The following is a 114,750-nucleotide window of genomic DNA, read 5'->3' as shown; positions in this document are numbered from 1 at the left end:
CGCGTTCGCGCCCGACGTCGTGCAGGTCACGGGGCCGGGCACGATCGGCCGCAAGGCGCTCAAGCACACCCACCGCACCGGCGTGCCCTCCCTGGTCGTGCAGCAGGCCCCGCCGCGCGACCTGACCTGGGAGCGCTGGCGCAGCACGGTCGCCGAGCGCACCGACCACCTCGTCGTCACCGCCCCCTGGCTGGCCGACCGCTTCTCCTCCCTCGGCGTCGCCGCCGGCACGTGGCTGCCGGGGGTCGACGCCCGCGCCTACACCCCGGCCCTGCGCGACCCGTGGCTGCACGACCACTGGGCGCGGGCGCGCTCGGCCCGCGGTCCCCTGGTGGTGGTCGGCTACGTCGGCAGCCTGCACAAGCGCCACGGGGTGCGGCGGCTGGCCGAGCTGGCCGACGTGCCGGGCATCCGCCCCGTCGTCATCGGCACCGGGCCGCAGGAGGACTGGCTGCGCGAGCGACTGCCCGCGGCCAAGGTCACCGGCGCGCTGTCGACCGGCGACCTCACCGTGGCGCTGGCCTCCCTCGACGTCCTGGTGCACCCCGGCGAGGAGGAGACCTGCTGCCACGCGCTGCGCGAGGGCGCCGCGAGCGCGCTGCCCCTGGTGGCGCCGCGCAGCGGGGGCGCCCGCGACCTCGTGCTGCCGCTGGAGACCGGCCTGCTCTACGACCCCGACCGTCCCGGGGCCCTGGCCCGCGCGGTGGCGGCGGTGGCCGCCGACCCGCGGCGCGCCCTGCTCGGTCACCGGGGCCGCGAGCTCGCGCTCGACCGCTCGTGGACCGACGCCGCCGACGAGCTCCTCGGCCACCTGGACCGCCTGGCCCGGGGTCACGCGGGCGCCCGCCCCGCGCACGGGGTCTGAACCGGCCCTGAGCGGCGCCTGAGCCGGTCCTGAGCGGCGGCGAGTCCCGTCGACGGGGGATATGTCACACGCCACGATGGAACTCACCCCCCAGATGGGGGGTAGCGTTTGTGACGTGGCAACCCCGACTCTCGTCAGAGGAGCGCGCGCTTCGCGCTCGACGATCACGCTGAAGATCCTGATGGCCGCCAGCGGGCTGGTGTTCATCGGATTCGTCCTCGCGCACATGTACGGCAACCTCAAGGCCTTCGGTGGCGAGGAGTCGTTCAACGAGTACGCCGAGCACCTGCGCACCATCGGGGAGCCCCTGCTCCCCGAGAGCGGCCTGCTGTGGATCCTGCGTCTCGGCCTCATCGCGGCGCTCGTGGTCCACGTGGCCTCGGCGTTCGCGCTGTGGAAGCGCGCCAGCGACGCCCGGCCGGTGAAGTACCAGGTCGCCAAGCGCCGCAACTCCTCGCTGTCCTCGCGGACCATGCGGTGGGGCGGCCTGACGATCCTGGCGTTCCTCGTGTGGCACCTGCTGAACTTCTCGATCGTCAAGATCAACCCGGCCGGCGGGGAGACCAACAACCCCTACCAGCTGATGGTCGACACCTTCGACCTGTGGTGGATGACGCTCATCTACCTGGTCGCGATGGCCGCGCTGGCGATGCACCTGCACCACGGCACCTTCAGCGCGATGCAGACCCTCGGCTTCACCCAGACCGTCGCCGCCCGCTCCCGGGCACGCCTGGCCGGCTGGGTCGTCGCCGTGGTCGTCGCCGGCGGATTCTCGCTGGTCCCCCTGTTCACCCTCTTCGGCGTCATCGAGTAAAGGGAGCCCCTCCATGGCAACCACCGACACGTACCTCAACCAGCCGTCGCAGCAGCAGTCCGACGACGCCCACGGCTACTACACGCCCGGTGCGCCGCTCGTCGACGAGAAGGCCCCGACCGGCCCCATCGCGATGCGCTGGACCAACCGCAAGTTCTCCAACGCGCTGGTCAACCCCGCGAACCGGCGCAAGCTCAACATCATCATCGTCGGCACCGGGCTCGCCGGCGGCGCGGCCGCGGCCACGCTCGGCGAGGCCGGCTACAACGTGAAGTCCTTCTGCTACCAGGACTCCCCGCGCCGGGCGCACTCCATCGCCGCGCAGGGCGGCATCAACGCCGCGAAGAACTACAAGGAGGACGGCGACTCCGTCCACCGCCTCTTCTACGACACCGTCAAGGGCGGCGACTACCGCTCGCGCGAGTCGAACGTCTACCGCCTGGCCGAGGTCAGCACCAACATCATCGATCAGTGCGTCGCCCAGGGCGTGCCCTTCGCCCGTGAGTACGGCGGCCTGCTCGACAACCGCTCCTTCGGCGGCGTGCAGGTCTCGCGCACCTTCTACGCCCGCGGCCAGACCGGCCAGCAGCTGCTCATCGGCGCCTACCAGGCCCTGGAGCGCCAGGTCGCCGCCGGCACCGTCACCACCTTCACCCGCCACGAGATGCTCGAGCTGGTCATGGTCGACGGCAAGGCCCGCGGCATCATCGCCCGCGACATGGCCACCGGCGAGATCGAGACCCACCTCGCCGACGCGGTCGTGCTCGCCTCCGGCGGCTACGGCAACGTCTTCTTCCTCTCCACCAACGCCATGGGCTGCAACGTCACCGCGACGTGGCGGGCCCACCGCAAGGGCGCCTACATGGCCAACCCCTGCTACACCCAGATCCACCCGACCTGCATCCCGGTCTCGGGCGAGCACCAGTCGAAGCTGACCCTGATGTCGGAGTCGCTGCGTAACGACGGCCGCATCTGGGTGCCCAAGAAGGCCGAGGACTGCGACAAGGACCCCCGCGACATCCCCGAGGAGGACCGCGACTACTACCTCGAGCGGATCTACCCCTCCTTCGGCAACCTCGTGCCCCGCGACATCGCCTCGCGCCAGGCCAAGAACGTCTGCGACGAGGGCCGCGGCGTCGGCCCGATGGTCGGCGACTTCCGCCGCGGCGTCTACCTCGACTTCTCCGACGCCATCGCGCGCCTGGGCAAGGACGGCATCGAGGCCAAGTACGACAACCTCTTCGACATGTACGAGCGGATCACGGGTGAGAACCCCTACGAGGTCCCGATGCGGATCTACCCCGCCGTGCACTACGTCATGGGCGGTCTGTGGGTCGACTACGACCTCCAGTCCAACCTCGAGGGGCTCTTCGTCACCGGCGAGGCCAACTTCTCCGACCACGGCGCCAACCGCCTCGGCGCCTCGGCGCTGATGCAGGGCCTGGCCGACGGCTACTTCGTGCTGCCCAACACCATCCGCGACTACCTCGCCCACGCGCCCTTCGCGCCGATCGACGAGTCGCACCCGGCGGTGGCCGAGGCCAAGAAGTCCGTCGAGGACCGGATCGCGAAGCTGCTCTCCATCCAGGGCACCCGCTCGGCCGACAGCTACCACAAGGAGCTGGGCCACATCATGTGGGAGTACTGCGGCATGGAGCGCTCCGAGCCCGGGCTGCGCAAGGCGATCGACATGATCCGCGAGCTCAAGGCCGACTTCTGGAGCAACCTCAAGGTCCTCGGCACCGCCGACAGCCTCAACCAGAGCCTCGAGAAGGCCGGCCGCGTCGCCGACTTCATCGAGCTCGGCGAGCTCATGTGCATCGACGCCCTCAACCGCCGCGAGTCCTGCGGCGGCCACTTCCGCGCCGAGTCGCAGACCGACGAGGGCGAGGCGCTGCGCCACGACGACGAGTTCGCCTACGTCGCGGCCTGGGAGTTCGGCGGCGACGCCGGCCAGCCGGTGCTGCACAAGGAAGACCTTCTCTACACGGCCATCGAGATGAAGCAGCGGAGCTACAAGTGAACCTGACCCTCAACATCTGGCGGCAGGCCAACCCCACCGCCGCCGGCGCCATGCACCAGTACCACGTGCAGGACATCTCCGAGGACATGAGCTTCCTGGAGATGCTCGACGTGCTCAACGAGCAGCTCAACGAGCAGGGCGAGGACCCGGTCGCCTTCGACCACGACTGCCGTGAGGGCATCTGCGGCTCGTGCGACCTGATGATCGACGGTCAGGCCCACGGCCCCGAGGTCACCACGACCTGCCAGCTGCACATGCGGTCCTTCAAGGACGGCCAGGAGATCACCATCGAGCCCTGGCGTGCCAGCGCCTTCCCGGTGATCAAGGACCTGATCGTCGACCGCTCGGCCTTCGACCGGATCATCCAGGCCGGCGGCTACGTGTCGGTCAACACCGGCGCCGCGCCCGACGCCCACGCCACCCCGGTGCCGCAGGCCGACGCGCTCAAGGCCTTCAACGTCGCCACCTGCATCGGTTGCGGCGCCTGCGTCGCCGCCTGCCCCAACGGGTCGGCCTCGCTCTTCATGGGCGCCAAGATCACCCACCTCGGCCGACTCCCCCAGGGCCAGCCCGAGCGCGACGAGCGCGTGGTCAACATGGTCGCCCAGCACGACCACGAGGGCTTCGGCGGCTGCACCAACATCGGCGAGTGCACCGCGGCGTGCCCCAAGGAGATCCCGCTCGACGTGATCTCCCAGCTCAACCGCGACCTGCGCACGGCGATCCGCAACGGCCACTGAGAGCGTCACCCAGTCCCCCGCACCACCACACGAAGGGCCCCGACCGCGAGCGGTCGGGGCCCTTCGTCGTGGGCGGGTGCCGTCCTGCCGGTCAGTCCTGGGCGCGGGCCCGCAGCGCCTTCAGGCCGAGGCGGCCCAGCACGACGGCGATGACCAGGTTGACCACGATCAGCACGGTGTGGGCCACCCAGTAGCCGGTCGGGCGGTCCTCCCCCGAGGCGTGCGCCGACCACAGGTTGCGGGTGAACATCGCGTAGGTCACGACGTTCCACACCGCCACCCCCAGCAGCAGCCAGGCGTGCTTGCGCTCGAACCTCATCGGTCCTCCCCCTTGGTCGTCCTGAGCACGACGGCGAGCGCCGCCGCGCCGGTGGCGGCCCCGGCCACGAAGGGCCGGACCCGCGAGCCCGCCGCCTCACCGGCGGCGCGGGCGGTGCCGTCGAGCGCTCCCCCGGACGCCAGCGGCGGGCCCTGCACCGGGTCGGCCGGCTCGGCGACCCGGGCGGCGCGCGCGGCGCGCGTGGTGAAGGCGAAGGCCGCGGCGTAGAGCACGAGGCGGGAGAAGTAGTTGATCCACACCAGCAGGATCAGCGCGATCCCGAAGGCCTGGGCCGCCGGCTGCTCGCGCGTGGCGGCGAGCAGCACCCCGGAGAGCTGCTTGAGGGCCTCGAAGACCACGGCGCCGAGCAGCGCCCCCTGCCACAGCGAGCGGGCGGGCACGTGGGGCTCGGCCAGCAGCCGGAACATCGCGTAGAACAGCACCGTGTTGGCGGCCAGGCCGAAGACCACCGTGAGCAGCCGCACCAGCCACGACAGCTCCTCGCCCAGGCCGAGGGCGTCGAGGATGACGGTCGAGAACGCGCTCACCAGGCCGGCCACGGCCACCGAGAGCAGGAGCACCGACCCCAGCACCACCAGGGTCACGAGGTCGCGCAGCTTGCCGACCACGAAGTTGGGCAGCTCGCGGGTGGGGGTCTCGAAGACGACCAGGAGGGCGTCGCGCAGGGCGGAGAGCCACGCGAGGCCCGAGTAGAGGACGCCCGCCAGGCCGATGACGGCGGCCCAGCCGGAGAAGGTGCGGATGTCGGCCAGCGAGACCTGGCCCTCGTCCTGGCCGATCAGCCCGGGCAGCAGCTGGTCGATCGCCTCGCGCAGGTCCTGGTTGGCCCCGGGATAGACCTGGGAGACGTAGCCGACGACGAAGAGGGCCAGGGCCAGGATCGGGAAGACCGAGAGGAACCCGAAGTACGTGACGGCGCCGGCCTGCTGGCCGGCCTTGACCGCGCCGTAGTGCTCCTGCATGAGCAGGACGTGGTCGACGCCCGGGCGCCGCCGGCGCAGCCCTCGCAGGGCGTCCTGGGCCCGCTGCACGACGGAGGCCATCAGCGGGCCTGCGCGCCGGCGCCGAGCACGAACTCGTGGCGCGGGCGCCAGCCGTGGGCCTCGTCGTGGACGTAGAGGTGGAAGTCGGTCACGTCGAAGGTGCACTCGAAGTCGGCGAGCTCGGCGAAGGCGCGGTCGAGCCGCTCGTCGTCGAGGTGGTGGGCGACCGTGACGTGGGGGTGGTAGGGGAAGCTCAGGTCGACGTCGAGCGGCCCCCGGCGCACGGCCTCGGCCAGCTGCTCACACTGCGAGATCCCCTCGGCGAGCATCACGAACACGACCGGCGAGACGGGGCGGAAGGTGCCCGTGCCGCGCAGGTGCACCCGGAAGCCGTCGAGACCGTCGGCCACCGAGCGCAGGTGGTCGGAGACCTGCTCGAGCTCGCCGTCGACGATGTCGGTCGGCGGCACGAGCGTGATGTGGGTCGGAATCATGGCCGCGGTGGCGTCACCGACGGAGGCCCGGTAGTCCTGGAGCTCGCTGGCCCAGGGCTCCGGGATCGCCACCGCCACGCCGATCGTGATCACGGTGCGACCCTAGCGGGACGGGGCGACGAACCCGACCCGCTGGTAGACGTCGCGCAGGGTCGCCTCGGCGACCTCCGCCGCCTGCTGGCGGCCCTGCTCGAGCACGGCGCTGAGGTGGGCCTGGTCGTCGAGCAGCTCCAGGGTGCGCTCGCGGAAGGGCGTCACGAAGTCGACCACCACCTCGGCCAGGTCCTTCTTGAGGTCGCCGTAGCCGCGCCCGGCGTACTGCTCCTCCAGGGCCGAGACCGCCTCGCCGGTGAGGGCGGAGTAGATCGTGAGCAGGTTGCTGACGCCGGCCTTCTCCTCGGGGTCGAAGCGGACCTCGGAGCCGGAGTCGGTCACGGCCGAGCGGATCTTCTTCGCACTCACCCTGGGGTCGTCGAGCATCTCCACGATGCCGGCCGGCGAGGACGCCGACTTCGACATCTTCGCGGTGGGGTCCTGCAGGTCGGCGATCTTGGCCGTGGCCTTGAGGATGTAGGGCTCGGGCAGCCGGAAGGTCTTCTTGTAGCGGTGGTTGAAGCGCTGCGCGAGGTCGCGGGTCAGCTCGAGGTGCTGGCGCTGGTCCTCGCCCACCGGCACGTAGTGGGGGCGGTAGAGCAGGATGTCGGCGGCCTGGAGCACGGGGTAGGTGAACAGGCCGACCGACGCGGCCCCCTCCCCCGCCTTGGCCGACTTGTCCTTGAACTGCGTCATGCGCCGCGCCTCGCCGAAGCCGGTGAGGCACTGCAGCACCCAGCCGAGCTGGGCGTGCTCGGGCACCTGGCTCTGCACGAAGATCGCCGAGCGGGCCGGGTCGACGCCCATCGCCAGCAGCTGGGCCGCGGCGCGCAGGCAGCGCTCGCGCAGCACCTTGGGGTCCTGCTCGACGGTGATCGCGTGCAGGTCGGCGATGAAGAAGAACGGCTGGTGGTCGCGCTGGAGGTCGACCCACTGCCGGGTCGCGCCGAGGTAGTTGCCGAAGTGGAAGGAGTCGGCGGTCGGCTGGATCCCGGAGAGGACCCGGGGGCGCGCGCCCCCGGTGGGGGCGCTGGGGACGGCGACGTCCGGCTCGGTCGTGGCGGGCATGGGCCCATTCTCCCCGACGCCGGCCCGGGTCCTCCCCCGGCCCCACAACCCGGTTGCCCGAGCACCGGCCCGCTTGGCAGGGTGCGCGCCATGACCCCGCCACCATCGCCGAGCGCCGCCCCCGTCCTCACCTCGCACGAGGGCGGCCGGACCGTGGTGCTGCGAGGCCACCGCCCCGAGGACGCCCAGGGCTGCCTCGAGCAGTGCCAGGACCCCCTCACCCAGCGCTGGACCACCGTGCCGGTGCCCTACACCCGCGAGATGGCCGAGGACTTCGTGGGCCGCGTCATGCCCGCCGGCTGGGCCGACGGCAGCGAGTGGGGCTTCGTCGTCGAGGTCGACGGCAGGTACGCCGGCAGCGCGTCGCTGCGCCCGGAGGGCAGCGACCGCGCCGAGATCGCCTACGCCGCCCACCCGTGGGTGCGCGGCACAGGAGCCGTCAAGCAGGCGCTGCGGGTGCTCCTCGACTGGGGCTTCGAGCAGCAGGGCCTGCGCACGGTCGTCTGGTGGGCCGAGCGCGGCAACTGGGCCTCGCGCAAGACCGCGTGGCGCCTGGGCTTCGAGGTCGACGGCTCGCTGCGGGCGTGGCTGCCCCAGCGCGGCGAGCTCCACGACGCCTGGGTCGGCACGCTGCGCAGCACCGACCCGCGCCGGCCGCGCACCCGCTGGCTGGAGGTGCCGACGCTGGAGGCCGACGGGCTGCTGCTGCGGCCGTGGCGCGACACCGACGTCGCGCGGGTCGTCGAGGCGTGCAGCGACCCCGAGAGCCAGCGTTGGCTCGGGCAGCTGCCCGCGCCCTACACCGACCGGGACGCGCGGGCCTGGCTCGAGGACGTCACCGAGCGGCTCGCCACCGGCAGCGCGGTGAACTGGGCCGTGGTCGACCCCGGCGCGCCCGACCGCGCACTGGCCTCGGTCGGGTGGTTCGGGCTCACGCCGTACGTCACCTGCGAGATCGGCTACTGGACCCACCCCGACGCCCGCGGCCAGGGCGTCGCGACCCGGGCGCTGCGCGCCGTGGCGCGTCACGCCTTCGACGACCTGGTGGTGCGCCGGATCAGCTGCGGCGCGGCCGCCGGCAACACCGCCTCGCGGCGGGTGATCGAGCGGGCCGGGTTCACCGCCTACGGCGTCGAGCGGCTCGGCGCCCTCGTGCGCGACGGCCGGGCCGACCTCGTCCTCTACGACCGGCTCGACACCGGGGCGTAGGAGCGCTCCTCGCCGGCACCCACGTCGACGGGGGTGCGGCGCGCGCCGCGCTTGTCGTGCCAGGAGGCGAGCAGCAGGATCGCCACGCCCAGCACCGAGAGCGCCGCACCGACCAGCGCGGGCGCGCGGTAGCCGTAGCCGGCCGCGATGACCACGCCGCCCAGCCAGGCGCCCAGGGCGTTGGCGGCGTTGAGGGCCGCGTGGTTCATCGCCGCGCCCAGGGTGACGGCGTCGCCGGCCACGTCCATGAGCCGCAGCTGGAGGTTGACGACGAGGATCGAGCCGACGGCGGTGATGAGGAAGACCACGGGCAGCAGGAACCACCCGTAGGGGGCCACGGCCCAGAAGGCCAGCATCAGCACGCCCGAGCCGACGCCCGAGACGATCAGCGAGCGGAACACCGACCACGAGGCCAGCTCGCCCGCCACCCAGGTGCCGGCGACCATGCCGAGGCCGAAGGCCAGCAGGAAGACCGGCACGGTGCCCGAGCCGAGCATCGCGACGTCGGTCACGGTGGTGGCGATGTAGGAGTAGACCGCGAACATGCCGCCGAAGCCGATCGCCCCGGCCGCCATGGTCAGCCAGACCTGGCTGGATCCGAAGAACTCGCGCGCCTCCTTGGCGCCGGTGGCCTCCGGGTCGCCCGGGCGGGAGGGCACGAAGGCCAGGACGAGGGCCATGGTGAGGGCGGCGATGACCGCGGTGCCGACGTAGGCCGCGCGCCAGCCGAGGTTCTGCCCCACGAAGGTCGCGGCGGGCACGCCCACCACGTTGGCCACCGAGAGGCCCAGCATCACCGCGGCCACCGCCCGGCCGCGCTTGTCGGGGGCCGCGAGCTCGGCCGCGACCAGCGAGGCGACGCCGAAGTAGGCGCCGTGGGGCAGACCGTCGAGGAAGCGGGCGGCGGTGAGCATGCCGTAGCCGGTCGCGAGGGCGCTGAGCACGTTGAAGAGGGCGTAGGCGCCCATCAGTCCCACCAGCAGGCCGCGCCGGGGCAGCCGCGCGGCGAAGAACGACAGGACCGGCACCCCGGCGACCACGCCCAGGGCGTAGGCGGAGATCACGTGGCCCGCGGTGGGCTCGGAGACGCCGATACCCTCCGCGATCTGGGGCAGCAGGCCCATGGTCACGAACTCGGTCGTGCCGATCGCGAAGCCGCCGAGGGCCAGCGCCAGCACGGCCAGCGCGTAGCGCGGGTGGGCGCCGGTGCGCTCGGGGGCGGGAGCGGGGGTCGTCATGGGGAGAGCCTTCGATCGATCCAAGTCGGGGGTGACTCCATGCTCCAACCCCGGCGGCGCCCGCGGCTATTCCTGGGACGCCGATCGCCGCGGATCGTGAGAGGTCTCACGCCGGGAGGCGTCCGCGGCCTCAGCAGACCTCGCGCAGCCCCTGGACGGCCTCGCTGAGCCGCTCACGCTCGCGCTGCACCGCGGCGCGGTCCACGGGCGTGCCCTCGGCGTGCTGCTCGGCCTCGGCGGCCAGCCCGTCGAGGGCCGCGCGGGCCTCCTCCAGGCGCGCCCTGGTCTCCCCGCCGAGGTTGTCCTCGGCCGCGGCGAGGGTGTCGCGCAGCGCCGTCAGCTCCCGCTCGGCGGCGGCGGGGTCGGCGCCGATCCGGTCGGCCACCGCACCGGCCTGGTCGGCGACCTGCCCCATCGCCTCCCGCGCCACCGAGCAGGCGGCGTCGCCCGCGGCGTCGGAGGCCGCGTCGCGCACCTGCTCCTCGGAGCAGGCGGTCAGCGAGGCCGCGAGCACGCAGCCGGCCAGGAGGGCGGGCAGACGGCTGGGCAGGCGGCTGGGCAGACGGCTGGGCACACGGCTGGGCAGACGGTCGGCTGCGCGGACGGTACGACGCACGGGGGCTCCTCGACGGGCGGGACGGGCGGAGCCACCAGCGTGCCAGACCTGCGGGGACCCAGCCGGCCGCCGCCCGTTCAGCCGGCCAGGTGGGCCCAGCGCGACGACAGCTCGCGCCACGGGCCCACCTCGGCCACCTCCCCGTCGAGCAGCACGACCACGCGGTCGGCCTCGGCCAGGGCGGCCTGCTTGGACGTGGCGCCCAGCACGGTCGTGCCGCGACCGCGCAGGGCGGTCCACAGCTCGATCTCGGTGGCGGCGTCGAGGGCGCTGGAGACGTCGTCGGCCAGCAGCAGCTCGGTGTCGGCGGCCAGCGCCCGGGCCAGGGCCAGGCGCTGGACCTGACCGCCGGAGAGGCGCACCCCGCGGTGGCCGACCACGGCGTGCGGGCCGCCGGCCTCGTCGACGTCGGCCTGCAGCCGCGCGTCGACGACGGCGCGGTCGAGACCGCGGGCGTGGCCCAGCCGCACGTTGTCGTCGAAGGTGCCCGAGAGCACCCGCGGCACCTGGGCGACGTGCGCGACCTGCCCCGGTCGCAGGAACAGCTGCGGGTCGTCGACCTCCACGTCGTTCCACCGGATCGACCCGGTGTGGGAGACGAGCCCGGCCAGCGCGGCGAGCAGGCTGGACTTGCCCGAGCCCACCTGCCCGAGCACCAGCACCAGCTCGCCGGCCTCGACGGTCAGGTCGACCCCCACGACGCCCCGGGTGCCGTCGTCGTGCACGGCGTCGACGCCGCGCAGCTCGAGACGGCGCAGTGGCACGCGGTCGCTGGGGGCGGGCTCGGGAGCGGCACCGGCGACGAGGTCGACGCCGGGGGGCAGGTCCATCAGGTCGACGCCGCCGGCGAGCCGGCTGGTCGCCTGCTGCCAGGCCCGGGTGCCGGGGGCCTCGGTGATGACCGACCCGGCCACCCGGCCGAACCAGTCGAAGCCGTTGACGGCGTTGGCGACCAGCAGTGCGGTGGCGAGGTCCCAGCCACCCGCGACGAGCACGGCCCAGGCGGCCACGACGCCGCACTGCACCATGACCACCGGCACGCCGTCGAGCACGGCCTGCACCCGGTGCTCGCGCACCGCCGCCTCGACGCGTCCGCCGTCGACGTGGCGCAGGTGGGCGTGCACGGCCGGGGTCGCCGCGGCGAGCTTGACCGTGCGGCTCGACTCCAGGGCCGAGACCAGGGAGCGGCCGAAGCGGGCCCGCGCCGCCGAGGACGCGGCCGCCGAGCGCCCGGCGATCGGGCGGCCGACCGAGGAGGCCAGCGCCGAGGCCACCATCACCGCGAGCAGCACCGCGCCCGCCAGCAGGCTGCCGGAGAGCAGGGTGGTGACGACGATGATGATCAGGCCGTTGACGAAGTCGACCCACCGGTCGGCGTAGCGCGCGAAACGGTCGGCGTCCATGGCGCGGGCCACCACCTCCCCGGGCGGGGTGCGGGTGAGGCGCTCCTGGCCGGTCTGCCCGACCAGCACCGCCATGCGCACCCGGAGCATGACCTCGATCCACCAGCGGGGGTAGCGGCGGAAGGCCTCGGCCAGCATGAGCGGCGCGACCATGAGGGCCGCCACGAGCACCACCGTCAGGCCCACGGTCGTGCCCGTCGTCGCGTCGCCCTGCTCGAGGCCCTGGACCAGGCGGCCCCACACGAAGCCGGTGGCCGCACCGTAGGCCCCCGTCAGGGAGGCCAGCAGGAAGAGGGCCGCACCGACCAGGCCCCACGCGGGCCGGATCGCCAGGGCGTGCCTGATGCCGCCGGCCAGGCTGCGCCCGCCCCCGACCTCGGGCAGCGCGGGCGGAGGGCCGCTGCGCCGACGCCCGCCCACCGCGGTCGCGACCGGCGGCACCGCCTCCCCCGACGTGCCCGCCTCTCCCGGCCCACCCGGCTGCTCCGGCTGCTCCGGCTGCCCCGGCTGCCCCGGCTGCCCCGACTGCAGGGCGTCCTCGCCGCCGGCGTCGAGCAGGGTACGGAAGCGACCCGGGCCGGCGGCCAGCACGGCGCGGGGGCCCTGCTCGACCACGCGGCCCGCCTCCAGCACGGCCACGAGGTCGGCGCGGGCGGTGGTGGAGAGACGGTGGGCGACGAGCAGGCCCGTGCGGTCGGCCAGCAGCCGGTCGGCGGCCCGGACGACGAGCGACTCGGTGAGCGGGTCCATGCGGGCGGTGGCCTCGTCGAGCACGACCACGGCCACGTCGCGCACGAGCAGCCGGGCGAAGGCGACCAGCTGCTCCTCCCCCGCCGACAGGGTCGTGCCGCCGGGTCCCAGCGCGGTGTCGAGACCGTCGGGCAGCCCCGCGACCCACGGCTCGAGGCCCAGCTCGGCGATCGCCGCCTCGATGCGCGCGCGGGGCACGTCGGAGAAGAGCGCGACGTTCTGGGCCAGGGTGCCGGCCAGGATCTCGGTGCGCTGGGTGACCACGCCGACCGCGGCGCGCAGCTGCTGGAGGTCGAGGTCGAGCACGTCGACACCCCCGAGCAGGACCGTGCCCGGCTCGGGGTCGACCGCGCGCGAGACGAGCGCCGCCAGCGTCGACTTGCCCGAGCCGGTGCGCCCCACCAGGGCGCACGTGCGGCCCGCCGGCACGCGCAGGTCGACCTCGCGCAGGGCGAAGGAGCCCTCGGCGTAGGAGAAGTGCAGGTCGCGCAGCTCGAGGTCGAGGCGCCCGGTCGGCACCGGGGCGCCGCCGACCGGCTCCGGCTCGGTGTCGAGCAGCTGGCGCAGCCGCATCAGGGCGCCGAGTCCGGCCTGGAGGTCGGGCAGGTGCTGGGCCAGGGTGGCGATCTGACCGGTGAAGCGGGTCGTGACCAGGAAGAGGGTGACGAGGCTGGCGACCGACAGCCCGCCGTCGACCACCAGGGCCACGCCCACCACGCCCGTGGCGGCGAGCAGGGCGTGCAGCAGGACGCCGGCGCGCCGGGCCACGCGGGTCTCCACCTGGAGCACCCGGTCGAGGCGCTCGTGCACCCGTGCCGAGAGCTCGGCGCAGCGGCGCACGACATGGGCCTGGCCCAGGCTGGTGCGCAGGTCGTCGCGCCCGGCGACGCCCTCCTCCATCGCCGCGGCCTGGTCGGTCCACGCGATCTCCTCGACGACCTTGCGCCGCGAGACCTCGGGCAGCAGCGGACGGACCACGAGCACGGCGGCCACCGCGAAGAGCGGGAAGAGCAGCCAGGCGGGCCACCAGGTGAGCCCGGCCACGACCCACAGCGGCACCACGCCGAAGGCGGTCTGCAGCGCGTCCCACACCTGGCGGCGCACGAGGGTGCCGACCTCGTGGGTGTCGTCGTCGACGCGGTCGAGCACCTCGCCGACCGCCTGCTCCGAGAGCAGGGCCAGCGGCTGGTGCAGCGCCGCGTCGAGCAGGTCGGCGCGCAGCGCGCCCTCGGCGCGGTCGACCACCCCGGCCCACAGGGTGCGCCCGACGGCGTCGAGCAGGGCCGCGCCGACCACGCAGAGCGCCAGCGCCCCCACGAGGGCGACGACGGGGTCGGCGGCGAGCCGACCGGCCACCACGGTGCCGAGGGTCTGGCCGAGGGCCGCCAGGACCGAGGCGGTCAGGGCCACGGCGGCGACCGGGCCCCGCAGACGACGCCAGTCGACGCGGCGGGCGGGGTCGGAGGTCGAGGGCCTCGTCGGTGCGGACGGGGTGGCGGTGTCGCGCTCGGCGAGGCTGGTCCTGGTCATCGCCCCGCACGCTACGCGCCGGCACCGACGCCGATCGACCGGTTTTCCCCCCGACGCACGCCCGGGCCGGCCCCGTCGTACGACAGGACCGGCCCGGCCGGTGGAGCGCGGGTGCGGCGGGACGTCAGGCCAGGGTGGCCAGCGCGTCGTTCAGGGTCTGCGACGGGCGCATGACGGCGTCGGCCTTGGCGGCGTCGGGGCGGTAGTAGCCCCCGATGTCGGCCGGGCTGCCCTGCACGGCGTTGAGCTCGCCGACGATGGTGTCCTCGGCGTCGGCCAGCGTGGTGGCCAGCGTGGTGAACCTCGCGGCCAGGTCGGCGTCGTCGGTCTGCGCGGCCAGCTCCTGGGCCCAGTAGAGCGCCAGGTAGAAGTGCGAGCCGCGGTTGTCGATGCCGCCGATGCGGCGGGTGGGCGACTTGTCCTCGTTGAGGAAGGTGCCGGTGGCGCGGTCGAGGGTGTCGGCCAGCACCTGCGCGCGGGCGTTGTCGGCGTAGCCGGCCAGGTGCTCGAAGGAGGCGGCCAGGGCGAAGAACTCCCCGAGGCTGTCCCAGCGCAGGTAGTTCTCCTTGACCAGCTGCTGCACGTGCTTGGGGGCGGAGCCGCCGGCGCCGGTCTCGAAGAGGCCGCCGCCGTTCATCAGGGGCACGACCGAGAGCATCTTGGCCGACGTGCCGAGCTCGAGGATCGGGAAGAGGTCGGTGTTGTAGTCGCGCAGCACGTTGCCGGTCACCGAGATGGTGTCCTCGCCGCGGCGGATGCGCTCCAGGGAGTACGCCGTGGCCTCGGCGGGCGCCATGATCTCGATGGTCAGGCCGTCGGTGTCGTGCTCGGGGAGGTACTCGCGCACCTTGGCGATGAGGTTGGCGTCGTGGGCGCGCTGCTCGTCGAGCCAGAAGATCGCGGTGGCGCCGGTGGCGCGGGCGCGGGTGACGGCGAGCTTGACCCAGTCGCGGATCGGGGCGTCCTTGGTCTGGCAGGCACGCCAGATGTCGCCCGGCTCGACGGTGTGCTCGATGAGGGTCGCGCCCGAGCCGTCGACCACGCGCACGGTGCCGGCGGCCGGCACCTCGAAGGTCTTGTCGTGCGAGCCGTACTCCTCGGCGGCCTTGGCCATCAGGCCGACGTTGGGCACCGAGCCCATGGTCGCCGGGTCGAAGGCGCCGTGGGCGCGGCAGTCGTCGATGACGGTCTGGTAGACGCCGGCGTAGGAGGAGTCGGGGATCACGGCGAGCGTGTCGGCCTCCTCGCCGTCGGGGCCCCACATGTGGCCCGAGGTGCGGATCATGGCCGGCATCGAGGCGTCGATGATCACGTCGGAGGGCACGTGCAGGTTGGTGATGCCCTTGTCGGAGTCGACCATGGCCAGCTTCGGGCCGTCGGCCAGGCCGGCCTCGACCGCGGCCTTGACGGCGTCGCCGTCGGGGAGGTCGGCCACGGCCGACATCAGGGCGCCGAGCCCGTCGTTGGGCGAGATGCCGGCGGCGGCGAGCTGCTCGCCGTACTGCTCGAAGAGCGTGGGGAAGAAGGCCTGCACGACGTGGCCGAAGATGATCGGGTCGGAGACCTTCATCATCGTGGCCTTGAGGTGGGCGGAGAAGAGCACGTCGTCGGCCTTGGCCCGCGCGATCTGCTCGGTGAGGAAGCGCCGCAGGGCCGCGACGTTCATGAACGTGCCGTCGACGACCTCGCCGGCCAGCACGGGCACCGACTCCTTGAGGACCGTCACGGTGCCGTCGGCGGCGACGTGCTCGATGCGCAGGGTGTCGTCGGCCTCGATGACCACCGACTTCTCGTTGGAGAAGAAGTCGTCCTTGCCCATGGTGGCGACGTTGGTGCGCGAGTCCTCGCTCCAGGCGCCCATGCGGTGCGGGTGGGCCTTGGCGTAGCCCTTGACCGAGGCGGGGGCGCGCCGGTCGGAGTTGCCCTCGCGCAGGACGGGGTTGACCGCGGAGCCCTTGGTCTTGTCGTAGCGGGCCCGGATCTCCCTCTCCTCGTCGGTCTGCGGGCTCTCCGGGTAGGCCGGCAGGTCGTAGCCCTGCTCCTGGAGCTCCTTGATGGCCGCCTTGAGCTGCGGCACCGAGGCCGAGACGTTGGGCAGCTTGATGATGTTGGCCTCGGGCTTGGTGGCCAGCTCGCCGAGCTCGGCGAGGTGGTCGGCCACCCGCTGCTCCTCGGTCAGCCGCTCGGGGAACTGCGAGATGATGCGGCCGGCGAGGGAGATGTCACGCGTCTCGACCTCGACGCCCGCCTGAGCGGCGTAGGCCTGGATGATCGGGAGGAAGGAGTACGTCGCGAGCAGCGGCGCCTCGTCCGTGTGCGTGTAGATGATGGTGGCCATGGTGTGCGGCGACTCCTCAGGAGCTGGAAGAATTCTTGATGTCAAGATACCCGACGCGTCGGCGACCACGGGTCGCACCGTCCGGGCCCGCCCAGCCTGTCAGCCGTCGGCTGTCTAGTCACCCCGTCGGGGGTGCGCCGGCGGGTTTGGTCGGGTCGCCGCGGGGGGACGACTCCGGACATGGCCACATCCCCTGATCCCACGTCCTCGGAGGCCGTCACCCCGGCGGCCACCGCACCCTCCGCCCCCGACGGCACCCCTGCGCAGAAGCTGGCCGCCGAGGCGCTCGGCACCGCCGTCCTCGTCCTGGTCGGCTGCGGCTCGCTCGTGCTGGCCTCCAGCAGCAGCGGGTTCGGCGACGCCAACATCCTCTCGGTGGGCCTCTCCTTCGGCCTCGCCGTCACCGTCATGGCCTACGCCGTGGGACGCGTCTCCGGCGGGCACTTCAACCCCGCCGTCTCCGTCGCGGCCGCGGTCAGCGGGCGGATGACGTGGGCCGAGGCCGGCCGCTACGCCGGCGCGCAGGTCGTCGGCGGCATCGTGGGCGCCCTCGTGCTGCTCGTGCTCGCGCTGGGCAACGACCGCTTCGAGGCCTTCGACACCAGCCTGGCCGCCAACAGCTGGGGCGACGACGGCACCGGCTACGCCCTCTGGGCGGCGCTGCTGGTCGAGATCGTGCTCACCGCGCTCTTCGTCTTCGTCATCCTCGCGGTCACCGACCGCCGCAGCAGCGTCAACGCCGCCTTCGCGCCGCTCGTCATCGGCCTGACCCTGGCGGTCATCCACTTCGTGGCCATCCCCCTGACCGGCACGTCGGTCAACCCCGCGCGCTCGATCGGGCCCGCGCTCTTCTCCGGGGTCGACCCGCTGCTGCAGCTGTGGGTCTTCATCGTGGCGCCCCTGCTCGGTGCCGTGGCCGGCGGCCTGGCCTACCCCGCGCTCTTCGGTCGCGACGCCGACCCGGTCGAGGGCTCGGGCCTGAGCTTCTCGCGCCCGGCCAGGGCCCAGCAGCCCGTCGCCCAGCAGGGCGGCCAGCAGGGCTGGTCCCAGGGCGCCCAGCAGGGCGGCTGGGCCCAGGGCGGCCAGCAGGGCCAGCAGGGCTGGGCGCCCGAGCCGGCGCCGATCATCCAGGACGGCTGGCAGTGGGACCCGGTCGCCGGGCAGTGGAAGCCGCTCGAGCAGCCCCAGGCGCCCCAGCAGACCGGCCAGCAGACCGGCCAGCAGGGCTGGGGGCCGACCACCGGGCAGACCGGGCAGACCGGTCAGGCCGGCGGGCAGTGGCCCGACGAGGGCGACGGCCGCACCCAGATCCGTCCCTGACCCACCTGCCGACCCACCCGCTCGACGCTCACCCGACGCCGGTGAGGACGACCTCGTCCTCACCGGCGTCGCTGCGCACCAGCCCCTCTCCCGGGGCGTAGGAGTCGACGCGGGTGCCGCTGCCGCTCTCGACCTGGAGCACCACCACGTCGTCGGAGGAGCCGCCGGGGCGCGCGAGGTCCTGGTCGACCGCGAGCACGGTGACGACCACGGGCGTGCCAGCCGTGCCCCCGACGGCGAGCCACCCGTCGCCGTACCGCGGCTGCGCCGGCATCCACAGCCCGGCGTCCGCGCCGTCGACACCGGCCTCGAAGTCGAGCCCGCCCCCGGCGCTGGCCATCCACCACACGTTGCCGTCGACGTCCTGCGCGAAGAGGTCGACCACGCGGCCGCCGCCCGCGCCCCGGCCCGTCGTCACGGTCGTGAGGGCCGTGGTCGGCACACCGGCGACGTCGGGCCCGGCGCTGACGCTGCGGGTGACCTCGAGCCCGGGGCCCTGCGCGCCGGTCGGCGTCGTCGGCGCGGCCAGGGTCGCGACGGCGCCCGGCTCCAAGGGGAACCACGGGTTGTCGACGCGCCCCACGAAGTCGTCGGGGTCGGGCGTGGGCGTGGGCACCGTCAGCAGGTCGACGCCCGTCGGCGGGCTCAGCGGCGCCGAGGAGGAGCAGCCGCCGAGGACGGCGGCGGCCGCCAGCGTCACCACCGCGGCGCCCGCACCGCGACGGGAGGGGTGGGCGGGGGGACGGCCGCGGCGCAGACGCATGGCGCCCATGCTCCCCCAGGGCGCGAACCCCGCTGCTGCTGGGCCCCGCGCCGCTGCTAGCGTCGGAAGCCAGACCGCCCCAGGACCTCGTCAAGGAGATCTCGTGAGCCCCACCCCGTTGAAGGTCGCCGTCACCGGCGCCGCCGGCCAGATCGGCTACAGCCTGCTCTTCCGCCTCGCCAGCGGTGCGCTGACCGGCGGCCAGCCGATCGAGCTGCGCCTGCTCGAGATCACCCCCGCGCTCAAGGCGCTCGAGGGTGTCGTCATGGAGCTCGACGACTGCGCGTTCCCGGGCCTGGCCGGCGTCGAGATCGGCGACGACGCGGAGACCATCTTCGACGGCGTCAACCTCGCCCTCCTGGTCGGTGCCCGCCCCCGCGGCCCCGGCATGGAGCGCGGCGACCTGCTCTCGGCCAACGGCGCGATCTTCACCGCCCAGGGCAAGGCCCTGAACAAGGTCGCGGCCTCCGACGTGCGCGTCGGCGTCACGGGCAACCCCGCCAACACCAACGCCCTCATCGCGATGACCAACGCCCCCGACATCCCGCAGGAGCGGTTCTCGGCGCTGACCCGCCTCGACCACAACCGCGCGATCTCGCAGCTGGCGGCCAAGACCGGCGCCGCGGTGACCGACATCAGCCACATGACCATCTGGGGCAACCACTCCGCCACCCAGTACCCCGACCTCTTCCACGCCCAGGTCGGCGGACGCAACGCCGCCGAGGTCGTCGGCGACCAGGAGTGGATCGAGAGCACCTTCATCCCCACCGTGGCCAAGCGGGGTGCGGCGATCATCGACGCCCGCGGCTCCTCCTCGGCCGCGTCGGCCGCCTCGGCCACCATCGACGCCGCGCGCGACTGGCTCTACGGCTCCGCCGAGGGCGACTGGGTCTCCATGGCCGTGCGCTCGCAGGGCGAGTACGGCGTGCCGGAGGGCCTCATCTCCTCCTTCCCCGTCACCACGAAGGACGGCGACTGGTCGATCGTCGAGGGTCTGGAGATCGACGACTTCTCCCGCGCCCGCATCGACGCCTCCACCGCGGAGCTCGCCGACGAGCGCGCCGCGGTCACCGAGCTCGGACTCATCTGAGCCGCTGACGCGCGAGCATCCCGCGCACACCCACGAGGGCCCGCCCGGAGCGATCCGGGCGGGCCCTCGTGCGCTAGGTGCCCGGCTGGTTCGGGATGGTCTGGGCCAGGAAGAGCAGCACCGCGCCGACGCCGCCGAGCAGGAGGCAGTCGAGCAGCCGGTGGCGCACGGCGAGCATGCCGGCGTCGCGTCGCGGCAGCACCAGCCGGAAGGCGGCCGCACCGACCAGCGCCCCGCCGATCCAGCGCACGCCGAGGCGCCAGTCGCCGGACCAGGCGATGAAGACGCCGGTGGCGCCGGCAGCGAGGACGAAGAGGTAGAGCAGGCCGCCGACGGTGGAGGGATGACGTCGGTCCTCGGGCTCCTCGCCGACGGGGTCAGCGGGGTGAGCGGGGTCAGCGGGGTCAGCGGGGTCAGCGGGCTCGGCGGGATCCGCCACGGCCTCGAGCTCGGCCGCGACCTCCTCGGCCGACGGCACCGGCGGCACGTCGTCGAGGTGGGCGGGGGGCTCCTCCCCCGCGGGCTGTGGCCGGCTCATCAGGGTCACCTCAGACCGTGGCCTTCTCGGCCATCGTGACCAGGTTCGACAGGAGCATCGCCCGCGTCATCGGGCCGACGCCGCCGGGGTTGGGCGAGACCCAGCCTGCGACCTCCCAGACCTCGTCGGCGACGTCGCCCGCGATCTTGCCGTCGACGCGCGAGACCCCGACGTCGAGCACCGCGGCGCCGGGCTTGACCATGTCGGCGGTGATGATGCCGGGCACCCCGGCGGCCGCCACCACCACGTCGGCCCCGCGCACGTGGGCGGCCAGGTCGCGGGTGCCGGTGTGGCACAGCGTCACGGTGGCGTTCTCGCTGCGCCGGGTCAGCAGCAGGCCCAGCGGGCGACCGACGGTGACCCCGCGTCCGACGACCACGACGTGGGCCCCGGCGATCTCGACGCCGTGGCGGCGCAGCAGCTCGACGATGCCGTACGGCGTGCAGGGCAACGGCGCCTCGGTGCCGAGCACCAGCCAGCCCAGGTTGGTCGGGTGGAGGCCGTCGGCGTCCTTGGCGGGGTCGACCAGGCCGAGCACGCGGTTCTCGTCGATGCCCCGCGGCAGGGGCAGCTGCACGATGTAGCCGGTGCACGCGGGGTCGGCGTTGAGGCGGGCGACGTGCTCCTCGATCTCCTCCTGCGTCGCGGTCGCGGGCAGGTCGACGCGGATCGACTCGATGCCGACCTCGGCGCAGTCCTTGTGCTTGCCGCCGACGTACCACCGCGACCCGGGGTCGTCGCCGACCAGCACCGTGCCCAGGCCGGGCACGACGCCCTGCTCGCGCAGGGCCGCCACCCGGGCCTTCAGCTCGTCCTTGATCGCCGCCGCCGTGGCGCTGCCGTCCAGCCTCTGTGCCGTCACGACCGCCAGTCTAGGGACGCGGACGCCTCAGCGCCCGACCGGTGCGCCGACGCGCTCGAGGTGGCGCTGCGCGGCGCCGGCGGCGGGGTGGGAGACGACGGCGGCCGTCACCGCGATGCCCGCGATGAGCGCCCACCCCGGCGTGCCGACCTCGAGGGCGAGGAAGGTGTAGAGCGCCGGGAAGGCGATCGCCTCGACCTGCATGCCCATGCCCCACACGCCCTGGTATTCGCCGAGACGGCGGTGGTCGGAGAGCTCGGCCGCGAAGCCCCACGACGCGGCCGACTGCCACAGCTCGGCGCCGGTGATCGTGACGTGGCCGACCCACAGCAGCGCGATCGAGACCCAGCCCGCGGTCTCGTGGGTGACGCTGAGCACCAGGCAGGAGGCCACGAAGGCCCACCCCGACCACCGCACGGCCCGCAGCGCGCCCGCGACGGTGTCGGAGCCCCGTGAGGCGCGCACCTGCAGCAGCACCGCCAGCACCGTGTTGGTGCCGAAGAGCCACGCCAGCAGCGTCTGCGGGGCGTCGGTGCGCTCCACCAGCCACAGCGGCACGACCACGTTGAGCAGCACCTGGTTGGACCCCAGGACGCCGTTGCACAACGCGAGCACCACGAAGCCGGGGTTGCGGTAGGCGGCGGGGCCGGCCTGCTCGAGCGGGCCCCGCACCACCACGGGCCGGGCGACGGACGGCAGCCGCGAGACCATCGCGGCGTTGAGCAGCAGCAGCGCGCCGGTGAGCAGCGGGACGGCGACGATGGCCTCGCGCGTGCCGATGCCCAGCGCGACGCCACCGGCTCCGGCCCCGAGGGTGTAGCCGACGTTGCGGGCCGCGCGCATGTAGGCCATGGCCCGCACGCGGGTCTCCCGGGGGAAGACGCTGATCCGGTAGACCTCGCGTGCGGAGCGCGCCGCGGTCTCGACGGCGGCGAGGGTGGCGAGCACGGCCACGAAGAGCGCGAAGCCACCGACCGCCGGCCACGAGAAGTAGAGCAGGGCCTCCAGCACCGAGGCGAGCACCCACAGCCGCTTCGCGCCGACCCGGTCGCTGACCCGGCCCAGGGGCACCGAGAGCGCCAGCGCGACCCCCGCCGAGACCGACAGCCCCAGGCCCACCTGGGCCCCCGAGAGGCCCACGACCTGGGTGAAGAACACCGCGGTGCCGGTGAGGAAGGAGCCGGTGGCGAAGGCCGACAGGACGCACTGCAGCGCGAGGTCGCGCTCGAGACGGGTGGGCGGGAGCAGGCCCGGGGGGAGGCGCACGGAGGCTGCGGTCAGTGGAAGAAGTGCCGCGTGCCGGTGAGGTACATCGTCACGCCCGCGGCCTTGCAGGCCTCGACCGTGAGCTCGTCGCGCACCGAGCCGCCCGGCTGCACGATGGCCGTGACGCCGGCGTCGATGAGCACCTGGGGGCCGTCCTCGAAGGGGAAGAAGGCGTCGGAGGCGGCCACGGCGCCGCGGGCGCGGTCCTCGCCCTCGCCCAGGGTGTTGGCGCGCTCGACGGCCAGCCGGCAGGAGTCGACGCGGTTCACCTGACCCATGCCGATGCCCACCGAGGCGCCCTGGCGGGCCAGCAGGACGGCGTTGGACTTCGCCGAGCGGCACGCCCGCCAGGCGAAGGCCAGGTCGGCGAGGACCTCCTCGGAGGCCGCCTCGCCGGTCGCCAGGGTCCAGCCCGACGGGTCGTCGCCCTCAGCCTGGAAGGAGTCGCGCTCCTGCACCAGCAGGCCGCCGCTGACGGGCCGGGTCTCCACCCCGCCGCGCTCCAGCGGCTCGCACACCAGGATCCGGATGTTCTTCTTGCCCTGGAGCACCTCGACGGCGCCGTCCTCGTAGCCCGGCGCGACGATCACCTCGGTGAACACCTCGGCGACCTGCTCGGCCATGGCCACGGTCACCGGGCGGTTGGCGGCGATCACGCCGCCGAAGGCCGAGACCGGGTCGCAGGCGTGGGCACGGCGGTGGGCCTCGGCGACGTCGGCCCCGACCGCCACTCCGCACGGGTTGGCGTGCTTGATGATCGCCACCGCGGGCTCGGCGAAGTCGTAGGCCGCGCGGCGGGCGGCGTCGGTGTCGACGTAGTTGTTGTAGGACATCTCCTTGCCGTGCAGCTGCTCGGCCGAGGCCAGTCCGGCCGCACCGTGGCCGCTGCGGTAGAGCGCGGCCGGCTGGTGCGGGTTCTCCCCGTAGCGCAGGACCGAGGCCTGCTCCCAGGTCGCGCCGATCCAGGCCGGGAAGCCGGTGCCGCGGGAGGAGTCGGTGAGCACGCTGCCCATCCACGAGGCCACGGCCACGTCGTAGGACGCGGTGTGCACGAAGGCCTCGGCGGCCAGCGCCTTGCGCTCCTCCAGGGTGAAGCCGCCCGCGGCGACGGCGGCGAGCACGTCGGCGTAGCGCTGCGGCGAGGTGACGATCGCGACCGAGGGGTGGTTCTTGGCCGCGGCGCGCACCATCGAGGGCCCGCCGATGTCGATCTGCTCCACGCACTCGTCGGACGAGGCGCCGGACGCGACGGTCCGGGTGAAGGGGTAGAGGTTGGAGACGACCAGGTCGAAGGGCTCCACGCCGAGGTCGGCCAGCTGCGCCACGTGGGTCTCGAGACGGCGGTCGGCCAGGATGCCCGCGTGCACCCTGGGGTGCAGCGTCTTGACCCGGCCGTCGAGGCACTCGGGGAAGCCGGTGAGGTCCTCGACCTTGGTGACCGGCAGGCCCAGCCCCTCGATCAGGGCCGCCGAGCCACCGGTGGAGACCAGGGCGACCCCGGCCTCGGCGAGGCCGCGGGCGAGCTCCTCGAGCCCGGACTTGTCGTAGACGGAGACCAGGGCCCGCTGGATCGGGACGCGCATGTCGCTCATGGAGGGGTTGCTCCTCATCGGTTCGTCGGTCGAGTCGATGAGGGCACCCAGGCGGTCGATGCACTCGCCCCCGCGTGGATCGAGCGGGGCACTCCCCGGTGGTGGTCCCACCTGCGCCAGTCGTGTGCGCCCATCATAGGAGGACTCAGCCGCCGAAGCGCACCCGGCGACCCTCGAGCACCAGGCCCTCGCGGGCGATGCGGCCCACCGCGTCGACGAGCATCGCGCGCTCGGCGGTCTTGATCCGCTCGTGGAGGCTCGCGACGTCGTCGTCGTCCTCGACCGGCACGACGCTCTGCGCGACGATCTGCCCGGTGTCGACGCCGGCGTCGACGACGAAGAGCGTCGCACCGGTGACCTTCACGCCGTACTCCAGCGCGTCACGCGGACCGTGCATGCCCGGGAACGACGGCGACAGCGCCGGGTGGGTGTTGACCACGCGCCCGCCGAAGCGGCCCAGGAAGCTCGCGCCGACCAGCTTCATGAAGCCGGCCAGCACGACCAGGTCGGGCTCGTGGGCGGCGACGGCGTCGGTGAGGGCGGCGTCCCAGTCCTCGCGCGAGGCGTGCTCGCCCACGCGGCGCACGAAGGTCGGCACCCCCGCTCGCCGGGCACGGGCCAGCCCCTCGATGCCGTCGCGGTCGGCGCCGACGGCGACCACCTCGGCGCCGTACGCCGGGTCGGCGCACGCGTCGAGGAGGGCCTGGAGGTTGGTGCCGGAGCCCGACACGAGGACGACGAGACGGGAGGCCACGGCCGGACTCTAGCCCGCGCTCAGCGGCGCGGGCGCGAGGAGCGGCGCAGCCGCGACGCCCAGGGGCGGCCGACGACGGGCGCCGGCGCCTCGCCGTCGAGGTCGCGGGACCGGTGGCGCTGCCAGGCGGTGACGAGCAGCCCGCCGACCAGGCCGCCGAGGCCGAAGGCGGTGACGGCGTGGACGGTCAGCTCGTGGGCCAGCGGGCCCACGTCGCGCATGCGGCCCGGGCCGACGGCGCCGCCCGCGAGGGAGGCGAGGAGGCCGAGCACGAGACCGGCCACCACTCCCCCGGCGCAGCCGCGCAGCGCGCCCTCGTCCCAGCGCAGGGTCGGTGCCCGGCGCTGGGCCTGCACGGCGACGACCGCGGCCACGAGGGCGGGCAGCGCGACGAGGGCGACCGTCCAGGCGGGGGTCGGTCCGGTGTCGGGCAGGGCGGCCAGCAGCGGGAACATCGGCAGCGGGCCGAGCACGACGGCGGAGGGCGAGACCAGGGTCCCGACGCCGACGGTGAAGCCCGGACCCACGAGGTAGGAGGCGGCGAAGAGCACCGCGTTGGGCACCACGGCGAGGCTGGCCACCGAGAAGGCGGTGGCGTCGCCGGCGTCGGTGTGCAGCTGGGAGAGCACGTTGGCGGCGGTGTCGAGGTCGACCAGGAGGGCCAGGAGGAAGGCCGCCGCGGAGAGGGCCAGCCAGGTCACCAGCAGCCGGCGCGCCACCCGGGCCGCGTGGCGCAGCACCGGGGGCACCGCCGGGGCCCAGATGGCGGCGCGGCCCGAGGCGACCGCGATGGCCGGGGTCGCCACCAGCAGGCCCAGGCCGAGGACCCAGCCGAGCACCGGGGTGGTCGCGGGCGCCGTGGTCGCCGTGGCGGCGAGGGTCACGACCCCCACCGCGACCACGGCGTAGGCGACGGTGAAGAGCAGCGCGGCCACCGGCACGGTCCAGTCGCGCTCCCCGTCGCTGATCGCGTCGGCGTCGGGGCCGTGCCCCGACACCGCGTCGCCGACACGCAGGCCCACCCGCCAGCACGACCAGGCGCACAGGGCCGTGAGGCCGAGAGGGACGGCGGTGAGCGCGACCCCGCCGACCACCACGCCCGAGCCGTGGGCCGTCAGCCACGCCAGCGCGCCGACGCGCAGGGCGTCGTGCGGCTCGCCGTGGGCGCCGGCGTCGGTGAGGAACCACCCGATCACCGCCACCGCGAGGCACACCAGCAGGGTCGCACCGGCTGCCGCGACGCCGCCGAGGGTGGCGGTGAGCACGAGCGGTCGGCGGTGGGCACCGCCGGGCGCCGGGCGCCGGCCGGTGGCGCCGGGGGTGCGGCGCGCGGTCGAGGAGTCGGGCAGCAGCGAGGTCATGGCCCGTCCATCCTGACCCCGCCCCCCGGCGTCGCGTCGGTCCCACGCCGAGCGGCGCGGGCCCTCGGCGCGGGTGGCGAGCGCCACGCCGGTGACGCGCCGCTCGGGTTGGCGGGCCTCACCGCGGATCGCTTACGTTGGACGACGCCATGGCGGACCCCACCGACTTCGACGCGTTCTACAAGGACGCACGCGCGCGACTGCTGCTGCAGACCTATGCGCTCACCGGGGACCTGGCCGCCGCGCGCAGCGCGGTGCGCGACGCCTTCGTCGCCGCCTGGCACCACTGGCGCAAGGTCTCGCGCAGCGCCGACCCCGAGGCCTGGGTGCGCCCCGTCGCCTGGTCGCACGCGCTGCGACGCCACACCACGCGGCCCTTCCACAAGGAGAAGGGCCTCGACCCCGGGGCCGCCGCCACCCTGGAGGCGCTGGCCGGCCTCCCGCTGCTGCAGCGCCGGGTGCTGCTGCTGGCCCACCTGGCGTCGCTGTCGATGACCGACCTGGCCCGCGAGGTCGGGATCCCCCCGGCCGACGCCGAGCGGGAGCTGCAGAGCGCGACCGCGCGCTTCGGACTGCTGCGCGACCTGCCCACGCCGTTGGTGCGCACCGCGCTCGAGCCGCTGGCCGAGGTCGTCGCCGAGGCCCGCTGGCCCCGCCCGACCATCGTGCGGCGCACCGGGGCCGCGCGGCGGCGTACGCACACCGGCGTGGGCGCGGCGCTGGTCGTGGGCGCGCTGCTGGTGACGGGCACGCTGGTCACCGACACGGCCGGGGTGAGGCCCACGCTGCAGCGCGACGCCGTGGCCGCGCCCGGCGACTCCGTCGCCCCCGGCGCGGAGAACCCCACCGACGACGCGCCGACCGGCTCCCCCACGCCCGAGCCCGAGCCGCTCGAGGCCGCCGCGCTCCTCGGCGCCGAGGACGTGGCCGCGCGGCTGCCGGGCGGCGGCTGGCGCGAGGGCGCGACCACCGACGGCACCGAGGGCGACGGCCTGGTGCTGCCCTGCCAGGGGGCGCGGTACGCCGACCCCGAGGGCACGGTCGCCCTGGTGCGCGCCTTCCGGGACCGCCCGCGCGGGCAGGAGGCCCCCCGCTCGGCCTGGCAGCTCGCCGAGTCCTCCCGCACCGACCGGGCCGCCCGGGCCGCCTACGACGGCGCCGCCGGCTGGTTCGCCGGCTGCGACGAGCCCCGGGCCCAGCTGATCTCGACCCAGCGCGTCGACGGGGTCGGCGACGAGGCGGTGCTGCTGGTGCTGCGCGACTGGGCCGCGCCGGCCCGCACGGTGGTCGCCGGCGTGGCCCGCACCGGTCGCATCGTCACGGTGACCGCCTCCCAGCGCCGCGGCACCTCCGCCGACGACCTGCTCGACCAGGCGCGGCTGCTCGGGGGCGCCGTCGACGGTCTCTGCGACCTCACCGACGGCGGGGCCTGCACCACCCGGGCGCGGCTCAGCCCCGCCGACGCCCTGCCCGTCGGCGAGGTGCCCTCGCTGCTCTCGGCCGTCGACCTGCCCCCGGTCGGCTCGGTCACCCGCCCCTGGGTCGGCACCGAGCCCGAGCGCGCCCGCGACAACGACGCGGCGACGCGCTGCGACCAGACCAGCTTCGTCGGCGACTTCCGCGGCGCGCGCTTCAGCGACAGCCGCACCCGCACGTTCCTCGTGCCGGGTGGACGGCTGCCCACGTCGTTCGGGCTGACGCAGACCGTCGGGTCCCTGCCGGTGCCGCAGGCGCGGGCCCTCGTCGAGCAGGTGCGCTCGAGGATGGCCAGCTGCGCCGACCGCGACCTGGGCACCGACGTGGTCACCGTGACCTCCCAGACCGGTCCCGAGCGCTCCCTCGACGTCTGGGACGTCACCGTCGACGTCTCCGACGACACCTCCGTGCGCTTCGTCGTCGCCCTGCTGCGGCGCGGCACGGCGGTCAGCCAGATCGGCTTCGTGCCCGGCCCCGACGCCACCATGGCGGGCGGCGCTTTCCTCGCGCTGGCCGAGCGCGCCGCCGAGCGGCTGGCCGAGCAGCCGGCCCCCCGACGCGCCGGCTGAGAGCCGCTCCGCACGGGTGCGGCGTGTCGTGCAACCGCACGGCCCCGCCGCGCGTACCACTCCCGGAACAGCAGCGACACGGGAGCACGCGACGAGCGCGGGCACGGGACGGAGACGCCATGGACGAACGCGAGTTCGACGACTTCTACGCCGCGTCCTACGCCCGGCTGGTCGGCCAGGTCCACGCCATGATCGGCAGCCGCGACGAGGCCGAGGAGTGCGTGCAGGAGGCCTTCGTGCGGGCCTGGGCTCACCGGCGCAGGCTCGACCGGGCCGACCACCCCGAGGCCTGGGTGCGCACCACCGCCCACCGGCTGGCGGTGAGCCGCTGGCGCCGCACCGTGCTGGGTCGCCGCCCCGCCGACCGCGCCGTCTCCGCGCCGGTCGCCGCCCCGCCACCGAGCGAGGCCCACGTCGCGCTGGTCGCGGCGCTGGGACGCCTGCCCGAGGCGCAGCGCCAGGCGCTGGTGCTGCACCACATCGCCGACCTGCCGGTGCGGGCGGTGGCCCGCGAGGTCGGGGTGCCCGAGGGCACGGTGAAGGCGCGGCTCAGCCGGGGCCGCACCGCTCTCGCCGCCCTGCTCGCCGACGACGACGGCCTCCAGGAGGGAGCCCACCATGCCTGAGCCCACCGATCCCGCCGACCTCTTCACCCGCTTCCTGGCCGAGGAGGCCCCCGTGCACCCCCTGCCCGCGTCCGAGGTACGCCGCCGCGGCGACCGGTTGCGCCGCCGCCACCGCGCCCTCACCGCCGTCGCCGGCGCCGCTGCGGCCCTCCTCGTCGCCACACCGCTCGCGCTGGCCACCCGGGGCGCCGAGACCGCTGGCCCCGACCCGGCGGCACCGAGCCCGACCGCCACCCCGGCGCCGGGCGACGTCGACTGGGTGACCCGCGTGCCCGCCGACTTCCCGCTCGGCGCGGGTCTGCGGGGCCTGGGCGAGCAGCCCGAGGTCGTGCCCGGCTTCGCCCCCGACCCGCCGGTGCGGGGCTGCCAGGTCGGGGCCTACACCGCCGAGGCCCCCGTGCGGGCCCTCGACGCCGTGCAGCTCGACGCGCCCAACGCGCCGGGCTCCGAGGGCGGCGTGCAGCGCGGCCTGCTGCTCTACGCCGACGACGAGGCCGCCCGGGAGGTGCTCGCGGCGCGGGAGGCGGCGCTCGCGGACGGCTGCGGCTCGGCCGACCCGCTCGTCTCCGACCTCGGCGAGGGCTCGGTGGTCTGGGTCCAGCGCTCCGGCGGCGCCGGGGAGGGTGAGCTCGTGCAGCTCGTCACGGTCGGCAACGCCGTGCTCGCGACGTCGACCTCGTTCGGCGGCGCCGGCGACGCGCAGGTCGTCGAGCAGACCCGGGAGCTGGCGCAGAGCACCTCGGCCCTCGTGGTCTCCTCGCTGTGCGTCTTCGCCGCCGACCCCTGCTCGCAGCCGCCCGGCGCGCCCGACGCCGCGGCGACGACGGCCGGCGACCGTGTGCCCGACGGCTTCCCGCTCACCGCGGGCTACCCCGACGACGCCGCCGCCGGGAGCGGTCAGCCGGGTCTCCAGGAGCTCTCCCGGGCGGTCAGTCCGCTGACCCTCACCGCGTGCGGGCGCGAGGTGGCGCTGCCCCCCGGTCGTACCGACCTCGTCCGGGCCGGGTGGAGCGACCGCGACGACCTCCGGCTGCGCAACCTGGCCGTCTTCGCCCGCGCCGAGGACGCCCGCGCCTACGCCGACGACGTGCTCGCGCTCTACCGCGACTGCCCCGTCGACACCGGCGCCACCGGCACCGCCGTCGAGACCGCGGTCGTCGCCAGCGACCTGGGCGAGCAGGCCGGCGTGGTCGTCCGGAGCACCACGGGCGCCGACGCCGCCCCACCGCAGGTCCTGCACGTGGTCAGGGTGGGACGGGCGGTGCTGGTCTCGCTGGTGACCGGCCCCTCCGTGCCCGCCGGCTCCAGCCCGGCGGAGGCCGCCGCGCAGAGCGACACCGCCGTGCGCGAGGTCGCGGCCGCGATGGAGGTCTTCGCCGGCTGACGGGCTACGCCCGCACGCACGAGCGGCCCGCCCCCCGCAGGGGACGGGCCGCTCGTGGCGTACGCGGGGTGGGTCCGGGGTCAGAGACCCTGGAGGATCTCCCGCATCAGCTGGGCGGTCTCCGACGGCGTCTTGCCGACCTTGACACCCACGGCCTCGAGGGCCTCCTTCTTGGCCTGCGCCGTGCCCGAGGAGCCCGAGACGATGGCGCCGGCGTGGCCCATCGTCTTGCCCTCGGGAGCGGTGAAGCCCGCGACGTAGCCGACGACCGGCTTGGTCACGTGGTCCTTGATGTAGGCCGCCGCGCGCTCCTCGGCGTCGCCGCCGATCTCGCCGATCATGACGATCGCACGGGTGTCGGGGTCGGCCTCGAACGCCGCGAGGGCGTCGATGTGGGTGGTGCCCACGATCGGGTCGCCGCCGATGCCGATGGCGGTCGAGAAGCCGAAGTCACGCAGCTCGAACATCATCTGGTAGGTCAGCGTGCCCGACTTCGAGACCAGGCCGACCGGGCCGGAGCCCGAGATCGTGGCCGGGGTGATGCCGGCCAGGGCCTCGCCCGGGGTGATGATGCCCGGGCAGTTGGGCCCGATCATCCGGGTGCCGCCGTGGTTGCTGGAGCCCTGGAGGTAGGACCACACCTCGGCGGTGTCCTGCACCGGCACGCCCTCGGTGATGACCACGAGCAGGCCGATGCCCGCGTCGATGGCCTCGAGGCAGGCGTCCTTGGTGAACGCCGGCGGCACGAAGGCGACCGACACGTCGGCGCCGGTCTCCTTCATGGCCTCCTCGACGGAGCCGAAGACGGGCAGCTCGACGCTGGAGCCGTCGGCGGCGGTGTGGGTCACGGTGGTGCCGGCCTTGCGGGCGTTGACGCCGCCCACGACGTTGGTGCCGGACTTCAGCATCAGGGCGGTGTGCTTGGTGCCCTCACCGCCCGTGATGCCCTGGACGATGACCTTGCTGTCCTTGTTGAGGTAGATCGACATTTCGCTCTCAGTCCCGTTCTCAGGCGTTCGCCAGCTCGGCGGCCTTGTCGGCCGCGCCGTCCATCGTCTCCACGAGCGTCACCAGCGGGTGGTTCTTCTCCTGGAGGATGCGGCGACCCTCCTCGACGTTGTTGCCGTCGAGGCGGACGACCAGCGGCTTGGTGGCCTCGTCGCCGAGGATGTCGAGGGCGCCCACGATGCCGTTGGCCACGGCGTCGCAGGAGGTGATGCCGCCGAAGACGTTGACGAAGACGCTCTTGACCTGCTCGTCGTTGAGGATCACGTCGAGGCCGTCGGCCATGACCTGCGCCGAGGCGCCGCCGCCGATGTCGAGGAAGTTGGCCGGCTTGACGCCGCCGTGCTTCTCGCCGGCGTAGGCGACCACGTCGAGGGTCGACATGACCAGGCCCGCGCCGTTGCCGATGATGCCCACGGCACCGTCGAGCTTGACGTAGTTGAGGCCCTTCTCCTTGGCCTTGGCCTCGAGCGGGTCGGCCGCGGCCTTGTCCTCGAAGTCGGCGTGCTCGGCGTGGCGGAACTCGGCGTTCTCGTCGAGGGAGACCTTGCCGTCGAGCGCCTCGAGCCGGTCGCCGGCCAGGCGGGCCAGCGGGTTGACCTCGACGAGGGTGGCGTCCTCCTCGACGAACACCTTCCACAGCGCGAGCACGGTCTGCACGGCCTGGTCGGTGAGCGCCTCGGGGAAGGCCGCCTCGGCGACGATCGCGCGGGCCTTGGCCTCGTCGACACCGGTGCCCGGGTCGATGGCGATCTGCTTGACGGCGTCGGGGTTGGTCTTCGCGACCTCCTCGATCTCGACACCGCCCTCGACGCTGGCGATGCAGAGGTACTGACGGTTGGCGCGGTCGAGCAGGAAGGAGAAGTAGTACTCCTCCTCGATGCTGGCCGCGGGGGCGATGAGCACCCGGTTGACCGTCAGGCCCTTGATCTCCATGCCGAGGATGGCCTGGGCGTGCTGCTCGGCCTCGTCGGGGGTCTTCGCCAGCTTGACGCCGCCGGCCTTGCCGCGGCCACCCGCCTTCACCTGCGCCTTGACCACGCAGACGCCGAGCTTCTCGGCGGCCTCGCGGGCCTCGGCGGGGGTGTTGGCGACGATGCCGGGAGTCCCCGGGACGCCGTGCTTGGCGAAGAGCTCCTTCGCCTGGTACTCCATCAGGTCCACTGATCCACCAGTTCTCTAGTGTGCTGCGCTGTGAGGGCGCCTTGGTTGAGTCGTTGGACGAGCCTGGGCGAGCCTGGGCCCGACGACCGTCCGCTCCCGCGTGAGCACGGGCGGAGGCCTCCGGCACCTTAGTCCCGTCGCGGGCCGCGGCACGAGGGCGCGGGGGCGCGACGTGACCGAGGTCATGCGGTGACGGGCCGCCGTCGTCCACATTTGTCACGGCGCCGAGTTCCGCCTGCTGCACCGGGTCCGTTACAGTCTTGGCTCGTTCGCCCCCGACCACCTGAAAGGGTGGGCCGACCGCCAGGTCCGGCGCCCCCCACCACCGTCGATCACGGGAGTCACTGCTTCATGGGTCATCACCGAGTCGCACCCACCGGCACCAGCCGCAGCGATCTCGGGACCCCTGACACCCCGGCTGTCACCCCGGGTGTCACCCCGGCCTACCGCGGCCGTCGCGTGGCGACCGTGCCCGTCGACTCCGCCGCGACGACCGCCGCACCGGCGGCGCCCTACGTCGGCCGCCGCGTGGCCCGACCGGCCCCGGTCGTCACCGTCGAGCCGGTCACCGCGTCCGCCGGGCGCCTCGACACCGGCCCGGGTCTCGACGCCGGCACGGTGGACCGGATCCTCGCCGACCTCGAGCCGGTCGACCACACCACCTCCTTCGCCTCCGACCCGACCGAGCTGCTGCCGCTGACGCCGGCGCGCCCGGGTCTGTCGCACCCCGAGACCGCCGAGCTCCGCACCGCGGGCAGGCGCAAGGCCGTCAAGCACGCCGGCGACCGCGGCGCGCTCCTGCGCCGGATGCCCTCGGTGCCGGTGCTCGTGGGGATCGCGGCGCTCGCGGTCTCCGTGGGCGGCGCGGTCACCGCCACCGACACCGACCTGGCCGCCCAGGAGGCGGCGCCCGTCGGCCCCAGCAGCGCCCTCACCGGCTCCAGCGGCGGTGGCGTCGTGGGCCTCGACCGCGAGGAGCGCATCTCGCGCGACTCCAGCCGCGACGCGCTGGGCGACCTCGCCGACGAGCGGCTCGTCGAGGCCGCCGAGGCCCAGGCCGCGGAGCGCAACACCGAGCTGCGCACCCTCGCCAACGCCGCCGAGGTGCAGTCGAAGAAGATCGAGGCCAACCAGTGGGTCCTGCCGCTCAGCGGCTACCGCCTCACCGCGCGCTACGGCGAGTACGGCCTGTGGGCGACCTATCACACCGGCCTCGACTTCGCCGCCCCCACCGGCACGCCTCTCGTGGCCATCGCCAACGGCACGATCACCTCGACCGGTTACGACGGCGCCTACGGCAACAAGACCGTCCTCACCCTCGAGGACGGCACTGAGCTGTGGTTCTGCCACCAGACCTCGATCGACGTCTCCCCCGGCGAGACCGTCACCGCGGGCCAGCAGATCGGCACCGTCGGCTCGACCGGCAACGTGACCGGCCCCCACCTCCACCTCGAGGTCCGCCCCGGCGGCGGCGACCCGGTCGACCCCTACGAGGCGCTCTCGGTCAACGGCGTCACGCCGTAGCACCGCCAGGGCCGGGCTCCGCCCCGCACCTCACGTGCCCGCCCCAGGACCCGGCCGCCGGCCTCGGCCTCGGCCTCAGAGCTTCTGCACGGGCGCGTAGCGCAGCAGCAGCCGCTTGACGCCCTGCGAGCCGAAGTCGATCGAGGCCACCGACTTGTCGGCCACGCCCTCGACCGCCACCACGGTGCCGAGGCCGAAGGAGTCGTGCTGCACCCGGTCGCCCGGCTCCAGCGACGGCACCTCGCGCGCCGGCCGCGACTTGGCGGCGGCGTCGGCGCGCAGCGCGGCGGAGGAGAAGTTGCGGCGACCGGCCGCGGTCGGCGAGCCCAGGCCGCCGCCGTAGGAGCCGCCCAGGTCGGGTCGCGACCACTGGGTCTGCGCGGCCTCGGTGCGGCGCCAGTCGACGAGGTCGACCGGCATCTCGTCGAGGAAGCGCGACGCCGGGTTGTGCGACGGCGCGCCCCAGGCCGAGCGGACCACGGCGCGGGAGAGGTAGAGGCGCTCGCGGGCGCGGGTGACGCCGACGTAGGCCAGGCGTCGCTCCTCCTCCAGTTCCGGCTGGTCGCCGAGGGCGCGCGAGTGCGGGAAGACGCCGTCCTCGAGCCCGGTGAGGAACACCACCGGGAACTCCAGCCCCTTCGCCGTGTGGAGGGTCATGAGGGTCACGACACCGGTGTCGTCGGGGTCGTCGGGGTCGGTGTCGGGGATCTGGTCGGAGTCGGCCACGAGCGCGACGCGCTCCAGGAAGTCGCGCAGACCGGGCGCGACCTGCCCGGCGTCGACGTCGGCGGGGTCGGCCGAGGGCCCCGCGACGGGGTCGTCGCTGAACTCGCGCGCCACCGCGACGAGCTCGGCGAGGTTCTCCGCGCGCGTGGCGTCCTGCGGGTCGTCGGAGTCCTCCAGGGCGGCGACGTAGCCCGAGCGGGCCAGCACGGTCTCGAGCACGACGTCGGCGCGCTCGCCGCCGTCGACCATCGACTGCAGCTCCTCGATCATGGCCACGAAGCCGCGGATGCTGCCCAGCGAGCGGGTCGCGAGCCCGGGCGCCTCCTCGGCGCGTCGCAGCGCCTCCCAGAAGGTCGTGCGGTCGCGCTCGGCGAGCGCGTTGACGCACGCCACCGCCCGGTCGCCGATGCCGCGCTTGGGGGTGTTGAGGATCCGGCGCAGCGAGACCTGGTCGTCGGGGTTGGCCAGCAGCCGCAGGTAGGCCAGGGCGTCGCGCACCTCGCGGCGCTCGTAGAACCGCACGCCGCCGACCACCTTGTAGGGCTGGCCGGTGCGGATGAACACCTCCTCGAAGACCCGCGACTGGGCGTTGGTGCGGTAGAAGATCGCGACGTCGGAGGCCCGCGCGCCCTGGTCGACGAGGGTGTCGATCTCGGAGGAGACGAAGCGGGCCTCGTCGCGCTCGTCGTCGGCGACGTAGCCCACGATCCGCTCGCCGTCGCCGGCGTCGGACCACAGCCGCTTGGGCTTGCGGCCCTTGTTGTGGCCGATGACGGCGTTGGCGGTGGTGAGGATGGTCTGGGTGGAGCGGTAGTTCTGCTCCAGCAGGATCGAGGTGGCGTCGGGGAAGTCCTCCTCGAAGTCCAGGATGTTGCGGATGTTGGCGCCGCGGAAGGCGTAGATCGACTGGTCGGCGTCGCCGACGACCATCAGCTCGGCCGGCTCGACGCGCTCGGCGGGCTCCACGGTCGAGGTCGGGTCGGCGAGCGAGGCGTCCTCGAGCTGCTCGGCGCACAGCTGGTGGACCAGGGCGTACTGCGCGTGGTTGGTGTCCTGGTACTCGTCGACGAGCACGTGGCGGAAGCGGCGCCGGTAGGTCTCGCGGACCTCCGGGAAGCGCTGGAGGAGGTGCACCGTCGACATAATCAGGTCGTCGAAGTCGAGGGCGTTGGCCTCGCGCAGGCGGCGCTCGTAGAGGGTGTAGGCGGCGGCGTAGGTCTGCTCGAGGTTGTTGGTGGCCAGGGCCGTGGCCGCCTCGGCGTCGCGCAGCTCGTTCTTGTGGTCCGACACCCAGTGCAGCAGGGCGCCGGGCTGGTAGCGCTTGGGGTCGAGGTCGAGGTCGGCGACCACCAACGACATCAGCCGCTTCTGGTCGGCGGCGTCGTAGATCGAGAAGCTCGACTTCAGGCCGAGCTTGTCGACCTCCTTGCGCAGGATGCGCACGCAGGCGGAGTGGAAGGTCGAGACCCACATGATCCGGGCCCGCTTGCCGACCAGCTCCTCGACGCGCTCCTTCATCTCGGCCGCGGCCTTGTTGGTGAAGGTGATGGCCAGGATCGAGCCGGGGTGCGCACCGCGCTCCTGGATCAGCCAGGCGATGCGGCGGGTGAGCACGCGGGTCTTGCCCGACCCGGCGCCGGCGACGACCAGCAACGGCGCGCCCTCGTGCACGACGGCCGCGCGCTGGGGCTCGTTGAGCCCCTCGAGCAGCTCCTCGCGCGTGGGGCCGCGCCGGGTGGTGCGGGGCTCCTCGGGAGCGACGGACTCGAGACCAGGGAGGGGGAACGGGATGCTCATGCTGCCCTCCACCCTACGGCCGCGGTCGGCGTGGTCGGGCAGCGCCGACGCCGCGGTCGGCTCAGTAGGAGCCGTGGGCGGGCGACCAGAAGACCGCGACCGCGATGTTGAGCACCGTGAGCCCCAGCAGCGCCGCCCACAGACCCTGGGCGATGCGCTCCTTGCGCAGGTTGGCCATCACCAGGCCCAGGATGACCAGGCCCACCACCAGCTTGACCCCGATCTTGGCGTGGTCGACGTCGGTGTCGCCGGCCTCGAGCACGCCGACCAGCGCGATCCCGGCCAGGACGGCCGTGCCGGCGCCGTCGCGCATCAGCTCGTTGACCCGCTTGTGCGGCTCGCGGGCCTGCGCGAGCAGGCCGCCGAGGAGGGCCGCGAAACCGAGGATGTGCACGAACAGCAGGACCAGCCGCAGGATCTCCATGCCGCGCAGCCTACGGTCGCGGCGCGCGGGGCCGCGGCACAGGGCGCACGACCAGCACGGGGCAGGGCGCGGAGTGCTGGACCCGCTGGGCGGTGCTGCCGAGCAGCACGGTGCGGCTCAGCCCGCGACCGCCCGCGGCGACGACCACGAGGCCGGCTCCCAGCGCCGAGGCGGCCCGGGTGATCTCGTGGGCCGGCGAGCCGCTGCGGATGCTGGTGCGGACCGTGGGGCCCCAGCCGTCGAGCTCCGCCGCCACGACGCGCACGGCGCTCTCCGCGGCCGCCCGGAACGACGAGGACTCCCCCTCGGCCCGCGTGCGGTCGGCGGGGGTCAGGTCGTCGGCGAAGGCCACCGCGGCGAGCGGACGCACCACCGCCAGCACCGTGACGTCGGTGATCCTGGCCGGGTCGGCGAAGGAGCGCAGGTGGCGCGCGGCGTCGAGCGACTGCTGCGAGCCGTCGGTGGCGACGATGACGTGCACGGGGGCCTCCTCGGGCGTCCGGTGGTGCTGGGTGCTGGGTGCTGGTGGGAGCGGGCCTCAGGTGCGGGGCTCGACGGTGGACTCGCCCCGGGCGCGGCCGTGCGGCCGGTCGCGGCGACCGACCAGGCGCTCCACGACGTAGAGCACCAGGCCGACGGCCAGCAGCCCGCCGCACCACAGCAGCGACGTGGGGTCGTCCCACACGACGTAGGCCAGCAGGACCAGGTTGCCGACGATCCCGACGGCGAGCAGCGCGGTGGGGGCGGTGTAGGTGTCGTCGGCCTCGTCGTGGCCGCGCAGCCTGAGCGCGGAGAGGATGACCAGGCCGTAGATGAAGAGGGTGAAGACCACCGTGACGGTGGCCAGCCGCGCCACCACGTCGACGCCGACGCCGGCGCGGTTGAGCAGGGCGCCGACGACCAGCAGGGAGCAGACCACGACGGCCGCGAAGCTCAGCGCGACCCAGGGGCTGCGGCGGCTGGAGTGGATGCGGGCGAAGACGCCCGGCACGACGTCCTCGCGCGCCATGCCGTAGAGGATGCGCGACTGCGTGACCACCGAGACCAGGGTGGTGTTGGTGATCGCGACCATGGCGATCACGGCGAAGACCACGCTGAGCAGCCCCACGGGCAGGGGCAGCACGCCGGCCTCGACCACCTCCAGCAGGGCGGCGTCGGAGGAGGCCAGGTCGGCCACCGGCACGACCAGGGCCGCGGTCACGGCGACCAGCACGTAGATCACGCCGGCGACGACCATGCCGCCGACGAGGGCCCGCGGGAAGGTGCGGGCCGGGTCGATGGTCTCCTCGGCGACGTTGGCGGCGTTCTCGAAGCCCGTCATCGCGAAGAAGGCGAGCGCGACGCCGGCCACGATCGCCAGCACGGGGTCGCCGTCGGCCCGGAACTCGGTGAGCGTGCCGAAGTCGGCGTCGCCCTGCGCGACGTAGACGACCCCGATGACCACGACGATGACCAGACCGGCGATCTCGACGACGGTCATCACCATGTTGGCCACGACCGACTCGGTGATGCCGATGTAGTTGACGACCGCCAGCAGGAGGATGAAGACCAGCGCCACCAGCAGGCCCGGGGGCAGCTCCCACACCTCGGCGAAGTAGGCGGAGAAGCCGGTGGCCAGCGACCCGGCCGCGGCGAAGGTGGCCGAGAGCATCGAGATCGTGACGAGGAAGGTCAGCGCGGGGCTGCGGAAGGCCTTGTTGACGTAGAGCGCGGCGCCGGCGGCCTGGGGGTACTTCGTCACCAGCTCGGCGTAGGCCAGCCCGGTGATCGTCGCGACCGACACCCCGACGGCGAAGGCGATCCAGAAGGCGCCCCCGACCGCACCCGCGACGGCGCCGATGAGCACGTAGATGCCGGAGCCGAGCACGTCGCCGAGGACGTAGAAGAACAGCAGCCTCCCGGTGATCGACCGGGTGAGGTCCCCGTCGTCGGGGAGCGCGGTCGTGGTGGCTGCGGAGGAGTCGGCCATCGGCCCACCGAAGCCGCCCCCGGAGCCCGGGGTCAAGCCCGCGGCGGCGCTCTCACCCCGCCGGGTGACCCGGGCCCCCGCCCCGGCGGAGCGGCGGCCTCAGGCCGGCACGCGCACGCCGACCGGCGCCAGCCAGGCCTCGCGGGCCGCCACCGCCGCGTCGGGCTGGTCGGTGATCAGCCCGTCGACGCCGAGCTCGAGCAGCAGCTCCACGAAGCCGCCGAGGTCGCCGTGCGCTGCGGGGCGCTCCCCGGCCTCCTCGCCTCGGCGGAAGGGGGCCGGCAGGAAGTGGTTCTCGGCCCGCAGCGTCCACACGTGGACGGTCAGCCACTCGCGGTGGGCGTCGGCCACCAGGGTGGAGGGGCGCATCCCGCGACCACCGGGCGCCTCGTCGGCCACCAGCGAGTGGTGGGCGCCGACGCCGTCGGCGTAGCGCTCCACCAGGGCCAGGCCCGCAGGGCTGGCCAGGTCGCCGAAGGTGCGCGGGTCGCCGGCCGCGGCGAGGTCGGCGGGGCGTCGGTCGCGCCGGTCGAGCAGCTGCACCAGGGGCACCCGCACCTGGCCGGCCAGCTGCTGGAGGATCGTGGGCTCGAAGGACATCACCGTCACCCGCGAGCGCGGCGTGTCGACGCCGTGGCGCCGCAGCGTGGCGACCAGCGCGGTGTCGAGCGGCAGCCCGCGCGAGGCGGACCAGGCGGCGTCCTTGAGCTCGATCATGACCCCGATCGAGCGGCCCCGGGCGGACGACTCCGCGGCCACCATCTCCAGCACGTCGTCGAGCGTCGCCACCGGGAGCCGGCCGTCGTGGGCGGCGCTGGCCGGGCGCAGCCCGGGCATCCGCTCGACCACCCGCAGCGTGCGCAGCTCCGAGAGCGGGAGGTCCTCGGCGAACCAGCCCGTCACCTCCTCGCCGTCGACCACCCGCGTGCTGCGGCGGTGGGCCAGCCCGGGGCGCGCGGCGATGTCGGTGGTGCGGGCCAGGTCGCTCTCGTGGCGCACCACGAGCACGCCGTCGGCGCTCACGACCAGGTCGAGCTCGATGTCGTCGGCGCCCATCGCGATCGCGGCGCGGTAGGCCTCGAGCGTGTGCTCGGGCCAGGTGCCGCTGGCGCCGCGGTGGCCCACGACGGCGGGGGTCACGGCCAGGGTGCGGGGACGACGGACGGGCAGGGACACGGTGGTCACGACCTCGACGGTGCGTGGCACCTCCGTCCGCGCGGTGACCCCGAGGTGAACGACGCGTGAGGGGCGGTGGGCAGGATGGGGCCGTGGACCTCTCCCCCGTCGGCACCCTGTCGCCCTCGCCCGCCCTCGACCACCCCGACCTGCTCGCCGCGCCGGTGGCCCGCGCCCTGGCCTCGCTGCCGGGCGCGGAGCGTGTCGGCGTGGTCGCCATCGACCCCGACCTGGCCGACACCGCGGCCCTGAGCGAGGCCCACCAGGTGCCGCTGGAGGCCAGCGCCAACTGCGTCCTGGTGGCCGGGCGCCGCGACGGGGAGGAGCGGGTCGCCGCCTGCGTGGTGCGCGCCGACACCCGCGCCGACGTCAACGGCCTGGTCAAGCGCACCCTCGACGTGCGCAAGGCGTCGTTCCTGCCCATGGAGCGCGCGGTGGCCGAGTCGGGCATGGAGCACGGCGGGATCACGCCGATCGGCCTGCCGGCCGGCTGGCGGCTGCTGGTCGACGCGCGGGTGCTGGACGTCGAGGTGGCCGTCGTCGGCTCCGGCGTACGCCGCTCCAAGGTGCTGCTGCCGGGTCGCCTGCTGGCCGACCTGCCCGGGGCCGAGGTGGTGGAGGGCCTGGCCGGCTGACGGGCTAGAAGCCGGTGACCTTGATGCTGGAGTGGATCTTGTAGCGCCGGTTGATCGAGATCAGCACGGCGGTGAGCGGCTCGACCTGGCGGGCCAGGCGCAGCTTGCCGGCGTCGATGCCGGGCCGCCCGGTGACGCTGGCGCAGAGCGCCATGACGGTCTCCTTGGCCTCCTTGACGTCGCCGACCACCAGGACGTCCTCGTGGGCCAGCACGTCGTCGTCGCCCCACAGCGAGACCGCCGAGACGTTGTGGAAGGCGCCCACCACGGTGGCCGAGTCCCCCACGATGCGCTGGGCCGACTCCGCGGCCGACCCCTCGCCGCCGTCGATGACCAGGCCGTGCGCGCCGCGCTTGTCGAAGGCCAGCGGGTTCACGCAGGAGATCACCGTCGTGCCGGCCAGCGGGAGGGTGGCGACCAGCTCGTCGTGGCCGTCCCACGGCACGGCGAGCAGCACGAGGTCGGCGCCCGCGCAGGCGTCGGCGTTGGTGGCGCCCGTGACCGTCCCGGCGCCCTCCACGCCGACGAGCCGGTCGGCCACCTCGGCGGCGACCGCCTCGGCCTTGTCGGCGGCGCGCGAGCCCAGCACGACGTCGTGGCCGCCGCGCGCGAAGCGGTAGCCGAGCCCCTTGCCCTGCGGCCCCGTGCCGCCGACCACGGCGATGCGGTGGCGGACCGTACCGGCGCCCGGGTCGGCGTCGTGGTCGGTGGCGGTCTCGGACGTGGCGGCGGGCTGGCTGGTCACGCGAGCGAGTGTGCCAGTGGCAGCGAGGACGCCGTACTCGTCATCAGGTTTTGGTACCGTCGGCCCCTCAACCGCGCAGGAGCTCAGGGGTGGCGAGTCGATACCGCAGCGATGTCCAGGGCCTGCGCGCCGTCGCCGTGCTCGTCGTCATCGCTGCGCACGCCGGTGTCCCCTTCCTGCCCGGCGGCTTCGTCGGGGTCGACGTCTTCTTCGTCGTCTCCGGCTTCCTGATCTCGGGGCTGCTCTTCCGCGAGATGCGCCGGGGCGAGAAGGTCTCGCTGACCGCCTTCTGGTCGCGCCGGGCCCGGCGGATCCTGCCCGCCGCCACGCTGGTCACGGCGCTCACCGTGCTGGCCTCGGTGGCGTGGATGAGTCTCATCGACGCGCGCGAGGTCGTGGTCGACGCCGTCTGGGCCACCCTCTTCGCCGCCAACGTCCGCTTCGCCGACCAGGGTGACTACTTCTTCGCCCAGGACGGTCCCCCGTCGCCGATGCAGCACTACTGGTCCCTGGCGGTCGAGGAGCAGTTCTACGTCGTCTGGCCGGTGCTGCTCGTGGTCTGCGCCCTCGCGGTGCGCCTGGTCACCCGCTCCGACGAACGCCGGCTGCCCGAGCGCACCCTGGCCGTCGTGCTGGTCGCGCTGACCGCGGCCAGCTTCGCCTGGTCGGTGGCGGGCACGGCCGGTGACTCCGGCAGCGCCTACTACTCCACCCTCGGGCGGGCCTGGGAGCTCGGCGCCGGCGCGCTGGCCGCGCTCGCCGCGCCGCGCCTGCGCAAGCGGATGCCGGCCCTGGCGGTGCCGCTGCTCGGTGCCGGCGGCCTGCTCGCGGTGGGGCTGGCCTGCGTCCTCTACTCCTCGGCCACGGCCTTCCCGGGGTGGGCCGCGCTCCTGCCGGTGCTCGGCACGGTGGCGTTGCTGCTCGCCGGCATCCGGCCCGGCCCCCGCCACGACCCGGTCCGGGCCCTGCTGACCTGGCGCCCGGTGCGGGTCCTGGGCGACTGGTCCTACTCCCTCTACCTGTGGCACTGGCCCGCGCTGATCCTCGCCGAGGAGTGGGCGCTGCGCCCCCTGACCGGCGCGGAGCGCGCGCTGGTGCTGCTGGTGGTGCTGAGCCTGGCCGCGCTGACCTTCCGCTTCGTCGAGACGCCCTTCCGGCAGGGACTGCCCCCGCGGCTGCTCGTGGCCCCCCGTCCGCTGCTGCTCTACCCGCTGAGCCTGGCCGTGGTCGCCGCGTCCTGCGTCGGCGGGTGGCAGTGGATCGAGGCCCGCACGGGCCAGGGCGACGTGCCCGCGATCGCGGTGGCCGACCCCGCGGGCGCCGACAGCACCGTCGCCCTCGTGCGGGCCTCGGTCAACGCCGCGCGCGACCGGATGGCGGTGCCCAGCGAGCTCGACCCCAACCTGCTGACCCTGCGTGACAGCGTGGCCGACGTCGGCGCGTGCGACTACGAGGAGGACGTACAGGAGCTCTGCCTGCGCGGCGACCCCGACGGGGAGCGCACCGTGGTGGTCACCGGCGACTCCCACGCCCGTGCCTGGATCCCGGCCGTGGAGCGGATCGCGGTGGAGAACGGCTGGAGGGCCTACTACCTGGTCAAGCCGCAGTGCCCGGCCGCCCACGTGCCGGTGGCGCCGCTCAACGAGCGCCGGGTCTTCACCGAGTGCACCGGCTTCCAGGACTGGGTGGTCGACCAGGTCGAGGCCCTGCAGCCCGACCTCACGATCGTCTCCTCCTCGCCCCCGGTCAACGGGGTGTGGATCGACGGCGAGCTCGCGGCCACGATCGAGCGGGTCGCCCCGGTGCTGGAGGAGGGCTACGACGAGCTCTTCGACGAGCTGCACGCCGCCTCCGAGCGGGTGTTGCTCATCAAGGACGTGCCCAAGTCGGGCATCGACCCCGGCGAGTGCCTCACCACCGGCACCCCCAGCCTCGGCGACTGCATGTTCCAGCCCGTCGAGCGCGCCGAGATCCTCGGCGACGTCGCGGTGAAGTCGGCGCTGCTGGCCGACGCCGAGGTCGTCGACCCGACCCCGTGGCTGTGCTACCAGGGCGAGTGCCCGGTGGTCATCGGCGGCACGCTGTCCTACCGCGACACCGACCACCTGACCACGGAGTATTCCGAGCTGCTGGCCGGCTCCCTGGGCCGCGCCACCGGCATGACCGACTGAGCACCGCCGCACCGATGGTGACAGCACCGCTGTCACGGTAGGGTCGCGAGCGTCGCCGCCGGGACCGGCCCGGCCCCAGGCCCAGGAGACCCATGAAGCTGTCGATGCCCCTCGTCTACTCCGGCAACCCGCGCGAGGCCGCCGACCAGGTCGTCGCGCTCGAGAAGGCCGGTCTCGACATGGTCTGGGTCGCGGAGCCCTACGGCTTCGACGCCCCCACGCTCATGGGCTACCTCGCCGCCAAGACCGAGACCATCGAGATCGGCGCCGGCATCCTCAACGTCTACTCCCGCACCCCGGGGGCGATGCTGCAGACCGCGGCGGGCCTCGACAACGTCTCCGGCGGCCGCGCGGTCATCGGCCTGGGCGCCTCGGGACCCCAGGTCATCGAGGGCTTCCACGGCCTGCCCTACGACAAGCCGCTCGGCCGCACCCGCGAGATGGTCGAGATCCTGCGCCTGGGGCTGCGCCGCGAGCCCCTCGTGCACGAGGGCAAGGTCTTCACGCTGCCGCTGCCCGCCGACCAGGGCCTCGGGCTCGGCAAGCCGCTCAAGCTCCTGACCCGCCCCGAGCGCCCGGTCGTGCCGCTGTGGGTGGCCGCCCTCGGCCACGCCAACGTGCGGATGACCGCCGAGATCGCCGACGGCTGGCTCCCCTTCCTCTTCCACCCCGAGAAGGCCCAGGAGGTCTGGGGCGAGCCGCTGGCGCAGGGGCGCGCCAAGCGCTCCGCCGACCTCGCGCCGCTCGAGGTCAGCGCCGGCGGCCTGGTGGCGATCGGCGAGGACGTCGAGGGGATGCTCGACCTCATGCGCCCCACCTACGCGCTCTACGTCGGCGGCATGGGAGCCAAGGGCAAGAACTTCTACAACGAGCTGGCGCGCCAGTACGGCTACGAGCAGGAGGCCGAGCAGATCCAGGAGCTCTACCTCCAGGGCAAGAAGAAGGAGGCCGAGGCGCTGGTGCCGCTGGAGTGGCTGCGCGCGGGCAACCTGGTCGGTCCCGAGTCCTACGTCAAGGAGCGCATCGCCGCCTTCCGCGAGGCCGGCGTCACCAACCTCTCGGTCACCCCCGCCTCCGCCGACCCGGCCGCCACGATCGCCCAGGTCAAGGAGTGGGTGTCCTGAGCGGGTGTCCTGAGCGCCGGGCCCGCAGGGGGCGCGGGATAGCCTCTCGGTGATGGCTGAGCGCACCGCCCCGAGACCCGACTCCGACCCGACCCCCCAGCAGGTACGCCGCGCCCTCGCGCGCGCCGAGCGGGGGGCGGCGCTCGACGTCGAGGAGGCGTCGGTGCTGCTGGCCGCCACCGGCGCCGACCTCGACCGGCTCTGCGCGGCCGCCGCCACCGTGCGCGACGCGGGGCTGCTCGCCGCGGGGCGCCCGGGCGTGGTCACCTACTCGCCCAAGGTCTTCATCCCGGTCACCACGATGTGCCGCGACCGGTGCCACTACTGCACCTTCGTGGAGAGCCCGGGCCACCTCCAGCGCGAGGGCCGACCGCTCTACCTCTCCCCCGACGAGATCCTCGACCTGGCCCGCCGCGGGGCCGAGCTGGGCTGCCTCGAGGCGCTCTTCACCCTCGGCGACCGCCCCGAGGAGCGCTGGCCCGAGGCTCGGCAGTGGCTCGACGAGCAGGGCTACGACTCGACCCTGGCCTACGTGCGCGCGATGGCCGTGCGGGTGCTGGAGGAGACCGGGCTGCTGCCCCACCTCAACCCCGGGGTGATGAGCTGGGAGGAGATGAACCGGCTCAAGCCGGTCAGCCCCTCGATGGGCATGATGCTCGAGACCACCTCGCGACGGCTCTTCGAGACCCGCGGACTGGCCCACTTCGGCTCCCCCGACAAGGACCCCGCCGTGCGGATGCGGGTGCTCGAGGACGCCGGTCGTCTCTCCATCCCCTTCACCACCGGGCTGCTCGTCGGCATCGGCGAGACCCTGCGCGAGCGCGCCGAGACGGTCTTCGCCCTGCGCGGGGTGGCCAAGGCCTACGGCCACGTGCAGGAGGTGATCGTGCAGAACTTCCGCGCCAAGCCCGACACCGCCATGCGCCACCGCGACGACCTGGGCCTGGAGGAGTACCGCGCCGCGATCGCGGTCACCCGCCTGGTGATGGGCCCGCGCATGCGCGTGCAGGCCCCGCCCAACCTGGTCGACGCCTCCGCGGGCTCCGCGGAGTGCCGCGCCCTGCTCGACGCCGGCATCGACGACTGGGGCGGGGTCAGCCCGCTCACCCCCGACCACGTCAACCCCGAGCGGCCGTGGCCGACCCTCGAGCGGCTGAGGGCCCACACCGCGGCGGCCGGCCTCGAGCTGGCGCCCCGGCTCACCGTGCACCCCGAGCACGTCCGGGCCGGTCTCGGCGGCGGCAGCCCGTGGCTCGACCCGCGGGTCAGCGCCCACGTCGCCGCGCTCGCGGTGCCCGACGGGCCCGCGGCCGGTCTGGCGCGGGTCGGCGTACGACCGGAGGGGCGGGTGTGGCAGGAGCCCGACGGCGGGGCCGCCTCGCTCACCACCAGCACCGGGCGCACCGACCTGCACGCCAGCATCGACACCGAGGGCCGCAGCGAGGACCGCCGCTCCGACTTCGCCGGGGTCTACGGCGACTGGGACTCGGTGCGCGACGCGGCCGGGTCGACGTCGCTGATCGACGGCGCTCCCGCGGTGCTCCACGCCGAGGGGGCCGCCGCGCTGCGGGCCGCGGAGGCCGACCCCGGCGGGCTCTCCGACGAGCACGCGCTCACCCTCATGACCGCCGAGGGCCCGCTGCTGGAGCAGGTGTGCCGCCTGGCCGACGACCTGCGCCGCGAGGTCGTGGGCGACACCGTCACCTACGTCGTCAACCGCAACATCAACTTCACCAACGTCTGCTACGTCGGCTGCCGCTTCTGCGCCTTCGCCCAGCGGCGCACCGACGCCGACGCCTACTCGCTGTCCCTCGACGAGGTCGCCGACCGGGCCGCGGAGGCCTGGGACCTCGGCGCGACCGAGGTCTGCATGCAGGGCGGCATCGACCCCGAGCTGCCCGCCTCGGCCTACGTCGAGCTGGTGGGGGCCGTGCGGCGTCGCGTGCCGCAGATGCACGTGCACGCCTTCTCCCCGATGGAGGTGCTCAACGGCACCGCCCGCACGGGCCTGTCGACCGAGGACTTCCTCATCAAGGCGCGCGAGGCCGGCCTGGGGTCGCTGCCGGGCACGGCCGCGGAGATCCTCGACGACGACGTGCGCTGGGTGCTCACCAAGGGCAAGCTGCCCACCTCCACCTGGATCGACATCGTCTCCACCGCCCACCGCGTGGGCGTGCCGACGACCTCGACGATGATGTACGGCCACGTCGACAACCCGCGGCACTGGGTCAACCACCTGCGCGTGCTGAGCCGGGTGCAGGACACCGCGCGCGAGCACGGCGCCGCGGAGTTCACCGAGTTCGTGCCGCTGCCCTTCGTGCACACCTCGGCCCCCATCTACCTCGCCGGCGTCGCCCGCCCCGGACCCACGCTGCGCGACAACCTCGCCGTGCACGCGATGGCGCGGATCCTGCTGCACGGGCGCATCGACAACATCCAGACCTCCTGGGTCAAGCTCGGCGTCGAGGGCACCCGCGCGATGCTGCGCGCGGGCGCCAACGACCTCGGCGGGACCCTGATGGAGGAGACGATCTCGCGCATGGCCGGCTCCGAGCACGGCTCGGCCAAGACGGTCGCCGAGCTCGTGGAGATCGGCGCGGGCATCGACCGGCCCGTGACCGAGCGCACGACCCTGTACGCCGCCCGCTGACCCCGCCCGCGGGGTCGGCCGCGGACCGGGCACGATGACCCATGCGCGTTTCGTGGACCAACGCCCTCATCGCCGGCGGGTCGGCCCTGCTCGGGGCCCTCGCCCTCATCGTGCTGACCCACGTGGTGGCCCGCCTGGTGCAGCGACGCTGGCCGCCCGGGGAGCGACTCTTCCGTCAGGCCCGGGTCCCCTACCGGGTGCTCGTGCTGGTCATCGCGCTCAACGGCTGGGTGGCCGGCGTGCGGCGTCGCGGCGACGACGAGGTGTGGTGGCACGCCGCGGTCCTGGCGGGGCGGACCCTGTGGATCATCGCCGCCGCCTGGCTGGTCACCGTGGTGCTGCTCTTCCTCCAGGACCTCGGCCTGGGCCGCGCCCGCACCGACGTGCGCGACAACCGGGCCGCGCGCCGCGTCCGCACGCAGGTGCTCATCCTGCGCCGTCTCACCGTGGCCCTCATGGTGGTGGTCGCCCTCGGCGCGATCCTGCTCAGCTTCCCGGGGGTCCGCACCATCGGCGCGAGCGTCCTGGCCTCGGCCGGCCTCATCTCGGTGGTCGCCGCGCTGGCCGCGCAGTCCACGCTGGCCAACGTCTTCGCCGGCATCCAGCTGGCCTTCAGCGACGCGATCCGCATCGACGACGTCGTGATCGTCGAGGAGGAGTGGGGCTGGATCGAGGAGATCACCCTCAGCTACGTCGTCGTCCGGCTCTGGGACGACCGCCGCATGGTGCTGCCCTCGACGTACTTCACCACCACCCCCTTCCAGAACTGGACGCGCCGCAACTCCGAGCTGCTGGGCGCCGTGGAGCTCGACCTCGACTGGCGCGTCGACACCGCCCGGATGCGCGAGGCCCTGCCGGGGGTCATGGCCTCGGCCGGCGAGCTGTGGGACGGGCGCGTCTCGCTGCTGCAGGTCACCGACGCCGTCGCCGGCTTCGTGCGGGTGCGGGTGCTGGTCACCGCCGTCGACGCCGGCACGCTCTTCGACCTGCGCTGCCACGTGCGCGAGCAGCTGGTGGCCTGGCTGCGCGACCACGACCCGGCCGGCCTGCCGCGCACGCGCCTCGAGGTCGAGCGGGACTGACCCGGCGCGGGCGCCCGGGTGCGGACGCGCCGACGGGCGGGACCCCGGGAGGGTCCCGCCCGTCGGCGGTGGTGCGGGTGGGGCGGGGCCGCTACCCGCGTCCGCTGGAGGAACGCACCCGGCGCGAGACCGAGTCGATCGCGACCGCCAGCAGCAGGACCGCACCGGTGACCATGAAGCGCACCGAGGAGTCGACGTTCATCAGGTTAAGGCCGCTCTGGATGGCCTGGAGCACGATGATGCCGAGCAGCGCGGAGTACGCCGACCCGCGGCCGCCGAAGAGGCTGGTGCCGCCGATCACCGCGGCCGCGATCGCGGTCAGGTTGGTGTCGGTGGTGCCGCTGCTCTGCGAGACCGAGGTGAGCTGACCGGCAAGCAGGATGCCGCCCAGGGCTGCGAAGGTCGAGGTCGCTGCGAAGACCGAGAAGTAGATCCGGCCCACCTTGATGCCGGCGCGACGGGCCGCCTCCTCGTTGCCGCCCACGGCGTAGACGTGGCGACCCCACGTGGTCTTGCGCAGCATGAGGTCCATGACGACCACCAGAGCCACGAAGAGCACGAACAGGTAGCCCCAGCCGCGGTCGATGCCGAGGTAGTAGGTCAGGAAGCCCAGGCCGCCCGCGAGGAGCACCGCCTTGATGCCGACCATGGTGAGGTTGGGCGGGGTCAGCCCGGCCGCCTTGCGCCGGCGCACCATCAGCAGCTGCGAGCCGACGTAGGCCAGCACGACCACCGCGAGCAGCACGTAGGCCGCACCGTCGCTGAGGAAGCGCTCGCGGGCGAACTGCCGCAGGCCCGAGTCGGTGGGCAGCACGATGGTGCCCTGGTCGCCCAGCACGTAGAGCAGCGCTCCCTGGAAGCCGAGGAGGCCGGCGAGGGAGAACACGAAGCTGGGCACGCCGAGCCGGGTGTAGAGCAGCGCGTAGACCGAGCCGATCAGGGTGCCGATCAGGATGCCTGCGATCATGCCGACGACCAGCGACTGGCTCTTGTTGGCCACCAGCACCGCCATGGAGGCGGCCGCGAAGCCCGAGACCGAGCCCACCGAGAGGTCGATCTCCCCCAGCAGCAGCACCAGCACGATGCCCAGCGCGATGACGCCGACCGGTGCGGCGAAGAGCGTGATGTTGACCAGGCTCTTCGACGACAGGAACGTCGGCTCCTGGGAGTAGAAGACCAGCGAGATGACGATGAGCCCGATGACCACGGGCAGCATGCCGAGCTCACCGCCCTTGAGCCGGTTCCAGACCGCGCGGGCCTGGCCGCCGAGACCCTGGCTCTGGATGAGCCGCTCGTCGGCGATGTCGGCGGCGACGGCCGACTGCGTCTCGTCGGTCGTGGCGCTCACTGGCCCGCTCCCTCGGTGGTGTCGGTGGTGCCGGCACGCCGGCTGGCGCGCGCGGCGACCACGTTGTCGGAGGCGCCGGTGATGGCCGCGACCAGCTGCTCGGTCGTGGTCTCCTCGGTGCGGAACTCCGCGGCGTTGCGGCCCAGGCGCATGACCACGATGCGGTCGGCCACGGCCTGGACGTCGGCCATGTTGTGGCTGATGAGGATGACCCCGAGCCCGGTCTCGCGCAGCCGCTCGACGAGGTTCAGGACCTCCGCGGTCTGCGCGACACCGAGGGCCGCGGTGGGCTCGTCGAGCATGACGAGCTTGGGGTTGCCCACGAGGCTGCGGGCGATCGCCACCGTCTGGCGCTGACCGCCCGACAGCCCCGCGATGGGGATGCGGACCGAGGGGATCTTGGCGGAGAGGGTGCGCAGCAGGCGCCACGCCTCCTTCTCCATCGTGACCTCGTCGAGCACCGGCCCGAGCAGGCGCTCCTGGCCCAGGAACAGGTTGGCGACGACGTCGAGGTTGTCGCACAGGGCCAGGTCCTGGAAGACCGTCGCGATGCCCAGCGCCTGGGCGTCGGACGGGCCACCGACCGAGATCTTGCGGCCCGCGAAGGTGATGTCACCCTCGTCGGGCTGGTAGACCCCCGAGATGACCTTGACCAGGGTCGACTTGCCCGCACCGTTGTCGCCCACGAGGGCGACGACCTCGCCGGCCGCCACCTCGAGGTGCACGTCGGTGAGGGCCTGCACGGCCCCGAACCTCTTGTTGATGCCGGTCAGGGACAGGACGGTCTGTCCCGTGACCGGCTTCTCCGTCGTCGTGGCGCTCATCAGGAGATGCCAGCCTCCGAGCACGCAGCGGCGTAGTCGCCGGTGCAGATGTCGGCGGCGGAGTAGAAGCCGTCGGCGATGACGGTGTCGGCGACGTTGTCGGCCGTCACGACGATCGGGTCGAAGATGTAGGACGTGACGCCCTCGTAGTCGCTCTGCTCGATGCCGGTCTCGCTGGTCGACGCGGGCTCCTCGCCCTGGGCCAGGGCCACGGCCACCTCGGCGGCCGTCTCGGCCTCGATCGGGATGGGCTTGTAGATCGTCATCTCCTGCTCACCGGCGAGGATGCGCTGGATCGCGGCGACCTCGGCGTCCTGACCCGTGATCGGGGGCAGCTCGTCGGAGGAGACGCCGGCGCCGGTCAGGGCCGCGACGACGCCGCCGGCCTGGCCGTCGTTGGCGGCGTAGACGCCCTGGATGTCGCTGGGGTCGTACTTGCTCAGCTGGTCGGTCGTCCACTGCTGGGCGTTCTCGGGGCTCCAGTCGGGGTTGTCGTACTCCTCGGCGATGGTGACGCCGCTGGAGTCGAGCACGCTGTGGGCGCCGGCCTTGAACTGCGCGGCGTTGGGGTCGCTGGGCGCACCGTTGAGCATGAGGATGTTGCCGGTGTCGCCGACGGCCTCGACGAGGGCCTCGGCCTGCATCTGGCCGACGGTCTCGTTGTCGAAGGACATGTAGTAGTCGGCGCCGTCGATGAAGCGGTCGTAGGCGATGACCGGCACGTCCTGGCCCTGGGCCTCCTGGACCATGCCGGTGGCGCCGGCGCCGTTGACCGGGTCGAGCACGACGACGGACGCGCCGGCGGTCAGCGCGCTGGTGAGCTGCTGGGCCTGCTTGGCCTCGTCCTGGTCGGCGTTGTAGTAGTCGACCTCGCAGTCCGAGCACAGCTCGGCGACGGCGGCCTCGAAGAGCGGCTTGTCGAAGGCCTCGTAGCGGGTGGTCTTGGACTCCGGGAGGAGCAGGGCGATGGTGCCGCCGGAGGCGCTGTCGCCGCCGCCGTCGGAGCCGCTCTCGGCGTCGTTGGCGCCGCAGGCGGTGAGGCCGGCGGTGCCGATGGCGAGCACAGCACCGAAGGCTGCGAGGCGGTGCAGGGGTGTGGACATGGTTCTCCCTCGACTGGGGCGGGCACGCCGCCGGGTTGACTGGGTCGAGTGTCAGCCGTCACAGACTTGTCGTCAAGTAGTGAACGCAAAGATGGTCATAACTCGTTACTCGCGCTTTGATCATTCACGTCTTGACCACAACCTGTGACCCGAGGCACAGTTCCGCCCATGACCAGACAGCGCCTCGACGCCGCCCCCGGGTCGACGTCGACGCTGCGCACCGCCAACCAGCACCGCGTGCTCGACGTCCTGCGGGGGCTCGGCGTCGTCGACCCCGCGGTGGCCGGCGAGGACGTCGACGCCCTGCCCGCGGAGTACACGCAGGCCGAGCTCGCCCGCACCACCGGGCTGGCCCCGGCCACGGTGTCCAACATCCTGCGCGACCTGTCCTCGGCCGGGCTCGTCGCCATCGCGCCCGGCAGCGGCCGGCGCGGGTCCTCGGTGAGGCTCGCCGAGACCGCCGGCGTCGTCGCCGGCGTCGACTTCGGCCACAGCCACGTCGCCGTCGCCGTCGGGGACCTCGCCGGCCGGCTCCTCCACGAGGAGCGCCGCCCCCTCCACTCCGGGCTCGACCACCGCGCCGCCCTCACCTGCGCCCACGACATGCTCCGCGGCATGCTCCCGGCCGGGCCGACCCTGCGCACCGTCGGGCTGGGCCTGCCGGCCCCCGTCACCGCCGACGTCGTGCAGTCCTCCGCGATCCTGCCGTCATGGGTCGGGGTCAACGCCCGCACCGCCGCCGAGCAGGTCTTCGGCGCCACCGCCCTGGTCGAGAACGACGCCAACCTGGGTGCGCTCGCCGAGCACCGCCGCGGCGTGGGCCGCGGTCACCGCAGCTCGGTCTTCGTGAAGATCTCCTCCGGCGTGGGCGCCGGCGTGGTCATCCGCAACGAGCTCTTCCGCGGGGCCCACGGCAGCGCCGGCGAGATCGGCCACCTCACCCTCGACGAGCAGGGCCCGCTGTGCCGCTGCGGCAGCCGCGGGTGCCTGGAGGCCTACACCTCCATCGGCACGGTGCAGTCGATGATGGGCGGCCAGCTGCCCGGCGCGGTCATCGAGGAGATCGTCGACGCCGCCCTCGCCGGCAACGTCGCCGCCCAGCGCGCCTTCGAGGACGTCGGGCTCCACCTGGGCTGGGGGCTGGCCAGCATCGTCAACCTGCTCGACCCCGACATCGTGGTCGTCGGCGGCGACATGGCCCGCGCCGGCGAGCTCGTGCTCGAGCCCGCGCGGGTCGGCCTGCGCCGCCACGCCCTCGACGCGGCCGCCCTGACGCCCGTGCTGGCCAGCGAGCTCGGCAACCGCGCCAGCCTCGTGGGTGCGGTCATCGTGGCCGCCGAGCGCACCGAGCTGATCGCGCCCGCCTGAGCCCCCCCGCGTCGGGCCCGGGGTCCCTTCGGGTGACCTGATGACGCCGTGGGGCGGCCTACGGTGGGGCCATGACCGAGAGCACTCCTGACCCGACGACCGACGCCGAGACCTACGGCGACTACTCCGTCGACGACGAGGACCAGCCCACCAACATGGACGACCTCGGCGACCCCGACGTCGCCGACGAGCTCGACCGCGGCTACTCCCCGCCGGAGAAGTACTCGGCCGCCCAGGGCTTCGGCAACACCCCCTACGAGGAGGCCACCGGCGAGACCCTCGACCAGCGCGTGGCCCAGGAGGTGCCGGAGGCCGACCCCTACGAGCAGGCCGAGAAGGCCGACGCCGATCCCGACGTGCGCCTCGACCAGCTCGACGACGGCGAGGTCGGCGACGAGCGCGCGGGCCGCCTGGTCGACCCCGACCAGGGCCTCGGCGAGGACGTCGACCAGGAGCTCGTGGGCGACGACGTCGGCATCGACGGCGCCGCGGCCTCGGCCGAGGAGGCCGCCGTGCACGTCGTGCCCGACGACTCCGACCCCGACACCTTCAACGCCTGACCGACGGGCGCAGGACGCAGAAGAGGCCCCCGGCTGCTGCCGGGGGCCTCATCGCACGTAGTGAACCGCTGGCGTCTCGGGTCACCAGCGGCTCGAGAAGAACGTTAGGCGCTCGCGGGGGCGCTGTCAGCCGCTGCGGGGCGAAATGGCCCGGTCGGGCCATGCGCCATGGCCCGGGGAGCGGCGTACACCTGGCACGTGCGGGTCAGGCGGGGGTCGCTCCCGCGCCGCCGTCTGCTCCCGACACCTCCCTCACCCACCGTCGCCACTCCCCCTGCGGCGCGTAGCCGAGCGCCGACCACAGCCCGCGCGCCGGGTCGTTGTCGTCGAGCACCATCGCGCAGAGCCGTTCGGCCCCCAGCGCGGTGAGCCGGCGTTCGGCCGCCGCCACGAGCAGGCGGGCCACGCCGCGGCCGCGCCGGTCGGGCTCGACGGCGAGGCGGTAGAGGTTGGCCCGCCACCCGTCCCAGCCCGCGACGACGCTGCCGACGAGCCGGCCGCCCGCCACGGCGACGAGGACGGCTCCGGGGTCGTGCTCGAGCAGCCGCTGGACGAGGTCGGGCCGGTCCGGTGGTCGCGAGGCGTTCTCGCCGGCCCGGGCCCACAGGTCCAGGAGCTCGTCGACCTCCTCCGTCCGCGCTGCCCTGACCCTGATCTCCTCGACGCCCACCTGGCCAGCCTTCCAGCAACCGTCCACAGCGCGCCGCTCACCATCGACACGAGACGCACCTCGGCGTAGAATCGAACACATGTTCGCATCGCCGGTGGTCGAGGTCGCGGGCCTGGTGGCAGCCCTGGCCACCGTGGCCCCGCTCGATCTTGCGGGTGACGACGGGCGGTCGCGCCGTGCCGATCTCACCGACGCCGAGCTGGTCGACCTGATCCGGGCCCTGGAGGAGACCAAGGCTGCGGCGGCCGCAGCACAGGCCCGGGCCACCGCGCGACTGGCCGCGTCGCAGCGGGCCGCCCAGCGCGCCGCGGGCGTCTGCCGCGACCGCATCGGCGCCGGCATCGCCGCGCAGGTCGCCCTGGCGCGCCGCACCAGCCACCACCGCGGCACCCGTGACCTCGGCCTCGCGGAGGTCCTCGTCCACGAGATGCCCCACACCCTGCGGGCGCTGGGCGCTGGCGTCCTCACCGAGTGGCGCGCCACCCTGCTGGCCCGCGAGACCGCCTGCCTGAGCCTGGAGGACCGGCAGGTGGTCGACGCCCACATGGCCGGCGACACTGCCACGCTGGAGGCCCTCGGCGACCGTGAGCTCGTGGCCGCAGCGCGGCGGATCGCCTACGAGCTCGACCCGCACTCCGTCGTGGACCGCAACCGCCGCGCCGCCCAGGAGCGCGCCGTCACCCTCCGCCCGGCTCCCGACACCATGGCCTACCTCACCGCCCTGCTGCCCGTCGCCGACGCGGTCGCCGCGTACGCCGCCCTTGGCCGCGCCGCCGACAGCCACCGCGGGTCGACCGCGGCCGGCCGGGCCGAGACCGAGCGGCGCTCGCGCGGGCAGGTCATGGCCGACACCCTCCTCGAGCGCCTCACCGGCCGCAGCCACGCCGAGCCCGTGCCCGTCGAGGTCTGTCTCGTCATGACCGACCGCACCCTGCTCGCTGACGACGACGAGCCCGCCACGCTGCTGGGCTACGGCACCGTGCCGGCCGACTACGCCCGCTACCTCACCGCCGCGGCCGCCGACGCCGACCACGCCTGGTACCGCCGGCTCTACACCGCGCCCACCACCGGCCGGCTCCTCGCCAGCGACTCCCGCGCCACCCACTTCGGCGCCGGCCTGGCCCGCCACCTGCGGGCTCGCGACCACGCCGTCTGCCGCACCCCCTGGTGCGACTCCCCCGTCCGCCACAGCGACCACGTCAGCGCCCTCGTCGACGGCGGACCCACCACCACCGACAACGGTCAGAGCCTGTGCGAGGCGTGCAACTACGCCAAGCAGGCGCTCGACTGGCGCGCCCGCTGCGCCCCGGGCCCACGCCACACCGTCGAGCTCACGACCCCCACCGGCCACACGTACCACTCCACCGCCCCACCCCCACCGGGGGCGGGCAGGCACGCCACCTTCGTCACCTGACGCAGGGGGCTCACTCACACTCTTTTGGGTCACTAGGACTCATTACAGACCGAGAAGAGGACTCATAACGAGTGTCTTTTCAGCATCTGAGGGACCTGCTAGACCGAGGCCCTAGGAGGCTCAGAAATGCCTTGGAAGACCACGCCGAAGGTCAGTGAAGCGCTTGCCAACGACGAGCGCATGAGGTCGGTGACGCATGCCAAGACCACGGTCCAGAACGACCGCTTGTTCCTCAATCACTTCATCCAGGGAGTCGGCGATCGTCAGTGTCACCTGTTCTCCGCAGCGGCGTGCGAGGACTGGTTCGCCGAGGAGCTGAGCGCCAGCTCCCGACCAGCTACAACGAGGTCCGGACCCAGACGCTGGGCTTACTGGAGTTCTGCACCAGGCGCGGCTAGCTCGACCACGATCCGATGATGATGGTCGGCGAGCCCAGGACGCAGGCTCGCCGCCCGCGCCTCCGGCTCACCCAGGCTCAGCTCCGCGACCTGATCGAGCTCACCGCCACCCTCGGGATCGGCCCATGCTCAGCGCCGGGGCTAGCGCCGGGCAGCGCTCCAGTGACCTGGTGGCGCTGCGCGTCGGTGATCTCGACCTGAACCAGGGCTACATCATTCTGGTGATCCAGAAGACCCAGACGGCTGACTCCCTGCCGATCACCGCCGACCTGGACCGCAAGCTTTGACGGTGGCTGTTCTGGTAAAGCAAGCGTCTGGCCAGGACCGGCAAGGCGCTGACTTCCGACGCCTATCTGTTCCCGGCTATCGGGGCATGCAACACCGTCCACGGTGACGACGGACGACCGCTGGTCTACGGAGAGCCCAAGCCCGGCGTGAAGCAGACCAACAGCCACCGGGTCGTCAACCGAGCCCTGGAGCGCGTCGAGATCTTCGAGACCAGGGTCGAGGGCTTCCACACGCTGCGTCGCTCGGTGGCTCACATCGTCTTCGACTAGGCCGCTGCCGAGGGCCACAACGGTTCGCTGTGGATCGCTGCTGCTGTTCTCGGTGAGCGATCACCCGGACCTGGCCTCGGCCCGAGCAGCCCTGGCGATTTCGGGATCTCGTGGCAACGTCATCGCGGGCGAGGGCCTGGCTGCCGGCCCCGCGCTCACTGGTCTGCGCATGGCCTCCATCAGGACCAGGACCACAGCAGCCGTCGGTGACTTCACCAGGCTCCTGACCGAGGACGGGCTACGTCACGACGGTGGCCTGCACCTGAGCGAGCAGATCTTGTCGGTGCGCACTGCTCGAGGACCCGATGGTCGGCGCCTAGTCTCACGGGTCCGCGCTGATGCTCTGGAGGCTGCGACCTGGGCTGCCGGTGCGGCTCGCAAGCCCTCGGCGGGAAAGATGCGCATTCTGTTGCCCAGCGTAGGTAGGTGAGGTCATACGTGCGAAGGCTGACCGGCGCGAGCGACGCCAAGGGCGGTGCCGTGGCCGATCACGCCGATGAGGAGTGACACCTGCGCCATCCCGGCCACGAGAAACCCGAAGGCGACGAGACTGCTATCGCCGCTGGTCTCAGGCGTGCAGTTGATGAGGTCGGAGGTGAAGCAGGCGGGGTTGACCGGCTCGACCGAGGGCCAGAAGGCGGCGATGAAGTAGCCCCCGAACAGCAGCCCAACTATCCCCATGGCCATACACAGGTTGATCCGATCGGCGGCGGCCATCTGCTGATCGGTGACGGCGGCGTTGGGCTTGACGCGGTTACGCATGACGAAGGGACCCTTCGAGGTAAAGAACGGGCGATGGTCAACGTAGTCGGCTTAGCGACCTCCTTCCTTAGAGATGGGACTATTCAATGGATCGGGCCGGTGAGAGGGGCCGACCTTCGCTGTCGATGCCGAGGCGGTCCCGCCCAGCGTGGTCGGCTGACCTCTTACTCCAGCCCCTTCGGTCCCGTTGCCCGCCTCGCCCGCGGGAGGCCACCCAGGTCGCTGCGGTGAAGCGGAGCCCGGGATCTGATTGCCGGATCCCTTGGGGAATCTGCCTCTGGTTGTGCTCAAGCCCGACCAGACCCAGGACCGCGCCACCTGGCTCAACCAGCCCGAGAAGGACGTCCCCCGCTCGGTGACGATGGTGAAGACCATCGAGGACCTTCTCTTCGAGGGCAGGTTGTTGGTCCAGGGCAGCCAGGACGCCTCCACCATCAGCCTGCGCTCTAAGCAGTCCGATGGCACCGAGGACTCGGTCTTTGTGGAGAGCAACGACGTCTACCTGGGTCGCTCTGGCACAGGTACGACGGTGGCTCAGAACAACCTCACCGTCAGCGGGGCGACCAACCTGGTCGGGATCGTGGACGGGTCGAACTTCCGAGCCAACAAGTCCGGTGTCCGCACCGTGACCACCAACTCGACCACCACCAACTACTCGGTCTCGATCAGCTTCGGCTCGACCTACCCCAGCAACTACCCGGTGCCGGTAGTCGCTGCCACGCCCCAGGCCACGGCCGCCAACGCCTACGCGGTCTCGGTCTCTGCGGTGTCTCGCTCGGGATTCACGCTCAACGTCTACCGGTACACCGGCGGCTCGGCCTCGGTCGACGTCCAGTGGATCGCCCTGTCCAACACTTGAGGAGAAGCACGATGACCAATGGACGCCACCGACGCGACGACGATGACTGGCCCGCCGACTACTACTGGATCTGGTTCCTGGCCGTCGTGGTCGTCGGTGTCATCCTCTGGGGCACCTATCCCTGGTGACCCGCCTAGGGTTCGCTCATGCGCATCGCGGAGCTGGTCCTGGACTTCGTCAACGTTCTCGCTTGGCCCATCTTGGTGCTGGTCGTGCTGCTGGTGTTCCGCAGCCAGGTCAGAGCCTTGGCCGCTCGACTGGCGTCCTTCTCCGGCCCAGGTGTATCGGCGACATTCCACGAAGCCAGCAAGGAGGCTGCGGCCCTGGTGAAGGAGAACCCTCCGACCAAGCCCGGCCCTCAACCTTCACGTTCGACCAGACGCTACGAGGTGACTTCGCTCTCGGAGAGCGCTCTGTTCGGCCATGCCTTCCGAAGCGGGCGAGACATCGAGATCGACGTCGCTCAGGCCTCGTTGAGCGAGGGTCTGAAGATCATCAGCTTTGCTTCCGGGCTTGTCTTCGGGGCCAAGGGGTCTCTGGAGCGCGTCAGCGACAAGCGGCTCCTACTCCGACACCTTGGGCCATCGGATGATGAGTCCACAAAGGTCGGCTGAGCCAGCTACTGTTCCTTCAGGAACACAGCAGGTGCTGTTTCCGCAGGTCAACCGGTACTGACTCACTCCCACTCGATGGTGCCCGGGGGCTTGGAGGTGATGTCGACCGTGACCCGGTTGACCTCCTCGACCTCGTTGGTGATGCGGGTGGAGATCCGCTCCATGACCTCGTACGGCAGGCGCGCCCAGTCGGCCGTCATGGCGTCCTCGGAGGTGACCGGCCGCAGGACGACCGGGTGGCCGTAGGTGCGGCCGTCGCCCTGGACGCCGACGGAGCGCACGTCGGCGAGCAGCACGACGGGCATCTGCCAGATGTCGCGGTCGAGGCCGGCGGCGGTCATCTCCTCGCGGGCGATGGCGTCGGCCTGGCGCAGCAGGTCGAGGCGGGCGCGGGTGACCTCGCCGATGATGCGGATGCCCAGGCCGGGCCCGGGGAAGGGCTGGCGCCACACGATCTCGGGGGGCAGGCCGAGCTGCTCGCCGACCAGGCGCACCTCGTCCTTGAACAGCGTGCGGAGCGGCTCGACGAGCTCGAACTCGAGGTCGTCGGGCAGTCCGCCCACGTTGTGGTGGCTCTTGATGTTGGAGGCACCGGCGCCCCCGCCGGACTCCACGACGTCGGGGTAGAGCGTGCCCTGCACGAGGAAGGCGACGGTCTCGCCGGTCTCCTTCACCGCCTCGCCCAGCACCTCGGCCTCGGCGGCCTCGAAGACGCGGATGAACTCGCGGCCGATGACCTTGCGCTTCTCCTCGGGGTCGGTGACGCCGGCGAGGGCGTCGAGGAAGCGCTGCTCGGCGTCGACGACCTTGAGGTCGACGCCGGTGGCGGCGACGAAGTCGCGCTCGACCTGCTCGGTCTCACCTTGGCGCATGAGGCCGTGGTCGACGTAGACGCAGGTCAGCCGGTCGCCGATCGCGCGCTGCACGATCGCGGCGGCCACGGCGGAGTCGACGCCGCCGGAGAGCCCGCAGATCGCGTGGCCGCGCTCGCCGATCTGCGCGCGGATCGACTCGATCTGCTCCTCGACGATGTTGACCATGGTCCAGGTCTGGCGGCAGCCGGCGATGTCGACGAGGAAGTGCTCGAGCACCTGCTGGCCGTGCTCGGTGTGGAGCACCTCCGGGTGCCACTGCACGCCGGCGAAGCCGGCGTCGACGTTCTCGAAGGCGGCCACGGGCGTCGTGGCCGTGGAGGCCAGCACCGAGAAGCCCGCGGGGGCGGCGGTGACGGAGTCGCCGTGCGACATCCACACGGTGTGCTCGGCGGGCACGTCGGCCAGCAGCGTGCCGGGCTCGGCGACCGAGACGGCCGTGCGGCCGTACTCCCGCGCGCCGGTGCGCGCGACCTCGCCGCCCAGGCCGGAGGCCATCAGCTGGAAGCCGTAGCACATCCCGAAGACCGGGACGCCGGCCTCGAACAGCGAGGCGTCGATGCTCGGCGCACCCTCGGCGTAGACCGAGGAGGGACCGCCGGAGAGGATGATCGCCTTCGGCCGGCGCGCGAGCATCTCGGCCACCGGCACGTGGTGCGGCACGATCTCGGAGTAGACCCGCGCCTCGCGGACGCGGCGGGCGATCAGCTGGGCGTACTGCGCGCCGAAGTCGACCACCAGCACGAGGTCGTGGTCGGGCAGCCCGGGCGTCTCGTCACTCATGGACCCAGCCTATCGAGGCCCGGCGCCGTGCCGTCGCGCCGGTCTCGGCCCCGGACGAGCGTGCGCAGGAGGGGGAAATGCACCAGGGCCCGGCCGGGGAGGGAGGGTTGGCCGGGCCCTGATCGTCCACGCCTCTGTGGGACAGCGCCTGGACCACTGACCCGGCCTTGGGAGGGAGCATGACTGCCGGGTCTGCTCACCTCAACGAGCCCCCCGAGGCCGGGTTACGGGGCTGACAGGACTTCCTTCCAGAACCGCGCGCGGTCTAGACAGGCACCCTCAGCTGACCCCCACGATCGGCAGCCGCAGCGCCGCCGGCGCCTGCGGAGGTACGGCGGGCGAGCGCGGCTCGACCGGGGCCACGCGCTCGTAGCCGGCCCCCAGCGGCGGGCGGCGGTCGGCCTCGCCCTTGTTGGGCCACAGCGCCATCGCCCGCTCGGCCTGGGCGGTGATCGTCAGCGACGGGTTGACCCCGAGGTTGGCGCTGATCGCCGACCCGTCGGCGACGTGGAGGCCGGGGTGGCCGTAGACGCGCTGGTAGGGGTCGACGACGCCGGTCTCGCTGCTCTCGCCGATGGCGCAGCCCCCGATGAAGTGGGCGGTGAGCGGCATGTTGAACGGCTCGCCGATGTTGCCGCCGGCGGTGCCGCCGAGCACACCGGCGATGCGGCGCACGGCCTCGTTGGCCACCGGGATCCAGGTCGGGTTGGGCGCACCGTGACCCTGGCGCGAGGTCATCCGCCAGCGCCCGGTGAGCCGGTCGCGCTTGCCGTAGGTGGTGATGGAGTTGTCGAGGCTCTGCATCACCAGCGCGATGACGGTGCGCTCCGACCAGTGGCGCAGGTCGTAGAGCTCGAGGAGCTTGGCCTTCTCGGTCCACATCGCCTTGAGCCAGGTGCGCCAGCGCGGGCCCTCGCCGTCGCCGTCGGTGAGGACGGTCTGCATCATGGCCATGGTGTTGAAGCCCTTGCCGTAGCGGCACGGCTCGATGTGGGTGTGCTCGTCGGGGTGCCAGCTCGAGGTGATGGCGACGCCGTAGGAGTAGTCGGTCGGGTCGGAGGCCGGCGCGATCGCGCCGAGGATCGACTCGGAGTTGGTGCGCGAGAGGTAGCCGAGCCGGTCCGAGAGCCCCGGCAGGTGGCCCTCGTCCTTCATCCGGTGCAGCAGCTTCTGGGTGCCGAGCGAGGCGGCGGCGAAGACGACGTGCTCGGCGGTCAGGGTGCGGGTCGTGCGGGCGGTCGCGCGCCTGGCCTTGGTGTACTTGACCGCGACGTCGTAGCCGCCGCCCTCGCGGGGGCTGACCCGGGTCACCGTGGTCAGCGGCATGACCCGCGCGCCCTTCTTCTCCGCGAGGTAGAGGTAGTTCTTGACCAGGGTGTTCTTGGCGTTGTGGCGGCAGCCCGACATGCACTCGCCGCAGTTGAGGCAGGCGTTGCGGTCGGGGCCCTCGCCCCCGAAGAACGGGTCGGCGACCTTCTCCCCCGGCTCCTGGCCGGGGCCGCCGAAGAAGACCCCCACCGGCGTCGGGTGGAAGGTGTCGGCCACGCCCATGTCGCCGGCGACCTTCTCCATGACCTCGTCGGCCGGGGTGCGCACGGGGTTCTCGACCACGCCGAGCATCCGCTTGGCCTGGTCGTAGTAGGGGGCGAGCTCCTCGCGCCAGTCGGTGATCGAGGCCCACTGCGGGTCGGCGTAGAACTGCTCGAGGGGCTCGTAGAGGGTGTTGGCGTAGACCAGCGAGCCGCCGCCGACCCCCGCGCCGGCCACGATCAGGGTGTCGCGGACGGCGTCGATGCGCTGGATGCCGTACATCCCCAGGGCCGGGGCCCACAGGTAGCGCTTGAGGTCCATGGTGCCCGAGGCGAAGTCGTCGTCCTCGAAGCGCGGCCCGGCCTCGATGACGCCGACCTTGTAGCCCTTCTCGGTCAGTCGCAGCGCGGTGACGGAGCCACCGAAGCCGCTGCCGATCACCAGGACGTCGTAGTCGTGCTCCACGTGCTTGCCCATCAGGCGCGCCCCAGCTTCTTCATCAGGCGGAGGTTGAGGGTCATCACCTTCGCGTAGGTCTCTTCCGACATGCCCAGCACGGGCGAGAACCGCAGCAGCCGCTGGGTGGCGACCGACTGCGACTCGGTGTAGCGGTGGATGCCCTCGCTGCCCTGGCGCCGACCCATGCCCGAGGCGCGCATGCCGCCCATCGGGGAGTCGACGCTGGCGAAGGTCGCGGCGAAGGCCTCGTTGACGTTGACCGTGCCGCAGCGCACCCGACGGGCCAGCTCACGGGCGCGGGCGCCGTCCTGGCTGTAGATCGAGGCGTTGAGGCCGTAGTCGCCGTCGTTGGCCCGGGCCACGGCGTCGGACTCGTCGTGGAAGCGGTAGAGCGAGATCACCGGGCCGAAGGTCTCCTGGCCGAAGCAGGTCATCTCGGGGGTCACGCCCTCGAGGATGGTGGGCTCGAAGACGAAGGGGCCGAGGTCGGGGCGGGCCCGTCCGCCGGTGAGCACGCGGGCGCCCTTGGCCACGGCGTCCTCGACGTGACGGGTGACGGTCTCGAGCTGGTCGGCGGAGATCAGCGAGCCCATGTCGTTCTCCCACGCCAGCGTGGCCCCCAGCGTCATCGCCTGGGTGCGGGCCACGAAGCGTTCCACGAAGCGGTCGTAGACCTGGTCGGCCACGAAGAGCCGCTCCATCGAGACGCAGAGCTGGCCGGCGTTGGAGAAGGCACCGCGCACGGCGCCCTCGGCGGCGCGCTCCACGTCGGCGTCGCGCAGCACCAGCATGGGGTTCTTGCCGCCGAGCTCCAGCGAGCAGCCGATGAGCCGCTCGGCGCAGGCCTGGGCCACGCGGGTGCCGGTGGCCGTCGAGCCGGTGAAGCAGACGTAGTCGGACTTCGCGATGATCGACGTGCCGACCACCGAGCCCGGCCCCGAGACGACCTGCCACAGGTCGCGCGGGAAGCCGGCCTCCTCCAGCAGCTGGGCGCCCAGCAGCGCGGTGAGCATGGTCTGGCTGTCGGGCTTGGCCACGACCGCGTTGCCGGCCATCAGCGCCGGCAGGCCGTCGCACAGCGCCATCGTGAAGGGGTAGTTCCACGGCGAGATGATGCCGACGACCCCCTTGGGGACCCGGTTGACCTCGACCCGCGTCAGCACCGGCACCACGCCGGCCCTGCGCCGGGTGTCGAGGTGGTCGTGGGCCGTGCGGGCGTAGTAGCGCGCCGTCAGCGCGATGTGCAGGGGCTCGTCGAAGGCGTGCTTGCGGGCCTTGCCCGACTCCAGCACGATCAGGTCGAGGATCTCCTCCTGGCGGTCGAGCACGAGGTCGTGCAGCCGCATGAGGATCGCCGAGCGGTGCTCCAGGCTCGTGCGCGACCAGGCGACCTGGGCCCGGCGGGCGCGCACGAACGCCTCGGCCACGTCGGCCTCGCTCGACTGCGGCAGGTGGGCCAGCGGCGCCCCGTCGAGGGGCGAGTGCACCTGCACCGTCTCCCCCGAGGTGGCCAGGACGCGCTGGGTCAGCGAGGCGACGTAGTCGGGCTCGAGGGCGTAGGACGCGGTCGGGTCGTGCTCGGGGTCGTGCGGGCCCTCGACGAGCGGGCCGCCGGCCGGACTGGGGTTCGCGGCGTTCATGTACCGAGAGTATGTGACTGCGGTCTCCGCGACTACCCTTCGGTAGCTCTCGGCCGGGAAAGCCTTCTCACGCCTCAGCCGATGACGACCCCGACCCGCTGGAACTCCTTGACGTCGGTGTAGCCCGTGGTCGCCATCGAGCGCTTGAGGGCGCCGATGAGGTTCATCGTGCCGTCGGCGACCCGCGACGGGCCGAAGAGGATCTCCTCGAGGGTGCCGACGGTCTCGAACTGCACGCGCCGACCGCGCGGCAGCTCGGCGTGGTGGGCCTCGGTGCCCCAGTGGAAGCCGTGGCCCGGCGCGTCGGTGGCGCGGGCGAAGGGAGAGCCGACCATGACCGCGTCGGCCCCGCAGGCGATGGCCTTGGCGACGTCGCCGGACTGGCCGATCGACCCGTCGGCGATGACGTGGACGTAGCGCCCGCCGGACTCGTCGAGGTAGTCGCGGCGCGCCGCGGCCACGTCGGCCACGGCGCTGGCCATGGGCACGGCGATCCCGAGCACGGTGCGGGTGGTGTGGGCGGCCCCGCCCCCGAAGCCGACCAGCACGCCGGCGGCACCGGTGCGCATCAGGTGCAGCGCGGCCTGGTGGGTCGCGCAGCCGCCCACGATCACCGGCACGTCGAGCTCGTAGATGAACTCCTTGAGGTTCAGCGGCTCGGCCTGGCTGGAGACGTGCTCGGCCGAGACCGTCGTGCCCCGGATGACGAACATGTCGACACCCGCGTCGACCACGGCCTTGGCGAACTCCTTGGTGCGCTGCGGCGACAGCGAGCCGGCCACGGTCACCCCGGCCTCGCGCACCTCGCGCAGCCGCTCGGTGATGAGCTCGGGCTTGATCGGCTCCTCGTAGATCTCCTGCATCCGGCGGGTGGCGTCGACGCCCTCCAGCCCCGCGACCTCGGCCAGCAGCGACTCGGGGTCCTCGTAGCGGGTCCAGATGCCCTCGAGGTTGAGGACGCCGAGGCCGCCGAGGCGACCCAGCGCGACGGCGGTCGCCGGCGACATCACCGAGTCCATGGGTGCCGCGAGCACCGGGAGGTCGAAGCGGTAGGCGTCGATCTGCCAGTGGGTGCTGACCTCCTCGGGGTCGCGGGTGCGCCGCGAGGGCACGATCGCGATGTCGTCGAAGGAGTAGGCACGCCGGGCGCGCTTGGCCCGGCCGATCTCGATCTCGGTCACCGGGGAAGGCTACTAGAGGTGCGCCGGGGCCCCGACGTGCAGGAGGCCCGGCGGATCAGCGGCCGGTGTAGTTCGGAGCCTCGACGGTCATCTGGACGTCGTGGGGGTGGCTCTCCTTGAGCGAGGCCGAGGTGATCCGCACGAAGCGGCCCTTGTCCTGCAGCTCGGGGATGGTGCGCGCACCGACGTAGAACATCGACTGGTTGAGCCCGCCGATGAGCTGGTGGGCCACCGCCGAGAGCGGACCGCGGTAGGCCACCTGGCCCTCGATGCCCTCGGGCACGATCTGGTCGTCGCTGGTGACCTCGGCCTGGAAGTAGCGGTCCTTGGAGTAGGACTTCTTGCCGCGGCTCGACATCGCGCCGAGCGAGCCCATGCCGCGGTAGGCCTTGAACTGCTTGCCGTTGACGAAGACCAGGTCGCCGGGCGACTCCTCGCAGCCGGCCAGCAGCGAGCCGACCATGACCGACTCCGCCCCGGCCACGATCGCCTTGGCGATCTCGCCGGAGTGCTTCATGCCGCCGTCGGCGATCACCGGCACGCCGGCGGGGGCGCAGGCCAGCGAGGCCTCGTAGACCGCCGTCACCTGGGGCACGCCGACCCCGGTCACGACGCGGGTGGTGCAGATCGAGCCCGGGCCCACGCCGACCTTGACCGCGTCGGCGCCGGCGTCGACGAAGGCCTGGGCGCCCTCGCGGGTCGCGACGTTGCCGCCGATGACCTGCACGTGGCGGGTCGCGGGGTCGCCCTTGAGGCGCGCGACCATGTCGAGCAGGAGGCGCACGTTGCCGTGGGCGGTGTCGGCGACCAGCACGTCGACCCCGGCCTCGACCAGGGTGGTGGCCCGCTCCCAGGCGTCGCCGAAGTAGCCGATGGCCGCGCCGACCATGAGCCGTCCGGCGCCGTCGTAGGAGGCGTGGGGGAACTGCTCGCCCTTGACGAAGTCCTTCACGGTGATCAGGCCGGCCAGGCGGCCCGCGTCGTCGACCAGCGGGAGCCGCTCGCGCTTGTGCTTGCGCAGCAGCAGCGTGGCGTCGTCGCGCGAGATGCCGACGTGGCCGGTGATGAGCGGCATCGGCGTCATCATCTCGTCGACCTTGGTCGTCGCCCACTCCGCGACCGGGGTGAAGCGCAGGTCGCGGTTGGTGATGATGCCGAGCAGGCGGTTGTCGGTGTCGACCACCGGCAGGCCGGAGACGCGGTACTCCCCGCAGATGCGGTCGAGGTCCTCCAGCGTCGCGTCGGGGCCGATGGTGACGGGGTTGGAGATGATGCCGGTCTGGGTGCGCTTCACGAGGTCGACCTGGTAGGCCTGGTCCTCGATGGAGAGGTTGCGGTGGAGCACGCCGAGGCCGCCCTCGCGGGCCATGGCGATGGCCATGCGCGACTCGGTGACGGTGTCCATGGCCGCGCTCACGAGCGGGACCTTGAGCGAGATCTCGCGGGTCAGCCGCGAGGTCGTGTCGATGTCGGCCGGCGCCAGGTCGGAGTGACCGGGCAGCAGCAGGACGTCGTCGTAGGTCAGCCCGAGGGCGGCGAACTTGTCAGGGAGCTCCACCCCCCAAGCCTAACCGCGGGTCAGCCGGGAAGCGGCTTCAGGTCGCGCACGGGGACCCTGACGCTCAGCACGTCGGCGGCCATCCTGATCCGCCCCCGCATGCCCGCGGCCAGCACCATCGGCAGCACCGCCTGGTTGTCGGAGCGAGTGGTGAGCAGGATCTCGTCGGCGCCGAGCATGTGGGCCAGCCTCGAGGCGTCCACGAGCAGGCGCGTGCCGATGCCGCGGCGCTGGAAGCCGGGGTCGACCCGCAGCGCCACCGGGCGCACCACCGCCCCGTCGTCACCGGGCACCGGGTCGTGGACGGTGGCCAGACCCACCACGACGCCGTCGAGCACGGCCGAGACCGAGGCACCGTCCACGGCGTACTCCGGGGTCGCCCCGCCGCCCAGGCGCCGGCCCGGGCTGGTCGTGCCGATGGCCGCCGACTCGCGGCTGCGCTGGAGCACGTCGCTGACCAGGTCGGCCATGGCCGCGCCGCGGGCGCGCTCGGTCTCGGTGAAGGGCGCCGCCCGGCGCACCTGCACCTGCACGTCGCCCACCGTCAGCTCCAGGGAGTCCTGCGGCGGGCCGTCACCCGGCGCGGGGTCGGACTCGGCGTCGAAGAGGCGGGCGACCACCTCGGGGAAGGAGGTCGGGCGGGCCAGGATCGTGCGCGCCGCCTGGACGTAGCGGGTCGGCTGGTCGGAGAGGGCGGCGGCCGAGCACGGGGTCGCCGACACGTAGGTCCACCCCGACCCCTCGACGAGCAGCGCGAGGTCGTGGACGTCCCAGCCCTCGGGGGTGCGCATCACGAGCTCGTCGGTCACGGCGTCGGCGCCCGGGAAGATCTGCAGACCCAGGATGTTGACCCCCGCCTCGCCGCAGCGCTGGGCCAGGCGGGCGAGCCCGCCGGGACGGTCGGGCATGGTCGTGCGCACTCTCCACAGCATGTCGCCCACGCTCGCCGTCGCGCGTTGCCGGGAGGGATCGGGGATGTTTCGGGCGTGCAACGGCTGCTCGCAGCGTTGCGGTGCGACGTGGGCGGCCCCCGGCCTGAGAGGCTGTCGCCCATGACGACGGCACCTGCGCGCACGCTGGCGCCGTCCGTGGTCCACCGCGTGGTGCACCGCGTCGGCGCGGCCGTCGAGTCACGCTGGACCGTGCCGCTGGCGGCCGTGCTCGTGGTGCTGCTGCGCCTGCCCGGTCTCTCGCGGCCCGTGCGGGCCGACGAGGCCGGCTTCCTGCTGGTCGCCCGCTCCTGGGACCCCTCCCCCGACAGCGTCTACGGACGCTACTTCGTCGACCGGCCCCCGTTGCTCATCGAGGTCTTCCGGCTCTCCGACCTCCTCGGGGGGCCGCTGTTCATCCGGGTGCTGGGCGCGCTGGCCGCCGCCCTGCTGGTCGTGGCCGCGGCCCGCACCGCCCGGCTCGTGGCCGGGGAGCGCGCCGCCGGGTGGGTGGCGGTCGCGGTGGCCGCGATGAGCGCCAACACGCTCATCGACGCCGTCGCGGTCAAGGGCGAGCTCCTCGGCGTGCCCTTCGTGATGGCGGGCTGCTGGCTCTCGCTGCTCGCCCTGCGGCGCGACTCGGCCGCCCTGGCCTTCCTGGCCGGCGTGCTCGCCTGCACCGCGGTCGGCTTCAAGCAGAACCTCGCCGGCGGCCTGGCCTTCGCCGGCGCGCTCCTCCTCGCCTCCCTGCTCACCCGGGCCGTCGCCCCCGGCACCTTCGCCCGCCTCGCGCTCGCCGGGCTGGCGGGCGCCGCCACCCCGGTCGCCGCCACGGTGGCGTGGGCGTGGACGCAGGGCGTGCGCCTCGACGTGCTCTGGTACGCCGTCTACGGCTTCCGCTCCGACGCCGCCGTGGCGCTGGCCGGCGAGGCCACCGGCGAGCCCGCGACGCGGCTGGCCACCCTCGTGCTGAGCGCCGTCGGGGCCGGGATGCTGCTCATCGTCGCCGGCTTCGTGGTGCACGTGCGTGGCGAGTGGGCCGGCGACCCCGCCCTCACCGCCGCGACCGCCACCCTGGTCCTCTTCGACGTCACCGCGCTGGTGCTCGGCGGCAGCTTCTGGCGCGACTACCTGCTGGCCCTGCTCCCGGCCACGGCGCTGTGCGCCGCCCTGCTGGTGCGCCACGGGTCGCGGCGCGGCCTGCGCATGCGGGCGGTGATCCTCGGCGCGGCCGCCTCCACCGTCGTCTGCCTGCTGGGGTGGGTCGTGATCCAGGCCAGCGGGCTGCAGGAGTTCGACGAGGTGCGCACCGGGCAGGCCGTCGGGCGGGCCGCCGCGCCCGGCGACACGATGGTCGTCTTCGGGGGGCGCGCCGACCTCCAGCTGGCGAGCGGCATGGCCTCGCCGTACGAGCACCTGTGGAGCCTGCCGATGCGCACCCTCGACCCCGACCTCGCCGACCTGGGCGCGGTGGTCGCCGGACCGGAGCGTCCGACGTGGATCGTGGAGTGGGTCGACTTCACCACGTGGAGCCCGGCCGGCGGTGCGGCGCTCGCCGACCTCGTCGGGAGCGAGTACGTCGCGCACGGTGCGGGCTGCGGCGACGAGGGCCGCACCGTGTGGCTGCTCCGCGGCGTCGAGCGCCCGGCGGTCGCGCCCGACTGCGGCTGACCTGACCGGCCTGCCGACCGGTCCCGGCACCGACGACGACGGCGCCGGGCCCCGTGAGGGACCCGGCGCCGCCGGTGGATCAGGTGGTGCCTAGCGGCTCAGTGGCCGTGCCCGTGGCCGTGGCCGCCGCCCGCGGGGGCGTCGTCCTCGTCCTCGGGCTTCTCGACGATGAGCGTCTCGGTCGTCAGCAGCATCGCCGCGATCGAGGTGGCGTTGACCAGCGCGGAGCGGGTCACCTTGACCGGGTCGAGCACGCCCTGGGCGACCAGGTCGCCGTAGGTGTCGGTGGCGGCGTTGTAGCCGTTGCCGACGCCCATCTCGCGGACCTTGGTGGTGACGACGTAGCCGTTGACGCCACCGTTCTCCGCGATCCAGCGCAGCGGCTCGTCGGCCGACTTGCGCACGATGCGCACGCCGACGGCCTCGTCGCCGGTGAGGCCGAGGTCGCCCTCGAGCACGGACACCGCGTGGATGAGGGCCGAGCCGCCACCGGCGACGATGCCCTCCTCGATCGCGGCGCGCGTCGCGGAGACGGCGTCCTCGATGCGGTGCTTCTTCTCCTTCAGCTCCACCTCGGTGGCGGCGCCGACCTTGATCACGCAGACACCGCCGGCCAGCTTGGCGAGGCGCTCCTGGAGCTTCTCGCGGTCCCAGTCGGAGTCGGTGTTCTCGATCTCGGCCTTGATCTGGTTCACGCGACCCTCGACGGCGGCGGCGTCGCCGGCGCCGTCGACGATGGTGGTGTTGTCCTTGGTGACCACGATGCGGCGGGCCTGGCCCAGCACCTCGAGGCCGACCTGGTCGAGCTTGAGCCCGACCTCGGGGGCGACGATCTCGCCACCGGTCAGCGTCGCGATGTCCTGCATCATCGCCTTGCGGCGGTCACCGAAGGCGGGGCTCTTCACCGCGACGGCGTTGAAGGTGCCGCGGATCTTGTTCACGACCAGGGTCGAGAGGGCCTCGCCCTCGACGTCCTCGGCGAGGATGAAGAGCGGCTTGCCGGCGGCGATGACCTTCTCCAGCAGCGGCAGGAGCTCGGCGATCGCCGAGATCTTGCCCTGGTGCAGGAGGATGTAGGGGTCGTCGAGGACGGCCTCCATGCGCTCGGGGTCGCTGACGAAGTACTGCGACAGGTAGCCCTTGTCGAACTGCATGCCCTCGGTGAAGTCGAGCTCGGTGCCCATGGAGTTGGACTCCTCGACGGTGATGACACCGTCCTTGCCGACCTTGTCGAAGGCCTGCGAGAGCAGGTCGCCGATGACCTTGTCACGGCTCGAGATCGTGGCCACGGAGGCCATGTCCTCGACCGAGTCGACCTCGCGGGCGGCGTCGCGCAGGGCGTCGCCGACGGCGGCCGCGGCGAGGTCCATGCCCCGCTTGAGGCCCATCGGGTTGGCGCCGGCCGCGACGGCCCGCAGGCCCTCGTGGACCATGGCCTGGGCGAGCACGGTGGCGGTGGTGGTGCCGTCACCGGCGACGTCGTTGGTCTTGGTGGCGACCTCCTTCGTCAGCTGCGCGCCGAGGTTCTCGAAGGGGTCGTCGAGCTCGATCTCACGGGCGACGGTCACGCCGTCGTTGGTGATGGTCGGCGCGCCCCACTTCTTGTCGAGGACGACGTAGCGGCCCTTGGGGCCGAGCGTCACCTTGACGGCGTTGGCGAGGGCGTCGACGCCCCGCTCGAGGGCGCGGCGGGCGCTCTCGTCGAACTCAAGAATCTTGGGCATGCGTTCTCCTTAGAAGCACGAGGCTTTCAAGCACTGGCCCTGACGCGACTGGACCCGGCCGGCAGCAGCGCTGCCGGCCGGGATGCCAGGTGCGTCAGGAGACGACGGCGAGGACGTCGCGGGCGGAAAGGATGAGGTACTCCTCGCCGGCGTACTTGACCTCGGTGCCGCCGTACTTGCTGTAGATGACCTTGTCGCCGACGGCGACGTCGAGCGGGACGCGGTTGCCCTTGTCGTCGATGCGGCCGGGGCCGATCGAGACGACCTCGCCCTCCTGGGGCTTCTCCTTGGCGGTGTCCGGGATGACCAGGCCGGAAGCCGTGGTCTGCTCGGCCTCGAGCGTCTTGACGACGATGCGGTCCTCGAGGGGCTTGATGTTGACCGACACGATGTCGACCTCCACTTTCGTCACTACTTGATGGCGGGTGGTGCACGTCTGGGTCCACCGCTCGCGTGGCACGCCGTCGCGGGGGTCGCGCTGCGCTGCGGGTGGCTGGCACACTCACGGGGAGAGTGCCAACCCAGAAACTAGCACTCGCTCACCCTGAGTGCCAGGGCCGGGGTCCCCCGCGGCTGCGGCGGCACCCGGACGGCCTGACAGGATCGCGGCCATGGACCTCGACGACCTGCGGTGGCTGCTCACCGACGACGGCCAGGCCCTGCTCGCCGAGGCGGTGGCCGTCCTGCGGGCCGGGCCCGCGACGCCGGACCCGCTGCGGGTCTCGGCCTCGCTGCGCCGGCGCCACCCCGGGACCGACCCCGCCCACGTCGCCGCGGCTCTCACCCAGGCCACGCTGCGCCGCCGCGCCGAGGCCAAGCTGGGAGAGGACGCCCGGCTGCTCTACTTCACCCCCGACGGCCTGGAGCAGGCGACCCGTCGCGCCGTCGCCGACCACCGCGCGGCCCGGCTGCGCGCCTTCGAGGCGATCTCGCTGGTCGACCTGGGCTGCGGCATCGGCGGGGACCTGATGGCGGGCGCCCGGGCCGGCATCGTCTGCGCGGGCGTCGACCTCGACCCGGTGCGGGTCGAGGTCGCGCGGGCCAACCTGGCCGCGCTGGGCCTCGACGGCGCGACCGTCGTCGCCGACGCCACCACGGTCGACACCTCCCCCTTCGACGTCGCCTTCGCCGACCCGGCGCGGCGCACCGCACGGGGTCGCACCTTCGACGTCGACGACTGGACGCCGCCCTGGTCGTTCGTCGAGGGCCTGCTGCGCCGCGACGCGTGCGTCAAGGTCGCGCCCGGGATCCCCCACGACCTCGTGCCCGAGGGCGTCGAGGCCGAGTGGGTCAGCGACCACGGGGAGGTCAAGGAGGCCGCCCTGTGGGCGGGCCGGCTGGCCACCACCCGCCGCCGGGCCACCGTCATCGGCGACGGCGGCCTGGCCACGCTCACCGACGAGGACGACCCCGGGGCTCCCGTGCGGTCCCTGGGGGCCTACCTCTACGAGCCCGACGGCGCCGTCGTGCGCGCCGGGCTCGTCACCGCCGTCGCCGCGGCGCACGCCGGTGACGGCGCGGGCCTGCTCGACCCCCACATCGCCTACCTCACCTCCGACTCCGCGACCCGTACGCCGTTCGCGCGCGGCTACGAGGTGCTCGAGGAGCTGCCCTACCGCGAGAAGCAGCTGCGCGCGGCGCTGCGCGAGCGGGGCGTGGGCCGGCTGACCATCAAGAAGCGCGGCGTCGACGTGGTGCCCGAGCAGCTGCGCAAGCGGCTCGCGCTGCAGGGTGACGGCGAGGCCACCCTGGTGATGACCCGCGTGGCCGGCGAGGGCACCGCCCTGCTGGTGCGCCCGCTCTAGCCCGGGGCGTGCCCCGGCGCCGCTCCGGCCAGGTGGACCCGCGCCAGGGGGTGGCCGCGCAGCGGCTCGGCCAGCAGGCCCCACACCTCGGCGACCAGGCCGTCGGGGGCGCGGCGGGCCTCGAGCACGCGCTCGAGCCAGTCGCGCACCTCGATCATGATGGTCTCGTCGCCGACCACGAGGGCGGCGGCGAGGCAGCCGAGGACGTGGTCGACGTAGCCCGGGAAGTCGGTCCACCAGTCGGGGGCGCTGGAGGGCGCCCCGACCGCGACGTCGTGGCGGGCGGCGATCGCGCGCACGACGTAGGGCGCGATCTCGTGGTGGTAGTCGGCGATCCAGGCGGCCTCCACGTCGGCGGGCCCGGCCTCGGCGGGACCCGTCTGCGGCACCCGTGACGGGAGGGCGTCGATGACCCGCGCCGCCTCGCCCGGGGTGGCGGCGTAGGCGGTCGCGCCGAGCGCGAGGGCGCGGGTCTCGTCGCCCCCGAAGGCCTGGCCGCCCACCACCACGGGGATGCCGATGGCCCGGATGGAGCTGAAGAGCGACTTCTGCCCGGCCAGCGAGGAGGTGAGCGAGGCGCTGAAGAGCACCGCCCGGGGCTTGAGGCTGAGGATGTCGTGCAGGAGCCCGGCGGGCTCGGGGTCACCGCCGACGTAGGTGACGCGGTAGCCCGCGAGCAGCAGCGACTCGGCCACGATGAGCGCCGGGAGCGCGTGGCGCTCGTGCTCGAGGCAGGAGACGATGACCAGCGGCGCCAAGGCGTCGGCCTCGGGGGCGAAGGAGCCCAGCCAGTGCACGAGGCCCTCGTTGATCGCCGTGGCCTGGTGCTCCTGGGCCACGCTCCACCCACCGGTCAGCCAGAGGTCGCCGATGCGGGCCTGGGCCGGCACGACGAGCCGCTCGATGACCTCCATGGGGGCGGCCCCGCCCTCGTGGCGCTCACGCACGACGGCCAGGGCGCCGTGGCGGTCGCCCGACTCCAGCGCGGCCCAGTAGGTGCTCCACGCCGACTCCCACTCCGGGTCGTCGACCGGGGCGAGGGCCACCGGGGGGAGGGTCGTCGTCGCGTCCTGGGACGGGGGACCGCTCGCGTCGGTCGCCGGGTCGGGACCGGGGTCGTGCTGCACCTGCTGCTGCACCGTGCACCTCCTGGGGGGACCTCACGACTTTACCCAGGCCGGCCCCGTCGGCCCTCGCCCGAGCGGGCGAGGGCCGCGGGTGGAGCGGGCTCAGCCCGCCAGGCCGGCGCGCTCGGCGCCGATGGTGGTGTCGTCGCCGTGACCGGTGTGGACCACGGTCTCGTCGGGCAGGGCGAGGAGCTTCTCGCGGATCGAGGCCTTGATGACGTCCTCGTCGCTGTAGGAGCGACCGGTGGCCCCCGGACCTCCCTGGAAGAGGGTGTCGCCGGTGAAGACGCACCCCAGCGCCGGGGCGTGGAAGCACACGGCCCCCGGGGCGTGGCCCGGCGTGTGCAGCGCCCGCAGGACCGTGCCCCCGACGAGGATCTCGAAGCCGTCGCCGAGGTCGACGTCCCACAGGTGGCCCTCGCCGTCCTCGGTGAGGTGGGTCAGGTCCCACAGCGGCTTGTCGTCGGGGTGCAGCATGATCGGCGCCACCACCCGCTCGCGCAGGGCCGGCGCCACCCGCGAGTGGTCGTCGTGGGCGTGGGTCAGCAGGATCGCGCGCACGGTGCGCTCGCCCACCAGCGCCAGGATGTCCTCGACCGAGTGGGGGGCGTCGATGACGACGCACTCGGTGTCGTCGCCGACGACCCAGAGGTTGTTGTCGACCTGGTGGGTCTCGCCGTCGAGGCTGAAGGTGCCGCTGGAGACGGCGTGGTCGATGCGCACTCCCCCGGCAGCGCCGCTCACAGGATCACCACCGAGCGCAGCACGCCGCCGTCGTGCATCTTGGCGAAGGCGGCCTCGACGTCGTCGATGCCGATCTCCTCGGTCACGAAGGCGTCGAGGTCGAGACGGCCCTGCTGGTAGAGGTCGACGAGCATCGGGAAGTCGCGGCTGGGCAGGCAGTCGCCGTACCAGCTGGACTTCAGGGCGCCGCCGCGGCCGAAGACGTCGATGAGCGGGATCTCCGGCACGGTCATGTCGGGGGTCGGCACGCCGACCAGGACGACGGTGCCGGCCAGGTCGCGGGCGTAGAACGCCTGCTTCCAGGTCTCCGGGCGGCCCACGGCCTCGATGACGACGTCGGCGCCCTCGGCCCCGGCGTAGGTCTGGGCGCAGATCTCCTTGATGGCCTCCACCGGGTCGGTGGTCGAGGAGTCGACAGTGTGGGTGGCGCCGAGGGCCTTGGCGGTCTCGAGCTTGCCGGCGTCGATGTCGACGGCGATGATCGGGCTCGCGCCGGCCAGCGCGGAGCCCGCGATCGCGGCCACGCCCACGCCCCCGCAGCCGATGACCGCGACCGACCTGCCGCGGCCCACGGCGCCGGTGTTGATCGCCGCGCCGATGCCGGCCATCACGCCGCAGCCCAGCAGGCCGACGGCGGCCGGACGGGCCGACGGGTCGACCTTGGTGCACTGGCCGGCCGCGACCAGGGTCTTCTCGGCGAAGGCGCCGATGCCCAGCGCGGGGCTGAGCTCGGTGCCGGCGTCGTCGCCCTCGGCCAGCGTCATCTTCTGGGTGGCGTTGTGGGTGGCGAAGCAGTACTGCGGCTCGCCGCGCTCGCAGGCGCGGCACTGGCCGCACACCGCGCGCCAGTTGAGCACGACGAAGTCGCCGGGGGCCACCGAGGTGACGTCGTCGCCGACGGCCTCGACGACGCCGGAGGCCTCGTGGCCGAGCAGGAACGGGAAGTCGTCGTTGATGCCGCCCTCGCGGTAGTGCAGGTCGGTGTGGCACACCCCGCACGCCTGGATCTTGACCACGGCCTCGCCCGGCCCGGGGTCGGGCACGTTGATCGTCGTGACCTCGACGGGCTGTCCCTTGGCCCGTGCGACGACGGCCTTCACCTGCTGCATGGTTCTCCTCCGGTCGGGGATGGCGCCGAGCGGCGCCGGTGGCCCCGAGCCTAGGCGGTGCCCCGGACGCTCAGCCGGCGAGGACGTCGGTGACGGGCAGCGAGGAGTCGGCGGGCAGGTCGAGGGAGGAGGGCGTGCGGCCGCGGGCGACCATCTCGGCGCCGAGGGCCGCCACCATCGCGCCGTTGTCGGTGCACAAGCCGGGCCGCGGCACCCGCACCCGGATGCCCAGGGTCTCGGCGCGCGACTCCGCCAGCGCCCGCAGCCGGGAGTTGGCCGCGACCCCGCCGCCGATGAGCAGGTCGTCGATGCCCTCGCTGGCCGCCGCGTCGAGCGCCTTGCGCACCAGCACGTCGCACACCGCCTCCTGGAAGGACGCCGCCACGTCGGCCACCGGCACCGGCTCCCCCGAGCGCTCCCGGGTCTCGACCCACCGCGCCACCGCGGTCTTGAGCCCGGAGAAGGAGAAGTCGAAGCGGTGCCGCTCGAGGTCCTTGCGGGCGGTGAGGCCGCGGGGGAAGTCGATGGCCACGCTGTCTCCCTCGCGGGCGACCCGGTCGACGTGGGGACCCCCGGGGAAGGGCAGGCCCAGCAGCCGGGCGACCTTGTCGAAGGCCTCCCCCGCGGCGTCGTCGATGGTCGAGCCCATCGAGACGATGCCGTCGTCGTGGCCGGTCACGTCGGCCACCCGCAGCAGGCTGGAGTGGCCCCCGCTCACCAGCATCGCCACGCAGGGCTCGGGCAGCGCGCCGTGCTCGAGCTGGTCGACGGCCACGTGGGAGGCCAGGTGGTTGACGCCGTAGAGCGGCTTGCCGAGGCCGAGCGCGAGGGCCTTGGCCGCGGCCACCCCCACCAGGAGGGCACCGGCGAGGCCCGGCCCGTGGGTCACCGAGATCGCGTCGACCTCGTGCAGGGCGACCCCCGCGGTCTCGCAGGCCCGCTCGATGGTCGGGACCATGGCCTCGAGGTGGGCCCGGCTCGCGACCTCGGGCACGACGCCGCCGAAGCGCGCGTGCTCCTCGACGCTGCTGGCCACCGCGTCGGCGAGCAGGGTGCGCCCGCGCACGATGCCGATGCCGGTCTCGTCGCAGGAGGTCTCGATGCCCAGCACCAGGGGTCCGTCGGTGTGCTCCACGCGCCCATTGTGCCCGTCGAGCGCCGGGGGTCGCGTGCCAGCATGGCGGGGTGCGTGACGAGGGTGTCGGGGTCGGGGTCGGGGTGGACGGCGGCGTCGGGGAGGGGCCGACGGGCGAGCCGGCGCGGGAGGTGTCGGTCGAGGAGCTCTACGCCGGGTGCGGCGCGGCGCTGCTGCACCACCAGGTGCCGCGCGCGGGGGTGCGGCGGGCGTGGCTCGCCGGGCCGACCGCGGCCGCGTGGTGGGGGCCGGGCGGTCGACCCGGTGGGCCCGTCGACGTCGTGACCGCGGTGGGCCCGCCGGCGCTGCTCGGCCCCGTGCTGACGCTGGCCGCCGCCACGTCGCCGGTGCCCGGGCGGCTCAGCGTGGAGGCCCGCTCGGCCCACGTCGTGCCGGCGCCGTGGCGCCAGGTCGACCCGTGGACGTGGCACTGGATGCGGGCCCGGCGCGGCGACGTGCCGCTCGCACCGACCCCGGAGGTGGTCGACCTCGGCCTCGCGCACCCCGAGGAGGTCGACGCCGTGCTCGACGCCGCCAACCCCGGGTCCTTCGCCCGCTCCGACACCCCGGGCGTCCTCACCTGGCACGGCGTACGCCGCCCCGGGCCGGGCCGCCCGCTGGTGGCGGTCGGTGCCCTGGCCGCCCAGCCCGACGGCAGCGGGCACCTGCGCGGGGTGGCGGTGCTGCCCGGGGAGCGCGGCCGCGGGCTGGGCCGGGCGGTGTCGACGTCGCTGACCCGCGCGGGCCTCGCCCTGGCCGACGTGGTCACGCTGGGCGTCTACACCGACAACGCCCCGGCGCTGGCCGTCTACGCCTCGCTGGGCTACGAGACCGTCCACACCTTCGTCTCGGGCCCCACGAGCGCACGCTCGAGCACGACCGCGGCGGTGCCGTCGCGGTAGTAGCGCGACCGGCGCGCGATCTCGCCGAAGCCGCGGGCGGCGTAGAGGGCCCGGGCGCCGGCGTTGTCCTCGCGCACCTCGAGCAGGAGCCGCTCGGCGCCGGCCTCGCGGGCCAGCGCCGCCACGGCCTCCAGGAGGGCGCTGGCCAGCCCGCCGCGGCGCCGGTCGGCGGCCACCGCGATCCGCTGGAGCTCGGCGGGATCGGGGTCGGTGTCGGGGTCCGGGTCGAGGCCCGGGTCAGCGGCGGAGGTCGCCGGCAGGGGCAGGCTGACCACGGCGTGGCCCACCACCTCGGAGCCGTCCTGCGTCACGAGGTAGACGACGGTGGGCAGGTCGCCGGCGAGGCCCGCGCCGACCAGCGCCTCGCTCCAGGCGTCGTCGCCGAGCCCCTCGCGCTCGAGGCCGACCACCGCGTCGAGGTCGGCGAGGGACGCGCGGCGCACGAGCGCGCCGCTCACGGGCCCGTCACGGGGCGGCGGCGGCCGGCACCGCGCGCGCCACCGCGTCGGGTCGGCGCAGGTAGAGCGGCTCGGGGTCGAGCAGCTCGACCCGCTCCTCCGCGATGGCGCGGGCCAGCCAGCCCGCGCCGGGGCGCTGCGGCCCTAGCGCGGCGGGGAAGGCCTCGGGGTAGAGCGCGCCGCCCTCCCCCACGACGGGGCGGTCGGTGGCCAGCACGGCCGGCTTGTCGACGACCGGGCCCTCGAGGCGGGCGCCGCCTGCGTCGTAGGAGGCGAGGTAGACCTCCTTGCGCCGGGCGTCGGTGGCCACGACGAAGCCGCCGGCCAGCCGCTCGCCGAGGGTGTCGGCGGCCTCGACGGCCAGCACGTCGAGGGAGCAGGCGGCGTAGACCGGGAGCTCCAGCACGAAGCCGAGCGTGCGCGCGGTGACCAGGCCGACCCGCAGCCCGGTGAAGGGCCCGGGGCCGGCGCCGACCCCGATCGCGGTGAGGTCCTGGCGCACGATGCCGGCCTGGGCCAGGGCCTTCTCGATGAGCGGGGCCAGCTGCTCGCCGTGCTTCATGGTGCGCTCGGAGACCAGGTCGACCACGACGTCGTCGCCGTCGTGGAGGGCCACGCAGACCTGGGGCGAGGAGGTGTCGAAGGTCAGCAGCACGCGCCCGAGGCTAGCCCAGCCCGCGGACCGACCCGGGATCAGCCGAGGGCGCGGAAGGACAGGGCGTGCCAGCGCGGGCCGACCGGCGTGATCTCCACCCGGCGCGGGTCCTCGCTGCCCTCGGGGTCGAGGTCGCGCACGATGTTGATCTCCAGGCGCGACTCGCTGAGGCCCTCGGCCAGCCCCGCGCCCCACTCCACCACCGTCACCGCGTCGGACAGGGAGGTGTCGAGGTCGAGGTCGTCGAGCTCGTCGAGGCCGCCCAGGCGGTAGGCGTCGACGTGCACCAGCTGCGGACCGCCCACCTCCGAGGGGTGCACGCGGGCGATGACGAAGGTCGGCGAGGTCACCCCGCCGCGCACGCCCAGCCCCGCCCCGAGGCCCTGGGTGAAGGTCGTCTTGCCGGCGCCCAGCTCGCCGGTGAGCACGATGAGGTCGCCCCGCGTGAGCTGGCCGGCCAGCGAGCGGCCGATCCCGCGCATGGCCTCCGCGGTCGGCGCGGCCCAGACCGCCGTACGCAGGGGCCGGCGCATCTCGACGTGCGGGGAGCGGCGCAGGATCTCCTTGAAGCCCTGGCGCTCCCAGAAGCGCACGGTGCGGGGCAGCTCCTCGCGCGCGACGACGGTGAGGTCGTCGGTGCCGGTGCCGGAGGCCTCGACCGCCTCGACCGCGGCCTCGATGAGCGCCCCGGCGATGCCGTGGCCCTGGTGGTCGGGGCTGACGGCGAAGCGGCGCAGGTAGGTCGTGCTGCCGACCGGGTCGAGCACGACGGCGCCGACGGCCTCGCCGTCGAGGCAGGCCAGCAGGCCCCCGCCGCCCGCGCCGACGCGGCTGAGCCTCTCGGCGATGGTCTCCACGCTCTCCCCGAGCGCGTCGGCCGGCGGGTCGAGCGGGGGCCGCGCGGAGAACGCGGCCCGCACCACCTCGAGCACGTCGCCGGCGTGCTCCGGGCCGACCTGGCGCACGGTGAGCGTCATCGGCGCGACACCTGCTCGGTCGCGGCGGCCACGAGCTGGTCGATCTCGGCGTTGACGTGGTCGTGGCGCTCCATCATCACCATGTGGCCCGCCCCCTCGCACTCCAGCAGCCGCGAGCCCTCGATGCGCTCGTGCAGCTTGCGGCTGTGGCCGACCGAGGTGAGCTTGTCGGCCGTGCCGCACACGATCGAGACCGGCACCTGCTCGAGCACCTCCACGCTGTCGAACTTGTCGAGACCCCGGAAGCTCGGGAAGAACTCCGCGACCACGGCGAAGGGCGTCGCGCTGAGCATGTCGTCGACGAAGCTGATGTAGGAGGCCGGCACGTCGTCGCCGAAGGCGAAGACGTCGGTGGCCACCGTCGCGAAGCTGCGACCGAGGCGACGCACGAGGTCGACCAGGTGGTGCCCGCGGGCCAGGGTCTTGACCGCCGAGCCGGTCACCCGGCTGCCCAGCGGGGTCGGCACCAGCGGCAGCAGCAGCCGGCTCGGGTCGAGCCCGCCCGCGGTCGTGGCGATGAGGCCCACGCCGACCACCCGGTCGCCGACCAGCTCGGGGAACTGCTCGACCAGCGCCACGATCGACATGCCGCCCATCGAGTGGCCCACGAGCACCACCGGGCCCTCGGGCACGACCTCGTCGAGCACCTGGCGCAGGTCGCGGCCCAGCTGGTCGATGGTGGCGTTGCCGCGCGGGGAGCGTCCGGAGCGGCCGTGGGAGCGCTGGTCGTAGTAGACGCTGCGCACCAGGCCGCGGTACCCCGCGCGCTGGAAGTGCCAGCAGTCGAGGTTGAGCGCGTAGCCGTGGCAGAACACGACGGTCAGCGGCGGCTCGCCCGGCCCGCGGCCGAGCTGGCCGCGCGGCGCGGCGTACTCGTCGACCTCGACGTGCAGCGGCACGCCGTCGTCGGCGACCACCGTGCGCGCCGGGGAGCGCAGCGAGCCGAAGCGCACGGTGTCGCCGGCGCCGTGGCGGGCCATGACCCGGCGGTAGCGGGCGACGCTGACGGCGGCGGTGCCGGCCGCCGCCGCGCCGGCGGCCCCGGCCGCCAGCTGCCAGATGCGGCTGCGGGCGCTCATGCGGTCTCCTGCGGCTCGAGGACGGGTACGACGGTCGGGGCCGGGTCGGCCCCGGGCACGGCCCCGGTGTGGCGCCGGTGCAGCCGCCCGCCGAGGCGGGTGACGATCTCGTAGCTGATCGTGCCGCACGCCTCGGCCCAGTCCTGCGCGCTGGGCGCCGGCGCGGGGCCGATCAGCACGGCCTCGTCGCCGGCCCGGGCACCGGGCGCGCCGAGGTCGACGACCAGCTGGTCCATGCAGACGGTGCCGCGCACGGGCACCCGGTGACCGGCCACGGCGACCTCGGCCCGGTCGGAGGCGTGGCGCGGGACCCCGTCGCCGTAGCCCACCGGCACCAGGCCGAGGGTCGTGGCGGCGGGGGCGACCCAGCGGTGGCCGTAGGAGACCCCGGCACCGGCCGGGACCTGCTTGACCAGGGCGAGCGGGGAGCGCACGGTCATCGCCGGGCGCAGCCCGAGGTCGGGGGTGTGCCCGGGGGCGGGGTCGAGGCCGTAGGCGGCCAGGCCGCAGCGCACGAGGTCGAAGCGGGCCGAGGGCCGCAGCAGGGCGCCGGCGGAGTTGGCCAGGTGCCGCACCTCGGGGCGCAGCCCGGCGGCCTCGGCGAGCACGAGCGCCTCGCGGAAGGCGGCCTCCTGGGCGGCGTTGGCGGGGTGGTCGGGCTCGTCGCTGCACGCGAGGTGCGACCACACGCCGGTGACGCGCCACGACCCGTCGCGCTCGCCGGCCCGGGCCGCGGCGACCAGCGCCGGCCAGGCGGCGGCGGTGGAGCCGCCGCGCGACAGGCCGGTGTCGACCTTGAGCTGGAGCCGCGCCGGACGGCCCGCCCGCGACACCGCGGCCGACACCGCGGCGAGCTGGTCGAGGTCGTAGACGGTGACGTCGACGTCGGCGGCGACGGCGCCCGCGTGGTCGTCGGCGGGCACGGTGAGCCAGGTGAGCAGCCGGCCCCGGTCACCGGCGGCGCGCAGCGCGGCCGCCTCCTCCAGCGTGGCCACGCCGAGCCAGTCGGCGCCGGCCCCACGGGCCGCCCGGGCGACCTCGAGCATGCCGTGGCCGTAGCCGTCGGCCTTGACCACGACCATGAGCGCCGCAGGCGCGACCTGCGCGCGCAGCACGCCCACGTTGTGCCGGACCGCCGCCAGGTCGACGACGATCTCGGGGTGCGGGGGCCCGGGCTCGGGCGCGGCGGAGGGCGACGGGGTCATCGCGGCCATTCTCCCACCACCGCGCGCCGACGCCTCACCCGGCGAGGCACGCGCGCACGACGCCCGGCACCGCCCGGGCGACGTCGAGGGCGACCAGCGGCCCGCCGTCGGCGGCCACGGTGGCGGCGGCGCCGTGCACCCACGACCCGACCGAGGCGGCGTCGAAGGGGTCGAGGCCGGCCGCGAGCAGGGCGCCCACGAGCCCGCCCAGCACGTCGCCGGCGCCCGCCGTGGCCAGCCACGGCGTGCCGGTGGTGGTCGAGCGCACCCGTCCGGCGGGGGTGGCGACGAGCGTGTGGCGGCCCTTGAGCAGCACCACCGCGTCGTACGCCGCCGCCGCGTGGCGGGCGAAGTGCAGCGGGCGGGCCTCGATCGCGGCGCGCTCCTCCCCCAGCATCGCCGCCAGCTCCCCGGCGTGCGGGGTGAGCACCGCCGGCACGCCGAGCGGGCCCTCGACGTGGGCCAGGGCGTCGGCGTCGACGACCACCGGCACGCCGTCGGCGAGCGCCGCGCGCAGCTCCTCGCCGGCGGCCTCCCCGCCCCCGGAGCCGACCACCCACGCCTGCACCCGGCCGGGCCCGACGACCTCGGGGTGGGCCTCGCGCACCCGGTCGGTGACGGCGCTGTCGCCCACGTGGCGCACCATGCCGACCAGGCCGGTGGCCGCGCCCGCGACCGACAGCAGGGCCGCGCCGGGATAGGTCGCCGAGCCGGCCCGCACGCCGACGACGCCGCGGGTGTACTTCTGGGCGTCGGGCGCCGGGCGCGGCAGCAGCGCGGCGACGTCGGCCGGCTGGAGGGCCTCGAGGTCGGCGGGGGGCAGGTCGAGGCCGAGGTCGACCAGGTGCACCGGTCCGCAGGCGGCCGCGGCCGGGTCGACGAGGTGCGCCGCCTTGAGCGTGCCGAAGGTGACGGTGAGGTCGGCGCGCACGTGGGCGCCGTCGAGCTCGCCGGTGTCGACGTCGACGCCCGAGGGCGTGTCGACCGCCACCACGGGCACCCCGCGCACGGCCTCGAGGGCGGCCACCGCCTCGGGGCGCAGGCCGGGTCGACCGCCGATGCCGACCACGCCGTCGAGCACCACGTCGTAGTCCGCACCGGCCAGGGGGGCCACGCCGTCCACCACGCGCCCCCCGGCGGCCCGCAGCGCGGCGAGGCCCTGGGCGTGCACACGCTCGGAGAGCAGCAGCGCGTGGACCCCGCAGCCGCGACGGGCGAGGTGGGCGCCGGCCCACAGGGCGTCGCCGCCGTTGTCGCCCGAGCCCACGAGCAGCAGCACCCGTGCGCCGTACGACGCACCGAGCAGCCTCGCCACCGCGTGGGCCAGGCCGGTCGCCGCCCGCTGCATCAGCGCGCCCTCGGGCAGCCGCGCCACGAGGGCCGCCTCGGCGGCACGGACCTGCTCGACGGTGTGGGCGCTCCTCATGGCCCGACCCTAGCCACGCCGTGCCACGCGGGACGGGAGTCGCGGTCGGGCGTCGCGGTCAGGAGTTGCGGGGGAAGCCCAGGTCGACCCCGCCGTGGCTGGGGTCGAGCCAGCGGCTGGTGACGGTCTTCTCGCGGGTGTAGAAGTCCACGCCGTGGGTGCCGTAGGCCTTGGTGTCGCCGAAGAGCGAGGCCTTCCAGCCGCCGAAGGAGTGGTAGGCCACCGGCACCGGGATCGGCACGTTGACCCCGACCATGCCGACCTCGACCTCGCGCTGGAAGCGACGCGCGGCGCCTCCGTCGTGGGTGAAGATCGCCGTGCCGTTGCCGTAGGGCGAGGCGTTGATGAGCGCGACCCCCTCCTCGTAGCCCTCGACCCGCACCACCGAGAGCACCGGTCCGAAGATCTCGTCGGTGTAGACCGCCGAGGTCGTCGGCACCCGGTCGACCAGGGAGGGGCCGAGCCAGAAGCCGTCGGGCTCGCCGTCGACCTCGACCCCGCGCCCGTCGACGACCACGTCGGCGCCGTCGGCGACGGCCACGTCGAGGTAGCCCGCGACCTTGTCGCGGTGCTCGCGGGTGATGAGCGGACCCATGTCGCAGGCACGACGGCCGTCACCGGTGCGCAGGGTGGCCATCCGCTCGCGCACCTTGGCCACCAGGGCGTCGGCGACGGAGTCGACCGCCACGACGACCGAGACGGCCATGCAGCGCTCCCCGGCGGAGCCGAAGCCGGCGTTGACCGCGGCGTCGGCCACCAGGTCGAGGTCGGCGTCGGGCAGCACCAGCATGTGGTTCTTGGCCCCGCCCAGGGCCTGCACGCGCTTGCCGGCGGCGGTGCCACGCTCGTAGACGTAGCGCGCGATCGGCGTCGACCCGACGAAGGAGACCGCCGCGACGTCGTCGTGGTCGAGCAGCGCGTCGACGGCCTCCTTGTCGCCGTGCACGACGTTGAGCACGCCGTCGGGCAGGCCGGCCTCCTGCATCAGCGCGGCCATCCACACCGCGGGGCTCGGGTCCTTCTCGCTGGGCTTGAGCACCACGGTGTTGCCGGCCGCGATCGCGATCGGGAAGAACCACAGCGGCACCATCGCCGGGAAGTTGAAGGGGCTGACGACGCCCACCACGCCGAGCGGCTGGCGCAGCGAGTAGACGTCGACGCCGGTGGAGACGTTCTCGGAGTAGGCGCCCTTCACCAGCTGCGGCATGCCGCACGCGAACTCCACCACCTCCAGGCCGCGGGCGATCTCGCCCAGGGCGTCGGAGAGCACCTTGCCGTGCTCGCCGGTGAGGATCTCGGCGAGCTCCTCGCGACGGGCCGTGAAGAGCTCGCGGAAGCGGAACATCACCTGCTGGCGCGCCGCCATCGACGCCACCCCCCAGGTCTCGTACGCCGCGCGCGCCACCTCGACCGCGTGGTCGACGTCGGCGGTCGAGCCGAGGCGCACGTGCTTGGTCGCGACGCCGAGGGCCGGGTCGGTGACCGGCTGGGTGCGGGTCGACTCCCCCGCCCAGGCGGCGCCGCCCACCCAGTGGTCGAGCACGGGCAGGTCGGTCGGGTTCCGGGTCACGGTCACTCCTCGTCGAGCAGGGTCAGGACGGCGTCGTAGGCCTCGAGGGCCTCGGCGACCTCGTCGTCGGTGACGACGCAGGGCGGCACGACGTGGATGCGGTTGTCGGCGGTGAGCGGCAGCAGACCACGGGCGAGCAGCTCGGACTTGGCGCGGGCCATGCTCGCCGCGGCCAACGGCTCGCGGGTGGCGCGGTCGGCGACGAGCTCGAGGGCCCAGAAGACGCCGACGCCGCGCACCTCGCCCACCACGCGGTGGCGCTCGGCGAGCGCGGCGAGGCCGGGCCCGAGCACGTCGGTGCCGATGCGGCGGGCGTGGTCGACGATGCCCTCCTCGGCCATGGCGTCGAGCGCGGCGACGATGGACGCCGCGGCCAGCGGGTGGCCGGAGTAGGTCAGCCCGCCCGGGAAGACGCGCTCGTCGAAGGAGGCCGCGATCTCCTCGCCGATCACGACGCCGCCGACCGGCACGTAGCCGGAGTTGACGCCCTTGGCGAAGGTGAGGAGGTCGGGCACGACGTCGTGGGCGTCGAGCGCGAACCACTCGCCCGTGCGCCCGAAGCCGGCCATCACCTCGTCGAGGATCATCACGATCCCGTGGCGGTCGCACAAAGCGCGCACGCCGGCGAGGTAGCCCGGCGGGGGCACCAGCACGCCGGCGGTGCCGGGGACCGTCTCGAGGAGCACCGCCGCGATCCCCGAGGGGCCCTCGCTCTCGACGACGCGACGCAGGTGCTGCAGCGCGCGCTCGCCCTCCTCCTCGGGCGTGGTGGCCCAGAACTCGCTGCGGTAGAGGTAGGGCCCGAAGACGTGCACGTGCCCGCGGGCGAACTCGTTGGGCACCCGCCTCCAGTCGCCGGTCGCGACGACCGCGGCGCCGGTGTTGCCGTGGTAGGAGCGGTAGGTCGAGACGACCTTGTCGCGTCCGGTGTGCAGGCGCGCCATCCGGATCGCGTTCTCGACGGCGTCGGCACCGCCGTTGGTGAAGAAGACCTTGTCGAGCCCTGCGGGCGCCCGCTCGGTGATCCGGCGCGCCGCCTCGCCGCGCACCAGCGCCGCCGTCGAGGGGGCCACCGTCGCGAGGGTCGCGGCCTGCTCCTGGATCGCGGCCACGACCTTGGGGTGCTGGTGGCCGATGTTGACGTTGACCAGCTGGGAGGAGAAGTCGAGCCAGCTGCGGCCCTCGTGGTCCCACACCCGCGACCCCAGCCCGCCGGCCACCACCATCGGCGACAGGGCCCCCTGGGCCGACCAGGAGTGGAAGACGTGGGCGCGGTCGAGCTCGCGCGCCCGGGCGTCGAGCCCGGCGCCCTCGACCGTGGTCGGATCAGTCGTCGGATCAGTCGTCGGATGCGTCGTCATCGGGGTTCATCTCCTACGGATCCGTGCGTCATGGGCGCGCTGACGACGGCAATCGTCGCCACGGGGCGATCAAACCACGAATCACGCCGTCGTGCGACGACGACCCGGCTCAGGACTCCAGCACCACGACGGCGGAGGCGATGCCGGCGTCGTGGGACAGCGAGAGGTGCACGGAGGCGACGCCGAGGTCCCGGGCGCGGGCCAGGACGGAGCCGCGCATCTCCATCAGCGGGCGTCCGGAGGACTCCGAGACCACCTCCGCGTCGTGCCAGGCCAGGCCGACGGGCGCGCCGAGGGCCTTGGCCAGCGCCTCCTTCGCGGCGAAGCGGGCCGCGAGCGAGGCCAGCGGGCGCCCGGCCTCACCGGGGGTGAAGAGCCGCTCGCGCAGCCCCGGGGTGCGGGTGAGCGAGGCCCCGAAGCGCTCGATGTCGCAGACGTCGATGCCGACGCCGATCACCGCCACGTCGTGGCCGTCCCGCTACCCCGCAGCCCGCTCACTCGACGGTGACCGACTTGGCCAGGTTGCGGGGCTGGTCCACGTCGTGGCCCATCGCCGAGGCCAGCTCGCAGGCGAAGAGCTGCAGCGGCACCACGGCCACCAGCGGCTGGAGCAGCACGGGCACGCGCGGCAGCGGGATGAGCACGTCGGCGTAGGGCGTGATGGTCGCGTCGCCCTCCTCGGCCAGGCAGATCGTGACCGCGCCGCGGGCACGCACCTCCTGGATGCCCGAGAGCATCTTCCCGTGCAGCTGGTCGCGCCCGCGCGGGGGCACGACGCACAGCACCGGCAGGCCCTCCTCGACCAGGGCGATGGGGCCGTGCTTCAGCTCGCCGGCGGCGAAGCCCTCGGCGTGGAGGTAGGCCAGCTCCTTGAGCTTGAGCGCGCCCTCGAGGGCCACGGGGTAGCCGGCGTGGCGGCCCAGGAAGAGCACCGAGCGGGTGCCGACGTGGGTGCGGGCCAGCTCGTAGACCTGCTCGCAGCGTCCCAGGACCGCCTCGATCTGGTCGGGCACGGCCTCGAGCTGCTCCATCACCTGGGTGATCTCGTCGCCGTAGCGGGTGCCCTTGACCTGCGCGAGGTAGAGCGCGAGGAGGTAGCAGGCCACCAGCTGGGTCAGGAAGCCCTTGGTCGAGGCGACCCCGATCTCGGGTCCGGCGTGGGTGTAGATGACGGCGTCGGACTCGCGCGGGATCGTCGAGCCGTTGGTGTTGCAGATGGCCAGGACCTTGGAGCGCTGCGAGCGCGCGTGGCGGATCGCCTGGAGGGTGTCGGCGGTCTCCCCGGACTGGCTGATGGCCACCACGAGCGTGGAGTAGTCGAGGATCGGGTCGCGGTAGCGGAACTCCGAGGACAGCTCGACCTCGACCGGGATCCGGCACCAGTGCTCGATGGCGTACTTGGCGACCATGCCGGCGTAGAACGACGTGCCGGCGGCGATGATGATGATCTTGTCGATGTCGCGCAGCTCCTGGTCCGACAGGCGCATCTCGTCGAGCTGGAGCGCGCCGGAGCGGGTGCGACGGCCCAGCAGCGAGTCGGCCACCGCGCGCGGCTGCTCGAAGATCTCCTTGCGCATGAACCAGTCGTGGCCGTCCTTCTCGGCCGCCGAGAGGTCCCAGTCGACGTGGAACTGCGTGGCCTCGGCGGGGCGGCCGTCGAAGCCGGTCACGGCCACGCCGTCGCGGGTCAGGGTGACGACCTGGTCCTGGCCGAGCTCGAGGGCCTCGCGGGTGTGCTCGATGAAGGCGGCCACGTCGGAGCCGAGGAAGTTCTCCCCCTCCCCCAGGCCCACGACGAGCGGGGAGTTGCGCCGCGCCGCGACGACCCGGTCGGGGTCGTGGGCGTCGACCGCGACGAGCGTGAAGGCCCCGTCGAGCATCGCGCAGACGCGCTGCATCGCGGTGGTGAGGTCCTCGCCCGACTCCACCTGCAGCTCCAGCAGGTGGGCCACGGTCTCGGTGTCGGTCTCGGAGACCAGCACGTGGTCGTCGGCCTCGAGGCGGGCGCGCAGGTCGGCGAAGTTCTCGATGATGCCGTTGTGCACCAGGGCCACGCGACGGCTCGCCCCGACGTGGGGGTGGGCGTTGACGTCGTTGGGGGCACCGTGGGTGGCCCACCGGGTGTGCCCGATGCCGAGGCTCGCTGCGGGCAGCGGCTCCTCGGCCACGAGCTTCTCCAGGTTGGCCAGCTTGCCCGCGCGCTTGCGCGTGGCCAGCGCCCCGTCCTCGACCAGCGCGATGCCCGCGGAGTCGTAGCCCCGGTACTCCAGACGACGCAGCCCCTCGACCACCACGTCCTGGGCGGGCCTGCTTCCGATGTATCCCACGATCCCGCACATGGGCCGAGAGTCTATCGAGGGGCGGGCCCTCCATCGTGCAGGGCGCGGCGGCTGCAAGGATGAGGTCCATGCCGAACCAGGGGGCGACCCGGTCGTCCAACGGGCACCACGCCCACAGCGGCCACCACGGTCACGAGGACACCGGGCGGGAGACCTCCCCCTACATCGAGCTCGACCGCTCCGCCTGGGCCGCGCTGGCCCAGGAGACCGAGAGCCCGCTGACCGCCGAGGAGGTGCGGCGCCTGCGCGGCCTGGGCGACAACCTCGACATCGACGAGGTCCGCGACGTCTACCTCCCCCTCTCGCGCCTGCTCAGCCTCTACGTCGGCGCCGCGGGCGACCTGCACCGCGAGCAGGAGGGGTTCCTGCACCGCCGCACCCCGCCGCGCACGCCGTTCGTGATCGGCCTGGCCGGGTCGGTGGCCGTGGGCAAGTCCACGACCGCCCGCGTGCTGCAGCAGATGCTGGCCCACTGGCCCGAGCACCCCCACGTCGCGCTGGTGACCACCGACGGCTTCCTCTACCCCAACGCCGAGCTCGAGCGGCGCGGGCTGCTGCAGCGCAAGGGCTTCCCGGAGTCCTACGACCGCCGCGCCCTGCTGCGCTTCGTGGTCGACATCAAGTCGGGCAAGGAGGAGGTGGAGGCGCCGACGTACTCCCACCTGGTCTACGACGTGGTGCCCGAGGAGCGGGTCGTCGTCAGCCGCCCCGACATCGTCATCATCGAGGGGCTCAACGTGCTGCAGCCCGCCCGCACCCGCGAGGACGGACGCACGGGGCTGACGCTGAGCGACTTCTTCGACTTCAGCGTCTACGTCGACGCCGGCACGACCACGATCCGCGACTGGTACGTCTCGCGCTTCCTGCGGCTGCGCGAGACCGCCTTCCGCGACCCCGGGTCCTACTTCGCCAAGTACGCCGCGCTGACCCACGAGGAGGCCGTCGCGGAGGCCGAGCGCATCTGGGACGCCATCAACGGACCCAACCTGGTGCAGAACGTGCTGCCGACCCGCTCGCGGGCCACGCTCGTGCTGCGCAAGGACAAGGACCACTCGGTGCGCTACGTGCGCCTGCGCAAGCTGTAGCCGCTCAGGCCAGGGCGAGGCGGCGGCGCACCACGTCGGCGAGGCGCTCGGCCACGGCCGAGGCCCGCTCGGGGGTGGGCGCCTCGACCATGACCCGCACCAGCGGCTCGGTGCCGGAGGGGCGCAGCAGCACCCGGCCCTCCTCGCCCAGGTCGGCCGACTCCGCGGCCACGGCCGCGGCCACCTCGGGGTCGGAGTCGCAGCGCGCGCGGTCGACCTCGGGCACGTTGACCAGCACCTGCGGCAGGCGGGTCATCACCGAGGCGAGGTCGCGCAGGCTGCGACCGGTGCTCACCATGCGCTCGCACACGTGCAGCGCGGTCAGCAGGCCGTCGCCGGTGGTGGCGTGGTCGCTCATGATCACGTGGCCCGACTGCTCGCCACCGAGGGAGTAGCCGCCGGCGCGCATGTCCTCGAGCACGTAGCGGTCGCCGACCTTGGTCTGGCGCACGGTGATGCCGGCCGGGCGCAGGGCGCGCACCAGGCCGAGGTTGCTCATCACGGTCGCCACCAGGGTGTCGTCGACCAGGCGGCCGCGCTCCTGCATCGCCAGGGCGAGCACGGCCATGACCTGGTCGCCGTCGACCACGGCGCCGGTGGCGTCGACGGCCAGGCACCGGTCGGCGTCGCCGTCGACGGCGAAGCCGGCGTGGGCGCCCTCGTCCACGACCGCGCGGCGCAGCCGGTCGAGGTGGGTGGAGCCGTAGCCGTCGTTGATGTTGAGCCCGTCGGGCTCCGCACCGATGGTCACGACGTCGGCGCCGGCGTCGGCCAGGGCGCGGGGCCCGACCTCGCTGGCCGCGCCGTGGGCGCAGTCGAGCACGACGCGCAGGCCCGCCAGCGGCGTGTCGAGGGTGCGCACCAGGTGGGCGGAGTACTCCTCCACGGTGGGCGCGTAGGGGCGCACGCGACCGACGTCGGAGCCGGTCGGGCGCTCCCAGGTGCGGCCCAGCTGCGCCTCGATCTCGCGCTCGAGGTCGTCGTCGAGCTTGACCCCGCCGCGGGCGAGGAACTTGATGCCGTTGTCGGGCATCGCGTTGTGCGAGGCGCTGATGACGACGCCGAGGTCGGCGCCGAGGGAGTCGGTGAAGAACGCGACCCCGGGGGTCGGCAGCACGCGCAGGCGCAGCACGTCGACGCCGGCCGAGGCCAGGCCCGCCACGACGGCGTGCTCGAGGAACTGCCCGGAGATGCGGGTGTCACGGCCCACGACGGCGAGCGGCCGCCGCCCGGTGAACTCGCCATGATCGACGAGGACACGGGCGGCGGCCGCTCCGAGGCCCAGGGCCAGCTCGGCGGTGAGCACACCGCCGTTGGCCAGGCCACGGACGCCGTCGGTGCCGAAGAGGGGCCCGGTGGGAGCCACCACGTCGGCGCGGATCAGCGCTTGCTGAACTGGGGCGCCTTGCGCGCCTTCTTCAGACCGGCCTTCTTGCGCTCGATGACACGCGCGTCGCGGGTCAGGAAGCCGGCCTTCTTCAGCGTCGGGCGGTTGGCCTCGACGTCGATGGCGTTGAGGGCGCGGGCCACACCGAGGCGCAGGGCGCCGGCCTGGCCGGTGATGCCGCCGCCGTGGATGCGGGCGATGACGTCGAAGCGACCCTCGAGCTGCAGGGTGGCGAACGGCTCGTTCACGACCTGCTGGTGCAGCTTGTTCGGGAAGTACGAGTCGAGCGTGCGGCCGTTGACGGTCCACACACCGGTGCCGGGCACGAGGCGGACGCGGGCGACGGCCTCCTTGCGACGGCCGGTCGCGTTGGCGGGGGCGATGGTCGCGGGACGCTCGGGGGCGTCGGCCGACGGGGCGCTCTCGGAGCTGTAGGCAACGCCGCGCTCGTCGGTCTCGAAGGTCTCCTCGACCTCGTTGGTGGTCTCAGCCACGGTAATCCTCACTCAGCTTTCTGCATGGACGTTGAAGGAGCCACGGCTCACTGGGAGATCTGGGTGATCTCGAACGGAACGGCCTTCTGGGCCTCGTGCGGGTGGGTCGGGCCGCTGTAGACCTTCAGCTTCTTCAGCATCTGACGGCCGAGCTTGTTCTTGGGGAGCATGCCCCACACGGCGTTCTCGATCGCCTTGCGGGCGTCCTTCTCGAGGAGCTCGCCGATCGGGGTGGCCGAGAGGCCGCCCGGGTAGCCGGAGTGGCGGTAGGCCATCTTGGTGGTCTTCTTGGTGCCCGACAGGGACACCTTCTCCGCGTTGATGACGACGACGAAGTCACCGGTGTCGACGTGCGGGGCGAAGATCGCCTTGTGCTTGCCGCGGAGCAGGTTCGCGGAAGTCACGGCGAGCTTGCCCAGGACGATGTCGGTGGCGTCGATGACGTGCCACTCCCGGGTGATGTCACCGGGCTTGGGGCTGTACGTGCGCACGGCTGATCTACTCTCATTCGTTCGTGGGGACCGCCAGGTGGAGCCTGGCGGGGGGTGGAGCTGCGGCTTCTGACGAACACGGCCCGGCTCGCCGCCGGTCGGGACCGGCTGGTGGCCTCCGGGACTGCACCTCGCCGGCAGCCGGCGACGGCTGTGACGGGGCGCGGCAGGAGTCGCGACCACTCAGGGTAGGCGTGCGCGGGCGACGGGGTCAAAACGCCCCGGGCGGGCACCGCGTGGCGCCCGGCGCTCACCCCCAGGGGTGGCCTCGCGACCCGGGTCGTGGACACCGGGTTCCCCGTGTCGCGAGACGACGGATACGTTAAGACGCGTGACTGATTCTCTGACCGTCCGTGACAACCGCACCGGACAGGAGTACGACGTCCCGATCCTCGACGGCACCATCAAGGCCGCCGACCTCGGGAAGATCAAGACCGCCGAGGACACCCCCGGCCTGGCCGTCTACGACCCGGGCTTCGTCAACACGGCGTCCTGCCGCAGCTCCGTCACCTACATCGACGGCGAGAAGGGCATCCTGGAGTACCGGGGCTACCCCATCGAGCAGCTGGCGGAGAAGTCGTCCTTCCTCGAGGTGGCCTACCTCCTGATCCACGGCGCCCTGCCGACCAAGGCGGAGTACGACGCGTGGGTGCACGAGATCACCTACCACACCTTCGTCCACGAGAACGTGAAGACCTTCATGCAGGGCTTCCGCTACGACGCCCACCCGATGGGCATGCTCATGGCCTCGGTGGGCGCGCTGTCGACCTTCTACCCCGACGCCCGCAACATCAGCGACGCCGACAACCGGCACATGCAGATCGTGCGCATGATCGCGAAGATGCCGACGCTGGGCGCCTGGTCGTTCCGCCACGCGCAGGGCAAGCCCTACGTCTACCCCGACAACGACCTCAGCTACACCGCCAACTTCCTCTCCATGCTCTTCAAGATGAGCGAGTCGAAGTACGAGGCCGACCCGCGCCTGGTCAAGGCCCTCGACGTGCTCTTCATCCTCCACGCCGACCACGAGCAGAACTGCTCGACCAACGCCGTGCGCTCGGTCGGCTCCTCGCAGGTCGACCCCTACTCCGCGGTCGCCGCGGGCGTCGGCGCCCTCTACGGCCCCCTGCACGGCGGCGCCAACGAGGCCGTGCTGCGCATGCTCAAGCGCATCGGGTCGAAGGAGAACATCCCGGCCTTCATCCAGGGCGTCAAGGACGGCAACGAGCGGCTGATGGGCTTCGGCCACCGGGTCTACAAGAACTTCGACCCCCGCGCCACGATCATCAAGAAGGCCTGCGACGACGTCTTCGAGGTCACCGGGGTCAACCCGCTCCTCGAGATCGCCAAGGAGCTGGAGAAGATCGCGCTCGAGGACGAGTACTTCATCAAGCGCAAGCTCTACCCCAACGTCGACTTCTACTCGGGGCTGATCTACGAGGCCTTCCAGTTCCCCCCGGAGATGTTCACCGTGCTCTTCGCGATCGGCCGCACCCCCGGCTGGCTGGCCCAGTGGCTCGAGCTGGTCCAGGACAAGGAGCAGAAGATCGCCCGGCCCAAGCAGATCTACACCGGCGACCGGACCCTCGACTTCGTCCCCGCCTCGGAGCGCTGGGCCTGACCTTGGCCCCCTCCCCCGCACGACCCACGACCCCCGCCGACCCGCCGGCGGGGGTCGTCTGGGACCTGGGCAACGTCATCGTCGACTGGGACGCCTCCGCGGCGATCGCGGCCGGCGTCGGCGCCGAGGAGGCCGCCCGCTTCCTGGCCGCCGACGACTTCGACTTCATGGCGTGGAACCACGGCTGCGACGCCGGCGGGTCCTGGGACGACGCCGAGGCCGCGGTGGCCGCCTCCCACCCGCACTGGGCCGAGCATGCCCGCTCCTACCGACGCCACTTCGCGGCCTCGCTGCGCGGCGAGGTGCCCGGCACCGCCGACCTGCTGCGCGAGCTGCACGCCGCCGAGGTGCCGATGTGGGGGCTGACCAACTGGTCCCACGAGCTCTACCCCCACGCACCGCGCCTCTTCGACGTGCTGGGCCTGCTCGAGGACGTCGTGGTGTCGGGCACCGAGGGCGTGGCCAAGCCCGACCCCCGGGTCTACCGGGTCGTCGAGCAGCGCGCCGGGCTGCCCCTCGAGCGCCTGGTCTTCGTCGACGACCGCGCCGACAACGTCGCGGCCGCGGACGCGCTGGGCATGCACGGGCTGGTCTTCACCGACGCCGACGCCCTGCGCGCCGACCTGCGCGCCCTGGGCCTGCCGCTGCGGCCGTGAGCGCGCCCGCGGTGCTGGTGCGCGTCGACGCCCTGTGGCGCCCCGGCCTCGACCGGGCCGAGCTGCGGGCCGCGGCCGAGGACCTCGCCGGACCGCTCACGCGGCTGTGCCCGCGCTGCGCCGGCACCGACCACGGCCGCCCCCGCACCGCCGGTGGCGCGCTGTCCCTGGCGTACGCCGCGGGCCTCGTGGTGCTGGCCCGCGCGGAGGGCACCGGGCTGCGGCTCGGTGTCGACGTGGAGCCCGACCCCGGTGTCGGCCCGACGCCGGCGGGGCTGGCCGACCGCGCCGCGTGGACGCGCGCCGAGGCGGTGCTCAAGGCCACCGGCGAGGGCCTGCGCCGTGACCCGGCCTCCGTGCGCGCCGACGAGGCCTGGACCACCGCCCTGCCGCTGCCGCCCGGCTGGGCCGGCACCCTCGCGGTGCTGCCCGCGCGGCCGGTCGAGGTCCGGTGGCGCGAGCACCGCTGAGCGCGGCCCGCGAGCCTCAGGCCGGCAGGTCGGGCAGGGCGGTCTCGTGGAGCCAGGGGTGCAGCAGCGCGGCGACGTCGTGGCCGGTGGCGGCGCCGGCGTGGGCCAGGAAGTCGTCGGTGACCACCGAGCCGCCCGCGTGCTCGGCCACCCAGGAGCGCAGCAGGGCGAAGAACGCCTCGTCGCCCACCGTCAGCCGCAGCGCGTGGAGGGTGAGCGCGCCGCGCTTGTAGACCCGGTCGTCGAACATCAGCTCCGGGCCCGGGTCGCTGAGCAGCAGGTCGTGGTCGAGCTCGGCCAGCCGGGCGTGGTGGTGGCGGGCGTGCTCGTCGGCGCTCTCGCCGCCGGACTCCTGCGACCACAGCCACTCGCTGTAGCAGGCGAAGCCCTCGTGCAGCCAGATGTCGCGCCACCGGCGCAGGGTGACGGCGTTGCCGAACCACTGGTGGGCCAGCTCGTGGGCGATGAGGCGGGTGGCGTCCCAGTCGCCGCGCACGAGGTTGCGCCCGAAGGTCGACAGGCTCTGGCTCTCCAGCGGGATCTCGAGGTCGTCGGCGGTGACGACCACGGCGTAGCCGTCGAAGGGGTAGGGCCCGAAGAGGCGCTCGAAGACCTCGACCATCTCGTGCTGGCGGCCGAAGGCGGCGACGTAGTCGTCCTCGTCGAGGTCCTCGGGCGCGACCACCCGCAGCGGGGTGCCCGAGGCCGGGCGCCCCAGGAGCTGCCAGTCGGTGTAGCGCCCGATCTGGGCCGTGGCCAGGTAGGTGGCCATCGGCTCGGACTGCTCGAAGACCCACGTCTCGCTCGACCCGCCCCGGCGGTGCTCGCGCAGCACGCCGTTGGCGACGACGTGGTAGCCCGCGGTGACACGGAAGGTCATCCGGTAGGACGCCTTGTCGTCGGGGCGGTCGTTGCAGGGGAACCAGGTCGGCGACCCGTGCGGCTGGGCCGCCACGATGACGCCGTCGGTCAGCTCCTCCCAGCCGGCGTCGCCGAGGTGGCGCTCGACCACGGGCCGCGGGCTGCCGGAGTAGCGCACGACCACGGTGAGCAGGGTGTCGGGGGCGACCTCGTCGTCGAGGGTCAGCACGACCCGGCCCGAGCGGGCGGAGTGCTTGGCCAGCCGCGCACCGGTGACACGGACCTTGTCGACGCGCAGGTGGGCCAGGTCGAGCACGAGCCGCCGGGTCGCCTCGAGCACCCTCACCGAGAGCGTGGCCTGGCCGGTGAGCCGGTTGCCCTCGACGGCGTAGGTCAGGTCGAGGTCGTAGTGGCGCACGGCGTAGGCGGGGTCGCCGTGGCCGGGCAGGTAGTCGTCGGCGGTCGGCAGGCCCCTCACGAGGAGGCCTCGCCGGCGGCCCACGGGCCGATCGGGTTGCCGATCCAGATCGTCTTGTCGGGCACCGACTCACCCCTCATCACCAAGGACACCGGGCCGACCGTAGCGTGCCGGCCGATGCTGGCCGCGGGCAGGATCACCGAGTTGGGCCCGAGCGTGCCGCCCCGGCGCACCCGCACCCGGTCGGTCGCCAGCAGCCGGTCGTGGAAGAGGTGGGTCTGCACCACGCTGCCCTGGTTGACCGTGGCCCCGTCGCCGAGCTCGACCAGGTCGGCCTCGGGCAGCCAGTAGGTCTCGCACCACACCCCGCGGCCCACGGTGGAGCCCATCGAGCGGAACCACGCGGTGAGCAGGGGCGTGCCCGTGGCCAGCCGGGCGAACCACGGCGCGGCCACCACCTCCACGAAGGTGTCGGCCAGCTCGTTGCGCCACACGAAGGAGCTCCACAGCGGGTGGGTGCCGCTGCGGTGGCGGCCCACCAGCAGCCACTTCGTCGCGGTGGCGAGCGCGGCCGCCACGAGGCCCCCGGCCACCAGCAGCGGCACCAGGGCGAGGACGACCACCACGAGGACCGCCGCTCCCCCGCTCGGGCCCGTGACCGCGTCGGCCGCGGCGAGGGCGAGGAGCCCGACCACCGCGTGGAGCAGCACCGCGCAGGCCAGCGGCACCACGCGCGCCGCCTCCCACAGGGCGCGCGCGACCCGCAGCCGGGTCGGCGGGGCGTAGGTGCGGGCGTCGTCGCCCGCGCCCGTCGTACGCCGCAGGGCCGCGGGCGGGCTGCCCAGCCACGACTCCCCCGCGCGCGCGGTCTTGCGGTTGGGCGCGGCCGAGAGCACCGCGACCAGCGCCCGCTTGGGCACCTTGCGACCCGGGGCGGCCATGCCCGAGTTGCCGACGAAGGCCCGCTTGCCGATCTTGACCCGCTCGACGCGCAGCCAGCCCCCGCCGAGCTCGTAGCCGCCGATGAGGGTGTCGTCGGCGAGGAAGGCCAGGTCGTTGACGGTGGTCAGCGCCGGCACCATCAGCACCGTGGAGGCCTCGACGTCGGCGCCGACGCGGGCGCCGAGCAGGCGCAGCCAGGCCGGGGTGAGCGTCGAGGAGTAGAGCGGGAAGAGCCACGTGCGGGCCTCGTCGAGCACCCGCACCGTGGCCCACACGCCGAGGGCGGGGCGGCTGCGCACGGGGTAGACCCCCGGGCTCAGCCCGAGCGCCGCCAGGCGCACCACGCCCAGCACGAGCGCGGCCAGCACGAGCAGACCCACCAGCGTGCCCGGCACCAGCCAGGGCAGCAGCGCGCCGAGCAGGTCGAGGGGTCCGGTGCCGGTGCCGGTGCCGGGGTCGGCGGACAGGTCGGCGCCCAGCAGCGCCACCAGGGCACCGGCCCCGACGGCCAGCGCCGGGAGCAGGCCGAGCGCGACCGCCACGGCGGCGTAGGCCACGACCCAGGCCGCCGAGCTCGCCGGGCGCTCCGACCAGGGCCCGCGCGCAGCGCCCGAGACCCGGGTGGCCGGGGCCCCGGACCAGAACTCCCCGTCGGGCACGACACCGACGACGGCGGAGCCCGGCGCGACCTCGGCGTCGTCGCCGACGCGGGCGCCGGGGCAGAGCATCGAGCGGGTGCCGACGCGGGCACGCCGGCCCACCCTCACCTCGCCGAGGTGGAGCACGTCGCCGTCGACCCAGTAGCCGGTGAGGTCGACCTCCGGCTCCACCGAGCAGCCGGCGCCCAGGCGCAGGAAGCCGGTGACCGGCGGCACCGAGTGCAGGTCGGCGTGGCGGCCCACGCGGGCGCCGAGCAGCCGGGCGTACCACGTGATGAGCGGGGCGCCGCTGAGCGCGGTGGCCCCGAGCTGGTCGACCATGCGCTCGGCGGCCCAGACCCGCAGGTGCACCTTGCCGCCGCGCGGGTAGTCGCCCGGGGTGATGCCGCGCAGCCAGAGCCGCGCCGCGCCGGCGGCCAGCACCATCCGGCCCGGAGGCGTCAGCACCAGCAGGGCGGCCAGGCCCAGCAGCCACCACGGGGCGGTGGGGAGCCCCCCGACGTCGAGCAGGTCGTGGACCAGGGTGCTGGCGGCGAGCAGCCACACGGCCCACCGCGGCGCGGCCAGCGCCCGCAGCGCCACGACCGCCGCCACCTGCCCGGCCTGGGTCTTGAGCGGGATCGGAGGCACCAGCCGGTCCTGGGCGTTGTCGACGCCGGCGTCCATCGAGTCGACGAAGTCGGCCAGCCCGCCCAGCGTCGGGTGGTCGTAGACGTCGCCGACCGCGACGTCGGGGTGCTCGCGGCGCAGCAGCGTGACGACCTGCGCGGCGGTGAGGCTGCCGCCGCCGACGTCGAAGAAGTCCTCCTCGCGCCGGGTGACCGAGGCGCCGAGCACCTCGTTCCACAGCTCGGCGATCCGCGCGGCGGTGCCGGTGAGCCCCGACTCCTGCGGCGACGCGGCGCTGAGCGGCCACGGCAGGGCGTCGCGGTCGACCTTGCCCGAGGTGCGGGTGGGGATGTCGTCGACGACGGCCAGGCGCGGCACGAGCGCCGCCGGCAGGTCGCGGCGCAGCGCGGCCACCGCCGCGGCCGCGTCGTAGCGCTCGTCGACGGTGACGTAGCCGACCAGCAGCTGGTTGCCCGTGCGGGAGCGGCGTACGGCGGCCGCCGCCCCGACGACCCCGGGCAGGGCGAGCAGCGCCGAGTCGACCTCGCCGAGCTCGATGCGGCGACCGCCGAGCTTGACCTGGTCGTCGGCGCGGCCGCCGAAGAGCAGGCCGGCCGGGTCGTGGACCACGAGGTCGCCCGAGCGGTAGGCCCGCTCCCAGCCCAGCGTCGGCATCGGGGCGTACTTCTCGGCGTCCTTGACCGGGTCGAGGTACCGGGCCAGCCCGACGCCGCCGATGATCAGCTCGCCGGTCTCCCCCACCGGCACCTCGCGGCCCTCGGCGTCGACGACGGCGAGGTCCCAGCCGTCGAGCGGCAGCCCGATCCGCACCGGCCCCTCGGCGCCGACGAGGGCGCCGCAGGCCACCACGGTGGCCTCGGTGGGGCCGTAGGTGTTCCACACCTCCCGGCCCTCGCGGGCCAGCCGGGCGGCCAGTTCCGGCGGCAGCGCCTCGCCGCCGAGGATGACCATGCGCACGCGCTCGAGGGCCTCGTCGGGCCAGAGGCTGACCAGGGTGGGCACGGTGGAGACGAGGGTGATGCGGTTGGCGGCCAGCCACGGCCCGACGTCCATGCCGCTCTTGACCAGCGCACGGGGCGCGGGCACGAGCGTGCCGCCGTAGCGCCAGGCCAGCCACATCTCCTCGCAGCTGGCGTCGAAGGCGACGCTGAGCCCGGCCATCACCCGGTCGTGCGGGCCGATCGGGTCGTCCTGGAGGAACATCCGCGACTCGGCGTCGACGAAGGCCGCCGCGTTGCGGTGGCTCACGGCCACGCCCTTGGGGGTGCCGGTGGACCCGGAGGTGAAGATGACCCAGGCGTCGTCGTCGTGAGCCGGGTCCTCGCGCTCGCGGGGTGCGCCCGCGCGGCGCGCCTCGATCGCCAGGTCGGCGCCCACGACGGCGGCGACGTCGGCCTCGCCGAAGACCAGCCGGGCCCGCTCGTCGGGGTCGTCGGCGTCGACGGGCACGTAGGCCGCGCCCACGAGCAGGGTGGCCATGATCGCGATGTAGAGGTCGGTCGTGCCGCTGGGCAGGCGGACCCCGACCCTGTCGCCGCGGCCCACGCCGAGCGAGGCCAGCTCGTCGGCCACCTCGTCGGCGGCCTCGGCGAACTCGAGGTAGGTCAGCTGCTCCGCGCCGCTGTCGAGGGCCGTGGCGTCCGGGAAGGTCGCCACCGTGGTGCGGAAGACGTCGACCAGGGTCCGGGGGGCGGGCGCCGCCGCGCCGCGGCGCAGCGCGCTCGTCGGGGCGGTGCTCGTCGTGTCGCTCACGGGGCGGAGGGTGTCGCAGCCAGGTGAACGGCCGGTGTCGCGACCGAGGGCTGGGCGCCCGCGGGCCGGCGTGCGCGGGCCGGGCGAGCGCGGGCCGGACCGGTCGGTCAGTTGACCGCCCGGTCGCGACCCTCCCAGTAGGGAGCGCGCAGCGAGCGCTTGAGGATCTTGCCCGTGGGGTTGCGCGGGAGCAGGTCGAGGATGTCCACCGACTTGGGGCACTTGAAGTGCGCGAGGTGCTCGCGGCAGTGGGCGATGAGCTCCTCCGGCGTCGCCGAGGCGCCCTCCCTGAGCGAGACGACGGCCTTGACCGCCTCGCCCCAGGTGTCGTCGGGCACCCCGATGATGGCGACCTCCATCACCGCGGGGTGCTCGGCCAGCACGCGCTCGATCTCGGGGCTGTAGATGTTCTCCCCGCCCGAGATGATCATGTCCTTGAGCCGGTCCTCGACGAAGACGTAGCCACCGTCGTCGACCCGGCCCATGTCGCCGGTGCGGAACCAGCCGTCGGCCGTGACGACCTCGGCGGTGGCCTCGGGCTTGTTCAGGAAGCCCTTCATCAGCTGCGGCGTGCGCAGCCAGATCTCGCCGTGCTCGCCCACCGGGAGGTCCTCCAGCGTGGCCGGGTCGACGATGCGCACCTCGACGTCGGGCACCGGGCGCCCCGCCGAGACCAGCCGCTCCGGGTGCTCGGGGTCGCGGTGGTCCTCGGGCATGAGGTGGGTGGCGACGCCCGCGACCTCGGTGAGGCCGTAGACCTGGATGAAGTCGGTGTCGGGCCAGGCCTGCATCGCCGCGCGCAGCAGCGGGGGCGGCATCGGCGCCGCGCCGTAGGTGTAGGTGCGCAGCGCGCCGAAGAGCTTGACCGCGTCGGGGCCTGCCTGCAGGACCTGGGCGAGCACGGCGGGCACGAGGAAGGTGCGGTTGGCGCCGGCCATGATCGCCCCGGCCAGGGAGGCGCCGTCGGGCTCGCGGGTCATCACGCTGGGGATGCCGTCGTGGATGCCGAAGAGCACGTAGGACGAGCCGCCGACGTGGAAGAGCGGCATGGCCACCATGGACTTGTCACCGGGCTCGAACTCCCAGCCGTCGTGGGCGTTGACGGTGTGGGCGACCATGTTGGCGTGGGTCAGCATGACCCCCTTGGGGCGCCCGGTCGTGCCGGAGGAGTAGAGCACCAGGCAGGTGTCGTCGGGCGTGACGGCCGGGTCGCGGTCGACCGGGGTGGCGGCGGCCAGCATGGCCTCGTAGGCGTCGCCCTCGGCCCCGTCGGTGGTCACCTCGACGACGTGCTCCACGCCGGTCAGCCGCTCGCGCACCCGCTCGAGCATCGGCGCCAGCTCGGAGCCCACCACGACGACCTTGGCCCCCGAGTCGTTGACGGCGTAGTCGACCTCGTCGGGTGCCAGGCGCCAGTTGACGACGGCGTTGGCCGCACCCAGCATCGCGGCGGCGAGGGAGACCTCGACGCAGGCCGGGTGGTTCTTGTCGAGGAAGGCCACGACGTCGCCGCGACCGACCCCGAGCCCGCGCAGCGCCCCCGCGGCGCGGCGCACCCGGTCGTGCCACTGCGCCCACGTCCAGGTGCGGCCGAGGTAGGTCATGCACTCGCCGTCGGGGTCCACCGACGCCCAGTGGGCCAGCCGGTCGTCGACGAAGACGGCCGTGGGGGCGGGGCGGGAGGACGTGGTCTCGGGCGTCGCCGTGGCACTCATGGCCCAGATTGTGACCGAGAGCACAGTCAGCCACAAGGGTCCGTCCCGCACCGGCTTCTTCCCCCGCCAACAGGGCCGTCTCAGCCTGGTCACAGGGTGGCTGAGCACAGTCGTCACCATGAACGACTTCCCTCGCGACGAGCAGCCCGCCGGCCCCACCCGCTCCGACCAGCCGGCCTGGCCCGCCCCGGCCGGCCCGCCGCCGCCCCCGCCGTACGCCGGGTCGACGGCCGTGGCCGAGCGGCCGCGGCGTGGGCGCACCGTGTTCGCGGCGGGCCTGCTCACCGCCGCGCTCGTCGTGGGCGGCGGCGCCGGGGTCGGCGGTGCGGCGGTCTGGTCCTCGCTCAGCGACGACGCCACGGGCGGGTCGGCGTCCGGGGCCTCGACGGCGAGCACCACCTCGCAGGTCGTCGACACCCCCGAGGACCCCGGCGAGCAGGGCACGGTGCAGCAGGTGGCCCAGGAGGTGCTGCCCTCGGTGGTCAAGATCGAGGTGCAGGGTGCCCAGGAGTCCGGCTCCGGCTCCGGCATCGTGCTCTCCTCCGACGGCCAGATCCTCACCAACAACCACGTGGTCGAGGTGGCCGGCGACTCGGGCACCATCCAGGTCGACTTCAACGACGGTTCGACGGCCCTCGCCGAGATCGTCGGCACCGACCCGCTCACCGACACCGCCGTGATCCAGGCCCAGGACGTCAGCGGCCTGACCCCCGCCACCATCGGCTCCTCCGACGACCTCCAGGTCGGACAGGGCGTCGTGGCCATCGGCTCGCCCTACGGCCTCGACGCCACCGTCACCAGCGGCATCGTGAGCGCGCTGGACCGCCCGGTCGACGTCGGCTCCGACAGCGAGGGCAACACCACCGCCTACCCCGCCGTGCAGACCGACGCGGCCATCAACCCCGGCAACAGCGGCGGCCCGCTGGTCGACATGTACGGCCACGTCGTCGGCATCAACTCCTCCATCCGCACCGCCGGCAACGGCTCGACCTCGCCCTTCGGCGAGACCGCCGAGGGCGGCTCGATCGGCCTCGGGTTCGCGATCCCGATCGACGAGGTCATGCCGATCGTGGAGCAGATGGTCGACGGCGAGACGCCCACCCACGCGCGGCTCGGCATCACCGTGAGCGACGTGCGCGCCGAGGGTGGCTCGACCGCGGCCGTCGTCGACGGCGCCCAGGTGCAGGAGATCGGCGACGGCTCGACCGCCGGCGACGCGGGACTGCAGGCCGGCGACGTGATCACCCGCATCGACGACACCGCGATCTCGGGCTCCGACTCGCTCATCGCCACCATCCGCTCCTACCGCCCCGGCGACACCGTCACCGTGACCTACGTGCGCGACGGCGAGGAGCAGACCACCGACCTCGAGCTCGACTCCGACGCCACCACCTCCTGACCCCGGCGCGACCGGAGGACGGTCACCACGGGGTCAGTCGTCACGAGGGAGTCGGCGCTGGAAGGCGCCGGCTCCCTCGGCCGCGTGGAAGCCCAGGGCGTCGTTGACCGCCACCATCGGTGCGTTGACGTCGGCGTTCCAGGTCAGCACGCGGCGCACGGAGGGGTCGGTGGACTGCAGGAGCCGCAGGTTGGCCGTCTTGACCGCCAGCCCGAGCCGGTGGCCCCGGTGCTCCCGCCGCACCAGGGTGCCCCACTGGAAGGCCCGGCCCGGCTCGTGACGGCCGGTGACCAGGTCGGTGTAGGCCACCACCTCGCCGTCGGCGTCGAGCGCGACGGTGCCGATCCTCGTGCGGCCCTGACGGCGCTGCACCTCCTCGGCCTCGCGCACCCCGGCGGGGTCGGCGGTCTCGGGCTCGCGGTCGAGGTCGCCGGTCGGGGCGTCGGACTCCACGCTGGCGCTCGCCTCGGCCCACCCCCGCAGCAGCTCCTGGGGCACGGGACCCACGAAGGAGCGCAGGGCGTAGCCGTCGTGGTGCGAGGCGGCCCGCGCGGCCAGTCCGGCGAGGAGCTCGGGGTCGACGGGCAGCTCGAGCGTGCGCAGCACCTCCACCAGCCCGAGCTCGAAGCCGTGGCGGCGCAGGAACGCCGGCCCCGCTTCGGCGGCCCCGTGGTCCGGCGCCCCCGCGGGCCACCAGGTCCGGGCCTGCACGACGTCGCGCCCTCGCTCGCGCGCGACCCCGAGCAGGTGCTCGAGCACCGCGGAGCCGTGGCCGCGGCGCTGGTGCGCCGGCGCGGTGCCCACCTCGACCTCGGCGGTGTCGCGGTTGTCGCGCAGGCTCGCACCGATCCACCCCGCGGCCACCACCTGGTCGCCCACCACCCCGGCGTAGGCGCTCGCGCGCCGGGTCCGGCTCGCGCCCTCCACCTGACCCTGCAGCTGCAGGCGCAGCTCCTCGCGCCTCCACGGCGTCGCGAGCTCCTCGTGCCCGTGGCGCTGGGCGGCCTCGTAGGTCGCGTGCCACGGGTCGAAGGACCCCGGGTCGAAGGGGTCGACCTCCACCACCGTCAGCGCGCCCGCCGCCGCGCCCTCGCTCACCGGGCGCGCTCCACGCGTCCCTCGTCCCACACCGGCCCGTCGGACTCGTAGACGTCGCCGTCGGCGCCGTAGACCAGGAACCGGTCGAAGCCGCGCGCGAACCAGCGGTCGTGGGTGACGGCCAGCACCGTGCCCTCGAAGGCCTCCAGCCCCTCCTCCAGCGCCTCGGCCGACTGCACGTCGAGGTTGTCGGTGGGCTCGTCGAGCAGCAGCAGCGTGGCGCCGGAGAGCTCGAGCAGCAGGATCTGGAAGCGGGCCTGCTGCCCGCCGGAGAGCGACTCGAAGCGCTGCTCCGCGGCGTGGGCCAGCTCGTAGCGGTCGAGCACCCGGGCGGCCTGCTCGCGCCCCATGCCCGCGCGGCGCTCGTCACCGCGGTGCAGCACCTCCACGAGCGTGCGCCCGACCAGCTCGGGATGGTCGTGGGTCTGCACGAACCAGCCCGGCCGCACGCGCGCACCCAGGCGGGCCAGCCCCCGGTGGCGCACGGGCTCGATGACCACGTCGCCCACCGGGCGGTGCTCGACGTCGGGGTCGGTGCCGCCCGCGGCCAGCAGGCGCAGGAAGTGCGACTTGCCCGAGCCGTTGGAGCCGAGCACGGCCACGCGCTCGCCGTACCAGACCTCCAGGTCGAAGGGGCGCATCAGGCCGGAGAGCTCCAGGCCCTCGCAGACCACGGCCCGCTTGCCGGTGCGACCACCCTTGAGCCGCATGGTGACCTGCTGCTCGCGGGGCTGGTCGGCCGGCGGCCCGGCCTCCTCGAACTTGCGCAGCCGGGTCTGTGCCGCGCGGTACTGCGAGGCCAGGCCGTCGTTGTACTCCGCCTTGATCTTGTAGCGCAGCACGAGCGCCTTGAGCTTGGCGTGCTCCTCGTCCCAGCGGCGGCGCAGCTCCTCGAAGCGCAGGAACCGGTCCTTGCGTGCCTGGTGGTAGGAGGAGAAGCCCCCCGGGTGGGTCCACACCGTGTTGCCGGCGGCGCCCAGCTCGACGGTCACGACGCGGGTGGCGGTGTTGTCGAGCAGCTCGCGGTCGTGGCTGATCATGAGGATCGTCTTGTCGGACTCGCGGATGCGCTGCTCGAGCCAGATCTTGCCCGGCACGTCGAGGTAGTTGTCGGGCTCGTCGAGCAGCAGCACCTGGTCGGGCCCGCGCATTAGCAGCTCGAGCACGAGGCGCTTCTGCTCCCCGCCGGAGAGGGTCGCGAGCTCGCGGTACTTCGCGCGGTCGAAGGGCACGGCCAGCGCCGCGGTGGTGCAGACGTCCCAGGTGACCTCGGCGTCGTAGCCCCCGGCGTCGGCGTACTCCCCCAGCGCCGTGGCGTAGGCCATCTGCGTGGCCTCGTCGTCGCTCTCCATCAGCGCCAGCTCGAGGCGGTCGACCTCGGCGGCGGCCGCGCGCACGCGGGGGCTCGACACGCTGAGCAGCAGGTCGGCCACCGTGGGGGCCTCGCCGAGGTCCTTGCCGACCATCTGGCGCATCACGCCGAGACCGCCGGAGCGGGTCACGACCCCGGCGTGGGGCACCAGGTCGCCGGTGATGAGGCGCAGCAGCGTCGTCTTGCCCGCGCCGTTGGCGCCGACGAGCGCGACCTTGGCCCCCTCGCCCACCCGGAACGACACGTCGTCGAGCAGCACCCGCCCGTCCGGCAGCTCGTAGCGCACCCCGGCGACATCCACGTGACCCACGACGAGCCATTGTCCGGCACACGCGGCCGCGGGGCACCTTCTTTAGCGCCCGGCCTCGTGCCCCCCGGCCTCGCGCCCCCCGGCCTCGTGCCCCCTGACCTCGTGGTGCAGCCGCTCCATCGTCGCGTCGAGGGCGTAGGAGGTCTCGGCGGCCTCGGCGAGACCGTCCAGGAGCTCCCGCGGCACGTCCTGGCGGTACTTGTAGAAGATCTTGTGCTCCAGGCTGGCCCAGAAGTCCATCGCGATGGTGCGGAACTGCACCTCGACGACCACCGGCACCGGGCCCCCGGAGAGGAACACCGGCACCTCGAGCAGCGCGTGCAGCGAGCGGTAGCCGTTGGCCTTGGGCGTGGTGATGTAGTCGCGCACCTCCAGCACGGTCAGGTCGCGGTGCTCGGCCAGCAGGTCGGAGACCCGGCGCACGTCGGAGAGGAAGCTGCAGGTCACGCGGACGCCGGCGACGTCGGTGACCGTGCGCCGGATCGAGTCCAGGGACCCGTCGTCGCACCCCTTGCGGCGCATCTTCTCGGCCAGGCTGGCCGGCGACTTGAGCCGGGAGGAGACGTTCTCGATGGGGTTGTAGTCGTGCAGGTGGGCGAACTCGTCGCGCAGGATCTCGAGCTTGGTGACGATCTCCTCCATGCCGAACTTGTACTCCAGCATGAACCGGCGGAAGTCCTGACCGGGCTCGCCCAGCAGCTCCTCCCACGACTCCGCGACCATGGCGGTCACTCTAGGGCGCCCGCCTGTGACGGCTCTCAGGCTCCGGCCCGGGCTCAGGCCCCGGCGTCCCGGGCGTACGCCGACGCGGCGGCGTGCACGGCGTCGACGTACTCGCGCGAGGGGTTGTAGGTCAGCACCGCCGCCTCCCAGGACCCCAGGGCGGAGAGGTCCTCGCCCGCCGCGCACAGGTAGCGCGCCGCCCCGAGCGTGGCGTCGTCGAGGTCGCGGGGGTCGGCTGCGCCGTCGCCGTCGCCGTCGGCCCCCCACGGCTCCCACGTGGTCGGCAGGAACTGCATCGGCCCCACGGCGTGCTCCCACACGGCGTCGCCGTGCCAGCGCGCCGACCCGCCGGTGGCGCGGATGGCCGCGAACTCGCCCGACCCGTCGAGCGCCGGGCCGAGGATCGTGCTCGAGGAGCGCCCGTCGGCGCCGAGAGTGCGACCGCCGAGCGTGCCGTGCTGCGACTCCACCCAGCCGATGCCGGCCAGGGTGGTCCAGCCGACCCGGCAGCCGGGGTCGGAGAGCTGGGCGTCGGCGTAGGCGCGCAGGGCGGGCACCGGGATGCCGGTGGCCCGCGCCGTGCGGGTCAGCCAGCGCTGCTCGACGAGCTGCCCGGCCGAGCGGGCACGCTCCGGCGGGGTGGGCGCGGCGACGTAGTCGGCGCCCGGCGTCAGGTCGAGCACCCGCTCGGGGGCGTAGAGGCGCGAGGCGGCGAGGGCGAGCAGGCACACGACGGCGAGCAGTCCCGCCAGTCGCACCACCGCCCGGGGCGGGCGGCTCACCCGCGACGGCGGCGCGCGAGGGCGCAGCCGGGCACGGGGAGGTTCACGGGACCATCATGGACCGACTCGGCCCCGACGGCGCTCAGCACCCGCCGGGACGCCGCCGACCGGTCAGGCCGGGCCCGCCTCGTCGTCGAGCTCGGCGAGGCTGCGCAGGAGGCAGAACTCGTTGCCCTCGGGATCGGCCAGCACGACCCACCCGCTGCCCGGGCCGTGGATGCCCCGACGGTCGGCGACGACCGTGGCGCCGTGGGCGAGCAGCGTCCCCAGCTCCGCCTCGCGGGTGGCCGAGCGGGGGCGCAGGTCGAGGTGCAACCGGTTCTTGACCCGGCGGACGTCGGGCACCTCGATGAAGAGCAGCCGGTGCCCGCTGCCGGGGTCGCGGATCATGCACTCCTCGTGGCCGGGCAGGTTGGGGTCGCCCTCGAGGTCGACGTAACCCAGCACGGGCTTCCACCACTCGGAGAGGGCGTACGCGTCGGCGCAGTCGACGCTGGTGTGGGAGACGAAGGCGGTCACCCGCCCAGGATGGCAGCCGCCGTCTCAGTCGGCGAGCGAGATGCCGGCGCCGTGCAGCAGCGAGACGAGTCGCTCGTGGCCCTCGGCGATGGTCCAGTGCACCCCGCGCAGGCCGACCCCGCACGCGGACGCGACGTTGTCGGCGCGGTCGTCGACGAAGACCACGTCGTCGGGGTCGGCACCGATCATCGCGACCGCCCGCTCGAAGTAGGCCGGGTCGGGCTTGGCCACGCCGAGGTCGCAGGAGTAGACGCTGACGTCGAAGCGCTCGTCGTAGCCCAGCACCGTGCGCATGTGGGCGGCACGGTGGGCCTCCTGGTTGGTGCCCAGGTGGACGCCGTGGCCCGCGGCGCGGACCCGCTCCACCACGGCCCACGAGGCGGCGTCGGGCTCGGTGGCCAACCAGATGGCGGCGTGGAGGTCGCGGGCGGGCACGTCGACGCCGTGGCGCTCCAGGACGCCTGCGAGGTCGGCGAGGAAGTCGCTGCGCCCGACCAGCGCCTCGCGCTCCACCGCCACGGCCTCGCGCAGCAGGGCCTCGGAGGCCTCGTCGCGCTCACCCAGCCAGGGCGCGGCGGCGCGCTCCCAGCCGCCCGGCAGCGACTGGAGGACGCCGTCGGCGTCCCACAGGACGTGCTGCGGCCTCACTCGGTGCCGTGGGCGGCGATGAAGGCCAGGATCCGCTCGGACAGCTCGGGGCGGCACACGACGACGTCGGGCAGGTAGACGTCGTCCTGGTTGTAGACCAGCGGGCTGCCGTCGACGCGGGAGGTGAACAGCCCCGCGGCCCGCGCCACGGCGACCGGGGCGGCGGAGTCCCACTCGTACTGCCCGCCGGCGTGGACGTAGGCGTCGGCCACGTCGCGCACGACCGACATCATCTTCACCCCGGCCGAGCCCATCGGCACGAGCTCGGCGCCGATCTCCTCGGCCAGGGCCTGCACGAAGGCCGGCGGGCGGCTGCGCGAGACCGCGATGCGGGGCCGCTCGGAGCTCGAGGCGGGCACGGCGGGGGCCTCGCCGGTGGTGAAGGTCTCCCCCAGCACGGGCTGGGCGACCGCGCCGGCGGTCAGGTCGCCGCCGTCGGCGGAGCGCTCCCACAGGGCCACGTGCACGGCCCAGTCGTCGCGCGGGGGCTCGGAGAACTCGCGGGTGCCGTCGAGCGGGTCGACGATCCAGACCCGGTCGGCCTCGAGGCGGGCCTTGTCGTCCTTGCCCTCCTCGGAGAGCACGGCGTCGCCGGGGCGCAGCTCGGCGAGCAGGCCCATCAGCAGCTCGTGGGCCGCCCGGTCGCCGGCGTCCTTGAGCTCGCGGCCCTCAAGGCCCTCCTGGCGGACCTGGAGGAGGCGGCGTCCCGCCACCTCGGCCAGCCAGGTGGCGAGCACGTGGTCGTCGGTGGCGGAGGCGGCGGGCGGGGTACCGGGGTCGAAGGTCACGGCCGCGACCCTACCGGGGCCCGCCTCAGGAGTTGAACCGCTGCTGGGTGCGCTCGAGGCCCTCGGTGACCAGGCTCTCGACCGCGTCGGCGGCCAGGTCGACGCCGAAGGGCAGGACCTTGCGCTCCGCGGTCGAGTAGTTCGACAGCACGAAGTCGGCGACGTCCTGGCGGCCCGGGGGCCGGCCGATCCCGACCCGCACGCGGTGGAAGTCGCCGGTGCCCAGCGAGGAGCGCATCGACTTCAGGCCGTTGTGGCCGTTGTCGCCACCGCCCAGCTTGACCCGCATCGTGTCGAAGGCGATGTCGAGCTCGTCGTGGACGGCCACGATGCGCGCCGGAGCGACCTTGTAGAAGGACGCGAGCGCCTTGACCGGGCCGCCCACCTCGTTCATGTAGGAGCGCGGCCGGGCGAGCACGACGCGCGGCGCCGGGGTGCCGGGCGCACCGAGTCGTCCCTCGACGACGTCGGCGCGCCCGGTCTTGTGCGCCCGGAAGGACGCACCCATGCGACGGGCCAGCTCGTCGTTGACGAGGTAGCCGATGTTGTGGCGGTGACCGGAGTACGTCGGGCCGGGGTTGCCCAGCCCGACGACCAGCCAGACCTCGGAGGTCTCGCTCACTCCTCGGAGGAGGAGTCCTCGGAGCCCTCGGCGGAGTCGCCCTCGGCGGCCTCGGCCTCGGCCTGCTCCTCGTCGGACTCCTCGCGCTCGATGCCGGCCTCGGCCTCGGCCTCCTCCAGCTCGGCCTCGAGGGCCTCGGCGCTGATCTGCTCGGTGACGTTGACGACCAGCGTCTCGCCGTCGAGGAGCAGGGTCGAGCCCGAGGGGAGGGTGAGCTCGGAGGCGAGGATCTGGGTGCCGGCGGGCAGGCCCTCCACGGAGACCTCGATGGTCTCGGGGATGTTGGTGGCCTCGGCCTCGAGCTCGATCTCGGTGGTGTCGGTGACGACCAGGGTGTCGGGGCCGGCCTCGCCGACGATGGTGACGGGCACCTGCACGGTGACCTTCTCGCCCTTGGTGACGGCGACGAAGTCGATGTGCTCGAGGTGGCGCTTGATCGGGTCGATCTGCACCTCGCGGGTGAGCGCGAGCTGGGTCTTGCCGTCGATCGAGAGCTCGAGCAGCGCGTTGGCGCCGCCGTGCTTGAGCGCCATCATGGTCTCGTGGCCCGGCAGCGTGATGTGCTGGGGGTCCATGCCGTGGCCGTAGACGACGGCGGGGACCTTGTCCTCGCGGCGGATGCGGCGGGCGGCGCCCTTGCCGAACTCGGTGCGGGACTCGGCGGTGATCTTCTCGGCAGACATGCTGCTTCTCCTGTGCGGTCGGCTCGTGCGGTGTGGAGGTGGTGCGTGCGTGTGGTCGCCCGGAGGACGGGACCGAGACGCACAGCACGGCGCGATGAGGCAGCCGACCGCGTCGATCACGGAGGTCTGTCTCCAGACCGTCCCTCGCCGAGGCAACCGCAGCAGTCTAGCCCGGCTCCCGGCCACCCACGAATCGCGCCGCGGCGTCGACGGCGTCGACGAGGTCGTCGAGGTCGGTGCGCACGGGCGTCGCGTCCGTCCGCGGCGGGTCGGGCACGGGCCGGCCCAGCCCCCACCAGTCCAGCGGCTGCACGTGCACCACGGCGGTGACCGCCGCAGCGCCCGGGGGCTGACCGCCCACCCAGGCCAGCTGCACGGCCACCTCGTCGCGGGCCTCCCCGGCGCCCGCGCCGGCGACGAGGGCGCGACCCGGCACCGCGGCCGGGAGGGCCGCGGCCGCGGTCGTGCCGAGCAGGTCGAGGCTGCCCTCCTCGTCGAGGCGCAGCGCGACGCGACGCGTCACCACCGAGCGCACCGCAGCGGGCACCGCGCGGGGTCGACCGGTCGCCGCCAGCAGGTGCAGCCGGGGGTCGCGGCCGGCCAGCCAGGCCAGCGCCTCGGCCGTGCCGGGCGAGGCCGACTCCAGCAGGTCGAGGTCGTCGACCACCACGAGGACCTCCCGGGCGGTGCGCAGGGCGGCCTCCGCGGCGCGCACCGGGCCCTCCCCCGCGGCGACGTCGGCGGGTCGCGCGTGCGGGAGCCCGGCCAGCGCCGCGAGTCCGGCGAGCGGCGCCCGCCCGGGTGCGGCGGCTCCCCCGTCGACGAGCACGACGGCGAGGGCGTCGGGTGAGCGGGAGAGCGTCGCGGCGCCCGCCATCGTCAGCAGCGCCGCGGTGCGCCCCGTGCCGGGGAGCCCGGCCACGACCGTGTGGGCGCCGGGTGCCAGCGGGTCGAGGTCCACCGGGCCGTCGCCGCCGACCCCGACCGGCACCGCGCCGGCGGCGTCGCCCCGGTCGTGCTCGTCCCACGCCCGGGCCAGGGCGGCCTCGCCGAGGGCGTCGGCGGGCAGCAGGTCGCGCAGGCGCACCCGCTCGGGCAGGAGCGGGCCCGTGACCGGGTCGAGCACCGGCGAGAGGCGCCGGGCGGCGCGGTCGACCAGCGCCGGGGCCACGCCCTCCAGGCGCACGCGCGGCAGCCGCTCCTGGCCGCTGCGGGCCAGGGCGGCGTACGACGGCTGGGCCGCGTCGACGAGCAGGGTCGCCGAGCAGCGCTCGGGGAGGTCGGCCTCGCGCTCGTCGACACAGACGGCGTGGACACCGACGGACGGTCCGTCGCGCAGCAGCTCGGTCAGCGCGGCCGACCCGCCCGGGGCGTCGGCGAGGGCGCGGTGGCCGTGGACGACCACGACGTGGGCCGCCCCGCGCTCACCGGCACGGCGCCGGCGCACGGTCGCCAGCAGGTCGCCGAGGCGGGCCTGGTGGCCGCTGGGGTCGCCCCCCACCCGCGCCGCCCCGCTCGCGGGACCGGCGGGCCGCAGGTGCGGCAGCCACCGCAGCCACGACCAGGCCTCGTCGGCGCGGGTGCTCAGCACGGTGAGGCCGAGGTCGCCGGGAGCGTGGGCGGCGCACAGCTGCAGCAGCAGCCAGCGCAGCACGGCGTCGCCGACGGCGCCGGGACCGGCCACCCCGAGCACCGGGGTCCCGCGCAGGGACACCGCCACCGGCACGTCGCGCAGCCAGGGCCGGTCGGCGGGGGTGCCGCCGCGCAGCTCCATGCCGGCCGGTCGCGGGCCGGTGCCCACGCGCAGCACGAGGAAGTCGTCGTCCTCGGGACGCCGCTCCCACAGCCGCCGACCGTGCTGCAGCACCGTGGCCACCGTGCTCGCCGGGTCGGGCAGCAGCCCGCGGGCCTCCTTCTGCTCCTGCAGCACGGCCTCGCGCAGCAGCCGCCGCACGTCGTCGCCGAGGTCGCTGGGCCCGGCGCGCCCTCCCCGCCACCCCCGGCCCCGCGGGGCCGGGGGGAGGTCGATGACGAGCGGGTGGGCGGCGCCCCGCACGCGCGGGGGCCGCTGGAGCCTGAGCCAGCCGGGCGCGGCCGGCTCGGTCAGGGCGGCCGCCGCCGCACCGACGCGCAGCTCGCACAGCGAGTCGCCCACCTCCAGCGACTCGCCCTGGCGCCACGACACGGGCACCTGTGGTGGGCAGGCCCGTCCGTCGATGGCGGTGCCGTTGCTCGAGCCCAGGTCGGTCACGGTGACGGCCACCGAGGTGACCCCCACCCGGCAGTGGCGCCGCGAGAGCGAGTGGTCGGCCCAGGAGAGCGCGCCGCTGCGGCCGATCTCGTGCGTGCCCGCCGGCAGCGGGAGGACCGCGCCGCTGTCGGGCCCGCTCACGACGTGCAGCTGGAGACCGCGGCCCAGCCGGGGAGGCGAGACGTCGGCGCCGAGGAAGCCGATCCGGCTGCCGTCGAGGAGGCCGAGGTCGGCGACGGTGCCGCGTCCGGTGGGGATGCCACCGTCGAGCGTGGTGGGTCCCCCGCGCGGCACGACCATGGGTGCGTCGGGGGCCCCGGCGAGGGCGCGCAGCCGACGCTCGAGCTCGGCGGCGGGGCCGGACTCGTCGCAGTCGACGAGCACGTCGAGGGCCCGCGCGGGGGTCTGCAGCGTGACGGTGACGCGCACGGGGCGGGTCAGCTCCCGCGCGACTCGACGCTGAAGCGGGCCCGGGGGCTCACCCTCAGCTCCCCGACCTGGGCCCGCAGGAAGCACGGCCCGGTGAAGGAGGCCACCACGGTGAGCCCGTCGCCGGAGAAGCGCAGCGCGCTGCAGCCCTCCAGCTCGACGCCGTCGAGGCCGCCGGCCACCGCGGTCAGCACGCCGGTGGCCGAGCCCGTCACGGGGGCGGCCAGGAGCGGCCGGGCCAGGTCGGGCTCGCCTCCCCACAGCGGGTAGAGCGTGTACTGCACCGGCGCGCCGCCGGCGGTGCGCAGGTCGACGCGGGGCGCGACGTCGACCTCGACGCCGCGCAGCCGCTGCACCGGGTAGGCGTCGTCGCTGGTCTGGCGGGCCAGAGCGGTCTCCCCCGCCTCGGCCGCGCCCTCGAGCCAGCCCTGGAGCTCCTCCTCGCTGTCGACGCCCAGCTCCAGCGGCAGTCGCGCGGTCACGGCCACCTCACCGCGCGCGGGCACCTGCCCGACGTCGACGGCCCAGCCGCAGTCGGCCAGCACGCCGGTGTCGGCGACGTTGTTGGCGCGCGCCTGCGCGCCCGACCAGGAGATCGACCCGGGGCACTCGCCGCCGTCGGCGGCCGGCAGCACCTCGAGGAAGGGCCCCGTGAGCGGCGAGCCGCCCGCGGAGTAGGTCACGGTGAGCTCCACGGTGGAGGAGGCCGGGTCGTAGCTGGCCTCGCGGTCGATGCTCAGCCCCGTCGGCAGCGGGTCGCCGTCGAGGGAGGCCTCGGCGGCCACGCCGACGGGCACCTCCGGTGCGTCGCCGCCGCCGTCGTCGGCGCCCGCGGTGACGACGCCCAGGGTCACGGCCGCCGCCGCGGCGAGCGCCACCTGGCCCTGGCCGAGGGGCGCGTGGCGTGCGTGGTCGGAGAAGTTGGCCTCGCC

General features: G+C 74.0%; 96 protein-coding genes and 1 pseudogene (1 of these 97 only partly in view). 30 read left to right on the top strand and 67 right to left on the bottom strand.

Features of this window, described 5'->3' with window-relative positions:
- The 4 genes from LPA27_RS05360 to LPA27_RS05345 form a co-directional block, all read left to right on the top strand.
- On the top strand, positions 1-865 hold the 3' portion of the coding sequence (locus LPA27_RS05360) for a glycosyltransferase (protein ID WP_228941765.1). 209 nt of this gene lie to the left of the window's left edge; the window shows 865 of its 1,074 coding nt (coding positions 210-1,074); the start codon falls outside the window, past its left edge; its stop codon occupies positions 863-865.
- Positions 866-980: 115 nt separating this feature from the next.
- Complete coding sequence (locus LPA27_RS05355; protein WP_056863863.1) at positions 981-1,679, top strand: succinate dehydrogenase cytochrome b subunit; 699 nt, start codon at positions 981-983, stop codon at positions 1,677-1,679.
- Between the two features lie 13 nt (positions 1,680-1,692).
- The gene (locus tag LPA27_RS05350; protein ID WP_056863862.1) at positions 1,693-3,702 is read left to right on the top strand and encodes a fumarate reductase/succinate dehydrogenase flavoprotein subunit; all 2,010 of its coding nucleotides are present in this window, start codon (positions 1,693-1,695) and stop codon (positions 3,700-3,702) included.
- Complete coding sequence (locus LPA27_RS05345) at positions 3,699-4,442, top strand: succinate dehydrogenase/fumarate reductase iron-sulfur subunit (protein WP_056863861.1); 744 nt, start codon at positions 3,699-3,701, stop codon at positions 4,440-4,442. Before LPA27_RS05350 ends, LPA27_RS05345 begins: the two co-directional genes overlap by 4 nt.
- Positions 4,443-4,533: 91 nt before the next feature.
- Here the strand turns inward: LPA27_RS05345 and LPA27_RS05340 are convergent, their stop codons facing one another.
- Genes LPA27_RS05340 through trpS form a run of 4 tightly spaced genes read right to left on the bottom strand, consistent with a single transcriptional unit; the run spans position 4,534 to position 7,420 of the window.
- Positions 4,534-4,761: an SCO4848 family membrane protein gene (locus LPA27_RS05340; protein WP_228941764.1), complete on the bottom strand. Its 228-nt coding sequence runs from the start codon at positions 4,759-4,761 to the stop codon at positions 4,534-4,536.
- Positions 4,758-5,825, bottom strand: a complete 1,068-nt coding sequence (locus tag LPA27_RS05335; protein WP_228941763.1) for a YihY/virulence factor BrkB family protein — start codon at positions 5,823-5,825, stop codon at positions 4,758-4,760. Before LPA27_RS05335 ends, LPA27_RS05340 begins: the two co-directional genes overlap by 4 nt.
- On the bottom strand, positions 5,825-6,352 hold the full coding sequence (locus LPA27_RS05330; protein WP_193661280.1) for a 2'-5' RNA ligase family protein: 528 nt from the start codon (positions 6,350-6,352) through the stop codon (positions 5,825-5,827). The genes LPA27_RS05335 and LPA27_RS05330 overlap by 1 nt, the downstream gene beginning before the upstream one ends.
- Before the next feature lie 9 nt (positions 6,353-6,361).
- A complete protein-coding gene (trpS, locus tag LPA27_RS05325) occupies positions 6,362-7,420 on the bottom strand; it encodes a tryptophan--tRNA ligase (RefSeq protein WP_056863857.1) in 1,059 nt (352 codons plus the stop codon).
- 90 nt (positions 7,421-7,510) lie between these two features.
- On the opposite strand from trpS, the gene LPA27_RS05320 reads away from it, so the two are divergent.
- Positions 7,511-8,629, top strand: a complete 1,119-nt coding sequence (locus LPA27_RS05320) for a GNAT family N-acetyltransferase (RefSeq protein WP_228941762.1) — start codon at positions 7,511-7,513, stop codon at positions 8,627-8,629.
- Here the strand turns inward: LPA27_RS05320 and LPA27_RS05315 are convergent.
- From LPA27_RS05315 to LPA27_RS05300, 4 genes are all read right to left on the bottom strand, one after another.
- Entirely contained in the window at positions 8,602-9,867 is a 1,266-nt protein-coding gene (locus LPA27_RS05315) for an MFS transporter (protein ID WP_056863855.1), read from the bottom strand. The genes LPA27_RS05320 and LPA27_RS05315 overlap by 28 nt on opposite strands.
- A gap of 130 nt (positions 9,868-9,997) precedes the next feature.
- Positions 9,998-10,483 carry a hypothetical protein gene (locus LPA27_RS05310; protein ID WP_228941761.1) on the bottom strand — a complete coding sequence of 162 codons (486 nt, stop codon included), beginning with the start codon at positions 10,481-10,483 and terminating at the stop codon, positions 9,998-10,000.
- Positions 10,484-10,560: 77 nt separating this feature from the next.
- A complete protein-coding gene (locus LPA27_RS05305; RefSeq protein ID WP_228941760.1) occupies positions 10,561-14,166 on the bottom strand; it encodes an ATP-binding cassette domain-containing protein in 3,606 nt (1,201 codons plus the stop codon).
- A 124-nt stretch (positions 14,167-14,290) separates the two neighbouring features.
- Positions 14,291-16,504, bottom strand: a complete 2,214-nt coding sequence (locus tag LPA27_RS05300) for an NADP-dependent isocitrate dehydrogenase (RefSeq protein WP_228941759.1) — start codon at positions 16,502-16,504, stop codon at positions 14,291-14,293.
- A gap of 180 nt (positions 16,505-16,684) precedes the next feature.
- Between LPA27_RS05300 and LPA27_RS05295 the strand changes: the two genes are divergently transcribed.
- Positions 16,685-17,824: an MIP family channel protein gene (locus LPA27_RS05295; RefSeq protein WP_228941758.1), complete on the top strand. Its 1,140-nt coding sequence runs from the start codon at positions 16,685-16,687 to the stop codon at positions 17,822-17,824.
- Positions 17,825-17,852: 28 nt separating this feature from the next.
- Here the strand turns inward: LPA27_RS05295 and LPA27_RS05290 are convergent, their stop codons facing one another.
- Positions 17,853-18,587: a hypothetical protein gene (locus LPA27_RS05290; protein WP_228941757.1), complete on the bottom strand. Its 735-nt coding sequence runs from the start codon at positions 18,585-18,587 to the stop codon at positions 17,853-17,855.
- Positions 18,588-18,690: 103 nt separating this feature from the next.
- On the opposite strand from LPA27_RS05290, the gene LPA27_RS05285 reads away from it, so the two are divergent.
- Positions 18,691-19,677, top strand: a complete 987-nt coding sequence (locus LPA27_RS05285) for a malate dehydrogenase (protein WP_056863850.1) — start codon at positions 18,691-18,693, stop codon at positions 19,675-19,677.
- Between the two features lie 73 nt (positions 19,678-19,750).
- On the opposite strand, the gene LPA27_RS05280 is transcribed toward LPA27_RS05285, so the two are convergent.
- The 6 genes from LPA27_RS05280 to LPA27_RS05255 all read right to left on the bottom strand — a co-directional run bounded on the left by LPA27_RS05280 (position 19,751) and on the right by LPA27_RS05255 (position 26,050).
- A complete protein-coding gene (locus tag LPA27_RS05280) occupies positions 19,751-20,215 on the bottom strand; it encodes a DUF3017 domain-containing protein (protein ID WP_228941756.1) in 465 nt (154 codons plus the stop codon).
- A gap of 10 nt (positions 20,216-20,225) precedes the next feature.
- Entirely contained in the window at positions 20,226-21,077 is an 852-nt protein-coding gene (locus tag LPA27_RS05275; protein ID WP_228941755.1) for a bifunctional methylenetetrahydrofolate dehydrogenase/methenyltetrahydrofolate cyclohydrolase, read from the bottom strand.
- Positions 21,078-21,104: 27 nt separating this feature from the next.
- On the bottom strand, positions 21,105-22,343 hold the full coding sequence (locus tag LPA27_RS05270) for an MFS transporter (RefSeq protein ID WP_228941754.1): 1,239 nt from the start codon (positions 22,341-22,343) through the stop codon (positions 21,105-21,107).
- An 11-nt stretch (positions 22,344-22,354) separates the two neighbouring features.
- On the bottom strand, positions 22,355-23,935 hold the full coding sequence (gene purH, locus LPA27_RS05265; RefSeq protein ID WP_228941753.1) for a bifunctional phosphoribosylaminoimidazolecarboxamide formyltransferase/IMP cyclohydrolase: 1,581 nt from the start codon (positions 23,933-23,935) through the stop codon (positions 22,355-22,357).
- Between the two features lie 145 nt (positions 23,936-24,080).
- On the bottom strand, positions 24,081-24,689 hold the full coding sequence (purN, locus tag LPA27_RS05260; RefSeq protein ID WP_056903677.1) for a phosphoribosylglycinamide formyltransferase: 609 nt from the start codon (positions 24,687-24,689) through the stop codon (positions 24,081-24,083).
- Positions 24,690-24,709: 20 nt separating this feature from the next.
- Positions 24,710-26,050 (bottom strand): DUF6350 family protein, encoded by a 1,341-nt coding sequence (locus tag LPA27_RS05255; protein WP_228941752.1) that lies wholly within the window; start codon positions 26,048-26,050, stop codon positions 24,710-24,712.
- A gap of 149 nt (positions 26,051-26,199) precedes the next feature.
- On the opposite strand from LPA27_RS05255, the gene LPA27_RS05250 reads away from it, so the two are divergent.
- The 3 genes from LPA27_RS05250 (at position 26,200) to LPA27_RS05240 (ending at position 30,105) form a co-directional block, all read left to right on the top strand.
- Positions 26,200-28,095: a hypothetical protein gene (locus tag LPA27_RS05250; RefSeq protein ID WP_228941751.1), complete on the top strand. Its 1,896-nt coding sequence runs from the start codon at positions 26,200-26,202 to the stop codon at positions 28,093-28,095.
- 119 nt (positions 28,096-28,214) lie between these two features.
- A complete protein-coding gene (locus LPA27_RS05245; RefSeq protein ID WP_228941750.1) occupies positions 28,215-28,721 on the top strand; it encodes an RNA polymerase sigma factor in 507 nt (168 codons plus the stop codon).
- Positions 28,714-30,105, top strand: coding sequence for a hypothetical protein (locus LPA27_RS05240; RefSeq protein ID WP_228941749.1), 1,392 nt, complete (start codon positions 28,714-28,716; stop codon positions 30,103-30,105). The genes LPA27_RS05245 and LPA27_RS05240 overlap by 8 nt, the downstream gene beginning before the upstream one ends.
- 80 nt (positions 30,106-30,185) lie before the next feature.
- Here the strand turns inward: LPA27_RS05240 and sucD are convergent, their stop codons facing one another.
- On the bottom strand, positions 30,186-31,094 hold the full coding sequence (gene sucD, locus LPA27_RS05235) for a succinate--CoA ligase subunit alpha (RefSeq protein WP_056863842.1): 909 nt from the start codon (positions 31,092-31,094) through the stop codon (positions 30,186-30,188).
- 19 nt (positions 31,095-31,113) lie between these two features.
- On the bottom strand, positions 31,114-32,274 hold the full coding sequence (gene sucC, locus LPA27_RS05230; RefSeq protein WP_056863841.1) for an ADP-forming succinate--CoA ligase subunit beta: 1,161 nt from the start codon (positions 32,272-32,274) through the stop codon (positions 31,114-31,116).
- Positions 32,275-32,742: 468 nt separating this feature from the next.
- Between sucC and LPA27_RS05225 the strand changes: the two genes are divergently transcribed.
- Entirely contained in the window at positions 32,743-33,798 is a 1,056-nt protein-coding gene (locus tag LPA27_RS05225; protein WP_200920035.1) for a M23 family metallopeptidase, read from the top strand.
- 75 nt (positions 33,799-33,873) lie between these two features.
- Here the strand turns inward: LPA27_RS05225 and pcrA are convergent, their stop codons facing one another.
- From pcrA to LPA27_RS05200, 5 genes are all read right to left on the bottom strand, one after another.
- Entirely contained in the window at positions 33,874-36,321 is a 2,448-nt protein-coding gene (gene pcrA, locus LPA27_RS05220) for a DNA helicase PcrA (RefSeq protein ID WP_228941748.1), read from the bottom strand.
- Between the two features lie 61 nt (positions 36,322-36,382).
- Entirely contained in the window at positions 36,383-36,745 is a 363-nt protein-coding gene (locus LPA27_RS05215; protein ID WP_193661295.1) for a hypothetical protein, read from the bottom strand.
- A 10-nt stretch (positions 36,746-36,755) separates the two neighbouring features.
- Complete coding sequence (locus tag LPA27_RS05210; protein WP_228941747.1) at positions 36,756-37,226, bottom strand: universal stress protein; 471 nt, start codon at positions 37,224-37,226, stop codon at positions 36,756-36,758.
- A 57-nt stretch (positions 37,227-37,283) separates the two neighbouring features.
- A complete protein-coding gene (locus tag LPA27_RS05205) occupies positions 37,284-38,714 on the bottom strand; it encodes an APC family permease (RefSeq protein WP_228941746.1) in 1,431 nt (476 codons plus the stop codon).
- Between the two features lie 99 nt (positions 38,715-38,813).
- Positions 38,814-39,899, bottom strand: a complete 1,086-nt coding sequence (locus LPA27_RS05200; protein ID WP_228941745.1) for a glycerophosphodiester phosphodiesterase family protein — start codon at positions 39,897-39,899, stop codon at positions 38,814-38,816.
- Positions 39,900-39,982: 83 nt separating this feature from the next.
- Here LPA27_RS05200 and LPA27_RS05195 point away from each other — a divergent pair, with 83 nt between their 5' ends.
- Positions 39,983-40,525 carry a YbaK/EbsC family protein gene (locus LPA27_RS05195; RefSeq protein WP_056863834.1) on the top strand — a complete coding sequence of 181 codons (543 nt, stop codon included), beginning with the start codon at positions 39,983-39,985 and terminating at the stop codon, positions 40,523-40,525.
- A gap of 4 nt (positions 40,526-40,529) precedes the next feature.
- Here the strand turns inward: LPA27_RS05195 and npdG are convergent, their stop codons facing one another.
- Positions 40,530-41,270: an NADPH-dependent F420 reductase gene (npdG, locus tag LPA27_RS05190; RefSeq protein WP_082500187.1), complete on the bottom strand. Its 741-nt coding sequence runs from the start codon at positions 41,268-41,270 to the stop codon at positions 40,530-40,532.
- An 89-nt stretch (positions 41,271-41,359) separates the two neighbouring features.
- Here npdG and LPA27_RS05185 point away from each other — a divergent pair, with 89 nt between their 5' ends.
- The 4 genes from LPA27_RS05185 (at position 41,360) to LPA27_RS05170 (ending at position 48,297) form a co-directional block, all read left to right on the top strand.
- The gene (locus LPA27_RS05185; protein WP_056863833.1) at positions 41,360-43,441 is read left to right on the top strand and encodes an acyltransferase family protein; all 2,082 of its coding nucleotides are present in this window, start codon (positions 41,360-41,362) and stop codon (positions 43,439-43,441) included.
- 92 nt (positions 43,442-43,533) lie between these two features.
- Positions 43,534-44,565 (top strand): LLM class F420-dependent oxidoreductase, encoded by a 1,032-nt coding sequence (locus tag LPA27_RS05180; protein ID WP_228941744.1) that lies wholly within the window; start codon positions 43,534-43,536, stop codon positions 44,563-44,565.
- A 52-nt stretch (positions 44,566-44,617) separates the two neighbouring features.
- On the top strand, positions 44,618-47,215 hold the full coding sequence (locus tag LPA27_RS05175) for a bifunctional FO biosynthesis protein CofGH (protein WP_228941743.1): 2,598 nt from the start codon (positions 44,618-44,620) through the stop codon (positions 47,213-47,215).
- A 41-nt stretch (positions 47,216-47,256) separates the two neighbouring features.
- The gene (locus LPA27_RS05170) at positions 47,257-48,297 is read left to right on the top strand and encodes a mechanosensitive ion channel family protein (RefSeq protein WP_056863831.1); all 1,041 of its coding nucleotides are present in this window, start codon (positions 47,257-47,259) and stop codon (positions 48,295-48,297) included.
- A 91-nt stretch (positions 48,298-48,388) separates the two neighbouring features.
- On the opposite strand, the gene LPA27_RS05165 is transcribed toward LPA27_RS05170, so the two are convergent.
- From LPA27_RS05165 to LPA27_RS05155, 3 genes are read right to left on the bottom strand one after another with little or no spacing between them, the layout of a single operon-like run.
- A complete protein-coding gene (locus tag LPA27_RS05165; RefSeq protein ID WP_056863830.1) occupies positions 48,389-49,645 on the bottom strand; it encodes a sugar ABC transporter permease in 1,257 nt (418 codons plus the stop codon).
- Positions 49,642-50,469, bottom strand: a complete 828-nt coding sequence (locus LPA27_RS05160; protein ID WP_056863829.1) for an ATP-binding cassette domain-containing protein — start codon at positions 50,467-50,469, stop codon at positions 49,642-49,644. Before LPA27_RS05160 ends, LPA27_RS05165 begins: the two co-directional genes overlap by 4 nt.
- The gene (locus LPA27_RS05155) at positions 50,469-51,572 is read right to left on the bottom strand and encodes a substrate-binding domain-containing protein (RefSeq protein WP_228941742.1); all 1,104 of its coding nucleotides are present in this window, start codon (positions 51,570-51,572) and stop codon (positions 50,469-50,471) included. Before LPA27_RS05155 ends, LPA27_RS05160 begins: the two co-directional genes overlap by 1 nt.
- Before the next feature lie 168 nt (positions 51,573-51,740).
- Between LPA27_RS05155 and LPA27_RS05150 the strand changes: the two genes are divergently transcribed.
- Both LPA27_RS05150 and LPA27_RS05145 read left to right on the top strand, forming a co-directional pair.
- On the top strand, positions 51,741-52,940 hold the full coding sequence (locus LPA27_RS05150) for an ROK family transcriptional regulator (protein ID WP_056863827.1): 1,200 nt from the start codon (positions 51,741-51,743) through the stop codon (positions 52,938-52,940).
- Between the two features lie 71 nt (positions 52,941-53,011).
- Positions 53,012-53,500 carry a DUF5709 domain-containing protein gene (locus LPA27_RS05145; RefSeq protein ID WP_056863826.1) on the top strand — a complete coding sequence of 163 codons (489 nt, stop codon included), beginning with the start codon at positions 53,012-53,014 and terminating at the stop codon, positions 53,498-53,500.
- Positions 53,501-53,705: 205 nt separating this feature from the next.
- On the opposite strand, the gene LPA27_RS05140 is transcribed toward LPA27_RS05145, so the two are convergent.
- Positions 53,706-54,170: a GNAT family N-acetyltransferase gene (locus LPA27_RS05140; protein WP_228941741.1), complete on the bottom strand. Its 465-nt coding sequence runs from the start codon at positions 54,168-54,170 to the stop codon at positions 53,706-53,708.
- Between the two features lie 79 nt (positions 54,171-54,249).
- Here LPA27_RS05140 and LPA27_RS05135 point away from each other — a divergent pair, with 79 nt between their 5' ends.
- Positions 54,250-55,584, top strand: coding sequence for an HNH endonuclease (locus tag LPA27_RS05135; RefSeq protein WP_228941740.1), 1,335 nt, complete (start codon positions 54,250-54,252; stop codon positions 55,582-55,584).
- 832 nt (positions 55,585-56,416) lie between these two features.
- The gene (locus LPA27_RS19230) at positions 56,417-56,539 is read left to right on the top strand and encodes a hypothetical protein (RefSeq protein ID WP_267477181.1); all 123 of its coding nucleotides are present in this window, start codon (positions 56,417-56,419) and stop codon (positions 56,537-56,539) included.
- 432 nt (positions 56,540-56,971) lie between these two features.
- Here LPA27_RS19230 and LPA27_RS05130 read toward each other — a convergent pair whose 3' ends face one another.
- Positions 56,972-57,301, bottom strand: a complete 330-nt coding sequence (locus LPA27_RS05130; RefSeq protein WP_228941739.1) for a hypothetical protein — start codon at positions 57,299-57,301, stop codon at positions 56,972-56,974.
- 283 nt (positions 57,302-57,584) lie between these two features.
- On the opposite strand from LPA27_RS05130, the gene LPA27_RS05125 reads away from it, so the two are divergent.
- Positions 57,585-58,160: a hypothetical protein gene (locus LPA27_RS05125; protein ID WP_228941738.1), complete on the top strand. Its 576-nt coding sequence runs from the start codon at positions 57,585-57,587 to the stop codon at positions 58,158-58,160.
- Positions 58,161-58,306: 146 nt separating this feature from the next.
- Entirely contained in the window at positions 58,307-58,774 is a 468-nt protein-coding gene (locus LPA27_RS05120) for a cell division protein SepF (protein WP_228941737.1), read from the top strand.
- A 62-nt stretch (positions 58,775-58,836) separates the two neighbouring features.
- Here LPA27_RS05120 and guaA read toward each other — a convergent pair whose 3' ends face one another.
- From guaA to LPA27_RS05090, 6 genes are all read right to left on the bottom strand, one after another.
- A complete protein-coding gene (guaA, locus tag LPA27_RS05115; protein ID WP_056903665.1) occupies positions 58,837-60,429 on the bottom strand; it encodes a glutamine-hydrolyzing GMP synthase in 1,593 nt (530 codons plus the stop codon).
- 279 nt (positions 60,430-60,708) lie between these two features.
- Positions 60,709-62,436, bottom strand: a complete 1,728-nt coding sequence (locus LPA27_RS05110; RefSeq protein WP_324251242.1) for a GMC family oxidoreductase — start codon at positions 62,434-62,436, stop codon at positions 60,709-60,711.
- Entirely contained in the window at positions 62,436-64,058 is a 1,623-nt protein-coding gene (locus LPA27_RS05105) for a succinic semialdehyde dehydrogenase (protein WP_056863823.1), read from the bottom strand. Before LPA27_RS05105 ends, LPA27_RS05110 begins: the two co-directional genes overlap by 1 nt.
- 74 nt (positions 64,059-64,132) lie before the next feature.
- On the bottom strand, positions 64,133-65,239 hold the full coding sequence (locus LPA27_RS05100) for a GuaB3 family IMP dehydrogenase-related protein (protein ID WP_056863822.1): 1,107 nt from the start codon (positions 65,237-65,239) through the stop codon (positions 64,133-64,135).
- Between the two features lie 55 nt (positions 65,240-65,294).
- Entirely contained in the window at positions 65,295-66,797 is a 1,503-nt protein-coding gene (gene guaB, locus LPA27_RS05095) for an IMP dehydrogenase (protein ID WP_056863821.1), read from the bottom strand.
- 20 nt (positions 66,798-66,817) lie between these two features.
- Complete coding sequence (locus LPA27_RS05090) at positions 66,818-67,705, bottom strand: GNAT family N-acetyltransferase (RefSeq protein ID WP_228941736.1); 888 nt, start codon at positions 67,703-67,705, stop codon at positions 66,818-66,820.
- A 144-nt stretch (positions 67,706-67,849) separates the two neighbouring features.
- On the opposite strand from LPA27_RS05090, the gene LPA27_RS05085 reads away from it, so the two are divergent.
- Positions 67,850-69,397, top strand: coding sequence for a hypothetical protein (locus LPA27_RS05085; protein WP_228941735.1), 1,548 nt, complete (start codon positions 67,850-67,852; stop codon positions 69,395-69,397).
- Between the two features lie 98 nt (positions 69,398-69,495).
- Here the strand turns inward: LPA27_RS05085 and groL are convergent, their stop codons facing one another.
- Positions 69,496-71,121 (bottom strand): chaperonin GroEL, encoded by a 1,626-nt coding sequence (gene groL / locus LPA27_RS05080; protein ID WP_056863819.1) that lies wholly within the window; start codon positions 71,119-71,121, stop codon positions 69,496-69,498.
- Positions 71,122-71,215: 94 nt separating this feature from the next.
- The gene (groES, locus tag LPA27_RS05075) at positions 71,216-71,509 is read right to left on the bottom strand and encodes a co-chaperone GroES (protein ID WP_056864570.1); all 294 of its coding nucleotides are present in this window, start codon (positions 71,507-71,509) and stop codon (positions 71,216-71,218) included.
- A 223-nt stretch (positions 71,510-71,732) separates the two neighbouring features.
- On the opposite strand from groES, the gene LPA27_RS19225 reads away from it, so the two are divergent.
- Complete coding sequence (locus LPA27_RS19225; RefSeq protein WP_267477180.1) at positions 71,733-72,926, top strand: THUMP-like domain-containing protein; 1,194 nt, start codon at positions 71,733-71,735, stop codon at positions 72,924-72,926.
- Here LPA27_RS19225 and LPA27_RS05065 read toward each other — a convergent pair.
- The 4 genes from LPA27_RS05065 to tsaD all read right to left on the bottom strand — a co-directional run bounded on the left by LPA27_RS05065 (position 72,923) and on the right by tsaD (position 77,041).
- Positions 72,923-74,065, bottom strand: coding sequence for a cobalamin B12-binding domain-containing protein (locus LPA27_RS05065; protein WP_228941734.1), 1,143 nt, complete (start codon positions 74,063-74,065; stop codon positions 72,923-72,925). The two genes, LPA27_RS19225 and LPA27_RS05065, sit on opposite strands and share 4 nt — an antisense overlap.
- A 90-nt stretch (positions 74,066-74,155) precedes the next feature.
- Complete coding sequence (locus tag LPA27_RS05060; protein ID WP_228941733.1) at positions 74,156-74,797, bottom strand: MBL fold metallo-hydrolase; 642 nt, start codon at positions 74,795-74,797, stop codon at positions 74,156-74,158.
- Positions 74,794-75,906 carry an S-(hydroxymethyl)mycothiol dehydrogenase gene (locus LPA27_RS05055; RefSeq protein WP_228941732.1) on the bottom strand — a complete coding sequence of 371 codons (1,113 nt, stop codon included), beginning with the start codon at positions 75,904-75,906 and terminating at the stop codon, positions 74,794-74,796. The genes LPA27_RS05060 and LPA27_RS05055 overlap by 4 nt, the downstream gene beginning before the upstream one ends.
- 70 nt (positions 75,907-75,976) lie before the next feature.
- Positions 75,977-77,041 (bottom strand): tRNA (adenosine(37)-N6)-threonylcarbamoyltransferase complex transferase subunit TsaD, encoded by a 1,065-nt coding sequence (tsaD, locus tag LPA27_RS05050; RefSeq protein ID WP_193661309.1) that lies wholly within the window; start codon positions 77,039-77,041, stop codon positions 75,977-75,979.
- A 50-nt stretch (positions 77,042-77,091) separates the two neighbouring features.
- Between tsaD and LPA27_RS05045 the strand changes: the two genes are divergently transcribed.
- The gene (locus LPA27_RS05045) at positions 77,092-77,943 is read left to right on the top strand and encodes a GNAT family N-acetyltransferase (protein ID WP_228941731.1); all 852 of its coding nucleotides are present in this window, start codon (positions 77,092-77,094) and stop codon (positions 77,941-77,943) included.
- On the opposite strand, the gene LPA27_RS05040 is transcribed toward LPA27_RS05045, so the two are convergent.
- The 10 genes from LPA27_RS05040 to glmS all read right to left on the bottom strand — a co-directional run bounded on the left by LPA27_RS05040 (position 77,865) and on the right by glmS (position 89,013).
- Positions 77,865-78,401, bottom strand: a complete 537-nt coding sequence (locus LPA27_RS05040; protein ID WP_228941730.1) for a GNAT family N-acetyltransferase — start codon at positions 78,399-78,401, stop codon at positions 77,865-77,867. The two genes, LPA27_RS05045 and LPA27_RS05040, sit on opposite strands and share 79 nt — an antisense overlap.
- Before the next feature lie 7 nt (positions 78,402-78,408).
- A complete protein-coding gene (tsaB, locus tag LPA27_RS05035) occupies positions 78,409-79,056 on the bottom strand; it encodes a tRNA (adenosine(37)-N6)-threonylcarbamoyltransferase complex dimerization subunit type 1 TsaB (protein ID WP_228941729.1) in 648 nt (215 codons plus the stop codon).
- A gap of 38 nt (positions 79,057-79,094) precedes the next feature.
- Positions 79,095-80,033 carry a tRNA (adenosine(37)-N6)-threonylcarbamoyltransferase complex ATPase subunit type 1 TsaE gene (tsaE, locus tag LPA27_RS05030; RefSeq protein WP_228941728.1) on the bottom strand — a complete coding sequence of 313 codons (939 nt, stop codon included), beginning with the start codon at positions 80,031-80,033 and terminating at the stop codon, positions 79,095-79,097.
- A complete protein-coding gene (locus LPA27_RS05025; RefSeq protein WP_228941727.1) occupies positions 80,030-81,112 on the bottom strand; it encodes an alpha/beta fold hydrolase in 1,083 nt (360 codons plus the stop codon). Before LPA27_RS05025 ends, tsaE begins: the two co-directional genes overlap by 4 nt.
- A complete protein-coding gene (gene alr / locus LPA27_RS05020) occupies positions 81,109-82,317 on the bottom strand; it encodes an alanine racemase (protein ID WP_228941726.1) in 1,209 nt (402 codons plus the stop codon). The genes LPA27_RS05025 and alr overlap by 4 nt, the downstream gene beginning before the upstream one ends.
- A 34-nt stretch (positions 82,318-82,351) precedes the next feature.
- A complete protein-coding gene (locus tag LPA27_RS05015; RefSeq protein ID WP_228941725.1) occupies positions 82,352-83,743 on the bottom strand; it encodes an NAD(P)H-hydrate epimerase in 1,392 nt (463 codons plus the stop codon).
- A gap of 58 nt (positions 83,744-83,801) precedes the next feature.
- Positions 83,802-85,313 (bottom strand): CoA-acylating methylmalonate-semialdehyde dehydrogenase, encoded by a 1,512-nt coding sequence (locus tag LPA27_RS05010; protein WP_228941724.1) that lies wholly within the window; start codon positions 85,311-85,313, stop codon positions 83,802-83,804.
- 2 nt (positions 85,314-85,315) lie between these two features.
- On the bottom strand, positions 85,316-86,674 hold the full coding sequence (locus tag LPA27_RS05005) for an aspartate aminotransferase family protein (RefSeq protein WP_056863807.1): 1,359 nt from the start codon (positions 86,672-86,674) through the stop codon (positions 85,316-85,318).
- Positions 86,675-86,783: 109 nt separating this feature from the next.
- Positions 86,784-87,137, bottom strand: a complete 354-nt coding sequence (locus LPA27_RS05000; RefSeq protein ID WP_056863806.1) for a holo-ACP synthase — start codon at positions 87,135-87,137, stop codon at positions 86,784-86,786.
- Positions 87,138-87,168: 31 nt separating this feature from the next.
- A complete protein-coding gene (glmS, locus tag LPA27_RS04995; protein ID WP_228941723.1) occupies positions 87,169-89,013 on the bottom strand; it encodes a glutamine--fructose-6-phosphate transaminase (isomerizing) in 1,845 nt (614 codons plus the stop codon).
- A 68-nt stretch (positions 89,014-89,081) separates the two neighbouring features.
- On the opposite strand from glmS, the gene coaA reads away from it, so the two are divergent.
- A complete protein-coding gene (gene coaA / locus LPA27_RS04990) occupies positions 89,082-90,098 on the top strand; it encodes a type I pantothenate kinase (RefSeq protein WP_082500185.1) in 1,017 nt (338 codons plus the stop codon).
- A gap of 4 nt (positions 90,099-90,102) precedes the next feature.
- On the opposite strand, the gene glmM is transcribed toward coaA, so the two are convergent.
- The 3 genes from glmM to rplM are packed head-to-tail and all read right to left on the bottom strand — an operon-like array spanning position 90,103 to position 92,470.
- Complete coding sequence (glmM, locus tag LPA27_RS04985) at positions 90,103-91,467, bottom strand: phosphoglucosamine mutase (RefSeq protein WP_228941722.1); 1,365 nt, start codon at positions 91,465-91,467, stop codon at positions 90,103-90,105.
- Between the two features lie 11 nt (positions 91,468-91,478).
- The gene (gene rpsI, locus LPA27_RS04980) at positions 91,479-91,979 is read right to left on the bottom strand and encodes a 30S ribosomal protein S9 (protein WP_082500184.1); all 501 of its coding nucleotides are present in this window, start codon (positions 91,977-91,979) and stop codon (positions 91,479-91,481) included.
- Between the two features lie 47 nt (positions 91,980-92,026).
- Positions 92,027-92,470 carry a 50S ribosomal protein L13 gene (gene rplM, locus LPA27_RS04975; RefSeq protein ID WP_056863804.1) on the bottom strand — a complete coding sequence of 148 codons (444 nt, stop codon included), beginning with the start codon at positions 92,468-92,470 and terminating at the stop codon, positions 92,027-92,029.
- A 331-nt stretch (positions 92,471-92,801) separates the two neighbouring features.
- On the opposite strand from rplM, the gene LPA27_RS04970 reads away from it, so the two are divergent.
- From LPA27_RS04970 to LPA27_RS04960, 3 genes are read left to right on the top strand one after another with little or no spacing between them, the layout of a single operon-like run.
- On the top strand, positions 92,802-94,091 hold the full coding sequence (locus LPA27_RS04970; RefSeq protein WP_056863803.1) for a citrate synthase: 1,290 nt from the start codon (positions 92,802-92,804) through the stop codon (positions 94,089-94,091).
- Between the two features lie 2 nt (positions 94,092-94,093).
- A complete protein-coding gene (locus tag LPA27_RS04965) occupies positions 94,094-94,747 on the top strand; it encodes an HAD family hydrolase (protein WP_228941721.1) in 654 nt (217 codons plus the stop codon).
- On the top strand, positions 94,744-95,217 hold the full coding sequence (locus LPA27_RS04960; protein WP_228941720.1) for a hypothetical protein: 474 nt from the start codon (positions 94,744-94,746) through the stop codon (positions 95,215-95,217). Before LPA27_RS04965 ends, LPA27_RS04960 begins: the two co-directional genes overlap by 4 nt.
- A 16-nt stretch (positions 95,218-95,233) precedes the next feature.
- Here LPA27_RS04960 and LPA27_RS04955 read toward each other — a convergent pair whose 3' ends face one another.
- The 3 genes from LPA27_RS04955 to LPA27_RS04945 all read right to left on the bottom strand — a co-directional run bounded on the left by LPA27_RS04955 (position 95,234) and on the right by LPA27_RS04945 (position 102,194).
- Entirely contained in the window at positions 95,234-96,556 is a 1,323-nt protein-coding gene (locus tag LPA27_RS04955) for a M1 family metallopeptidase (RefSeq protein WP_056904238.1), read from the bottom strand.
- Positions 96,553-100,479: a Pls/PosA family non-ribosomal peptide synthetase gene (locus tag LPA27_RS04950; RefSeq protein ID WP_228941719.1), complete on the bottom strand. Its 3,927-nt coding sequence runs from the start codon at positions 100,477-100,479 to the stop codon at positions 96,553-96,555. The genes LPA27_RS04955 and LPA27_RS04950 overlap by 4 nt, the downstream gene beginning before the upstream one ends.
- Before the next feature lie 107 nt (positions 100,480-100,586).
- A complete protein-coding gene (locus tag LPA27_RS04945) occupies positions 100,587-102,194 on the bottom strand; it encodes a long-chain-fatty-acid--CoA ligase (protein ID WP_228941718.1) in 1,608 nt (535 codons plus the stop codon).
- 118 nt (positions 102,195-102,312) lie between these two features.
- Here LPA27_RS04945 and LPA27_RS04940 point away from each other — a divergent pair, with 118 nt between their 5' ends.
- Positions 102,313-103,593: a S1C family serine protease gene (locus LPA27_RS04940; RefSeq protein WP_228941717.1), complete on the top strand. Its 1,281-nt coding sequence runs from the start codon at positions 102,313-102,315 to the stop codon at positions 103,591-103,593.
- Positions 103,594-103,626: 33 nt separating this feature from the next.
- Here LPA27_RS04940 and LPA27_RS04935 read toward each other — a convergent pair whose 3' ends face one another.
- The 11 genes and pseudogenes from LPA27_RS04935 to LPA27_RS04885 all read right to left on the bottom strand — a co-directional run.
- Positions 103,627-104,691 carry a GNAT family N-acetyltransferase gene (locus LPA27_RS04935; protein ID WP_056863797.1) on the bottom strand — a complete coding sequence of 355 codons (1,065 nt, stop codon included), beginning with the start codon at positions 104,689-104,691 and terminating at the stop codon, positions 103,627-103,629.
- Complete coding sequence (locus LPA27_RS04930; RefSeq protein ID WP_228941716.1) at positions 104,688-106,373, bottom strand: ABC-F family ATP-binding cassette domain-containing protein; 1,686 nt, start codon at positions 106,371-106,373, stop codon at positions 104,688-104,690. Before LPA27_RS04930 ends, LPA27_RS04935 begins: the two co-directional genes overlap by 4 nt.
- Before the next feature lie 42 nt (positions 106,374-106,415).
- Positions 106,416-107,096: a GTP pyrophosphokinase gene (locus LPA27_RS04925; protein WP_228941715.1), complete on the bottom strand. Its 681-nt coding sequence runs from the start codon at positions 107,094-107,096 to the stop codon at positions 106,416-106,418.
- 53 nt (positions 107,097-107,149) lie between these two features.
- Positions 107,150-107,878 (bottom strand): lytic murein transglycosylase, encoded by a 729-nt coding sequence (locus tag LPA27_RS04920; protein ID WP_228941714.1) that lies wholly within the window; start codon positions 107,876-107,878, stop codon positions 107,150-107,152.
- Between the two features lie 111 nt (positions 107,879-107,989).
- Positions 107,990-108,397: a VOC family protein gene (locus LPA27_RS04915; protein WP_056863794.1), complete on the bottom strand. Its 408-nt coding sequence runs from the start codon at positions 108,395-108,397 to the stop codon at positions 107,990-107,992.
- 24 nt (positions 108,398-108,421) lie between these two features.
- Positions 108,422-109,045: an HAD family hydrolase gene (locus tag LPA27_RS04910; protein ID WP_228941713.1), complete on the bottom strand. Its 624-nt coding sequence runs from the start codon at positions 109,043-109,045 to the stop codon at positions 108,422-108,424.
- Entirely contained in the window at positions 109,042-109,833 is a 792-nt protein-coding gene (locus LPA27_RS04905) for a 3'(2'),5'-bisphosphate nucleotidase CysQ (RefSeq protein WP_056863792.1), read from the bottom strand. The genes LPA27_RS04910 and LPA27_RS04905 overlap by 4 nt, the downstream gene beginning before the upstream one ends.
- A 25-nt stretch (positions 109,834-109,858) precedes the next feature.
- Positions 109,859-110,455 (bottom strand): aminoacyl-tRNA hydrolase, encoded by a 597-nt coding sequence (pth, locus tag LPA27_RS04900; protein WP_228941712.1) that lies wholly within the window; start codon positions 110,453-110,455, stop codon positions 109,859-109,861.
- On the bottom strand, positions 110,452-111,138 hold the full coding sequence (locus LPA27_RS04895) for a 50S ribosomal protein L25/general stress protein Ctc (protein WP_056863790.1): 687 nt from the start codon (positions 111,136-111,138) through the stop codon (positions 110,452-110,454). The genes pth and LPA27_RS04895 overlap by 4 nt, the downstream gene beginning before the upstream one ends.
- A gap of 166 nt (positions 111,139-111,304) precedes the next feature.
- Positions 111,305-113,818, bottom strand: coding sequence for an FHA domain-containing protein (locus LPA27_RS04890; RefSeq protein WP_228941711.1), 2,514 nt, complete (start codon positions 113,816-113,818; stop codon positions 111,305-111,307).
- 8 nt (positions 113,819-113,826) lie between these two features.
- A pseudogene (locus LPA27_RS04885) lies at positions 113,827-114,750 on the bottom strand (hypothetical protein); the annotation flags it as partial.

This window comes from Nocardioides sp. Leaf374 (genome assembly GCF_916862475.1).
GTDB lineage: Bacteria > Actinomycetota > Actinomycetes > Propionibacteriales > Nocardioidaceae > Nocardioides > Nocardioides kribbensis.
Note: the sequence above shows the minus strand (reverse complement) of the source record. Positions and strands in the feature narration are given on the sequence as shown.

What these genes read in the sequence shown, in the direction of transcription:
- LPA27_RS05350 (WP_056863862.1), top strand. Translation starts at nt 1,693, where the DNA reads ATGGCAACCACCGACACGTACCTCAACCAGCCGTCGCAGCAGCAGTCC.
- LPA27_RS05340 (WP_228941764.1), bottom strand. Translation starts at nt 4,761, where the DNA reads ATGAGGTTCGAGCGCAAGCACGCCTGGCTGCTGCTGGGGGTGGCGGTG.
- LPA27_RS05335 (WP_228941763.1), bottom strand. Translation starts at nt 5,825, where the DNA reads ATGGCCTCCGTCGTGCAGCGGGCCCAGGACGCCCTGCGAGGGCTGCGC.
- trpS (WP_056863857.1), bottom strand. Translation starts at nt 7,420, where the DNA reads ATGCCCGCCACGACCGAGCCGGACGTCGCCGTCCCCAGCGCCCCCACC.
- LPA27_RS05320 (WP_228941762.1), top strand. Translation starts at nt 7,511, where the DNA reads ATGACCCCGCCACCATCGCCGAGCGCCGCCCCCGTCCTCACCTCGCAC.
- LPA27_RS05315 (WP_056863855.1), bottom strand. Translation starts at nt 9,867, where the DNA reads ATGACGACCCCCGCTCCCGCCCCCGAGCGCACCGGCGCCCACCCGCGC.
- LPA27_RS05305 (WP_228941760.1), bottom strand. Translation starts at nt 14,166, where the DNA reads ATGACCAGGACCAGCCTCGCCGAGCGCGACACCGCCACCCCGTCCGCA.
- LPA27_RS05300 (WP_228941759.1), bottom strand. Translation starts at nt 16,504, where the DNA reads ATGGCCACCATCATCTACACGCACACGGACGAGGCGCCGCTGCTCGCG.
- LPA27_RS05295 (WP_228941758.1), top strand. Translation starts at nt 16,685, where the DNA reads ATGGCCACATCCCCTGATCCCACGTCCTCGGAGGCCGTCACCCCGGCG.
- LPA27_RS05290 (WP_228941757.1), bottom strand. Translation starts at nt 18,587, where the DNA reads ATGCGTCTGCGCCGCGGCCGTCCCCCCGCCCACCCCTCCCGTCGCGGT.
- LPA27_RS05280 (WP_228941756.1), bottom strand. Translation starts at nt 20,215, where the DNA reads ATGAGCCGGCCACAGCCCGCGGGGGAGGAGCCCCCCGCCCACCTCGAC.
- purH (WP_228941753.1), bottom strand. Translation starts at nt 23,935, where the DNA reads ATGAGCGACATGCGCGTCCCGATCCAGCGGGCCCTGGTCTCCGTCTAC.
- LPA27_RS05255 (WP_228941752.1), bottom strand. Translation starts at nt 26,050, where the DNA reads ATGACCTCGCTGCTGCCCGACTCCTCGACCGCGCGCCGCACCCCCGGC.
- LPA27_RS05250 (WP_228941751.1), top strand. Translation starts at nt 26,200, where the DNA reads ATGGCGGACCCCACCGACTTCGACGCGTTCTACAAGGACGCACGCGCG.
- LPA27_RS05245 (WP_228941750.1), top strand. Translation starts at nt 28,215, where the DNA reads ATGGACGAACGCGAGTTCGACGACTTCTACGCCGCGTCCTACGCCCGG.
- LPA27_RS05240 (WP_228941749.1), top strand. Translation starts at nt 28,714, where the DNA reads ATGCCTGAGCCCACCGATCCCGCCGACCTCTTCACCCGCTTCCTGGCC.
- sucD (WP_056863842.1), bottom strand. Translation starts at nt 31,094, where the DNA reads ATGTCGATCTACCTCAACAAGGACAGCAAGGTCATCGTCCAGGGCATC.
- pcrA (WP_228941748.1), bottom strand. Translation starts at nt 36,321, where the DNA reads ATGAGCATCCCGTTCCCCCTCCCTGGTCTCGAGTCCGTCGCTCCCGAG.
- LPA27_RS05215 (WP_193661295.1), bottom strand. Translation starts at nt 36,745, where the DNA reads ATGGAGATCCTGCGGCTGGTCCTGCTGTTCGTGCACATCCTCGGTTTC.
- LPA27_RS05205 (WP_228941746.1), bottom strand. Translation starts at nt 38,714, where the DNA reads ATGGCCGACTCCTCCGCAGCCACCACGACCGCGCTCCCCGACGACGGG.
- LPA27_RS05180 (WP_228941744.1), top strand. Translation starts at nt 43,534, where the DNA reads ATGAAGCTGTCGATGCCCCTCGTCTACTCCGGCAACCCGCGCGAGGCC.
- LPA27_RS05175 (WP_228941743.1), top strand. Translation starts at nt 44,618, where the DNA reads ATGGCTGAGCGCACCGCCCCGAGACCCGACTCCGACCCGACCCCCCAG.
- LPA27_RS05170 (WP_056863831.1), top strand. Translation starts at nt 47,257, where the DNA reads ATGCGCGTTTCGTGGACCAACGCCCTCATCGCCGGCGGGTCGGCCCTG.
- LPA27_RS05160 (WP_056863829.1), bottom strand. Translation starts at nt 50,469, where the DNA reads ATGAGCGCCACGACGACGGAGAAGCCGGTCACGGGACAGACCGTCCTG.
- LPA27_RS05155 (WP_228941742.1), bottom strand. Translation starts at nt 51,572, where the DNA reads ATGTCCACACCCCTGCACCGCCTCGCAGCCTTCGGTGCTGTGCTCGCC.
- LPA27_RS05150 (WP_056863827.1), top strand. Translation starts at nt 51,741, where the DNA reads ATGACCAGACAGCGCCTCGACGCCGCCCCCGGGTCGACGTCGACGCTG.
- LPA27_RS05145 (WP_056863826.1), top strand. Translation starts at nt 53,012, where the DNA reads ATGACCGAGAGCACTCCTGACCCGACGACCGACGCCGAGACCTACGGC.
- LPA27_RS05135 (WP_228941740.1), top strand. Translation starts at nt 54,250, where the DNA reads ATGTTCGCATCGCCGGTGGTCGAGGTCGCGGGCCTGGTGGCAGCCCTG.
- LPA27_RS05130 (WP_228941739.1), bottom strand. Translation starts at nt 57,301, where the DNA reads ATGCGTAACCGCGTCAAGCCCAACGCCGCCGTCACCGATCAGCAGATG.
- LPA27_RS05120 (WP_228941737.1), top strand. Translation starts at nt 58,307, where the DNA reads ATGCGCATCGCGGAGCTGGTCCTGGACTTCGTCAACGTTCTCGCTTGG.
- guaA (WP_056903665.1), bottom strand. Translation starts at nt 60,429, where the DNA reads ATGAGTGACGAGACGCCCGGGCTGCCCGACCACGACCTCGTGCTGGTG.
- LPA27_RS05110 (WP_324251242.1), bottom strand. Translation starts at nt 62,436, where the DNA reads ATGGGCAAGCACGTGGAGCACGACTACGACGTCCTGGTGATCGGCAGC.
- LPA27_RS05105 (WP_056863823.1), bottom strand. Translation starts at nt 64,058, where the DNA reads ATGAACGCCGCGAACCCCAGTCCGGCCGGCGGCCCGCTCGTCGAGGGC.
- LPA27_RS05090 (WP_228941736.1), bottom strand. Translation starts at nt 67,705, where the DNA reads ATGCCCGACCGTCCCGGCGGGCTCGCCCGCCTGGCCCAGCGCTGCGGC.
- LPA27_RS05085 (WP_228941735.1), top strand. Translation starts at nt 67,850, where the DNA reads ATGACGACGGCACCTGCGCGCACGCTGGCGCCGTCCGTGGTCCACCGC.
- groL (WP_056863819.1), bottom strand. Translation starts at nt 71,121, where the DNA reads ATGCCCAAGATTCTTGAGTTCGACGAGAGCGCCCGCCGCGCCCTCGAG.
- LPA27_RS19225 (WP_267477180.1), top strand. Translation starts at nt 71,733, where the DNA reads ATGGACCTCGACGACCTGCGGTGGCTGCTCACCGACGACGGCCAGGCC.
- LPA27_RS05055 (WP_228941732.1), bottom strand. Translation starts at nt 75,906, where the DNA reads ATGCAGCAGGTGAAGGCCGTCGTCGCACGGGCCAAGGGACAGCCCGTC.
- tsaE (WP_228941728.1), bottom strand. Translation starts at nt 80,033, where the DNA reads ATGACGCTCACCGTGCGCCAGGTCGGCCCGGAGCACGCCGGCGACGTG.
- LPA27_RS05025 (WP_228941727.1), bottom strand. Translation starts at nt 81,112, where the DNA reads ATGAGCGCCCGCAGCCGCATCTGGCAGCTGGCGGCCGGGGCCGCCGGC.
- alr (WP_228941726.1), bottom strand. Translation starts at nt 82,317, where the DNA reads ATGACCCCGTCGCCCTCCGCCGCGCCCGAGCCCGGGCCCCCGCACCCC.
- LPA27_RS05015 (WP_228941725.1), bottom strand. Translation starts at nt 83,743, where the DNA reads ATGAGGAGCGCCCACACCGTCGAGCAGGTCCGTGCCGCCGAGGCGGCC.
- LPA27_RS05005 (WP_056863807.1), bottom strand. Translation starts at nt 86,674, where the DNA reads ATGACGACGCATCCGACGACTGATCCGACGACTGATCCGACCACGGTC.
- glmS (WP_228941723.1), bottom strand. Translation starts at nt 89,013, where the DNA reads ATGTGCGGGATCGTGGGATACATCGGAAGCAGGCCCGCCCAGGACGTG.
- coaA (WP_082500185.1), top strand. Translation starts at nt 89,082, where the DNA reads ATGCCGAACCAGGGGGCGACCCGGTCGTCCAACGGGCACCACGCCCAC.
- LPA27_RS04945 (WP_228941718.1), bottom strand. Translation starts at nt 102,194, where the DNA reads ATGAGTGCCACGGCGACGCCCGAGACCACGTCCTCCCGCCCCGCCCCC.
- LPA27_RS04940 (WP_228941717.1), top strand. Translation starts at nt 102,313, where the DNA reads ATGAACGACTTCCCTCGCGACGAGCAGCCCGCCGGCCCCACCCGCTCC.
- LPA27_RS04925 (WP_228941715.1), bottom strand. Translation starts at nt 107,096, where the DNA reads ATGGTCGCGGAGTCGTGGGAGGAGCTGCTGGGCGAGCCCGGTCAGGAC.
- LPA27_RS04895 (WP_056863790.1), bottom strand. Translation starts at nt 111,138, where the DNA reads ATGTCTGCCGAGAAGATCACCGCCGAGTCCCGCACCGAGTTCGGCAAG.